The organism is Candidatus Marimicrobium litorale (assembly GCF_026262645.1).
Lineage (GTDB): Bacteria > Pseudomonadota > Gammaproteobacteria > Pseudomonadales > Halieaceae > Marimicrobium > Marimicrobium litorale.
Map to the genome: position 1 here is coordinate 113,171 of NZ_SHNO01000002.1, position 115,343 is coordinate 228,513.

General features: G+C 54.0%; 87 protein-coding genes, 1 other RNA gene, 1 pseudogene and 1 riboswitch (2 of these 90 running past the window's edge). Of the genes and pseudogenes, 47 read left to right on the forward strand and 42 right to left on the reverse strand.

The window, feature by feature from the left end; genetic code table 11:
- Positions 1–466, reverse strand: the 5' portion of a protein-coding gene (locus EYC82_RS16985) for a methylated-DNA--[protein]-cysteine S-methyltransferase (protein ID WP_279250823.1). The gene continues 11 nt to the left of window position 1, outside the view; 466 of the gene's 477 nt are visible here — the first part of the coding sequence; it begins with the start codon at positions 464–466; its stop codon lies beyond the left edge, outside the window.
- Positions 467–762: 296 nt separating this feature from the next.
- Between EYC82_RS16985 and EYC82_RS16990 the strand changes: the two genes are divergently transcribed.
- Complete coding sequence (locus EYC82_RS16990; RefSeq protein WP_279250824.1) at positions 763–2,001, forward strand: sterol desaturase family protein; 1,239 nt, start codon at positions 763–765, stop codon at positions 1,999–2,001.
- On the opposite strand, the gene EYC82_RS16995 is transcribed toward EYC82_RS16990, so the two are convergent.
- Genes EYC82_RS16995 through EYC82_RS17020 form a run of 6 tightly spaced genes read right to left on the reverse strand, consistent with a single transcriptional unit; the run spans position 1,998 to position 8,154 of the window.
- Complete coding sequence (locus tag EYC82_RS16995) at positions 1,998–2,546, reverse strand: YaeQ family protein (protein ID WP_279250825.1); 549 nt, start codon at positions 2,544–2,546, stop codon at positions 1,998–2,000. The two genes, EYC82_RS16990 and EYC82_RS16995, sit on opposite strands and share 4 nt — an antisense overlap.
- 21 nt (positions 2,547–2,567) lie before the next feature.
- On the reverse strand, positions 2,568–2,921 hold the full coding sequence (locus EYC82_RS17000; RefSeq protein ID WP_279250826.1) for a hypothetical protein: 354 nt from the start codon (positions 2,919–2,921) through the stop codon (positions 2,568–2,570).
- Between the two features lie 6 nt (positions 2,922–2,927).
- Complete coding sequence (locus tag EYC82_RS17005) at positions 2,928–4,916, reverse strand: acetyl-CoA carboxylase biotin carboxylase subunit (RefSeq protein ID WP_279250827.1); 1,989 nt, start codon at positions 4,914–4,916, stop codon at positions 2,928–2,930.
- A 32-nt stretch (positions 4,917–4,948) separates the two neighbouring features.
- Positions 4,949–6,556 (reverse strand): carboxyl transferase domain-containing protein, encoded by a 1,608-nt coding sequence (locus tag EYC82_RS17010; protein ID WP_279250828.1) that lies wholly within the window; start codon positions 6,554–6,556, stop codon positions 4,949–4,951.
- Positions 6,557–6,566: 10 nt separating this feature from the next.
- Positions 6,567–7,736: an isovaleryl-CoA dehydrogenase gene (locus EYC82_RS17015; protein ID WP_279250829.1), complete on the reverse strand. Its 1,170-nt coding sequence runs from the start codon at positions 7,734–7,736 to the stop codon at positions 6,567–6,569.
- Positions 7,737–7,749: 13 nt separating this feature from the next.
- Complete coding sequence (locus tag EYC82_RS17020; protein WP_279250830.1) at positions 7,750–8,154, reverse strand: MerR family transcriptional regulator; 405 nt, start codon at positions 8,152–8,154, stop codon at positions 7,750–7,752.
- Positions 8,155–8,374: 220 nt separating this feature from the next.
- Between EYC82_RS17020 and birA the strand changes: the two genes are divergently transcribed.
- Entirely contained in the window at positions 8,375–9,355 is a 981-nt protein-coding gene (birA, locus tag EYC82_RS17025) for a bifunctional biotin--[acetyl-CoA-carboxylase] ligase/biotin operon repressor BirA (protein ID WP_279250831.1), read from the forward strand.
- Positions 9,352–10,089: a type III pantothenate kinase gene (locus EYC82_RS17030; RefSeq protein WP_279250832.1), complete on the forward strand. Its 738-nt coding sequence runs from the start codon at positions 9,352–9,354 to the stop codon at positions 10,087–10,089. Before birA ends, EYC82_RS17030 begins: the two co-directional genes overlap by 4 nt.
- Here the strand turns inward: EYC82_RS17030 and EYC82_RS17035 are convergent.
- The 3 genes from EYC82_RS17035 to pdsR all read right to left on the reverse strand — a co-directional run bounded on the left by EYC82_RS17035 (position 10,086) and on the right by pdsR (position 14,898).
- A complete protein-coding gene (locus EYC82_RS17035) occupies positions 10,086–11,732 on the reverse strand; it encodes an ATP-binding protein (RefSeq protein WP_279250833.1) in 1,647 nt (548 codons plus the stop codon). The genes EYC82_RS17030 and EYC82_RS17035 overlap by 4 nt on opposite strands.
- Positions 11,733–12,144: 412 nt before the next feature.
- A complete protein-coding gene (locus tag EYC82_RS17040; protein WP_279250834.1) occupies positions 12,145–14,202 on the reverse strand; it encodes an ATP-binding protein in 2,058 nt (685 codons plus the stop codon).
- A 3-nt stretch (positions 14,203–14,205) separates the two neighbouring features.
- On the reverse strand, positions 14,206–14,898 hold the full coding sequence (pdsR, locus tag EYC82_RS17045) for a proteobacterial dedicated sortase system response regulator (protein ID WP_279250835.1): 693 nt from the start codon (positions 14,896–14,898) through the stop codon (positions 14,206–14,208).
- A gap of 168 nt (positions 14,899–15,066) precedes the next feature.
- Here pdsR and EYC82_RS17050 point away from each other — a divergent pair, with 168 nt between their 5' ends.
- From EYC82_RS17050 to EYC82_RS17065, 4 genes are all read left to right on the forward strand, one after another.
- Positions 15,067–17,292 (forward strand): marine proteobacterial sortase target protein, encoded by a 2,226-nt coding sequence (locus EYC82_RS17050; RefSeq protein WP_279250836.1) that lies wholly within the window; start codon positions 15,067–15,069, stop codon positions 17,290–17,292.
- Complete coding sequence (locus tag EYC82_RS17055; protein ID WP_279250837.1) at positions 17,270–17,896, forward strand: class GN sortase; 627 nt, start codon at positions 17,270–17,272, stop codon at positions 17,894–17,896. Before EYC82_RS17050 ends, EYC82_RS17055 begins: the two co-directional genes overlap by 23 nt.
- A gap of 372 nt (positions 17,897–18,268) precedes the next feature.
- On the forward strand, positions 18,269–21,247 hold the full coding sequence (locus EYC82_RS17060; RefSeq protein WP_279250838.1) for a response regulator: 2,979 nt from the start codon (positions 18,269–18,271) through the stop codon (positions 21,245–21,247).
- Positions 21,237–22,163 (forward strand): diguanylate cyclase, encoded by a 927-nt coding sequence (locus tag EYC82_RS17065; protein WP_279250839.1) that lies wholly within the window; start codon positions 21,237–21,239, stop codon positions 22,161–22,163. The genes EYC82_RS17060 and EYC82_RS17065 overlap by 11 nt, the downstream gene beginning before the upstream one ends.
- Positions 22,164–22,377: 214 nt before the next feature.
- Here the strand turns inward: EYC82_RS17065 and EYC82_RS17070 are convergent, their stop codons facing one another.
- From EYC82_RS17070 to acnA, 8 genes are all read right to left on the reverse strand, one after another.
- Complete coding sequence (locus tag EYC82_RS17070; RefSeq protein WP_279250840.1) at positions 22,378–24,474, reverse strand: TonB-dependent receptor; 2,097 nt, start codon at positions 24,472–24,474, stop codon at positions 22,378–22,380.
- A gap of 56 nt (positions 24,475–24,530) precedes the next feature.
- A riboswitch (TPP riboswitch) is annotated at positions 24,531–24,643 on the reverse strand.
- Between the two features lie 286 nt (positions 24,644–24,929).
- Positions 24,930–26,084 carry an aldose epimerase family protein gene (locus tag EYC82_RS17075; protein WP_279250841.1) on the reverse strand — a complete coding sequence of 385 codons (1,155 nt, stop codon included), beginning with the start codon at positions 26,082–26,084 and terminating at the stop codon, positions 24,930–24,932.
- Between the two features lie 34 nt (positions 26,085–26,118).
- On the reverse strand, positions 26,119–27,684 hold the full coding sequence (locus tag EYC82_RS17080) for a sodium/sugar symporter (protein WP_279250842.1): 1,566 nt from the start codon (positions 27,682–27,684) through the stop codon (positions 26,119–26,121).
- Positions 27,685–27,761: 77 nt separating this feature from the next.
- Positions 27,762–28,907 (reverse strand): galactokinase, encoded by a 1,146-nt coding sequence (gene galK, locus EYC82_RS17085; RefSeq protein WP_279250843.1) that lies wholly within the window; start codon positions 28,905–28,907, stop codon positions 27,762–27,764.
- A gap of 5 nt (positions 28,908–28,912) precedes the next feature.
- Positions 28,913–29,983, reverse strand: coding sequence for a UDP-glucose--hexose-1-phosphate uridylyltransferase (locus EYC82_RS17090; protein WP_341475074.1), 1,071 nt, complete (start codon positions 29,981–29,983; stop codon positions 28,913–28,915).
- A gap of 52 nt (positions 29,984–30,035) precedes the next feature.
- Positions 30,036–30,818, reverse strand: a complete 783-nt coding sequence (locus tag EYC82_RS17095; protein ID WP_279250844.1) for a crotonase/enoyl-CoA hydratase family protein — start codon at positions 30,816–30,818, stop codon at positions 30,036–30,038.
- A gap of 341 nt (positions 30,819–31,159) precedes the next feature.
- Complete coding sequence (locus EYC82_RS17100; RefSeq protein ID WP_279250845.1) at positions 31,160–32,536, reverse strand: class II fumarate hydratase; 1,377 nt, start codon at positions 32,534–32,536, stop codon at positions 31,160–31,162.
- Between the two features lie 14 nt (positions 32,537–32,550).
- The gene (acnA, locus tag EYC82_RS17105; protein ID WP_279250846.1) at positions 32,551–35,226 is read right to left on the reverse strand and encodes an aconitate hydratase AcnA; all 2,676 of its coding nucleotides are present in this window, start codon (positions 35,224–35,226) and stop codon (positions 32,551–32,553) included.
- A 420-nt stretch (positions 35,227–35,646) separates the two neighbouring features.
- Between acnA and EYC82_RS17110 the strand changes: the two genes are divergently transcribed.
- Together EYC82_RS17110 and EYC82_RS17115 are read left to right on the forward strand one after the other, a co-directional pair.
- Entirely contained in the window at positions 35,647–36,258 is a 612-nt protein-coding gene (locus tag EYC82_RS17110; RefSeq protein ID WP_279250847.1) for a glutathione S-transferase family protein, read from the forward strand.
- A 412-nt stretch (positions 36,259–36,670) separates the two neighbouring features.
- On the forward strand, positions 36,671–37,918 hold the full coding sequence (locus EYC82_RS17115; RefSeq protein ID WP_279250848.1) for a sulfotransferase family protein: 1,248 nt from the start codon (positions 36,671–36,673) through the stop codon (positions 37,916–37,918).
- A 129-nt stretch (positions 37,919–38,047) separates the two neighbouring features.
- Here the strand turns inward: EYC82_RS17115 and EYC82_RS17120 are convergent, their stop codons facing one another.
- Entirely contained in the window at positions 38,048–39,343 is a 1,296-nt protein-coding gene (locus tag EYC82_RS17120; RefSeq protein ID WP_279250849.1) for a hypothetical protein, read from the reverse strand.
- Between the two features lie 577 nt (positions 39,344–39,920).
- Positions 39,921–40,595 carry an XrtA/PEP-CTERM system exopolysaccharide export protein gene (locus EYC82_RS17125; protein WP_279250850.1) on the reverse strand — a complete coding sequence of 225 codons (675 nt, stop codon included), beginning with the start codon at positions 40,593–40,595 and terminating at the stop codon, positions 39,921–39,923.
- Positions 40,596–41,315: 720 nt separating this feature from the next.
- Here EYC82_RS17125 and EYC82_RS17130 point away from each other — a divergent pair.
- Both EYC82_RS17130 and EYC82_RS17135 read left to right on the forward strand, forming a co-directional pair.
- Entirely contained in the window at positions 41,316–43,595 is a 2,280-nt protein-coding gene (locus EYC82_RS17130; RefSeq protein ID WP_279250851.1) for a glycosyltransferase family 2 protein, read from the forward strand.
- Between the two features lie 11 nt (positions 43,596–43,606).
- Positions 43,607–46,252 (forward strand): hypothetical protein, encoded by a 2,646-nt coding sequence (locus EYC82_RS17135; protein WP_279250852.1) that lies wholly within the window; start codon positions 43,607–43,609, stop codon positions 46,250–46,252.
- Between the two features lies 1 nt (position 46,253).
- Here the strand turns inward: EYC82_RS17135 and EYC82_RS17140 are convergent, their stop codons facing one another.
- Positions 46,254–48,137 (reverse strand): glycosyl hydrolase family 18 protein, encoded by a 1,884-nt coding sequence (locus tag EYC82_RS17140; RefSeq protein WP_279250853.1) that lies wholly within the window; start codon positions 48,135–48,137, stop codon positions 46,254–46,256.
- Between the two features lie 31 nt (positions 48,138–48,168).
- Between EYC82_RS17140 and EYC82_RS17145 the strand changes: the two are divergent.
- Positions 48,169–48,708: pseudogene (locus EYC82_RS17145) on the forward strand (IS6 family transposase); the annotation flags it as partial.
- Positions 48,709–48,863: 155 nt separating this feature from the next.
- On the opposite strand, the gene EYC82_RS17150 reads toward EYC82_RS17145, so the two are convergent.
- From EYC82_RS17150 to EYC82_RS17165, 4 genes are read right to left on the reverse strand one after another with little or no spacing between them, the layout of a single operon-like run.
- Positions 48,864–49,811, reverse strand: coding sequence for an XdhC family protein (locus EYC82_RS17150; RefSeq protein ID WP_279250855.1), 948 nt, complete (start codon positions 49,809–49,811; stop codon positions 48,864–48,866).
- A 15-nt stretch (positions 49,812–49,826) separates the two neighbouring features.
- Entirely contained in the window at positions 49,827–50,483 is a 657-nt protein-coding gene (locus tag EYC82_RS17155) for a nucleotidyltransferase family protein (protein ID WP_279250856.1), read from the reverse strand.
- Positions 50,484–50,504: 21 nt separating this feature from the next.
- The gene (locus EYC82_RS17160) at positions 50,505–52,718 is read right to left on the reverse strand and encodes a xanthine dehydrogenase family protein molybdopterin-binding subunit (RefSeq protein WP_279250857.1); all 2,214 of its coding nucleotides are present in this window, start codon (positions 52,716–52,718) and stop codon (positions 50,505–50,507) included.
- Positions 52,711–53,229: a (2Fe-2S)-binding protein gene (locus tag EYC82_RS17165; protein WP_279250858.1), complete on the reverse strand. Its 519-nt coding sequence runs from the start codon at positions 53,227–53,229 to the stop codon at positions 52,711–52,713. Before EYC82_RS17165 ends, EYC82_RS17160 begins: the two co-directional genes overlap by 8 nt.
- 335 nt (positions 53,230–53,564) lie before the next feature.
- Between EYC82_RS17165 and EYC82_RS17170 the strand changes: the two genes are divergently transcribed.
- Positions 53,565–53,849 carry an integrase core domain-containing protein gene (locus EYC82_RS17170; protein WP_279250859.1) on the forward strand — a complete coding sequence of 95 codons (285 nt, stop codon included), beginning with the start codon at positions 53,565–53,567 and terminating at the stop codon, positions 53,847–53,849.
- A 435-nt stretch (positions 53,850–54,284) separates the two neighbouring features.
- Here the strand turns inward: EYC82_RS17170 and EYC82_RS17175 are convergent, their stop codons facing one another.
- From EYC82_RS17175 to EYC82_RS17190, 4 genes are all read right to left on the reverse strand, one after another.
- Positions 54,285–55,184 carry a hypothetical protein gene (locus EYC82_RS17175; protein ID WP_279250860.1) on the reverse strand — a complete coding sequence of 300 codons (900 nt, stop codon included), beginning with the start codon at positions 55,182–55,184 and terminating at the stop codon, positions 54,285–54,287.
- Positions 55,185–55,644: 460 nt separating this feature from the next.
- On the reverse strand, positions 55,645–56,346 hold the full coding sequence (locus tag EYC82_RS17180) for a DarT1-associated NADAR antitoxin family protein (RefSeq protein ID WP_423243924.1): 702 nt from the start codon (positions 56,344–56,346) through the stop codon (positions 55,645–55,647).
- Positions 56,347–56,403: 57 nt separating this feature from the next.
- Positions 56,404–57,141 (reverse strand): DarT ssDNA thymidine ADP-ribosyltransferase family protein, encoded by a 738-nt coding sequence (locus EYC82_RS17185; protein ID WP_279250862.1) that lies wholly within the window; start codon positions 57,139–57,141, stop codon positions 56,404–56,406.
- Positions 57,138–57,725: a hypothetical protein gene (locus EYC82_RS17190; RefSeq protein WP_279250863.1), complete on the reverse strand. Its 588-nt coding sequence runs from the start codon at positions 57,723–57,725 to the stop codon at positions 57,138–57,140. The genes EYC82_RS17185 and EYC82_RS17190 overlap by 4 nt, the downstream gene beginning before the upstream one ends.
- Positions 57,726–58,231: 506 nt before the next feature.
- Here EYC82_RS17190 and EYC82_RS17195 point away from each other — a divergent pair.
- The 11 genes from EYC82_RS17195 to EYC82_RS17245 all read left to right on the forward strand — a co-directional run bounded on the left by EYC82_RS17195 (position 58,232) and on the right by EYC82_RS17245 (position 74,825).
- Entirely contained in the window at positions 58,232–58,885 is a 654-nt protein-coding gene (locus EYC82_RS17195; protein ID WP_279250864.1) for a HEPN domain-containing protein, read from the forward strand.
- Positions 58,886–59,089: 204 nt separating this feature from the next.
- Positions 59,090–59,524: a hypothetical protein gene (locus EYC82_RS17200; protein ID WP_279250865.1), complete on the forward strand. Its 435-nt coding sequence runs from the start codon at positions 59,090–59,092 to the stop codon at positions 59,522–59,524.
- 201 nt (positions 59,525–59,725) lie between these two features.
- On the forward strand, positions 59,726–61,612 hold the full coding sequence (locus EYC82_RS17205) for a hypothetical protein (RefSeq protein WP_279250866.1): 1,887 nt from the start codon (positions 59,726–59,728) through the stop codon (positions 61,610–61,612).
- 14 nt (positions 61,613–61,626) lie between these two features.
- Positions 61,627–62,553, forward strand: coding sequence for an OmpA/MotB family protein (locus EYC82_RS17210; RefSeq protein ID WP_279250867.1), 927 nt, complete (start codon positions 61,627–61,629; stop codon positions 62,551–62,553).
- Positions 62,537–63,877: an EH signature domain-containing protein gene (locus EYC82_RS17215; RefSeq protein ID WP_279250868.1), complete on the forward strand. Its 1,341-nt coding sequence runs from the start codon at positions 62,537–62,539 to the stop codon at positions 63,875–63,877. The genes EYC82_RS17210 and EYC82_RS17215 overlap by 17 nt, the downstream gene beginning before the upstream one ends.
- Positions 63,874–67,227, forward strand: coding sequence for an SNF2-related protein (locus EYC82_RS17220; RefSeq protein WP_279250869.1), 3,354 nt, complete (start codon positions 63,874–63,876; stop codon positions 67,225–67,227). Before EYC82_RS17215 ends, EYC82_RS17220 begins: the two co-directional genes overlap by 4 nt.
- Positions 67,228–67,472: 245 nt before the next feature.
- Positions 67,473–68,483: an NUDIX domain-containing protein gene (locus EYC82_RS17225; protein ID WP_279250870.1), complete on the forward strand. Its 1,011-nt coding sequence runs from the start codon at positions 67,473–67,475 to the stop codon at positions 68,481–68,483.
- Positions 68,480–71,848: a DUF3427 domain-containing protein gene (locus EYC82_RS17230; RefSeq protein WP_279250871.1), complete on the forward strand. Its 3,369-nt coding sequence runs from the start codon at positions 68,480–68,482 to the stop codon at positions 71,846–71,848. The genes EYC82_RS17225 and EYC82_RS17230 overlap by 4 nt, the downstream gene beginning before the upstream one ends.
- A gap of 333 nt (positions 71,849–72,181) precedes the next feature.
- Positions 72,182–73,075, forward strand: coding sequence for a hypothetical protein (locus tag EYC82_RS17235; RefSeq protein ID WP_279250872.1), 894 nt, complete (start codon positions 72,182–72,184; stop codon positions 73,073–73,075).
- 102 nt (positions 73,076–73,177) lie between these two features.
- Complete coding sequence (locus EYC82_RS17240; RefSeq protein ID WP_279250873.1) at positions 73,178–73,858, forward strand: S1 family peptidase; 681 nt, start codon at positions 73,178–73,180, stop codon at positions 73,856–73,858.
- Between the two features lie 622 nt (positions 73,859–74,480).
- On the forward strand, positions 74,481–74,825 hold the full coding sequence (locus EYC82_RS17245; protein WP_279250874.1) for a hypothetical protein: 345 nt from the start codon (positions 74,481–74,483) through the stop codon (positions 74,823–74,825).
- Positions 74,826–74,892: 67 nt separating this feature from the next.
- Here the strand turns inward: EYC82_RS17245 and ssrA are convergent.
- The 3 genes from ssrA to smpB all read right to left on the reverse strand — a co-directional run bounded on the left by ssrA (position 74,893) and on the right by smpB (position 80,164).
- Positions 74,893–75,283: a transfer-messenger RNA gene (gene ssrA, locus EYC82_RS17250) on the reverse strand.
- Positions 75,284–75,389: 106 nt separating this feature from the next.
- Positions 75,390–79,313 carry an AsmA family protein gene (locus EYC82_RS17255; RefSeq protein ID WP_279250875.1) on the reverse strand — a complete coding sequence of 1,308 codons (3,924 nt, stop codon included), beginning with the start codon at positions 79,311–79,313 and terminating at the stop codon, positions 75,390–75,392.
- Between the two features lie 368 nt (positions 79,314–79,681).
- Positions 79,682–80,164 carry an SsrA-binding protein SmpB gene (gene smpB / locus EYC82_RS17260; protein ID WP_279250876.1) on the reverse strand — a complete coding sequence of 161 codons (483 nt, stop codon included), beginning with the start codon at positions 80,162–80,164 and terminating at the stop codon, positions 79,682–79,684.
- 107 nt (positions 80,165–80,271) lie between these two features.
- On the opposite strand from smpB, the gene EYC82_RS17265 reads away from it, so the two are divergent.
- Genes EYC82_RS17265 through EYC82_RS17275 form a run of 3 tightly spaced genes read left to right on the forward strand, consistent with a single transcriptional unit; the run spans position 80,272 to position 82,432 of the window.
- On the forward strand, positions 80,272–81,648 hold the full coding sequence (locus EYC82_RS17265) for a sodium-dependent transporter (RefSeq protein WP_279250877.1): 1,377 nt from the start codon (positions 80,272–80,274) through the stop codon (positions 81,646–81,648).
- Between the two features lie 33 nt (positions 81,649–81,681).
- Positions 81,682–82,113, forward strand: coding sequence for a type II toxin-antitoxin system RatA family toxin (locus EYC82_RS17270; protein ID WP_279250878.1), 432 nt, complete (start codon positions 81,682–81,684; stop codon positions 82,111–82,113).
- Positions 82,114–82,117: 4 nt separating this feature from the next.
- Positions 82,118–82,432 carry an RnfH family protein gene (locus tag EYC82_RS17275; protein ID WP_279250879.1) on the forward strand — a complete coding sequence of 105 codons (315 nt, stop codon included), beginning with the start codon at positions 82,118–82,120 and terminating at the stop codon, positions 82,430–82,432.
- Positions 82,433–82,532: 100 nt separating this feature from the next.
- On the opposite strand, the gene EYC82_RS17280 is transcribed toward EYC82_RS17275, so the two are convergent.
- Positions 82,533–82,889 carry an outer membrane protein assembly factor BamE gene (locus tag EYC82_RS17280; protein ID WP_279250880.1) on the reverse strand — a complete coding sequence of 119 codons (357 nt, stop codon included), beginning with the start codon at positions 82,887–82,889 and terminating at the stop codon, positions 82,533–82,535.
- Positions 82,890–82,963: 74 nt separating this feature from the next.
- Between EYC82_RS17280 and fur the strand changes: the two genes are divergently transcribed.
- Positions 82,964–83,380 (forward strand): ferric iron uptake transcriptional regulator, encoded by a 417-nt coding sequence (gene fur / locus EYC82_RS17285; protein WP_279250881.1) that lies wholly within the window; start codon positions 82,964–82,966, stop codon positions 83,378–83,380.
- Here the strand turns inward: fur and recN are convergent.
- Positions 83,377–85,026: a DNA repair protein RecN gene (gene recN, locus EYC82_RS17290; protein WP_279250882.1), complete on the reverse strand. Its 1,650-nt coding sequence runs from the start codon at positions 85,024–85,026 to the stop codon at positions 83,377–83,379. The genes fur and recN overlap by 4 nt on opposite strands.
- A 134-nt stretch (positions 85,027–85,160) precedes the next feature.
- Between recN and hrcA the strand changes: the two genes are divergently transcribed.
- The 10 genes from hrcA (at position 85,161) to EYC82_RS17340 (ending at position 96,211) form a co-directional block, all read left to right on the forward strand.
- The gene (gene hrcA, locus EYC82_RS17295; RefSeq protein ID WP_341475073.1) at positions 85,161–86,210 is read left to right on the forward strand and encodes a heat-inducible transcriptional repressor HrcA; all 1,050 of its coding nucleotides are present in this window, start codon (positions 85,161–85,163) and stop codon (positions 86,208–86,210) included.
- Between the two features lie 83 nt (positions 86,211–86,293).
- A complete protein-coding gene (gene grpE, locus EYC82_RS17300; RefSeq protein ID WP_423243927.1) occupies positions 86,294–86,938 on the forward strand; it encodes a nucleotide exchange factor GrpE in 645 nt (214 codons plus the stop codon).
- A gap of 96 nt (positions 86,939–87,034) precedes the next feature.
- Entirely contained in the window at positions 87,035–88,966 is a 1,932-nt protein-coding gene (gene dnaK, locus EYC82_RS17305; RefSeq protein ID WP_279250884.1) for a molecular chaperone DnaK, read from the forward strand.
- Positions 88,967–89,110: 144 nt separating this feature from the next.
- The gene (dnaJ, locus tag EYC82_RS17310; RefSeq protein WP_279250885.1) at positions 89,111–90,232 is read left to right on the forward strand and encodes a molecular chaperone DnaJ; all 1,122 of its coding nucleotides are present in this window, start codon (positions 89,111–89,113) and stop codon (positions 90,230–90,232) included.
- The gene (gene dapB, locus EYC82_RS17315) at positions 90,229–91,032 is read left to right on the forward strand and encodes a 4-hydroxy-tetrahydrodipicolinate reductase (protein WP_279250886.1); all 804 of its coding nucleotides are present in this window, start codon (positions 90,229–90,231) and stop codon (positions 91,030–91,032) included. Before dnaJ ends, dapB begins: the two co-directional genes overlap by 4 nt.
- 59 nt (positions 91,033–91,091) lie before the next feature.
- A complete protein-coding gene (trxA, locus tag EYC82_RS17320) occupies positions 91,092–91,946 on the forward strand; it encodes a thioredoxin (RefSeq protein WP_423243925.1) in 855 nt (284 codons plus the stop codon).
- Positions 91,947–92,069: 123 nt separating this feature from the next.
- Positions 92,070–93,110 (forward strand): LLM class F420-dependent oxidoreductase, encoded by a 1,041-nt coding sequence (locus EYC82_RS17325; protein WP_279250888.1) that lies wholly within the window; start codon positions 92,070–92,072, stop codon positions 93,108–93,110.
- Positions 93,111–93,162: 52 nt separating this feature from the next.
- Positions 93,163–94,941 (forward strand): bifunctional isocitrate dehydrogenase kinase/phosphatase, encoded by a 1,779-nt coding sequence (gene aceK, locus EYC82_RS17330; protein ID WP_423243926.1) that lies wholly within the window; start codon positions 93,163–93,165, stop codon positions 94,939–94,941.
- Entirely contained in the window at positions 94,941–95,648 is a 708-nt protein-coding gene (locus EYC82_RS17335) for a histidine phosphatase family protein (protein WP_279250889.1), read from the forward strand. The genes aceK and EYC82_RS17335 overlap by 1 nt, the downstream gene beginning before the upstream one ends.
- A gap of 20 nt (positions 95,649–95,668) precedes the next feature.
- Positions 95,669–96,211, forward strand: coding sequence for a histidine phosphatase family protein (locus EYC82_RS17340; protein WP_279250947.1), 543 nt, complete (start codon positions 95,669–95,671; stop codon positions 96,209–96,211).
- Here EYC82_RS17340 and EYC82_RS17345 read toward each other — a convergent pair.
- From EYC82_RS17345 to EYC82_RS17360, 4 genes are all read right to left on the reverse strand, one after another.
- Complete coding sequence (locus EYC82_RS17345; RefSeq protein WP_279250890.1) at positions 96,208–97,062, reverse strand: acyl-CoA thioesterase; 855 nt, start codon at positions 97,060–97,062, stop codon at positions 96,208–96,210. The two genes, EYC82_RS17340 and EYC82_RS17345, sit on opposite strands and share 4 nt — an antisense overlap.
- Positions 97,063–97,081: 19 nt before the next feature.
- Positions 97,082–98,383: a TetR/AcrR family transcriptional regulator gene (locus EYC82_RS17350; protein WP_279250891.1), complete on the reverse strand. Its 1,302-nt coding sequence runs from the start codon at positions 98,381–98,383 to the stop codon at positions 97,082–97,084.
- Between the two features lie 91 nt (positions 98,384–98,474).
- Entirely contained in the window at positions 98,475–99,830 is a 1,356-nt protein-coding gene (locus EYC82_RS17355) for an MATE family efflux transporter (RefSeq protein WP_279250892.1), read from the reverse strand.
- A gap of 57 nt (positions 99,831–99,887) precedes the next feature.
- Positions 99,888–100,463 carry a DNA-3-methyladenine glycosylase I gene (locus EYC82_RS17360; RefSeq protein WP_279250893.1) on the reverse strand — a complete coding sequence of 192 codons (576 nt, stop codon included), beginning with the start codon at positions 100,461–100,463 and terminating at the stop codon, positions 99,888–99,890.
- A gap of 120 nt (positions 100,464–100,583) precedes the next feature.
- On the opposite strand from EYC82_RS17360, the gene EYC82_RS17365 reads away from it, so the two are divergent.
- Positions 100,584–101,342 (forward strand): enoyl-CoA hydratase/isomerase family protein, encoded by a 759-nt coding sequence (locus EYC82_RS17365; protein ID WP_279250894.1) that lies wholly within the window; start codon positions 100,584–100,586, stop codon positions 101,340–101,342.
- Positions 101,343–101,365: 23 nt separating this feature from the next.
- On the opposite strand, the gene EYC82_RS17370 is transcribed toward EYC82_RS17365, so the two are convergent.
- The 3 genes from EYC82_RS17370 to EYC82_RS17380 all read right to left on the reverse strand — a co-directional run bounded on the left by EYC82_RS17370 (position 101,366) and on the right by EYC82_RS17380 (position 108,258).
- A complete protein-coding gene (locus EYC82_RS17370) occupies positions 101,366–102,262 on the reverse strand; it encodes an FAD:protein FMN transferase (RefSeq protein WP_279250895.1) in 897 nt (298 codons plus the stop codon).
- A gap of 145 nt (positions 102,263–102,407) precedes the next feature.
- Positions 102,408–103,583: an ATP-binding protein gene (locus tag EYC82_RS17375; RefSeq protein WP_279250896.1), complete on the reverse strand. Its 1,176-nt coding sequence runs from the start codon at positions 103,581–103,583 to the stop codon at positions 102,408–102,410.
- A 133-nt stretch (positions 103,584–103,716) separates the two neighbouring features.
- Positions 103,717–108,258 carry a two-component regulator propeller domain-containing protein gene (locus tag EYC82_RS17380; protein ID WP_279250897.1) on the reverse strand — a complete coding sequence of 1,514 codons (4,542 nt, stop codon included), beginning with the start codon at positions 108,256–108,258 and terminating at the stop codon, positions 103,717–103,719.
- Positions 108,259–108,512: 254 nt separating this feature from the next.
- Between EYC82_RS17380 and EYC82_RS17385 the strand changes: the two genes are divergently transcribed.
- On the forward strand, positions 108,513–109,439 hold the full coding sequence (locus tag EYC82_RS17385; RefSeq protein ID WP_279250898.1) for a glycosyltransferase family 2 protein: 927 nt from the start codon (positions 108,513–108,515) through the stop codon (positions 109,437–109,439).
- 40 nt (positions 109,440–109,479) lie between these two features.
- Entirely contained in the window at positions 109,480–110,373 is an 894-nt protein-coding gene (locus EYC82_RS17390; protein WP_279250899.1) for a glycosyltransferase, read from the forward strand.
- Positions 110,374–110,379: 6 nt separating this feature from the next.
- Here the strand turns inward: EYC82_RS17390 and EYC82_RS17395 are convergent, their stop codons facing one another.
- Entirely contained in the window at positions 110,380–110,694 is a 315-nt protein-coding gene (locus EYC82_RS17395; RefSeq protein WP_279250900.1) for an MGMT family protein, read from the reverse strand.
- 133 nt (positions 110,695–110,827) lie between these two features.
- Here EYC82_RS17395 and EYC82_RS17400 point away from each other — a divergent pair, with 133 nt between their 5' ends.
- From EYC82_RS17400 to EYC82_RS17425, 6 genes are all read left to right on the forward strand, one after another.
- Positions 110,828–111,253, forward strand: coding sequence for an FxsA family protein (locus tag EYC82_RS17400; protein ID WP_279250901.1), 426 nt, complete (start codon positions 110,828–110,830; stop codon positions 111,251–111,253).
- Positions 111,254–111,467: 214 nt separating this feature from the next.
- Complete coding sequence (locus EYC82_RS17405) at positions 111,468–111,758, forward strand: co-chaperone GroES (protein ID WP_279250902.1); 291 nt, start codon at positions 111,468–111,470, stop codon at positions 111,756–111,758.
- Between the two features lie 62 nt (positions 111,759–111,820).
- Positions 111,821–113,479 carry a chaperonin GroEL gene (gene groL / locus EYC82_RS17410; RefSeq protein ID WP_279250903.1) on the forward strand — a complete coding sequence of 553 codons (1,659 nt, stop codon included), beginning with the start codon at positions 111,821–111,823 and terminating at the stop codon, positions 113,477–113,479.
- A 133-nt stretch (positions 113,480–113,612) separates the two neighbouring features.
- Entirely contained in the window at positions 113,613–114,245 is a 633-nt protein-coding gene (locus tag EYC82_RS17415; protein ID WP_279250904.1) for a urate hydroxylase PuuD, read from the forward strand.
- Positions 114,246–114,353: 108 nt separating this feature from the next.
- On the forward strand, positions 114,354–115,106 hold the full coding sequence (locus EYC82_RS17420) for a hypothetical protein (protein WP_279250905.1): 753 nt from the start codon (positions 114,354–114,356) through the stop codon (positions 115,104–115,106).
- Between the two features lie 94 nt (positions 115,107–115,200).
- Positions 115,201–115,343, forward strand: partial view of a fumarate hydratase gene (locus EYC82_RS17425; protein WP_279250906.1) — the 5' end (the start) only. The gene runs 1,381 nt beyond the window's last position; 143 of the gene's 1,524 nt are visible here — the first part of the coding sequence; the start codon lies at positions 115,201–115,203; its stop codon lies beyond the right edge, outside the window.

Below are 115,343 nucleotides of genomic sequence, written 5' to 3' on the forward strand. Positions count from 1 at the left end.
CCAGCGCCAGTAACAGGGTTTTTGCCTCCAGTCCGCCGACGAAACCGGTCAGACTGCCGTCGCTACCGACGACTCGGTGACAGGGCACAACAATCGGCAAAGGGTTGCGGCGACAAGCAGCACCGACTGCACGTATGGCAGTCGGCTTGCCAATGTCCCTGGCGATGTCCCGGTAACTGCGAGTTTCGCCGTAGGGAATGCGTTGCAGGGACTGCCATACAGATCGCTGAAATGCAGTGCCCGTTGTTGCCAGGTCGAGCGAGAATAACGCCCGTTGAGCGGCAAAATACTCGGTGAGTTGAGTCGCGCAATGCTGCAGCAGTTCGGACGATGTATCTGTACCTGTACCTGTACCTGTACCTGACGCGCGCTGGTGTTGCGATTCAAATTCAATACGCAGAAGTTGCGTGCCGCTGGCAATCAGTCGCAACTCGCCCACGGGTGTTGTCAGGTGCCGCGTATTCATGGATGGACGCTCCTACAGAGCGGTGAGTTGAAGTCGCTGCGCCCCACGCGTCGGCCTGTTGGGGTTTCACCTCGATGAATGTACGCTCAATATAACGCCGACATTGGATCATAACCAGCCGGGAGTACTGCTGTAAATCGAGTAGCAGGTGCTGCTTTTTGTACCCCTGACGGGTTAGAATACAGCCCCAGAGAGTAACCCGGATTGGCTATCCTGCCGGGCGGTGTTAGAAAAGGCGCGGCGCAGCAAATACCTGCGGTGTGCGACCCAGAGGCTTGAGGCCGGGGCCCGATTCCATGAATTATGTTGTTTACGCTATCCCGTTTTTCTTGCTGGCAATTCTCCTTGAATTGGCTTTTGGCCTGGCGAAGCGGCGCAACACGTACCGACTGAATGACAGCGTCAGTAGCCTGCTCCTGGGCACGCTTAGCCAGGCGCGCCGGTTCGTGACACTGGGGGTGGGCGGCTATATCTATTACCTGTTTACCCAGCACTTCTCTCTGCCACTGATGGATGCCAGCCACTGGTTCACCTGGGTACTGGCTATGGTGGTGTACGATTTCTGCTACTATTGGCTGCACCGAATGGGGCACGAGCGCAGTATTCTTTGGGCGGCTCATGTCGCTCATCACCAAAGTGAGGACTATAACCTCAGCACGGCCCTGCGCCAGACCAGCACGGGTTTTCTGTTGGGCTGGGTCTTTTTCATTCCCATGTACGTTCTGGGTGTCCCTGCAGAAGTGGTGATTTCTGTAGGTTCCCTCAACCTCATTTACCAGTTCTGGGTGCACACTGAACATATTCCCAAGCTGGGGTGGTACGAATGGTTTTTTGTTACGCCATCGAATCACCGTGTGCATCATGCGCAGAATGATCGCTACATGGATCGCAACTACGGCGGATTGTTTATCCTCTGGGATCGACTGTTCGGTACTTTTCAGGAAGAGCTTGATGAGGAGCCCGTGGTGTTCGGCATTCGAGGTCCGCTGAAGAGCTTCAACCCGCTCAAGGCACTCACCCATATTTATAGCGATATGCTCAGAGATAGCTGGCGCACCGCTCATTGGCGAGACAAGGTGAAAGTCTGGTTTGCGCGAACCGGCTGGCGTCCCGAGGATGTCTCTGTGTTGTACCCCCGAACGAAAGCAAACCTGGATCGATTCCAGCGCTATGATCCGCAGGTCCCGCGCCTCGTTTCGCTCTACGCGTTTTACCAGCTATTGGCCCTGTCCGCGGTGCTGGCATACTTGCAGTTCAATGACTTGTCCTATCGGGAAGGCGTGGCAGGCTGGGCCATATTGCTCGCTACCGCTGCAACCACGGCGATGTGGCTTGAAGCGCGCTCTGTTGCCCGTCTTATGAAATGGGATCTACTGCGGCTGGGAGCCATTCTGCTATTGCTGGTGTGGCCCGTGGGTGGAGTACTGGAGCAGGGTCGCCTGCTCGCATTCGCTGTGTACGCGTTGGTAAGCTTTGTTTTTGTCGGCTTGATCGTGCACGAGCCCGGCGCAAGGAATCCCGCTCCGGCGAGTTAGTCAGCGTTTGTTTCGCCAAGTCGACGCGGTGTGACCGGCGCATTGGCGCTACCATTATCCAGGTACAGTGTGCCGCCGACGATGGTGACCCCAAGTTGCACTGTACGGTTTATCAGTGCCGCCGCCTGCCGGACTTCATCCCAGTCCATTTGCCAGGCCTGCAGGCGGGGGAGAGAGTCGATGGCTGCACCCTGCAAGCCCCACCATGTTGTTGCGCTTGCCCCGAATGCATACACGCTGACCCGTCGTGACTTCCCGCAGGCCTTGCGCAACCGGCCTGCTTCCGGTTGTCCTACCTCGATCCAGTGGTCGATTTCACCGCTGTTACTCTTTGCCCACACGTCGGGTTCCTCCTGTGTCGACAAGCCCTTGGTGAAGCTGAGTTCCGGCCCATAGTTCGAACAAAAAACCAGTAGCCGGGCGGTCATGCGTTCCAGACTTTCTGAAGGGTGCATGGCGAGTGTCAGCTTGAGTGACTCAAAGCAGTCACGGTCGCTGTCTGCCAGTTCGACCCGTACACGGTAAATTGTCGGTTTTAGCGCCATGAGTGCCGTCCTTCCCGCGGATTAGGTGGTGGCGTTATGGCGCGTACGCCATAGTTCCAGCGTGCTGAACACAATAATGCTCAAGTCCAGGGCGATACGCAGCATAGTGATATCTTCAGGGTGGGGCATGCGGTACGCGGTGCTGATTGCAGCGGCTGCGGGCACAATAGCCGCCAGGAACAGAGACAGACGGGACCGACCAAACAAGCCTATGGCAATCAGGAGATAGATTGCGCCCAGCAGAGCGTCTCCCACGGCTGCGCCGGATAAATCGCGTAGCCACAAAGCTGCAATTTGTCCCAGCCCTGACACGCTCGCGATCACCGCTGCGGCAATGCGTGCGGAAGAGGTCGATTTGCTATGGGGCGGGTTCACGTGCCATTACTCCGCCTGAGCTGAGAATTCCAGCAGCATTGCGCCGCCGGCAACAAGATCACCCGCAGCGTAGTGAAAGCGCTCCACCACGCCAGCTGCTGGTGCGCGAATGGTGTGTTCCATTTTCATAGCCTCCATGACCAGCAGGGGCATACCCTCGGTGACAGTGTCTCCGGCGGCGGCGAGCAGTGTGACAACCCTGCCATTCATCGGCGCGGTGAGGCCTGTATCCTCTGCACGCTGCTGCTCTCCGGTGTCGGCGAGCACCTCTGTGAAGCGACAAGCGCCTCCGGCTAGATACAAGGTATAAACGCCGTCCGCGTGTGCCAATGTGCCCCGTACGCGGTGGCCTGCAGACGTAATGTGCAGTGTTTCTTCCTCAAGGGTCGCCGACATCATCACGGTGTCACCTGCGACGGTGACCCGGTAGTGATCGCCCGACTGCTCGATGTCTGCGGGATAGCATTGCTCGTTCCACTTCAGTTCCAGACGGTGTGCGGCGGGCAGGTTCATTCGCCAGGCGTTGCGCTCCTGCCAGGGTGAGTAGGGATCGCTGGATGACGTGGTTTGGTGTCGGGATTTGTGCAGCAGCAAAGCCAGCGCAGCCGGGTGCAGTTGGCTGGCCTTGTCGGCTGCGCCAGTGCGAAAGACCAGCTCGTGCTCCTCTTCGATAAAGCGTGTGTGTGTGGGCCCCGCGAGAAATGCGCTACAGGTTGCCAGGTTGTAAAGGAGCGGCAGGTTGCACACAGTGCCCTCGATACGGTACTGGGGAAGAACCCGACCCAGGCGGTGCAGTGCTTCTGCGCGAGTCTCTCCCCAGACCACCAGTTTCGCAATCAGTGGATCGTAGTACACACTGATCTCGTCTCCCTCTCGCACGCCGGTGTCGACGCGCACCACCGCCGACTCTGCCGGTGCTCTCAAGGTCTGCAGCACCCCCGTTGCGGGCAGGAAGTCCCGCTCCGGGTCTTCAGCATAAATGCGTGCTTCAAACGCGTGTCCACGCACCGCGATAGCCTGCTGTGAAAGCGGCAGGTCCTGTCCGGCCGCGACGCGCAGTTGCCATTCCACGAGGTCCAGACCGGTGATCATTTCTGTCACGGGGTGCTCGACCTGCAGACGCGTGTTCATTTCCATAAAGAAGAACCTGTTCTGGTTATCCAGCAGGAACTCCACGGTGCCAGCGCCCCGGTAATCGATAGCGCTGCCTGCCCTGACAGCGGCTTCGCCCATCGCCTTGCGCAGGTCCTCTGTCAATCCCGGCGCAGGGGCCTCCTCGATGACCTTCTGGTGGCGCCGCTGCAAGGAGCAATCCCGTTCAGCGAGATAAACGCCATGGCCTGCCTGATCGAAGAACACCTGTATTTCAACGTGGCGGGGGCCTGCGAGAAATTTTTCCACCAGCATACGATCGTCGCCAAAGGCGGCCTGCGCCTCGCGCTTTGCCGCAGCCAATGCCTCGTCAAATTCAGCGGCGGTCGCCACGGTGCGCATCCCTTTACCACCGCCCCCGGCGGTCGCTTTCAGTAGCACCGGATAACCGATACGGCCGGCTTCCTCACACAGATGGCTCGGCGCCTGATCGTCACCGTGATAGCCCGGAATGAGGGGTACGCCGGCCTCTTCCATAATGCGCTTGGCCGCAGATTTGCTGCCCATAGAGGCGATGGCGCTGCTATGCGGGCCTATGAAAACGATGCCCTGCTCCTCGCAGGCTGCGGCAAAGCCGGCGTTTTCGGAAAGAAAGCCATAGCCAGGATGAATGGCTTCGGCGCCGCTGTTGCAGGCTGCCTCAATAATACGTTCACCCTGCAAATAGGAATCCTGTGCGGGCGCGGGCCCTATGTGAATGGCTTCATCGGCCAGCTCCACGTGCAGCGCATCACTGTCGGCATCGGAGTAAACCGCCACCGTAGCGATACCGATGCGCCGGGCGGTGCGGATGACGCGGCAGGCAATTTCGCCGCGGTTAGCTATGAGTATTTTTTTAAACATGTCGATTATCCTGCAACCGGTTGTAACTGCCGTTACATGCGGAACACCCCAAACCGGGTGTCCTCTATAGGTGCGTTTAACGAAGCCGATAGACACAATCCCAGCACCGTGCGTGTGTCAGCGGGGTCGATCACGCCATCGTCCCATAGTCTGGCGGAGGCATAGTAGGGGTGACCCTGGCGCTCATAGTTTTCTATGATGGGTTGCTTGAATGTCTCTTCCTCCTGTTCGCTCATTTGTTTGTCGTCGCGTGCGAGCTGGTCTTGCTTGACGGTGGCTAACACACCGGCGGCCTGCTCGCCGCCCATGACCGAGATGCGGGCGTTGGGCCACATAAAGAGGAAGCGGGGGTCATAGGCGCGGCCGCACATGGCGTAGTTACCGGCACCGAAAGAGCCGCCAATAATAATGGTGAACTTGGGTACGCGGGCGCACGCAACGGCGTGCACCATCTTGGCACCGTGTCGCGCAATACCCCCGGCCTCGTATTGCTGCCCCACCATAAATCCTGTGATGTTCTGCAGAAAAACGAGGGGAATCTTTCTCTGTGCGCATAACTCGATGAAGTGGGCGCCCTTAACGGCAGATTCGCTGAACAGGATGCCATTGTTAGCCACTATGCCTACCGGATAGCCGTGAATATGAGCGAAACCACAGACCAGTGTTTCACCAAACAGAGCCTTGAATTCGTCGAACACCGATCCGTCAACCAGACGCGCAATGACTTCTCTGACATCGTAGGGTTGCCTGCTGTCGGCGGGAATAACGCCATACAAGTCCTCTACCGGAAACACCGGGTCGACTGGAGGCCGGTTTTCGGTGGTGACGGGCTTTTGTCGGTTGAGGCGCGAGACCGCGCGGCGCATCAGGGTCAGTGCGTGATGCTCATTGTTGGCGTAGTGGTCTGTCACCCCGGATGTGCGACAGTGCACATCGGCACCACCAAGGTCTTCTGCAGAGACCACTTCTCCTGTGGCGGCTTTGACCAGTGGCGGTCCCCCGAGGAAGATCGTGCCCTGATTTTTAACGATGATGGATTCGTCGGCCATTGCGGGCAGGTAGGCGCCGCCGGCAGTGCAGGAACCCAGTACAGCGGCAATTTGCGGAATGCCCTGGGCGGACATACGGGCCTGGTTGAAAAAAGCGTGACCGAAATGATCCCGGTCCGGAAATACCTCGTCCTGCAGGGGAAGAAAGGCACCTCCGGAATCCACCAGATAGAGGCACGGCAACTGATTTTCCTCCGCAATGGTTTGTGCTCGCCCCTGCTTTTTAATGGTGAGCGGATAGTAGGTGCCGCCCTTGACCGTCGCGTCGTTGACAAAAATCATACATTCGCGACCGGCCACCCGTCCGATGCCGGTGATGATGCCTGCGCCGGGTACCGGGTCGTTGTAAACCTCGTGAGCGGCAAGTTGCGACAGCTCCAGAAATGGCGCTCCGGGGTCGAGCAGGGCATCCAGTCGCTCTCTCGGCAGCAGTTTGCCGCGGGCACTGTGGCGTTCGCGTGCACGGTCGCCACCCCCGAGGCTTACTTTCGCTACTTGCCGATGTAAGTCGTCGACCAGGGCCTGCATAGAGTCACGGTTGCAGTAAAATGCGTCATCCAAGGTGTTAATGCGTGATTCCAGCACGGTCATGGGTGTGCTCCTAAGCGGTCGCGTTAAAAAGTTCCCGGCCTATCAGCATCCGCCGGATTTCCGAGGTGCCCGCGCCTATCTCATACAACTTGGCGTCGCGTAGCAATCGACCCGCAGCGGCGTCATTGGTATAGCCAAAGCCACCGAGTGCCTGAATCGCCTGTAACGCCAACTGGGTAGCACGCTCCGCGGTGTACAGAATGACCGCGGCGCAGTCCTGACGTGTTTCCTCATCACGATCGCAGGCCGCTGCGACAGCGTAGAGGTAGGCACGGCTGGCGTTCAGATCTGTGTACATATCCGCCAGCTTGCCCTGCATTAACTGGAACTCACCGATACTCTTGCCGAACTGCTTGCGATCGTGAAGGTAGGGGACAACCTCATCGAGGCACGCCTGCATGATGCCTACCGGCCCACCGGACAAGACTGTGCGCTCATAGTCGAGGCCGGACATCAGAATTTTTACGCCGTCACCCTCGTTGCGCAGCACGTTGTCTGCCGGGATCTCGCAGTTATCGAATACCAGTTCACAGGTGTTGGAACCCCGCATGCCGAGCTTGTCCAGTTTGGGAGAGCGAGAAAAGCCCGGGAAATCGCGTTCTACGATAAACGCCGTGATGCCGCGGGAGCCAGCCTCCGGATCTGTTTTTGCATAAACAATGTAGACGTGTGCATCGGGGCCGTTGGTGATCCACATTTTTGTGCCATTGAGCACGTACACGTCGCCCTTCTTGCGGGCCGACAATTGCATACTCACCACATCTGATCCCGCGTTTGCCTCGGACATGGCCAGCGCACCGATTTGTTCGCCACTGCACAGCCCGGGGAGGTAACGGGCTTTCTGTCCCTCGTTGCCGTTTTTCTGTAACTGGTTCAGGCACAGGTTGGACATCGCGCCGTAGGAGAGGCCGACCGATGCCGAGGCGCGGCTGATTTCCTCCATCACAACCGCGTGGGCCAGGTATCCCTGTCCGCTGCCACCGTAAGTTTCATCAACGGTAATGCCAAGGAGGCCCATGTTGCCAAAGGTGCGCCACAACTCCGCGGGAAACTCGTTGTTGCGGTCGATCTCCGCCGCGCGCGGGGCGATCTCCCGTTGGCACATCTGGTACACCGCGTCGCGCAGCTGGTCGATATCCTCTCCCAGGCCGAAGCGAAGAGTGGGGTAGGGCGTGTTCATGGGCGACTCCTGGTCAGCTATCCGGTGAATCCGTTACAAGTGGGTTTTCCTGCAGCGCGCGACTGCACAGTTGCTCGACTTCCCCGAGGCTGCTCAGCGTGTCATCAATGTCTGCCTTCTGCTGTAGCAGGGCGGCCCTGCGTTCTTGCACCGTTGTAACGAGGGCCTGCAGCTGCGTGGCGTTATTGTTGTTCGGGTCGTACAGGTCGATGACGCTAACGCTTTCCTCCAGTGTCATACCAATTCGCTTGCCGCGCAGAATGAGCTTAATGCGAACGCGGTCAGCGTTGGAGTAAAGGCGAGTTTGGCCCTGTCGTCGGGGGTGGATGAGCGCCTTTTCCTCGTAATAGCGAATAGTGCGGGTGGTAATGCCGAATTCCCGGGACAGCTCGGAGATAGTGTATGTCTGCTCAGCCATAATGGAGCTGCCCTGTAAGCGCTGGTCATTGTCAGCATAGCTTAACCTTACGTTTACGTAAACGTAAACTTTGGCGTGAACGTCAGCACAGCCGCAAAGGCCAGAGCCGGGGCCCCCGGCAGATGCTATTCACCTCCAATTGCTATTGGGCCTGCGGGTGTAGCAGGGTAGCGAGGTTTATTTGATATGATCGCGCCTTATTCCCGAAGGTTGTTGCATCATGTCCAGATCCACCCTCCTGCCACTGCTGGCCAGTGGCGATTTCCGCTCAGGCCAGGAACTGGCCGAACAGTTGGGTGTCAGTCGCACGGCGGTATGGAAGCAGGTCAATCGGCTCGTGGAAGAATCTGGCCTGCCGATCGAGTCAGTGAAGGGAAAAGGATACCGCATCGCAGGCGGCGTCGATCTGCTTGAAGCTCCGTTGGTGACGGCAGCCATGAGTCCGCAAAGCCGCCATCTGCTCGATCGGCTGGAAGTACTCGATACGATCGATTCGACCAATGCTGAAGTGATGCGCAGGGCAGAGGCGGGGTGTGCCCCGGGCCTTGTCTGCACTGCAGAGCAGCAAACGGCGGGTCGCGGCAGGCGCGGCCGACAATGGGTCAGCCCTTACGCGGGCAACCTCTACCTTTCGTTGCTCTGGGAGTTTGGTCAAGGGGCTGCAGCGCTGGAAGGCCTTAGCCTCGCGGTGGGTGTAGCGGTCGCTCGTGGTCTTGAACAACTGGCGCTGCCGACGGTGCAGCTCAAATGGCCCAACGATATTCTCTACCGGGGTGAAAAACTGGGCGGGATACTGATTGAAATGAATGGTGATGTAGACGGCGCCTGTCGCGTCGTGATCGGTATCGGTATAAATGTCTCCATGCCGGCCGCTGCCGCCGTTGCGATCGATCAGGCGTGGACAGACATTCGCAGCAGTGCCGTCGGGCAGGTGCCCACCCGCAATAGATTACTGGCCGCTTTGCTTGACCAGTTGTTGCCGCTGCTGGCGGGTTTTGAAGACACGGGGTTCTCCCGTTGGCGCGAAGACTGGCTGGCATTCGATGCCTTTGCGGATGCCGAGGTGGTATTGCACTCGGGCACCACCACCCTTGCGGGTATCGCTCGCGGTGTGGACGACAGGGGTGCGCTGCAGTTGCAGACGACAACGGGCATTCAGAGCGTATACGGGGGTGAAATATCGCTGAGGGCGGCGTCTTGAGCAGACTCTGTTTACAACTGGACGTGGGTAACAGCAGTGCCAAGTGGCGCCTGGTGCGAGACGGCGCGGTGGTCACACGTGGCGCTTACCGTACCGACGATACCGATTCCCTTGCAGCACTATTGGCCTGCGCTGATCACCTGGATGACGTCTGGGTGTCGAGTGTCGCTGGCCCCGAACAGGAGTCGGCCCTGCAAGCCCTCGTGACGAAGCGCTGGCCTGTCGAACCCTGGTTTGCGCGCACAGCAGCGACAACAGGCGACTTGCGCAACAGTTATGCGGAACCCGTGCGTATGGGCGTGGACCGCTGGCTTGCGATGTTGGGCGCCCGGGATCGAAATTCAGGCAGGCTGTGCGTGGTGGATGCGGGATCAGCCCTGACGATTGATCTGGTCAGCGCGGCGGGCGAGCATGAGGGAGGATATATTATCCCGGGGCCGGCGCTGATGGAGCGTGCCCTGTTGCTGGATACCGACCGGGTTAGATTCGCAGAGGATGCGGATTACACGCTGGCACCGGGAACGTCCACGGCAGAGGCCGTGCGTCACGGCATTGCGTTAGCCCAGGCGGGCGCTGTAAGTATAGCGCTCGAGCAGGTAACGGGAAGTGCCCCGGCGTTACTCTTCTGCGGCGGTGGCGGTGAAGCCCTGATGCAACTGCTGGATCAGGGAGGGCAGTGGGCGCCGGAGTTGGTGTTCGAGGGGCTCGAGGTAATGGCGGCGCTGCGACCCTAGCGTAACTGTTTGTGCCAGTTGTGTACCACGTCCTCCACGCTGATTTCGACAGCACCGCCTCGCCACTTGTCAGCGTAATCTACGTCTGTGGAGTTGGGCGGAGGGTTGGGTATGTCGACCTTGAAACGACTAGGCATAGGGACAGCCTCCCCCAGTGCAATCGCCTCACCCTTGGCCAGGGAGGTCAGTGCGGCGAAGGTACTCTGTGCCGCTTCGGGTACCATGGAGCGCACGTACTTCTGGTCATCGGGGTTGGATATGCGCAGGCAGATGTAGGAGCTACACTGGGAGAGCACGGTTTCCGAGACGTCCGCTGGCCGCTGGCTGACTACGCAGAGCCCCACGCCATATTTCCTGCCGTTCTTGGAAATCCTTTCCATGACCCGGCGTGCTTCGCGGTAGCGCGGCGCTTCCAGACGTGGAATATATTCATGTGCCTCTTCACAGACAAGGAATAGCGGGAACTCCCTGCACTGTGGATTCCAGAAGTTGAACTCATACACCAGTCGTCCAATTTGTGCCGTCACCATAGGTGCGACATCAAAGGGAACGGCACTCAAATCAAGAACTGTGATACTGGCGTTGGGTTCGCCTCGCCCCACAATATCTTTCATCAGTCCTGTCAGCGATTCGGTCGAGTTACGTGTTTTTGGCTGCATGAAGAAATCATAGCGGGTGTCATTCAGCAAGCTATCGATTCTGACCAGTAACTGGCTGAACCTGCCGTAAAGTGGTGATTTTTTCTTGCCGAAATCGCTGGTCTCCGAGTTGGATTTTTCTATCATGTCTACAAATTTATCGATCGGGTAATAGACTGGCGAGTCCACGGTGATGTGTCCGAGATCGAGGTGTGCGTTGGCCTCCTGCTTGAGTCGGATCACAATGGAACGAAGATAGGACGTCTGCAGTGATGCGTCCGCGTCGTCGGGATCAATAATGAGATCGCACAGCTCGGAATAAGTGAGCATCCAGTAGGGAAATTCCGCCTGCTGCGCATTGAGGCTGCGCACCATGTGTTCTGCAAAGGGTGATTTGACGGAGGCACCATCAATTTCCCTGTCGCAGTACTCGCCGTGCATATCCAGCAGCACGATATGTGCGTTGGGCATATTGCGCAGCGCTGACTGCAGCAAGCTGGTGACTGTCCAGGATTTACCCGCGCCACTCTGCCCGAGGATCGCCGCATGTCGACCAAAAAACGATGAGGCGTCCAGGTGCACATCAACGGAACTGAACGCGGTCAGTTGTCCCACCTTGAACTCGACATTCTCGCGCTTGGCGAAAATACTGGATAGTTCGTCGAAATTGACCGGGTACACTTCATCGCCGATGTTAGGAAACTGCGAAACGCCCTTGACGAAATCTCCGTTCGTATTGAACTCCCCTACCGGTGTAATGCGCACCATGTGTGCGGCCTGACCCTGCCGGTCGGCAGTGCGATAGCTGCGCTCCACCATAACCAGAATTTTGGAGTGTGCCTGGTGTATGGCGAGGTAGGAGCCGACCTGACCGCTGCGCGCGCCGCCTTCGCCCAGTTTTGCCTCGGCGACCTGTTGATCATTATCTGTGATCAACCTGGCGGTGAAATAATCTCCGGAAACTTCGGCCAGCAGCCCGATCCGTGTGCTTGTTTCCTCTGACATCCCTGAAATCCCCTCACGCCTGACGGTTCTGTTTCAGACCAGCCAGAATCGCCCTGTTTTTAACGAGTATGGGACACGTGCGGGGCGCGGTACAGTAAAAAGCCCGCATAACCTCACAAAGTTGATTGATTTCACACCATGCCGAGCCATTTTCGAAAGAAAGCGCTTTTCAGTATTAAAGCGGGTGGCGGGAGGCCGGTGCTGTCATGTGGGGGTAGCAATCGAGGGGTGTGATCAGGGTGGACAGGGACGTCTGGTTTACACCTGTTACGACGCAGCGGCCACCGAGTTTGAGCGATTTGCAGCCGGGCTTTGGTGAGAAGCGTTTTCTCTTTGACAGCGCTGAGAGTCAGCGAGTCCTTGATGCCTCACGGCACCTAGAATTTGGTAAGCGCCGGAACAAGATCGCGAACTATGTTTTCAGGGGTAATTGCAGGGAGATAATAACCCCGGATTTATCGGGCAGGTTCTCTGCGCTCACTTGGCCGCCATGGAAATCCGAGATTAAACTTACGATATGCAAACCAAGGCCTAGATGTACATCACCGGTCTGTTCTTTCCGCAGCGACACCATCGGATCGAACAAGCGGTCTCTTAAGCCCTGCGGCAGAGTAGGCCCGTTATTGGACAGTGACAAGTTCCAGCTGTTCTCTTCCCTGCGCAGTTGCAGCGTGATGTCGCCCCCTTCGTGACAGAAGGAGGCAGCATTCTCCATCAGTTTGTCCAGGGCTTGTACAATCAAGTCAGCGACGCCGGTCACGAGGGCGCCTGTACCCTGAATGTCCAGTGAGAGATTATATTGCGAGTAGATTCCACGATAGACGGCAAACAACTCAGTGATCAATGGCACCAGGTCGAGCTCTTCAGGGATATTGTTCCTGATGCTCTCTTCAAGGCGATTGGCTTCACTCATAGCATTCAGAATGCGTTGCAGCCGCGCGAGGCCCTCGCGGGCGCGCTGCAAATACACGGGCCTTTCTGCAGTCTGATCATCGAGGTGTTCGAGATTATCCAGAGAGCTTTGTATGACTGCGATGGGTGTGCGCAGCTCGTGGGATAGCTTTCGACTGAGTGTGCGCAGGTAGTCGTTATACTCCCTGACACGTTCAAGCAGTTTCGCGTAGTGTCGCGATAACTCGCCAATTTCGTCACCGGCAGTGCTGCGTGGAAATGTTTCTGTTACACGCCCGTCTGCGTTGATCGCGCTATTGGCAGCATGAGACAGTTTGCGAATACGCCAGGATAAAAGACTGGCGTACCCCAGCAGTCCCATTGCGGCAATTGCCATTGCCAGCAGACTGTAGCCCAGCAGGCGGCTAAATGCCTTATCAGTCAGTGAAAGGTAAGCTTCGCCGCTCTGGCGAATAATAACAGCACCCAGAATGCCGTCTTTGTCGATTATAGGCGCGGCGACGGATTGCACCGTTCGTGTGCGGTACTGTGGATCACGGTATTGCTGACTGGCGACGTTGCCGGACAGTGCACTGTGAATTTCCGCCCCCGCTATTTTTCCCGGTCGGGGCGGAGTGGGGAGTGTCGCCAGCGCTGCCTGTGAAAGAATGCTGCGGTAGAGTAACTGCAATAGCCAAAAGGTGTTCTGCTCTGTGCGAGCACCGTGTTCGCCGGCTGCTATGTCCGCGGTCTGCCAGCCGTCGTTGTCCACGATCTGGATGTGGCTGCCCTGTTGACTAAACGGGGCAAGCAGGGCTCGCAGTTCCTCAGGGCTGTAGACCAGCCAAGGTGGTGGTTGTAGATCGCCAGGGCTGATATTGCCTGCCGTCTCCGTCTGCTGCCCGTCTCCGAGCTCATTCACTGCATAAAACCCTAGTCTGCTGCCTGTGTAGTGCAGTGGAATTTGAAGCTCGAGCGTATAACCGTCCACAGCGTCCTGCCAATAGCCATTAATGTTGGCGGCGTCAAACCGGCCTGTGCCGCCGTTGCCTGCCTCTGCGATTACTTTTCCTGGCCCTGTGGTAAGAATGACATATTCATGGAGAGTGCTGTTCTGCCATAGCCTCAAGATCAGCCGGTCGCCGTTTGGTTGCGTAGGATGTCCGATTATATGAAAGTCCGACTCGGGGTCTTTCACGTTTAGCATCAGAAAAAGATAAGCGCCGCGAGTCTGCGCCCTGACCGTTACCTGTAGTTGAGAGTCGGGCGCGCCGCTGAAATCACGACCTTCAATACTTTCCCAGCCGTCATCGTAACCATCAATATAAACAATCTGCTGCGTTGGAGCGGCATAGAGGGATCGGGTCTCATCCGTTGTTGCATGGCGCCGATCAGCAGAGGGATACAAAAGACGTTCCTGTGTACTCAATACGGTGGCGATAGCCTGGGCAGTCGCCTGTAGCGACTGCGTCTGCCCCTCGCGCATCGCACCCTCCATCTCCCGCACAAATTGACACCCTGCCCAGGGGAGTGAGAGTAGCAGTAGGCTCACCAGCAACAACTGGCGGCGCAGGTTCACGCGTTACTTCCCAGACCAACGATAGCCAACACCATAGACCGCCTCAATTCTGTCGAAACTGTCGTCGCTGTCGACAAACTTGCGTCGTAGTCGCTTGATATGAGAGGTGATCGTGTTGTCATCCTGTACGACATCCGCGGCGTCCATCAATTGCTGACGGGATTTTACCTGCCCGGGTCGGTTGGCCAGTGCACTGATTATCCGGAACTCAGTCAGTGTGAGCTCAATGGCCTCACAGCGCCATGTGCACGTCATGCGTTCCACGTTCAGTGTGAGCTCGTCCCTTTGCAAAATATCGCTTTCCTGCTCAGGTGTGCGTAACGCTTTCAGTCGTCGAAACAATGCGGTAATGCGGGCGAGCATGAAGTCCTGGCTGATGTCCTTGGTCCAGTAGTCGTCCGCTCCCAGCCTCAAGCCGGAGATCATATCCAGTTCCGAATCTCTCGCGGTGAGGAAAACAATGGGCAGTTCGGGGCTTCGGCTACGTAAATCCCGGCACAGGTCAAATCCCCCTTCAATATCATCACCGAGGCCGATATCGATGATGGCAAGCTCAGGCAGTTGTTGCCTAAAGGCAGCGCTGGCGCTGGCCTGATCCTGAAAAATCGAGACTCGATAGCCCCTGCGCTGCAGTGCATCGCGATAATTTGCAGCGATTGCGGCTTCATCCTCAACGATGGCGATATGGTATGGCATACCTCTACCTGGCGTAGATTACATTTCACCCGCTATAGTTCCAAATACACAGGCCGATCTCAAGCGACTGCCACAATTCGCCATTATTTATCACAGAAAAGCCCTATTCGATCCCTTATTTCGCCCTATCAATTCGTTTGAATACGGTGAAACCCAAGGAGAGATCGTATGAATTATCCCTATTATGTCTGTCACCCCTATACAAAGACCGCACGTTTATTCGGCAGTGTGCGACTGTGGCTTGCGTGCCGTTACGTGCCGGCGCTTGTGCTGAGCGGTTGTCTGCTGCTTCTGCTGGCGGCTGTACCTGTCGGGGCGACGAGTTCAGTCGACAACCACGAGCCAGATTTGAATGGTGTGGGTAGCGGGCACCTGTTGATGCGGGATGAAACCACGGGGCGTTATTTGCCCGCCTGGGTTCAAGACAGCAAGGTCCACTTTGATATCACGGGCATGATCGCGACGGTGCGCGTGGAGCAAACGTTCCGTAACACGTCCGATCGTTATCTGGAGGGGGTGTATGCATTTCCGCTACCGGACAACGCAGCGGTGCGCCATCTCGAAATGCAGCTGGGTAGCCGGCGTATTGTCGGAAAAATCAAAGAACGATTAGAGGCAAAAAAAATCTATCAGGCGGCGAAACGCGCCGGCAAGAAGGCCAGTCTGGTGGAGCAGCAGCGCCCCAACCTATTTACTAACAGAATTGCGAATATTGGCCCCGGCGAGAAAATTACGGTGCGTATGGAGTATGTACAGGCGGTGGAGTACGCACACGATGTATTTTCGCTGCGTTTTCCAATGACCATCACGCCACGCTATATTCCCGGTGCGCGGCTTCGTGATCAAAGAACATTGGAAAACGATGAAACCGTGGTCGTCGATAACTACCTGGGTTGGGCGCGGCCGACCGACCAGGTACCCGATGCCGATGCGATCTCCCCTCGTTCTTACCCGTCGGCGGGGGACGGCCGCACACCGCTAAACCCCATCGAGATCACGGCGCAGCTGGATGTAGGCATGCCTCTGGCAGAGGTCGACTCGCCCTATCACGATATTTCTCTGTCGCGCCGAACGGGCGTGTACAGCATTCGCCTGGTCAACGGCGTCAGCGAGATGAATAGGGATTTTGTACTCAACTGGCAACCGGTGAGCGGTGCTACACCGAAAGCGGCGCTGTTTACTGAGAAAATCGATAATGATTATTATGCGCTCTTGATGGTGGTGCCACCTGCGGCCAACCGCATGGCAGACGGTATGGCCAGAGAGATTATTTTTGTTGTGGATACCTCCGGCTCAATGGGCGGGGCGTCGATAGAGCAGGCGCGTTCCAGTGTGTCCAGAGCACTCACACAGCTGCGATCACAGGATTATTTCAACATTATCGAATTTAACTCGGATCACCGGGTTCTGTACCGAGAGTCATTGCGAGCCAGTCGGCACAATATTCAGAGGGCCCAGGAGTTTGTTCGACACCTGAGTGCGAGCGGTGGCACCGAGATGTTGCCCGCGCTGCGCGCAGCGCTGGCCGCGCCAGTCGATGAACAGGGCCAACGCGATAGAGCGACACTGCGCCAGGTGGTGTTCATTACCGACGGAGCGGTTGGTAACGAGGCTGCATTGCTGCAAGCAGTGTCTTCTGAGCTGGGCGACAGTCGTCTGTTTACGGTGGGTATCGGGTCTGCGCCGAACGGCTGGTTTATGCGTAAGGCAGCGGAATTCGGGCGAGGCAGCCACACGCATATCGGTGATCTGGAGAATGTTGCACCGAAGATGGCCGCACTGTTCAAGCAGTTGGAGCGACCAGCAGCGGTAGACTTCAAAGTGGACTGGGATGCGCCGGCGGATGCCTGGCCAAGCCGGATACCAGACCTCTACCAGGGCCAGCTACTGTCCGTGGTTGCCAATTTGGGTCCGACACTGCCGCAAGGCGAAATTACCGTCAGTGGTCGCGTTAACGGCCAGCCCTGGCGGCAGCGTGTGCAAATGGCGCCCGACGCCAGCGCCGCTAACAACGGCCGGCACCTTGGTGTGGCCAGTCTTTGGGCAAGACGTAAGATAGCGGGCTTATTGGATCAAAAAATCACCGGACGCGATGAGGCGTCAGTGCGGGCTGAGGTTCTGCCTCTCGCGCTTGCTCATCAGCTGATGAGCCCTTACACCAGCTTTGTGGCAGTTGAAGAAGTGGTCTCTCGGCCCCCCGGAGACAGTCTTGGCCGCAAGGCGGTGCGCAATACGCCCCCCGAGGGGCAAAGCTCGCAGAGCTTTGCCTACCCGCGCACGGCGACATCGGGCCCTGCAAAGGTGTGGTTCGGAGTTTTCTGTCTGTTTCTCGCGATGGTAGTGCACGTGTTGCGCCGGCCGGAGGTGGACGATGCGCCAGCAGAGGATAAGTAGACGGGGTGGCAATGTCATTATGCTGTGTCTTCTGGTACTCGGCATACAGCAATTGAGTGGAGCTGCAATCATTAAGGCCAAAGCAGGATTGGCGCCTCTGTTAATAGAAAAAGCCTGGGAGCAGACCCTGCGTTCGGGGGAACCCGCCAACAAGCCTTGGCCATGGGCTGATACTTGGCCGGTGGGACGCCTGCGCGTCGATACGCTGGATGTCGATCTGCTGGTGCTGGAGGGAGACTCCGGCAACGCGCTGGCCTTCGGCCCCGGCCGCGCGCTGCCGTCTGCCCAGTTGGGGTCGGAGGGTACGGCGGTCATAGGCGGTCATCGTGATACCCATTTTTCCTTTTTGCAGCACATGCAAAAAGGTCAAATGCTGCAGCTGCAGGTGGCCTCGGGGAAAATTCTCGACTACGAGGTGCAGTCGCTGCAGATTGTAGACGCCAGTCGGGCGTCTTTGTCGGTCAATGTGACGGCAGAGGCGCTGGTGTTGGTCACGTGCTACCCCTTCGATGCCCTGCAAGCGGGTGGTCCACTGCGCTATGTGGTCACGGTCACGCCAAAAGCCGATTTGCGGATGACCAGCCAGATAGAACCGTCGGGATAATGCCATTGATGAATTATGCGCACGCTTGTTCCATGTTTGCAGCGGGGTGTTTAGTCTGCCCCCAACATGGCGCTCGGGGCAGCATGCCTGGAAAATTCTTGTCCAGGAAAAATCGGCACTGCCAATGACTTCGAAACTGTTTCGGAAGAGTTAATTTCCGGACTATCCAGTTGTGTCGACGGCGAGATTCTTCCCGGGGATTTGGTGATGCGCATTGGCCTGCTGGGCAATCGGAACAGCACCTATACGATGAGTCAATCTGGTGATGCCGCGTGCAAATGCACCCGGCAGGGCGTTTATTCGGCCTATACTCGGGCGAGTTTATAACGTATATTTTTACGGCATGCGACAGAATAATAGAAGCAAATCGGCATGAGGATCTTCGGTCTCGACTTCATTGAGTCGACACACAATACTGCTGTCGCTTATACCGCCTCCTATGAATGGTACATCGTCCTGATGTCGTGCACGGTCGCGTGGATAGGTACCTTTGCAGGACTGAATACCGTATCTGCAATCAGATCTTCGCAGACCAGAATGGGCAAGATCGCCTGGGGGTGTACGGGTGCATTTGCTCTGGGCTGCGCAGTTTGGTCGATGCATTTCGTTGGCATGCTGGCCTATTCCTTGCCTGTGCCCGTCAAAATGAACCTTCTGATTACAGCTGTCTCGCTGGTTCCTGCAGTCGTAGCAAGCGGTTTTGCGATTGTCTTTCTCACATTTGGCGAGCTAAAGCTGCAGGGTACCGTGCTGGGGGGTATCTTTCTTGGCGCCGGAATTGGAACGATGCATTACTTCGGAATGGCGGGCATGGAAGGTCCTTTCATTCTGCGCTACGACGCAACGTTGTTTGCACTCTCAATACTCATTGCAATAGTGCTTGCCATTCTTGCTTTGTATGTGGGTTTGGGCACCGTTCAATCGAAAGAGAGCAACGTATTGCAAACGGTCGTTTCCGCTTTTGTGATGGGGGCCGCCATTTCGGGTATGCACTATACGGGTATGTCTGCCGCCTACTTTTTTCCTGTCCAGGGTGAGACGACGATGTCTGCGTCCCATGGAAACTTTATCGCCTATATCGTTGTTGGTGTCACCGCTCTGCTGTCCACGGTTGCCATCGTCTCGACGGTTGTAAATCGAATGTTTGTGGAGCTATATATAGCCACCGAAAATGCGAAGTCTGCCGCTCGCGAGAAATCAGACTTTCTTGCCAGAATGAGTCACGAGATCAGGACTCCGATGAACGCAATTATCGGCATGACAAGGATTATGTCGAAATCCAGCCTTGATGAGACTCAGCAAGAATACCTGTACAAAATTACCAAGTCGTCCTCTCAGCTTCTGTCGGTGATTAACAGTGTTCTGGACTATTCGAAGATAGATTCAGGGATGATGTCGGTAGAGCGCGTCATGTTTCGGCCGAAAGAAGTACTGGAGAGTATTGAAGATTTAGCCGAACCTCAATCGAGTAAGAAAAATATTCAGATCTTGTATCGAGTGTCAGATGACTTCCCATCATACGTCGAGGGAGACCCAACCAAGCTGACTCAGATTCTGGCCAACCTGGTGTCAAATGCGCTTAAGTTCACGGAGGCGGGTTCGATCCGGATTGAATGCTCTGTCTCTGAGCGCGTGGAAGAAAGAATTGTTCTGCATTTTTCAGTTCAGGATTCTGGGATTGGCTTATCAGAGGCCCAGATGAGAGAACTTTTCCAGCCCTTTGCTCAGGCTGACGGGAGCATTACCCGTCGATTCGGAGGTACAGGCCTGGGCCTCGCAATTTGTCGGGAATTATGTGAGCTGATGGGCGGGCGCATTTGGGTAGAAAGTAAGCTGGGCTTGGGCAGTACATTTCATTTCACGGTTTCAGTTAACGAGGGGCCAGACTTAGAGAAGAAAAAGGTACTGGAGGTGTTACGTGATCTGCGAATCCTGCTACTGGACGATAGCCCTGACGACATCGCTACAATTACCGAAATTCTTCGAGATTACGGAGTGACACCCAGGTACGTCTCTTCTGGCCGAGATGCTATCTCTATTCTGGAACAGGCAGGCAGCGATCCCTATGACGTTTTGATTGCCGACTGGAGGCTCTCGGGAGAGGATGGAATACGGGTTGCGCTCGAAATTGATAATAATCCGAACATCGACTTCAAGCCTAAGACGATTCTTACCAGCGCCTACGTAAGAGATGGCATGGAACTTCTCGCGCGCAACTTATCGCTGTCCGGGTTTGTGAGTAAACCAATCGTACCGGGTTTGCTTATCGACGCGATCATCCAAAGCTTGACCGAAGACGGTAGCTACGTGTTAGACGACGCTCGCGAAAAACGATCATTTAAAATAGAAAAGACATTTCCTGCCGCGCGTTGCCTGCTGGTCGAGGACAATGATTTCAACCGTGAGGTGGCAGAGCACGCTCTGAGGGAATTGGAGCTGGAGGTTGACACAGCGAGTAGTGGCTCCGAAGCAATAGAGAAACTGGCGGCAGATATCTACGATGTTGTATTCATGGATCTGCAAATGCCTGAAATGGACGGAATAACCGCTACCAGAGAAATTTTCTCTCGCTGGCCCGAACGGGATATCCCAATACTTGCACTCACAGCCCATGCGCTGGCTGAGGAGCGAGAGAAAAGTCTCGCTGCAGGTATGGCAGACCATCTGACTAAACCGCTGGAGATGGATAAAATCGTTCAGGCACTCAGCCGTCATATGAAAAGTCCTTATCGAGGCATCAAAAAAACGTTAGCCCAGAGTGCTTCATCAGCGGAAAGACTCGACGAGGATACACTTCGGATCCGCTTCAAAGGCGAAGAGCAAGAACTTCAAGATCTACTTGAGACATTTATCAAGTCCTACGGTGCTAGAGGCTCCATTGAGTTACTAATAGAGCAGGGGGAGTCCGAAAAGGCGGCAGATTTAGCTCACCAGGTCATTGGATCGGCAGGCTATTTGGGTGATTCGGACCTGGCGGACATTGCCCGTGAAACCGAGACGGGGTGCAGGACAGGTGACCCCCGGGCCAGTCACACACTGGCTGTTAAATTTGACGCTGCGCTGAAGCAGTTGGTGCAGGAAGCCAGAATTTTCCGCCATCAGTTGGCTCAGGTCTCGTCGTCTTCTGCCGATTCAGCGCTCAGCCTGGAGGAATTGCTGGCGGCCTTGGGTAACGCGCTGAAAGAGGACGATTATCGGGCGGAGTCGATGCTGAAGGATCTGAAAGCGAAGCTGGGAGGCGAATTCCCAGGCTCGCAGCTGAATACTTTGCAGGAACAGATTTCTAATACGGAATACGATGAGGCGCTTCAGACACTTGCGTCTATGAGGAAGTTACTCAATGAGCGGTGAAACCGACGGCCGCTCGATCTTGATCATCGAAGATGATCCCTCGAACCGCCGAATTATAGCAAAAACGCTGAGCCCATTTTATCGAGTGGTTATGGCGTCGGATGGTTCGAAAGGAGTCTTGCGCGCCAAAAAGCATCGACCCTCTTTAATCCTGCTAGACATCAATCTGCCAGACCAATCCGGTTTCGACGTGTTGAAGACGTTAAAAAAGAATGAGGACACCAGAGATATTCCGGTGCTGTGTTTAACCGCAGCCACCACAGAGAAAGAGGAAGAAAAAAGTCTTTCGCTGGGTGCGGTAGATTTCATTGGTAAACCGATTCGTCCGAAAATCGTTCTCGCGAGAATCGCTATTCACATTGAAATTGCATCCCAGCGAAAGTCGCTCGAGAAACTAACGCAGCAAGACCCGCTCACAGGTGTGAACAACCGCCGAAGCTTCGATAAGGCATTAAACGATGAGACTCGCCGGGCGAGGCGATCGCACGAGCCTCTCTCTTTGATTATGGTTGATGTTGATCATTTCAAAAAGTTTAATGATAACTATGGCCATCAGAAAGGCGACGAAGCACTTCGACTCGTCGCAACCGCTCTTGCAAAAGAAGCCAGCCGGGCCGGGGACTTATGCGCTCGATATGGAGGGGAGGAATTCACAATTCTGTTGCCTCGAACAACAATCGAAGCGGTACAATTTATCGCAGAGAATTGTCGTAACGCAATCGCCTCGTTAGCCATTCCTCATGCTCATTCGGAGTCAGCTGAGTGCGTTACAGCCAGTTTGGGATGTGCAACCTGGCAGCCCTCAGGCGAAGCAGATGCGCCGGTTCCGAATTTGGTCGGCCTTGCAGATAAAGCACTTTATGCGGCCAAAGAGAAAGGGCGAAATCAGATTTACCCAGCGCTGCACGAAGCCTGACGCGCTGAAGCGTATTGTCAGCTCGCTGGAACGGGTTGACGCTGCACAAGCTGGGATAGTTCGACTGAAAATATATTTTCAGGCTCCACACGGAAGCAGTTGCGCAATGTAAGCGGTTTCATTACGGACGCTTCCCGGACTAAAACAGGTATCCAGTGAGTGCCGACCTGAATGGGCAGCACACTATCGGGACACTAGCTCCCCCGAACTGGCCCTAAAACGCGTAAGCCGCAGTGAGACCATACACACGGGGTTCGCCAAATTGGTAGTAGGGTTCGGTGACGTAGCCATTTCGCGGGTCGTTGCCAAAACTGCCGAACCCGCGCACGGTATAGTCTTCGTCGGTCAGGTTCCGACCCCACAGCACGACGCGCCACCGCGCTTGCTCCCATCCCAGGCTCGCATTCACCAGATTGTAGTCATCCGATTGTTCGGAGTGGCGGTCAGAGAAGTAGTACGAATCTTTACCCTGTACCTCGATGCGCAGGAAAAGATGCTCGGTTAAATCGTAACGGCCGCCTGTCGCGTACTGGTACTTGGGCGCATGGGCCTGCTCGCGCCCTGACAGGTCTTCCTCGAATACGTTCACGTAGTCGTCGAACTCTGCTTTCAGCAGGCCGACATTGGCCCACAGCAGCAGCTTATTGGTCGCGCGCCAGTCAATTTCTATCTCGGTGCCGTAATTATTGCCCGCTGCGGCATTGCTGGTGTAATCGACAAAGGTCGTGGCGCCGCCGTCCTGGGGAATCAGCAGTGAACCGCGCACTTGCTGATCATCGCGATCCATATAGAACAGGGCGATGCGTGCCTGCAGCCGATTATCCAGCAGCCGGCTTTTAACCCCCATTTCGTAGTTGATGAGTGTTTCTTCGTCGAAGGTGCTAACGGATTCCAGCGCGTTGATGACGTCTGGAGCGTCGGTGGATTCTACATTCGCGAGGATGGCGCCGTTGACGCCTTCCGCGCGGTAACCGCGGGACACCGAGCCGTACACGAGGGTGTTATCGCGCCATTGGTATTCCAGTGCGAGCCGGCCTCCCCACATGTCGTCATCCGGATTGAAGTCTACGCCGTTATTGTCGCTGTAGTCGGTGTCACGGTACTCCCAGCGCAAGCCGGTGATCAGCGTCAGCTGGTCGGTCAGTGCGGTGTCGAGCTGAGCGAACAAAGCGTAGCTGTCGGTATCGTTCTTGCTGGTGAAAAAGGGTGCAAAGGTGTAGGTGCGATCCAGATCCTCCTTGTTGCCAAGGTGATACGCCCCTATCACCCAGTCGCTACGATCGTTGAACAGGCGCGATTGCGCATTGGATAATAAGCGTAATTCCGCGCTGATGCTGTGGCGCTTGCGATCGTATTGGTCATAGGAGGTATAGCCGTCCGGGTCAAAACCCTCGAAGGTCCAGTCCTCATCGTAGGCATAGGTGATATCGGTTTTTGCCACGCTAAGTCGTGTTTCCAGCGTCGCCGCGTGCAAGTCAGAATTTGTGGCGAGGCTCGCCGCAAAAGATTCCTGGGTATCCTTGCCGGGTTGGTCCGATAGGGTCGTGCGGGTGTTATCCAGGGAGAAAGCGTCGTACCCGTTGTCCATATCGATGTAGGTCATACCGAGGTCCAGTGTGTGTCGCTCGCTGGCCAGCCAACGCAAGCGGATGCGGCTGGTCAACTCATCGCGATCGGCATTGTCATCGTCTCCGGTAAAGTCATTTTTTTGGTAGCCGTCACTGTAAAATTGTTGCAGTGCCACCCGGTAGAGCAGGCTGTCGGTAATCGGACCCGTGCTGACACCGCCCAGGCTGTAGGTGTCGTAGTCACCGACGGATCCTTCCAGGTAGTGATAGGGCTCATCACTGGGGGTATTCGAGTTGATGCTGATAAGCCCGGCCAGTGCGTTTGCACCGTGCAGCGTGCCCTGGGGGCCGCGCAATATTTCCACCTGTTCAACATCAAAGGTGGTTCCCAGGCTGCCGATGCCGCTGAAATCAATTCCGTCCAGCAACAGACCGACAGACGGGTTGAGTGGCTCCTGAAACTGGCTGCGATCACCGACACCGCGAATCTGGAAGTAGCGCGCACGGGCGGTGCCGCTGGCGTAATTTACGTTAGGCGCATTGCCGAGAATTTCCTCCAGGTGCTGTGCACCGCTCTCAAATATTAACGATTCGTCCAGCACGGAGATGCTGGCCGCCGTCTCCATGAGGTTCGTATCGCGAAAGTCGGCGGTGACCACTATTTCCTCGAGCGGTTCGCTGGCTCTAGCGGGGAGGCTGAGTACCGCTAGGCACGTCAGGGTATAAGATAAAAACTTCGGCACAGGATCTCTCCATCATCGATGACAGTTAGAGAACCGGTTTTAGACAAATAGCGAGGAGGATTGAAACAACCTATTCCTACGCCGGTGCTAACCGGATCAGGTTCAAAGGGTTTGTCGGAGTCCTAACAGACCGGGACATCTCAGGCTTGCGCCACCCCTCAGGTATCAGTGCGCCTTAACGGCGCAAAACGATAATAACACCGCTGGTCGGATCAGGGAATGAATTTAGCGCGTGTGTCGAAAATCCCCCGCGGCATTGTGGAGGTGAATGCCGAGAAGGCCCTCGCGTTTCTGTCAGGAGCGCGAGTCAGATAGGGTGCAGCGCGTCTTCTGCGGTCGCTGTGACGAAGAGACGAAGAGACGAAGAGACGAACTGCCCTGGTTTTGCGTGAAAGGCACCTGATGTGAGGCGCTTTTCTATCGACTGCGCTATTCGATCGCACTATTCGACTGTACTACTCGATTGCATCATTGCCCCCGTCATACGGCTCGACGCCAAATTCAAAGACCGTCTGCGTGCGATAGTCCTGGCCCGGTTCAAGTCGCGTGGACGGAAAGCCGGATTGGTTCGGCGAATCCGGGAAATGCTGTGTCTCCAATACAACGGCACTCCGGTACGGATAGATGGCCCCGTGCTTGGCGGAGAAAGCACCCGCAAGGAAGTTACCGGAATAAAATTGTATGCCCGGCTCCTGGGTCGTGACTGTCAGGGTGCGCCCTGAGACCGGATCGATCACGATGGCGGCAGGTTCCTCACCTGAAGCGGCTGCATCGGTCAGTACCCAGTTGTGATCGTAGCCGCCCCCGTAAACAAGCTGCTGATGGGGTTCATCAATGCGCAGCCCGATCACTGTCGGCTCTCGAAAATCCAGTGGCGTCCCGGAGACCGTGGGCAGTTCGCCTGTCGGAATCAGCTCCTTATCAATTTCTGTAAAGCGGTCTGCATTGATGAGCAGGGTGTGTGCCAGCGTGGGGCCGGCGTCATGTCCTGCCAGATTGAAGTAACTGTGCTGTGTCAGATTCACCACGGTCGGCCGGGTGGTTGTAGCGTGGTAATCAACCGTAAGCCGATTGGTATTATCCAGCGAGTAGGTCACCGTGGTCGTCAGCTCCCCGGGGTAACCCTCGTCTCCGTCTGGACTGATCAGTTGCAGCGTGATGTCGCTATTACTGTGCTGCAGCACTTGCCAGAGCATTTTGTCGAAGCCGATCTCGCCACCGTGCAGATGATTCTCCCCGTCGTTTTTTGCCAGCGTATAAACCTGTCCATCCAGGCTGAACTCGCCGTTTGCGATGCGATTACCGTAGCGGCCCACCACGGTGCCGAAATAAGGGCTGTCCGTCAGGTATTGCTGTGGGTTGTCGAAGCCCAGCACAATATCCGCGAAATTGCCGTCTCTATCCGGGGTTTCCAGCGACACAATGGTCGCGCCCAGATTGATAATGCCGACGGTTATCCCATTATCGTTGCGCAGTTCATAGCGAAAGATGGCTGCGCCGCCGGGCAGCGTACCGAAAATCTCAGGCACTGCGTTTGCCGTCGTCCGCGTGGCGCAGGCGACAACGGCAGATAGCCCGAGCAGGATAATTGCGATAGTGAGGAGTTTCATAGTGTTTATCTCCAGTTAAACAGGGGTAATCCGATCACCACCAGGTAGTATAAAAGCCGATGAGGATGAGCGTGATGGCCAGTGCGCTCAGGTTGAATCCGCGACTGGTACTGTATTCCACCTCTTTCAGATCGATAGCATTACTTTGCTCGCCGCTGTTTTCAATCAGGGTAACGCACACGGCGATGGCGACACACAGCACAAAAACCAGTCCGACGCGGTCCATAAAGGGCAGTGCAGGCCAGAGCAGTTTGAACAGCAGAGACAGCACCGCAGAGGCGATAGCGGCTGCCAGCGCCGAGTGCGCGGTCGCGCGTTTCCAGAAAAAACCCAGCAGAAAAATCGCGACGATACCGGGCGTAAAGAAACCGGTAAATTCCTGTATGTACTGGAAAGCCTGCTCGAGTTCGCCCAGCAGTGGGCGGCACACGAGCGCCGCGATGAGCATTGATAGCAGGGCCATCACCCTGCCCACTAACACCTGCTGACCCTGGCTAGCTTTTGGGTTGATAACGGTTTTATAGATGTCGAGGGTAAAAATTGTCGAAATACTGTTGGTCATTGATCCTAGCGACGATGCGATCGCTGCCACCAGTGCCGCAAAACAAATACCCAGTAGCCCGGCCGGCACCAGTTTCATCATTTCGGGGTATGCCTGGTCAGGCTTGGCAATATCCGGGGCGAGCACGGCGGCGGCGATGCCAGGCACCACCACAATGAGTGGCATGAGCAACTTAAGGAATGCGGCGAGCGCGATACCCTTTTGTGCCTCCGAAAGATTTTTTGCCGCGAGCGCGCGCTGGGTAATGTACTGGTTGAAGCCCCAGTAGGAGATGTTCATCACCCACAGGCCGCCCAACAAAACCGATAAGCCGGGCAGACTCATATAATGTGGAGAGTCTGCTGAAAGAATCATATCGAATCTTTCTGGTACCTCGCGGGTCAATACGGCAAAGCCTGTCAGTGCGCCTTGTCCATCACTGATTCTGTCGAGCGCGAGATAGGTCACCAGCAAGCCACCCAGTATGAGCAGGGTTACCTGCAGCGCATCGGTCAGTGCCACTGCCTTCAAACCGCCGTAGATTGAATAACCAATGGAGAACACCGCGAGGAACGTCAGCCCATATACCATGTCGAGCCCGGTGACGGTATTGATTGCCAGCGCGCCGAGGTAGAGCACGGAGGTAAGGTTTACGAATATGTACACGCCCAACCAGAACAAGGCCATGACCAGTCGAACACGTCTGTCGAAACGTTGCTCGAGGAATTGCGGCATGGTGTAGATGCCAGTCTTGAGAAAGATGGGAATAAAATACCGCGCAACCAGTATTAGCGTAATCGCCGACATCCATTCATAGGATGCAATGGCGAGTCCGATAGCAAAGCCCGAACCGGACATGCCGATAATTTGCTCTGCGGAGATATTCGCAGCAATCAGGGAGGTGCCCACAGCCCACCAGGGCAGGGATTTACCTGCCAGAAAATAATCCTCGGTATTTTTTCTGTAGCCGGGTTTTTCTCTCGATACCCACCAGGCAAGCGTGAACAGACCGAGGCAGTAGGCGGTAAAGCAGACCATGTCCAATGGTGAAAGATACATGTTTGCCTCTTTTTATTTATTATACCGCGGCCTGAATGGCCAATGTCGCGTCGAGGGCGGCGCTAACATTGATCTTCTTATTGTATGGACACTGCACCCCCGGCAGGGGCACTGGTGTAGATGCTCGCCTGCAGTCCAGTGTGACTGTAGTACGTATCTTCCACGCGCGCTACGATATCATCAAGCAGTTCTGCCGGAGCGAGTGCCACTACGCAGCCGCCAAATCCGCCGCCGGTCATGCGTACCCCGCCATGGGAGCCCAGTATCTCGCCTATCTGATCCACGAGAAAATCCACGGGGGGCACCGTGATCTCAAACAGGTGCTTCATGGACAGGTGGCTGGCGGACATGAGTTGGCTCAGCTGTTCAATATCATTATTTTGCAGCGCAGTCGCCGCCAGCAGAGTACGTTCGTTTTCCTCCAGCACGTGTTGTGCACGCTTTGCAACAAGCGGCTCCATCGCTTGACGGTTAACCTGAAATTCCTGCAATGGAACATCGCGCAGGCTGCTCACGCCACACATGGCGGCGGCACGTTCGCACTGTTCGCGCCGGTCATTGTACTCGCTGTCGACCAGGCCGCGCCGCACATTGGAGTTGACCAGTAGTAGTGATAAATCAGACGGCATGTTGACCGGTTTCAATGTAAAGTCTTTGCAGTCGATCAGGGTGGCTGTGCCGACGGCCGCGCTTGTACAAATCAACTGATCCATGATGCCGCAGTGGCAACCGACGAAATCGTTCTCCGCCGCCTGACCGACCTGCGCCAGTGTCAGGTTGCTAACCGCCAGATCGTTATCGACTGCCAGCGCTTTGGCCACGCCAACCTCCAGCGCTGCAGAGGAACTCAGCCCGGCGCCCTGCGGGATATTACCGATAATGGCGATATTGCAGCCGCGCAAGGAGAAGTCTCGGTCCTGAAGCGCGCATACAACACCGCGCACGTAATTTGCCCAGGCTTGATGGGTGTTTGATGTGAAAGATTCACCCAGGCGGAAGGTATCGAGCTCGCGTTCATAGTCTAATGCGAGCGTGCAGACGGTGTTATCGGTGCGGGGCGAGAGTGCCACCAGCGTGTGCTGTTCGATTGCGCACGGCAGCACAAAGCCATGGTTGTAGTCGGTGTGCTCGCCAATCAGGTTGACCCGCCCGGGTGCGCGGATTACGTGCTGCGGCGGTTCGCCAAAATGGGCGATGAATGCCTCCTGCAGCTCATCCAGCACAGGCGCTACTCCGCGTGGACGCTGTAGTGGACGTCATTGAGTGACCGCAAGCGGGCTGCAGCCTGCTCGGGGGTCAGGTCGCGCTGGGCCTCACACAGTATTTCATAGCCAACCATAAACTTCCTGACTGTCGCGGAACGCAGCAGCGAGGGGTAGAAGTGAGCATGCAGTTGCCAGTGTTCGCCGCTGCCCGCCATGCCCTGTGCCGGCGCACCATGCCAGCCCATACTGTAGGGGAAAGCCGTCTGAAACAGATTGTCATAGCGGCAGGTCAGTTGCTTTAGCAGGCTGGCCAGGGCGTGTTTTTGCTCTGGATCGAGATCCGTCATGCGCGACACTGGCTGCAGTGGCAGTAACAACGTTTCAAAGGGCCAGGTGGCCCAGTAGGGCACTACGGCCACCCAGTGTCCATTTTGACAGACAACGCGCTCACCGCTTTTTTGTTCCTGCTGTGCGTAGTCGAGCAGCAGCGATGTGCCGTTGGTATGCCAGTACCCGGCTTGTTTCTCCTCCTCGCGTTGCGGCAGGGTGGGAAGCTGATCACTGGCCCATATTTGCCCATGGGGGTGAGGGTTTGAGCAGCCGTTCAGTGCACCCCTGTTTTCAAAGACCTGCACCCAGCAGTAACGCGCCTCCAGTTCGGCCACTTGTGCGCACCACACCTCTATAAGGGTCCGTATAGCGGTCGGCTCCATCAGTGCGAGACACAGATCGTGACGCGGCGTATAGCAGATAACACGGCTGACGCCGTTCACGCTCGCGCTCCGCAGTAAACCTTGCTCATGGCTGTGTGTGGCGCCGTCGTCGACTAACGCAGCGAAATCGTTATCGAACACGAGGGGGCCGTCGTATGAGGGATTCACCTCATCGTTTACGCGGGTATTGCCCGGGCAGAGGTAGCATTGCGGATCATGTTGCGGAAGCGAGGTCGGGTCTACTTGCTCAACGTGCCCCTGCCAGGGACGCTGCGCGCGCTGCGGCGAGACCAGCACCCAATCGCCGCTAAGCGGATTGTAGCGACGGTGAGGGTGTTGTGCTGTGTCTGATTGTGACGGGTCGATAACGAGCTCCGGCAGTAGCTATAGCAGCATTTGTAGCAGTTTTTGTAGAAAAATACTTTAACAGGTGCTATCGGCCCTTGAACTGCGCAGCACGGCGCTCCTTGAACGACTGCACGCCTTCGTCCACGTCCTCGGTGTCAAATAGCGCCTTTTGGGTGGGCTTGAGGGCAGCGACGGCGGCCTCGAAGCCTTCCTCTACAAACCGACGCGATGACGCTTTGGTGGCCTGGACTGCCAGTGGTGCGCCGGTGGCGATGACTTCGGCAATCTCGATTGCCCGCTCAAGCTGCTGGCCAAGGGGAACGATCTCTTGCACCAGGCCGATACGCTTGGCCTCGTCAGCATCGAATTCATCAGAGGTGAGCAGGTGATACATCGCATTGCCCCAGCCACCGCGCTCCACGAACCGAATGGTGGCCCCGCCTGTCGCGTGGATGCCGCGTTTGGGCTCCAGCTGCGAGAAGCGGCAGTTGTCAGCCGCAATTACAATGTCACCGGCCAGTGCGAGTTCGATGCCCAGTGTGTAGGTAATACCCTGGACGGCAGTGACGATGGGTTTGCGGCAGGCGCGGCCCAGGCCAACGGGATCGATATGGCTACCATCACCGCTTGCGCCCTGCTCCATGGAGTCTGTCCATTTGGGCAGGTCCAGCCCGGCTGTGAAATGATCGCCGTGGCCAAACAGGACGCCAACCCACAGGTCGTTATCTTCATCGAGGCGGGTGTAGGCTGCGACGAGCTGCTTCGCCATGGTGGGGGTGTAACCGTTGTATTTTTTGGGTCGATTGAGACCGATGAGCAAGATGTGCCCGCGAACCTCGGTAGTGATGGAGCCTTCTTCGTTACTCATGTTATCTGATTCCTTGTATGTAGCGACCCGGCAGTCACCGCGAGCGGGTCGCGTCTCGACGGCAGGTGAACGACAGTACGCTTGGCTTCGTATGTTGATGTTCTAGCGTTTCATTTGCAATAAAGAACTTGAGATAGCGGTATTTGGGGTGCTGTCACGTTTATGCACGTTCTCTCGAAAAGCGAGAATGCTGAACATGACTCGGCATATAAACTGACCGAAAGTGCTCTAAAGCAGCTAATAAAGCGAAAGATTTGCATCGCCCGTGCCGCTGCGGCTCGTGCAACCTCACGTTAACGCGATAGTATCCGCAGACGCGACTGAGGTGGTGCCTGAAAATATCAAACAAGATTTTCCGGATTGAGTAACTGCAGCAGCCTGTCCATGGGTATGTCGGTCATTTCGGCCGCCACATCCAGTATGGGACGTTTCTGCGCATAGGCCTGTTTGGCGATTTGGGCGGCGGCGCTATAGCCTATTTCAGTGTTCAGGGCGGTCACCAGAATCGGGTTATTGGCGAGGCTGGCCTCAATGTTCTCGGTGTTGATCACAAAATCGGCGATGCAGTTCTCGGCCAATGCTCTGCAGCTATTGGTCAGTAGGGTAATACTTTGTAGCAGGTTGTGCGCAATAACCGGCAGCATCACATTGAGCTGAAAGTTTCCCGACTGCCCCCCCACGGTGATTGTCGTGTCATTGCCGATGACTTGCGCCGCCGCCATGGCCACGGCTTCAGGTATCACCGGATTCACCTTTCCCGGCATGATGCTGCTGCCCGGTTGCAGTGCCTTGAGGCGCAGGTCAGCCAGACCGGTGAGCGGCCCGCTGTTCATCCAGCGCAGATCATTGGCTATCTTCAGAAGGGCAGTGGCCAGTGATTTCAATTGTCCTGAAAGCGCCACCGCAACATCCTGGCTGGCGATGGCGGCAAAGTAGTTGTCTGCGGGTTGAAAGAGATGTTCGCTATCTTTACTTAACTGTTTGTTCAGGTGCGAGCAGAACAGGCCGGCGAATTGAGGATCGGCATTGACTCCGGTGCCTACCGCAGTGCCGCCCTGTGCCAGGTGTTGCAACTGCGAGCGAGTGTTGTTGATCCGTTGTGCTGCGAGTGACAGCTGCGCACGCCAACCCGATAATTCCTGCGCTACACTAATGGGCATGGCATCCATCAGGTGGGTTCTGCCGGTTTTGATCAGGCCCGCGGCGCTCTCTTCTCGTTTGGCGATGGCGCGCGTTAAATCTGAGAGGGCAGGCAGTAATGATTTTTCCAGCGCCAGCTCGGCACTCACATGAATAGTAGTGGGAATGACATCGTTGCTGCTCTGACTGCAGTTCACATGATCATTGGGATTGACCGCCATTCCCAGTTGCTGTGCCGCAAGTGTCGCGATGACCTCGTTGGCATTCATGTTCGTGCTGGTCCCCGAGCCGGTCTGAAAAACATCCACCGGAAAGTGCTGGTGATGCTTACCCTGCGACACAGAGAGTGCGGCAGCGATTATGCCGTCTGCCAGCGCAGAGTCCAGCAGGCCCAAATCGGCATTGGCACCTGCCGCCGCGGCTTTGATCACCCCGAGACTCGCTATAAACTGCCCTGGCATGGGGATGCCGCTGATGTGAAAATTATCGACAGCCCGCTGTGTTTGCGCGCCGTAGAGTGCGTCAACCGGCACGCTGACGTCGCCCAGGCTGTCTTTCTGTATGCGAAAATCAGTCATGATCTATCGTCCGATCAGGCCTCCTCAGCGATACGGTTGAGTACGTAGGTGAGTACGCCGCCAGCGCGATAGTATTCAACGTCGACCTGCGTATCCAGCCGCGATTGCAGTTGCACATCACGCTGCGTGCCATCGGGGTAATGAACCACCGCCGGTAAAATTTGCTTCGGTTGCAGCTTCCCGTCAATGCCCAGAATGTCGAAGGTTTCATCACCGGTAAGCTGCAGTGTTTTACGCGTATCACCGGGCATAAATTGCAGAGGTAATACACCCATGCCGACCAGGTTGGAACGGTGGATGCGTTCAAAGCTCTCTACGATAACGGCTTTGACACCGAGTAATAGCGTTCCCTTGGCGGCCCAGTCGCGGCTGGAGCCCGTGCCGTATTCCTTGCCGCCGACGACAACTGTGCTGACTCCCCTGGACACATAATCCATCGCGGCATCGTAGATGAACTGAGCCTGTGATTCGCCCTTCAATCGCGTGTAGCCGCCTTCGAGGTCCGGGGTCATTTCATTTCGAATACGAATATTTCCGAAGGTGCCGCGCATCATCACTTCATGGTTGCCGCGGCGTGAGCCGTAGGAATTAAAGTCTCCTTCCGCGATACCGTGATCGCGCAGGTATTGGGCGGCGGGGCTATCCAGCGGTATGGCTCCGGCGGGCGAGATATGGTCTGTGGTGACGGAGTCGCCCAGCATAGCCAGCATGGGAGCCCCCAGAATATTCGCCTCGTTACCCCGGTATTGCTCCTCGAAAAAGGGCGGCAGCTGAATATAGGTAGAGGCGTCGGAGAAGGTATAGGTTGCTCCGCCACTGATGTCGATCTCTCGCCAGCTTTCATCGCCGTCAAATACAGCGGCGTATTCTTTTTCAAACATGCCGCTATCAACACGCTGTACGATCTCTGCTATCTCGGCATTGCTCGGCCAGATATCGTGCAGGTATACCGGCTCTCCATTGTTGTCTGTGCCCAATGGGTCTTGGCTGAGGTCAATGCGGGTGGTCCCCGCCAGAGCATAGGCAACGACCAGAGGAGGGGAGGCCAGCCAATTGGCCTGCACCAGGGGGTGAATGCGCCCTTCAAAATTGCGATTGCCCGACAAAACGCCGCAGACAACAAGGTCGTTATCGGCGATGTTCGCGGCCACGGCTTCTGGCAGCGGGCCCGAGTTGCCGATACACGTGGTGCAACCATAGCCCACCAGATTAAAACCCTGCTCATCAAGCGATTGCTGCAGGCCGGCTTTGGTCAGGTAATCTGTGACCACTTTTGAGCCCGGGGCCAGTGACGATTTCACCCAGGGTTTGCGCTTCAGTCCGCGTGCCAATGCCTTTTGTGCCACCAGGCCGGCGCCTATCATGACAGCGGGGTTTGATGTATTGGTGCATGAGGTAATGGCTGCAATGGCGACATCGCCGTGATGCATGGGCTGATCGCTGTGTTCCAGTGGGAACGGGGTGTCCAGTTGGGCCGATTTACCGTTCAGTTCAATGAACTGGTCAGTCGCTTCGCGCAGTTGAGTCACGGCGACACGATCTTGCGGACGCTTGGGCCCTGCCACGCTCGCCTCTACCGTAGACATATCTAACTGCAAGGTGGCGGAAAACTCTGGTTGACCATAATGCTCGTCGCGCCACATGCCCTGTGCCCGGCAATAGGCCTCTACCCGCGCAATGGTATGCGCATCGCGACCACTGAGCTTCAGGTAGGCAATGGTTTGCGCGTCCACCGGAAAGAAGCCGCAGGTGGCGCCATATTCCGGTGCCATATTGGCGATAGTGGCGCGATCGGCCAGAGGCAGTTGATCCAGTCCATCGCCAAAGAACTCGACAAACTTACCGACTACGCCGTGTGACCTGAGCATTTGTACCACCTGCAATACCAGGTCGGTGGCGGTCATCCCCTCACGCATTTGGCCGGTGAGTTCAAAGCCCACCACGTCAGGAATCAACATGGAAATGGGCTGCCCCAGCATCGCCGCTTCCGCCTCAATGCCGCCAACGCCCCAGCCCAACACGCCGAGGCCGTTGATCATGGTGGTGTGGCTATCGGTGCCTACCAAGGTATCGGGGCTTGCGATCAAGCCATCGTCGGTGCTTTTTTGGCCGACTACCTGGGCGAGGTACTCAAGGTTGACCTGGTGGCAGATGCCGGTGCCCGGCGGTACAACACGAAAATCGTCGAAGGCACCCTGGCCCCATTTCAAAAACTGGTAGCGCTCGAAATTGCGTTGCATTTCCATCGCCACGTTCTGCTCAAAAGCACTCTCCGTGCCGAAATTATCGATGCTGACAGAGTGGTCTATCACCAGGTCTACCGGTGATAAGGGGTTGATCTTTTCGGGGTCTACACCGCGCTTCACCAGCGCATCGCGCATTGCGGCCAGGTCGACGACGGCCGGAACGCCGGTAAAATCCTGCATCAGCACACGGCTGGGGTGATAGGCAATTTCCTGGTCACTGCCATGCCCGCGACTGGCCGCAAGCACTTCGATGTCTTCCCGTGAGCAACTGACACCGTCTTCGTGTCGCAGCAGATTCTCAAGCAGTATTTTAGTACACACCGGAAGGCGCGCCGCGCTGCTATGAGACGCCAAGTCGCCACCATTAATGGCGAAGTACTGATAGGTTTTGTCGTCCACAGTCAGTGTGGCGCGGGTGTTGAAGGAGTTCTTTGATGAGGGCACCGGTCTGTTCCTGGAGTGAATAAAGGGAGGTAAAGTATAGAGGATAATGATTGAAAGTGTACTGGCAGGCCGCTATGCGATAGCGGTAAGCTAAGCGTGTTATGTTGCTTGAAGCGGCGGGTGGATACCTGCAGGCGACGCCAGCGCCCACCCGCTACCATCATTTATACCGTCTGACGCTGTTATCGATTGCATTGCAGTTGTCGCAATAGCGAGCGCCTGCTTGCCGCGAGAGGCATGAGCGTTAGTCGGGCATCAATCCGCCTGCGGTGTTTAAAACTTAGGCCTAGTTCTCCCCACCGCTTGACACGCAAACACCCACATTACAGCGGCACCTTCTACATCGACGAAGTCTGGACGCGCCCACGTTATTCTGAATATGATGGGCGCTCAAGCGAATGAGCAGGCGACCCTCAAACCATGATAACCATTCACCATTCCCCGATGTCACGCTCCACCCGCGTTGTCTGGTTCTGTGAAGAAATAGGCCTCAAGTACCGGCTTGAAACCGTGGAGATGTTCAGCGACGCAATGCAACGGCCCGAATACCTGGCAATCAACCCGCTGGGCAAAGTGCCTGCAATCGAAGACGGCGATTTTGTGCTGTGGGAGACCAGCGCGATATTGCAGTATCTCGATGCGAAGTATGGTGGAGGCCAACTGATGCCGCCGCGTAATACCCAGGCCGGAGCACTGGCGATTCAATGGCTGGATTATGGTGAGAATCCGCTCACGGTGATTATGGGCGAGATTGCCGCGCACAGCGGTCCAATGCCGGAAGAGCGGCGAGTGCCGGCATTAGTCGATCGCGGGCGTGAGGTTGCCCAGCAGATTGTGAATGTGGTCGAGCAGGCGCTGGGCAATAGTGAATGGATACTGGGCGATAATTTTAGTGCGGCCGATATCATGCTCGTTTTTGGGCTGATGATTGCCGACTATCTGGGCTATGTGAATGAGGAAACGCCGTGCGTGCGGGCCTATGTGGATCGTGCGACGGCCAGGCCAGCTTTTCAGCGGGCGGCGGGTAGCTGACGTAACCCATCGGACATTTTCGTAAGAGGCGTAGAGAGTAAGCCCTGTGTTTCAGGAATTTGTGAAAGTATCGGAAAATACAGTAATTGAATTGATGGCGGCGGCCGCAACTGAAGATTCCGTTAAATAATTGATTTATATAGATTAAATAATTAAATAATAGTGATATGGCCGCGGGTTTCGTCAGCGCAAAAATTCAATTGTAGCTTATGTCAGGCTTGTTCTTTGCGTGGCTAACCTTTTACTTCGGCATGCAAAATATAGCGGCTCACTTTAAACTTTGCGAGTACTCTAGTTGCACTCGGTCGATCTGGCGTCCGAATGCAAGAAAAATCAAATGACCGCTGCGAGGCGAAAGCGGTCACTTTAACGACCTCACTAAAAACTCATGTTGGAGGGTATGGAGCGTGCCATGAGCAAGACTTACCACCTACAGCAGTTTACGACGGCCACACAGACACGCAACCGTACAATGCGAGCCCTAAACCTGGTGGGCAAGCTAGCTCCGGCCTATATGCGGCCAGACGCCAATAATTTGTGGCGCGCGGCGCAGAAAAATAGCTCATTGGCGGGAGACATCGCCCCTGAGCCCAGCAAGGAAGCCGCGTCCGCGCTGGATCACCTGGTTGATTCCATTGGTAACAGTACCAGCCTGAATTTCGTTGGTCGCATCTCTGCTTTTGATGACTCAAAGCGCATGGCCAGAAATCATTTGCGCATTCAGGCGCTAATCCAGTCTCAGCCGTCTATTCTGGAGACGGTGATACCGGAGCCAATTTTTATTATTGGTATGCCAAGAACAGGCACCACCTGGTTGCACACATTACTTGCGCAGGACCCGCGCCACCGAACGATTCCCTACTGGGAAAGCTATGAACCGATACCTCCGTCGACAGGTCTGGATAACAGGATTGAGCGCCTCGTCAAAATGCTCAAACAATTGGACCAGATAGCGCCGAATTACCAGGCAATCCACCCCATGACTGCAGAGTCAGCCGAGGAATGTGTTGCCCTGTTCATGAATGAATTTCGGACCATACAGTTTGATATTCAGTATCGTGTGCCAGAGTATGTTTTGTGGTTGAAATCGCAGGACGCAACTGTCGCCTACCGGGGTTATCTACGGCAGCTGAAGATTATCCAGCACTTCAGGTCTTCGGGGGAGCGCTTCATCCTCAAAGATCCCGCACATGCCTTTAACCTTAGAGCAATTGTTGAGATTTTTCCAAACGCAAAATTTATTTTTACGCACCGCGATCCGGCGCAATCTTTATCATCCATTTGCAGCCTGTATGCCAACACGCGTTCATTGTTCAGTGATGCAGTTGATGCCCAATCGGTCGGCAAGGAAATTATCAACGGGTATTGGCCTGAAGGTCTGGAGGATGCCATGCGGGTTCGGCAGAGTTTGCCCAAAAACTGCTATACGGATGTGCGACAAACGGATTTAAGAACAAACCCTCTGCATGCGGTACGCCGAATCTACGAGGACTTGAATATAGGTTTTGATGAAACCGCACAAAGCGCTATCAATGTATTCCTAAATGCATCAGCACATTCGCCCCACCACCGGCATGAGCATAGCCCGGAGGGTTTTGGACTAACGGCCGGTGTGATGCGAGAGAGATTGCAGGGGTATGTTGAAGATTTTGACCTGTGAGCACCCTGCTTATTTTTTTGGTAAAAAATCTTTTTATCGGTTTTTAATTACCCGCCCAGTATGTAATGGGGTGGCGTGCACTGACGGTGAGCGGCAGATCGACGAGTCACTGCTGTCGTCAAGAAATCATTAAAATAGATACAAGACCCAAATCCCAACGCGTGATTCATCATAATCACCCAGCGCTGCGCTGGAATCTCCCGCTTCATAACCCAGTGAATAGACGACTGAAAATTGACGCGTCAGTGTTTGATTAACCTCCAGGCCAACATTAAAAATACGATAGTCATCCCGGGCATTGTTATTTTTGAATCTGAAATCCCGGTAGCCAAGCAGTACCCCTGTACTCACCAAACGAGTTATCTGGTAAGTGAGAGACGTTCCGAAGGCATACTCATCGGAATCATTATCTAGCTCTTCATAATCTTCTGACTCTAAAAAAATCCCAGCACTGAATAGGCAAGCCCGACATACAGCTGAGCCAATATACTCGACCTCTAGATTGGTTCGCTCAAAGACATCGACTTCCAGAGCGCTGTTGTAAAAATCCCCTATGTCGACAAAGTCTCCGATTCCTCCTCCCCGTGACGTATCTGTCAATTCATGCACTGCAGCCAGTCGCCAGCTAGAGGAACCGCCCGAGTAAGTTGCTTCACCCTGAAAGTAACCCCCACTAGCATCACCCGATTTGCGTTGTGATGTATTGTAGCCAATATCAATGTTGTAGCTGAGTTTCGACAGCGATGTACTGTAACCGATGGTCGCTCGGTAGTATTGATTGTCCCCAAGGCCGGCATCAAACTTAACGTCTTGATAGTCTACGTTGAGGGAGGCGACATCAACTTCAGATAAACTGCGTTGCCAACTAATATTGGCTCCGATACTGTTTGAATTTTGCTGGTCGCTATCGTCGTAGGTTGTTTCGGAATACGACAAGCCGGTATACAGTGCATCGGACTCCGAGGGCCGCAGTATGAAGTCAGGGCCGATCGTCGTAATGGCGCGGACTTCGCGATTAGACTGAGTATTCGCCAAGGCTCGATCCCTGACAAGATTTCGACGGTTGTTTTCCAGTGTCCAATATAATCGCTCATCCATTTGTTCATAGACTATGGAGGCGTCACCAGTGAGTTCGGTCTGATTGCTTTGAGTATTCTTATCATAGGCGGTGAATCTGGCGATGTAGTCTATTTCAGCGATTATTGAGGTACTTTCATAAGCCAAACCCAACGCTGCAATGGCCTGCTGCTCGAACTCAGAGCGCTCTTCTGTGGGCGTTTTCAGCGAATTGGTGGAGTACTCTAAACCAGCGCCGAGCTCGATCGTCGTCTCCAGTGGCGACGCCTGCAGAGACTGCAGCGATAGTGCCAGTAGCGGTAATGTCAGCGGCGTGAAGCCGAGCGCTTTTTGACGTTTTCGAGTCATTATAGCCAGCGGTCTCCGACATGAACTTCGCCGATGGTCAATTTAACCTCTTCTATTTATAAACAAAGCTGGCCGCTTCGCGCTCTGACGGCGCTCTTCGTGCGGTGGAAATTATTTGACCTGAATGCATTTGGCTTATGCTCGGCGATTAGTAACGCGCGCTTGTAGGATGCAATTGGCTGCTCAATAAACTCATCGGCATTTAGAGCGTCGTCGGGTCGCCGCTCCGCGTTGCCCGATCTAAACGCGCCAACTACCACATTGAAAACTGCAAATAACGGACCCTGGCCAGTGCTTGCGCAACTGATGCAAGAATAGTTGCACTTTTCAATCTGAATTCCACTCATTTCCGCTCGTCCTCGCAACACCGGCTCGATAAATCAGCATTGAGCATAGTCTCTATTTTATCACGTTCAGTTCAATGTTCCGCCATCACTGCAAAGCCCAAATAAGCGATAACAAAGCCGCCAACCATCCAAGAGCGGCACGCGATAATCTCACCCCCTGTAGCCTTGAGCGACTCAGATCTAAATGTTGTTGACATGCACCTGTAACGCCCTCGCCGCTAAAAAGTTGCCTAGAATGAGCGCTCGGGAACGGTGACGATATCAGAGGGAATCAACATATAATTTGATTCCAGCTTGCCCGCTTGCAAAATATCGTCCAGATAAACAGGATACACTTTCACCTGGCCCTCAGATTTTCGATAGAGCTTTGAATCATTGGATACTGCAAACTCGTTGGGGCCACCAGCGAGTAACACCAAATCTAACACTGTCATGCCTTTACGATAGGGGACCGACTGCGGGCTATTGACCGCACCTGTCACTCGTATGCGCTGCTGGAAGTCAGAGCTTTTAGGGTTGGTTACGATCACAGAAACCTGAGGGTTTTTAATGTATGTAGATAACTTGTCGGTGATAGAGTCACCGAGGGCCTCGGTGCTGAACCCTGCGGCCATTACATCGCCGATCAGTGACATCGATATTTTGCCGTCGGGCCTCACAGGGACGGCGAGGCTCAGCCTATCATCGCCCCATACCTCTACACGTATCTCGTCGCCTACGCCAATCTTGTATTCTTGCGAACTATATCCCTGAATATCAACTGGCATATCCGACATATCTGACAGAGTGCCCGATGAACTACCGCAAGCAGTCAAAACCAGGGCCATTGATGCAGCGACCAGTAGATCAAGATGCTTGCGGCGGTCTCGTAAATTACGCGAGAAAAAAATCGGTGAAATATTCATCACTACCTGACTCCTTTACCAAGCAGTATAACTTTAACGGTCTGCAAGGTGGGTAAAATATACAGCCATAAACTGTGGTTGAACCTTTTTTAGGTGTTTGTTTTGTGTTGACTGTGCCAGAGACATTCATGCCGAGTAATATACTATAAGACTTTTAGATCAAAAAAATGCCTGAAAAAAACAGCGCTCGTTTCAAGCCTGAGAAAACCAAGACTGATCAGGCGCTAGATTAGTGTCTGCACGCGCCGCATCAATGCCCCGTGTTTTCCTGCCAGCTTCAGGACCTCACGCCAGAACGCATTAACAACAATAAACCGGGCAGCTACAGTGCAGTTGGCAAGCCTGCCTCGCGTATCGACAGGTCAATTTATTGTCGCCGCTGTGTTGCTCAATTGCGGCCCTCTCGATTCGTCACCAGTAAAAGTGCTGTTGACGGAATTCTTTACACCTCCCCATTGCTTGAAATGTGGATTGGAAAAAAATACCTATTTATCATGCATTTAAGGAGAATGGCACGAATATTGCCAACACAAGCTTTGACGAGGTTTTGGCGCTACTCGCTAAACTGAACGTGTGTAAAGGAACCAAGGAATGCCGGATCAACTACCAACATCAGAGACTTTTCTGTCGCAGCAGGGCTCTCAGTTTACCAACGTTTTACCCAATGCTGTGAGCCGGCTTACCGTTCCCGGCGCCAGATTTGCTATATTTTTTACGGTCGTGGCCTGGCTGGCCTATGTGGTGGAACAATGTATCCGGTTAAGTGGGCTAGATCTCAATGCAGCTACGGTTGTCGAAGCACTCGCTTATGTGACAACCGTTACGCTACTCACGATGTCATGCCTGGCATTTATGATTACTCGGCTAGGACATTATGAGCGCATTAAAGTGCACCAGCGTGTCCAGCGGAATGAAATTGATGACAGCCTGGAGACCGACGCTCCGAGCATCACGGTGCTGGTCCCGTCTTATCGTGAAGAAGAAAGAACGATTCGACAAACCGTTTTGTCTGCAGCTTTACAAGAATATCCGGATCTCAAAGTTGTACTGCTTGTAGATGATCCACCCTATCCAACAGACCCAGAGGACCAGGCCATATTAGAAGCGTCCAGGGCAGTCGCTGAGCAAATCTCCTGCGAGTTGAGAAAGCCGTTCACTGAGTTCAAAAGCGCGCTCTCTGCATTTGATCTAAAAACGTCAGGTGACCTTGAAGCACGCATGTGTCCCGAAATGTTGCTGAACTTGAGCAAGCATTACGATTCTGCCGTGAGCTGGTTTGAATTAGAGCGTCAAAATATGCCGATAAATGATCATGTTGATCGCTTTTTTGCGATAGACGTTCTAGAGCGTATTGCGACCGATTTACGGGTGACGGCAAGCGCTCTAAGGTCGGCAGCTGTCGAGCCTGATGCACTGCTGACAGTGTCGCGAGTGCGTCAGCTGCATTTGCGCCTGGTCAACATTTTCCAGGCCGATATTTCCTACTTCGAGCGTAAGCGTTTCGCATCTTTGTCCCATGAACCGAACAAGGCGATGAACCTGAACAGTTATATTGGTTTAATGGGCGGGAGGTATTCCAGAATCCCCTCGGCTCGTGGGCCTGTACTGAAACCTACTTCGGGACACGCTGCCGATTTGGCGATACCCGATTCCGATTACCTTTTGACATTGGATGCCGACAGTATTTTATTGCCAGAGTACTGTTTACGATTGGTATATCACATGGAGCAAGCGTGTAACAAGCGGGTAGCGGTTGCGCAAACGCCCTATATAAGTTTTCCGGGGCCGTCCGCGGCGATTGAGCGCATCGCCGGTGCCACGACTGATATCCAACATATCGTGCACCAAGGTATGCAGCGCCATGAGGCTGCATTCTGGGTCGGTGCTAACGCGGTTATTCGTAAATCAGCGCTGATGGAGCTCGAGGAGCGTGAAGATGAGAACGGCTTCGAAATCAGGCGATACATCAGTGACCGAACGGTAATTGAAGATACCGAATCGAGTGTCGGTTTAAGGCGACTGGGCTGGAAAATATACAACTACCCCGAGCGTCTGAGTTATAGCGCCACGCCACCTGACTTCGGTACGCTGGTTGTGCAGCGGCAACGCTGGGCCAATGGCGGACTGATTATCTTGCCGAAATTATTGAGCGTTTTCTGGAAGAGGGACCGTAACCAGCAGCGGCGGCAAACAGACAGAAAACAGCCGCAGCCGGGTAAAGAAAAGAACCCGCAGCTCCGGCCAGAAGAGAAAAATCTGCAGCGCAGGCAAGAAGATAAAAACAAGCACAAGATTCGCGTGCTGGAGCTATTTCTGCGTGTCTCCTATCTAACCTCCATCGCTTGGACAAGCCTCTGCCTATGTATTTTATTTTTCTACCCGTTTGCAGACGGCTTGTTGAGCAGCACGGCTATTTTAATTGCGTTGCCGTATTTTATCGCCATGACGCTTGATCTGGGTTGGTTAGGTTATCGCAAACGGGACATTCTTGCGATCTACGGCTTTAATCTGCTTTTGCTACCAGTCAATATCGTAGGGACTATTGAGTCGATTGTTCAAATTATCGGTGGTCACAAGCTCGCGTTCGCACGGACCCCGAAAGTCGCTGATAGAACGCCGGCCCCAATCTCTCTACTGTGGGTTGTTGCCACTTTCTTTGTGTGGTCTGTATGGACCCTGCGTAATGATGTTATTGATCAGGATTATCTCCATATGATTTTTACTGTGGCGAATCTGGCCATGCTTTCCTTGGGCTGTGTTTGGTTTATCGGGATGACCAACTTCTTTTTCGATATTTTTCACAATCTGAAAAATTTTGTTTACGTCCCCTTGCGTGCCGCAGTGCCGGTTGCAGAAGAGGATCTTCCGGACTGGGCATCGGTTTTGTATGTCGGCAGTTCGCTTCCTACGAGCCACGTCGCGACCGAGAAGGTCGCGACAAGCTCGTCGCCTGAGGATGCTGCGGAAAGTGCGTCCTCGCCTTTAATTCGTCGGGCATAAGGGAGGTCGTTATGGAAAATAAGGCTATAAAATCGAACCGTTTGTCGATTGCCCGCCTCTTGTTTGCAACCCTTTTGGTTGGAGGGTTTGGAGGTTTCGCAGTCATGACCGTATGGCGAGCGGCTGTCGATATGTATGTTTATGCGCAGGGCACAGGTCCAACCTGGGTTGCGCCTTATGTCGATATCACGTCTAAACCCGAGGTGTATTTCGAAAGCGAAGAGGACTCGCTACTCAATAATGTAGTGATCGGTTCGATCGTCGCGAGCAGGCTTGATCCCAGGGAGCCAACATGGGGGTCCTATTATGATTTGGATGCGGCGGCACGTGCACTGGACCTGGATCGCAGATTGGTGCGGTTTCGAGAGGAAGGGGGGGTCGCGATACTATCATTTGGAGGAGATGCTACAAGCGAGATGGCATCGGTGAATAGCAGCGTGGAAGATTTGGCAGCGGCTTATCAAGCGGTGATTAGTCGTTATGAATCAGAGATACTGGACTTCGACTTAAGCAGCGCTGTGCTTACAGACTCAGTCGCCACAACACGGCGAGTTGCCGCTCTTCAGCGGGTTCAGCAAGACAATCCAAATATCCAAGTTTGGTTGTCGCTGCCCGCCGCGATGGAGGGCCTAACTGCGGGCGGGATCACGATGATCGAAAGTGCATTACTCGCCGGGGTCGAGCTGGCGGGCGTTAACGTCAGGACTATGGACTATGGATTGTCAGGAAAAAGAGCCAGAGAGTTTTCCTTGTGGGATCAGACGCGGCTTTCCTTGATGGCGACGAAGGAGCAGCTCGCGGCGATTTTTTTGGCCTCAGGTCAGCCCAAAGACGATCTTGAGCTATGGGGAATGATAGGTGTGACCCCGATGATCGGAAAAAATCCAACGGCAAGAGAGGCGTTCACGCTGAAGACTGCCAATGCGTTGGTTGATTTCCTGCGCGAGCACCAAGTCGGGCGGGTATCCTTCTTAACGCTTAATCGAGACCGACCTTGTGGTGCTGGAGATGGTATTAAAAACGCGTCTGGCACCTGCAGCGGCATCGACCAAATCAAGTATCAGTTTACCAAGTTGTTCATCGATCGTTTTCCGGCCTCTCTTGCCAACACAGCTGCCGGTGGTCAAAAAAACGTTTCGTCCCCATTGGATCTCGCAATGAATCGCGCGGAGTTTTACCCTTACCCGCTTTGGCACCAGCAGACTGCCTATGACGAAACTGAAAAAGTAGTTTGGCAGGGACGCGTTTATAAAGCGAAATGGCAGACCCGAGGCAAGCAACCCGATGCGCCGGTTCTCAACACCTGGGATAGCCCGTGGCTTTATCTGGGGCCGGTTCTGGAAAGCGATCGAAAGGCTGTCCAATTGGCAAACGCGAACGCCAGCGACAGGATTAAGTGGACGCCTGAACGGGTGTTTTTAGCTGACGATGAAGCGGTACACGACGATATGATGTTTCGCGCTCGGTGGTGGACACAAGGAGAGCCTCCAGTCTACAACTCTGAGCGTTCTTACGATCACCCTTGGGAATTTTTGGGGGCCGTGAATTGCGAGGGCGGCAGCTGCAATCAGAGCGGAAGAGCCGCGTCCCTTCTGGTTAACTATGGCGGCCTGAGCGGGGTTACTCTGGAAATCCGTGAAGATGATGATGGCGTCTCAGGTGCCGGGACTCTTGTTCAATCGCATGCTGTACAAAGCGGTCAGAAGACCTATAAGTTATGGAAGGGATCCTACGACCTTGTCTTCAAGGTTGGCTCGAGTGAGCTGATTCTCGACAGCGTCGACTGTGAGAGTAGCTCATGCACTGCCGGCAACATCACCTCGACCTTAGCGGTAGATTACGAAGGATTGACCGACATCGCGATGGCGCTTCATCAACCAGACGCCGTTCCGCGGACGACCGGGCAAATCATCGATGTCCGAACGGCTCAGAGTGGCCAAAAAACCTATAAGGTCCTGCGCGGTCATTATGATCTGGTATTCGAGATGGGGCCATCCAGGTTCATTGTTGACTCGGTGGATTGTACTAATAACAATTGCAGTCCTGGTGATATTGCTGCGACGCTGTCCGTCGATTTTCAAAATCTTGAGGATATATCGATGGAGATACGGGTTGCAGATGGGCGCGCTGGCAGTTCAGGGCCATTGGTTCAGCTGCTCACGGCGCAAAGCGGCCACAAGACGTATCACGTGTTCTTGACCCAGTACGATCTCATCTTTAAACAAGGCGCGTCAGAGTTAATCAAAGATGCTGTTGACTGCCGTTCTGATCATTGTGATGCGGGTAGAATTGCGGCGGACCTGACGGTTGATCTGGGTGAGGCAGCTGCTTCGGTGGAGATTCGCATCGACGATGGTCAGCAGGGAAGCACCGGTGGTGTAGTTGTAATTCATCCCAGTCAAAGTGGTGCGCAGCGATATTCGGTGCTCAGAGGTATCTATGATGTCTCCATGAAGGATCAAGACTGGACACTGGTCGAAGATGCCATCGACTGTTCTGACCAAGCGTGTAAATTGGGCAGAAACTCGCGGCTACCTGACGTGCAAATGGTAAAACTTGAAAAAGAACTGGCAGCGCTGGGGGAACAGTATATGCCCAGCCACCCTGATTATATTGCGTTGCTGACGCGTATTGAGCAGCTGCAGGCGAATAGGTGACTCACTGGGCCATTAACGTTTTGGCGAAGATAAAACCGTTGGCCCGGTCAAAGTTAACATTCCAAGTGAACACCCCGCCAATAGGCTGCGATAGGGCAACTCGCGGGGCAATGTGCTCGCAGTGAGTGCTGCGGTTAAGGCAGCTAACTGCTTCGATAATGGCGTTTAAGTCGCCACTGGGTAAACCGTCTGATCTTCTTCCATTACTCGCGGGGTACCCAAGAACGACCTGCTGCGGTTTGAGTAGCGCCTGCGTATTATTGATAAAGAAAAACGGTGCTCCTTGAGCCCACAGCTCGAGTAGGTTGAGGGCCATGGCGACGGAGGCATTGGCCTGGTTGTCGGCAGTGATCGGTTGTAGTTCACCATCAGGACCATACATACCGCCGGAATTATAGATCTGTACGCCAACCCATGAAAGGTGATCGCGGGTGTTGGCGATGAGCGCTGAATAGTTCAAGGTCGGCCCCTGTATTAGCCGGTTGGCAGCGATATTCTGAGTCTGTGGCGCCAGCGATATAATGATGGTGGGGTGTCGAGCGACCAACTGATGAACAACTTCTGTCATCGCGCAGACGCTGCCGCTTTGAGTCGTTAAGCCGGTTGTTGCGCTAAAGAATTTCTCACAGGTTTCTACACTGCCCGCTGTGATCAGATCCGTGCTTGCCGGCGCTGACAAACCCGTTTCAATGTCGATATCAATGCCGTCAAAGTTAAAACGCTCGATCAAGCGAGAGATAGAATCAGTATAGGCGCGCGCAGTGTTGGCAAAAGAGGCCTGGCTTTTTTGAACGATGTTGAAGCTGCGTTCAAAGTCAACTGTACCGAAACTCGATGAGGCACCCCCCAAAGACAGTAAAACCTTAATGCCTTGCTGCTGTAACTGCATTACATACGTTTTAAGGTCGATTTTTTGCGAACCATCGCCGGAGGTGATCTGAACATCACCGTGCCTATCAGGTGACAGTACAATACACGCTTTGTTGATGGCGCAATTTGCGTCAACGCTGAACACGCCAAATGCGATTAGGATATGGGTATAGTTTGCATCGGACAGCTCGCGAGGGGACACTACAGAGTGTATGTGGCTACCCGAATTATTCCAGTTTAAGGGTAGATAGCCAATCATGCGTTGAATTTTTGGGAGACCGGTAGGCGGCTCATTCGTTTTGGCAGATGCAATTGCCGAAGGTTTCCGTGGCGAATAATGTGAAGCCTCCGTTGCTGAAGAGGCTATCTGCACATCCTTTTTCACCGAATAAACCGCTGCGGATTCTGAGACGTAGGCGATACGCGGAACGCCGTAATTGAGTGCGATAGCCTGTTTGGGCTGCAATGTTGAGCGAACGTATGGGCCCGACTCGAAAACCAGCGCTACTCGGTGGACGTCAGTTTCTGACGACCACTTGATCTTGGGATAGGAGGTATTGACCGTGTCGGTGTACCAGATGTTTTCAATTGGTTGGTCGTCTCTAAAGTCGATCAGTACGTTGTTTAGATCAATGTTGTCATGACACGCATTGGTCAAAGTCAGCGTAACGATTTGCCAATATTCACTGCCTTGTTGTGAAAATTCTGACGTCATGCAATCAATCTGTTCGGGGGCCTCGCCATTAGTGAAGTTTGCTCGAATTCCAGCGCCATAAGTCAGCAACAGAAGCAAAAGAAAAAAGCGGATATGCCGGGTCACTATGGATGTCCTTGCGATTTTAGGTAGGCCATAACGCGATCGAATGTGGTCGAGCATGGTCCCGAGTCTTGAAACAAAAACGACTTTGATCTGTCCAATCCCGGTAACCTCGACAGTATAATCGATTGTGCAGAACGAGTGGGTATTAATGCTTCCTCTACTCGGACGAATCTTGCCGTAAGTAGGTTCTGACATCTTAACTGGCCAAATTCAATAGAGTCGACGGATGAATACATACAAACGCCACCGATTCCCGCCAGATATCATTTCCTACACCGTTTGGCTCTACTGCCGATTCAATCTCAGCCACCGAGATATTGAAGATCTGTCAGCCGAGCGCGGGATCACTGTTGCTCGCGAATCAATTCGCTTGTGGTGCACCAAGTCCGGCGCACTTTACGCCAGAAGGCGGAAGCGAAAGCACCGAGGCTACGGCGACACGTTTTGCATCGCCGAAGTCTTTGTAAAGATCAATGGCAAGCAGCACTATCTGTGGCGAGCCCTAGACCAGGACGGTGAAGTGGGGAATTTCTATCTTCAGGCCAAGCGGAATGGTGTTGCTGCGAGACGTTTCTTCAGTCGTCTACTCAGGCCTCATGCCGGTGAACACAGGAAGATCGTAACGGATAAACTACGCAGTTATGGCGTTGCACCGCGAGAGTTGATACCGGAGACGATTCACAGTACTCAGCGTTACGAGAATAACCGGGCCGAGCAATATCATGCGGCGACTAGGGTGAGGGAGCGGGGAATGCACTGCTTCAAAAAAGCCTAATCGGAAATTACCGAAAACCTTCTGCGTATGGAACAGCCCACGGCACAAAAATACATCACGTATTGTCTCTTTACGGTCCTTGGCAGTCTCATTCTCCAGTAATTCAACGCATCACAGGGCTGGGTAGTCACTCAGCGGTAAGTGAACTACGTCTGGCGACGCAGCTGAATCAGCTCTGCCATAACTGCAACGGCGATCTCTACCGGTGTTTTACTACCGATGGACAAGCCCACGGGGGCATGCAGCTTGGCAATATCGCTTTCGGCGAGCTCCAGCATACGCAGTCGCATTAACCGTTTTTCGGTTGTTTTTTGCGAGCCCAGTGCTCCGACGTACCAGGCCTCCTGCTCGAGCGCCTCCATCAACGCCATGTCGTCAATACGTGGATCGTGACTCAGTGTAATAATCGCAGTGTGTGCATCAATACCAAGCTCGCGAATAACATCATCCGGCATACCGCCACGCAGTGTGACATCAGGCCCCTCCCAGAGTTGCAGCATCTGCGCTCGTGGATCCGTCACAATAACCTCAAAATCCAATGCCTGAGCAAGCTCGGCAATGGCCACAGCCAGCTGGCCTGCACCTATCAATACAATACGCTGTCGTGCGCCAAAGAAGTGTCGCAGGGTAGAGCCGTCGAAGGTCGTCTCCAGCACGGCCTCGACAGGCATGACGTGCGTCTCATTGCTCCCAACGTCAAACTGGCGCAGCACACTGCGCCGCGCCTTCAGTGCGTCGATCACGTCGGCTGCCCACTGCAGGCTACTATCGTCAAATGGCTCAACCAGCACTGATATTCTGCCACCACACGGGAGGCCGAGGCGTTCATTCTGGTCCGGGTCCAGCCCGTATTCCACAACCTGCGCGCAAGACGCCGCAATATCGCCGTGCCCTATTTTTTCCAGCAGATCTTCCTCAACGCAGCCGCCGGACACAGATCCGATCTGTTCGCCGGACTCAATACAGGCCATTAACGAGCCCACCGGCCGCGGTGATGAGCCCAGCGTACTGACAACCGTGCATAACCAGGGGTGCGCGCCCGATTGGCGCCAGGCACAAGCGTTTTGCAATACGGCCAGTGTGATATTTTTCACGGAATCATCACCGGGTCAGCTCGCGCTTCCACTCGATACTTTGACGACTTCCATGTCTGCTGGCGTATCGATATCCATAAAAATAGTGTCTGTGCTGACACTGACCTCCAGCACCAGATCAGAGTATTTCTGCAGCAGCCGCTTACCGCCCGTATCGCCGTTCAACTGCATCAGCTCCTGAAAGAGAACTGCGGGCCAAATAACCGGATGGCCTCGCCTGCCGCCGCGAGTTGGGACAATAATGGCCGGCGAGTCCTGTGTTGCCCAAGCCCGTAGTAGTACGTCTATCGTTGCGGATGCGATCAGTGGCATGTCTGCCAACAATATTGCCACAGCGTCAAAGCCGCGCGCCGCATTCACACCGGCAACTAAAGAAGACGACATCCCCTGCGAGTAGTGCGTATTGCTTATTGGCTCGAACGTGAGGCCTTCGAGGGCCTCTGCGACACTGCCAGCATCGTGACCCAATACGACAAAGGTCGTGTGGACAGCGCTCGCTATCGCATTCTCCACGCTGCAGCGCACCAAAGGGCTACCGTTATGGTCCAGAAGCAATTTATTGTCTACGCCCATGCGGCGAGAACACCCTGCAGCCAGCACAATCGCAGCGACGCAAAGTGGACTGTCATTGCTGACATTCTGGTGAGCTTGATCCGAATTCAGGGCATTCATCTCGATACGCGCAGAGCGGCGCTAAACACTGCTGGGGCCAAGCTCAAACTTTCCGATCGGTAATTCACGAATGCGTACACCACGTGCCGCGTAAATGGCATTGGTCAGTGCAGGTGCTATACCAGGCGTGCTCGGCTCACCCGCGCCACCCCAGTGTTCCATGCTATTGATGATATGGGTTTCGATAACAGGGGCGCTGTCCATACGCAATGCACTATAGTCATGGAAATTCGACTGGGCAACCGCGCCATTCTCGATAGAGATCTCGCCATACAAGGCTGCCGTCAAACCGTATACTACCCCCGACTCCATCTGTGCCGTCAGCCCGTCCGGCGATACCGCAAACCCCGGATCAACCGCGACAACCACTCGGTCCACACTGAGGTCACCCTCGATAATGGTCACCTCGACTACCTGGGCAACGAGTGTGCCAAACGATTCTTGTAGAGAGATGCCACGCCCACGACCCTCGCTCATGGGTGTGTCCCAATCGCCCTCCTCAGCCGCTTTGTCCAGTACCGCGAGGTGTCGAGGCCTGTGTGCCAGTAGTTCGCGACGGTACTGATAAGGGTCGACACCGGCTTCGTAGGCAAGCTCGTCTATAAATGACTCGGTGAAGAACCCATGTTGCGAGTGGTCTACACTGCGCCACGCGCCGAAAGGCACATGCGTTGGGCTATCGGTGTGATGCACATACTGGTTGGGCACATCATAGGGAATATGGGGCGCTTCCACCGGCTCATGTTTGTCGACGAACTGGTTTTCCCAGGCCAATGGTTTCCCCGCATCATTCAGAACCGCACGAAATTCAGACCGCACAGCCGGCCGATAGAAATCGTGCTTCACATCCTCCTCCCGTGACCAGATCAGTTTAACTGGCTTGCCCACCAATCGCGCCAGCTTCGCGGCCTGAATGGCGGTGTCTGGCATGGAGCGACGGCCAAAGCCGCCACCCATCTGATGCTGATGCAGGGTTACCTGCTCGACATCGAGATTCAGCGCTGCGGCAATCGCATGGCGTGTTCCCAGCGGATTTTGCGTGCCAGTCCAAACCTCGCAGCCATTCACACCGACCCGCGCCAGGGCATTCATCGGCTCCATACAGGTGTGCGCCAACCAAGGCACCTGGTAACTGCGGCTGATGACTTTCTCGGCATTAGCAATGACATTGCTGACATTGCCTTCTTCAAGATCGGCCGTGCTGGTACCGGCATCCCGGTCACGCTGCATATCGGCGGTAAATTGTTGGAAGAAACCCGCCGATGAACGGCTGTCGTTGTCAGTTTTGGTCCAAGTGATCTCAACCTGGTCCATGGCCTGACGGGCATGCCAGTAGCTGTCCGCGACGACGGCCACGGCATCATCAATCTTTACCACATCCAACACGCCAGGCATCTTCTTGGCGCGGCTGGCATCAAAGGAGGCGACACTGGCACCAAAGACAGGCGCAGCTTGCGCGGCAGCATAAAACATACCCTCTACGGTGGCGTCGATACCAAACTGCGCGGTGCCATCCACCTTGGCGGGTATATCCAGGCGCGGCTTGCTATGACCCATGATGCGAAATTCCTGCGGGTTTTTCAGCGTGGGCGAAGCGTTAGAAGACAGGCGGCCGGCCGCCGGCGCAAATTCTGCAAAGGGTGCGCTGCGCTCGCCAGCAATCTCTACAATGCGCCCATCACGCGCCGTCAATGATGCGGGATCAACCTGCCAGGTATCAGCAGCAGCTTGAATCAACAACTCGCGCGCAGCGGCGCCCGCCACACGCATACCGTAAACACCGGTGGACCGGACACTCAGGCTGCCGCCTGTAATCTGCATTTTCATCGCCTTGGTCGTTTGAAACATCAACCCGTTAATAGATGCTTCAAGCACGGCGGGAACCTCCATGCCGCCCAGAGCAAACCCTTTGGCCAGCGCCCAGTTGGCGTAAGCGTCTTCCGCCGGGGCTTCAAGAAATGAGACATCCTCCCAGCGCGCATCGAGCTCATCGGCCAGCATCTGCGCCAATGCGGTTTGGGCGCCTTGCCCCATTTCACTGTGCGGTATGATTGCCACCACCTGGTTATCTGCGCCAATTTTCAGCCAGGCATTAACCAGCTGTTCGCCATCACCAGCCACCAACGGTGCCAGCTGTGCATTGCGATTGCCGAGCCGCAAGCCCACACCTACCACCAAAGCACCGCCCCCCAGCAGACCGGTGGTTATAAAAGCACGTCGTGTCCACTTACCCACGTTGCACCCCCGTTGGCAACTCACCCTGTTCGCCATGGTCAGGCTCCCAAAGAGCCAAGCCGCCATCGGCAGCCGAGCGAATTGCTTTGTGAATGCGGCTATACATGCCACACCGACAGATATTACCCGCCATGCCACTGCGAATATCCTCGTCGGTGGGCTGAGGCTCAGTTGCCAACAAAGCCGTAGCCGACATAATCTGACCGGACTGGCAATAACCACACTGTGGCACCTGGTAATCAATCCAGGCTTGCTGCACCGGGTGCAATTGATCGCCCTGTGACAATCCTTCAATCGTCGTAACGTGGCGGCCCGCTGCACTGGCCACCGGCGTGACACAAGCACGCACCGCCACACCGTCCAAATGAATAGTGCAGGCACCACACTGGGCGATGCCGCAGCCAAATTTCGTGCCGGTCAGCGACAGGTTCTCCCGCAATGCCCACAGCAGCGGCATTTGCGGGTCGACATCCAGTGCAACAGGCTGGTTATTAACAGTAAACTCAATCAAGGAATCATCTCCAAGCGCCCTACGTCATGGCCGCCGATATTATCACAAGCGATTAACTGTCACCGCTAGCGCAGCAGGCACTCAGTGCATCGGTACTGCCGATTTCAGTTGCCCAGATTGAGACAATCAGGCGATGAACGCATACAGATGACATAAATTCCCTACAGCTATCATTTTCTATGCAGTCTGGCTTTACTATGTATTCACCCGCAGCCACCGAGATATCGAGGATCTGCGCGCTGACGAGGAATTACCGTCTCCAGGGAAGCGATCCGCTCCTAGTGCACCAAGTTTGGGGCCATCTACATTCGCCGATTGAAGCGAAAGCATCTGGGATGCGGCGCTTCAAATCAGAGAGGCAGGCCCAGAGATGTCTGGGTGTCCATGCAATCGTTCCCATTCTGATCACTCTGCGTCTCTTCACACCGTGGGGATTGGAAAAGGCCATCGCCGAGTGGGTGGATCATTACAACCACGGGCGCTATCACGAGTCCCTGGACAACGTCACACCAGCTGACGTGTTTGAGGGCAGGCGTAACGAGATACTTGATCAACGCGCCCCGGTGAAAGCCAGGACCATGACGAAGCGGAAAATACACAACCTGCGATTAGCAGGCTAAACTGGAGAAACAACTGGCAGAAAAGTGTCTCTTAGAAATAGGGGCGAATGGTCCCATAAGGTCTGACGGCGTACAGAGAGAGCGTAAACAAAAAAGCCATGAAAAACAGGGCTTTAAGGTCATTTCTGGATGTTGCTGGATGTATAATTGGTGGGGCGGCCTCAACTAAAAAATTTAGATAGATCATTGATATATTTAAATTAAATATTTACAAAAATAGTGATATGCCCCCGGATTTCATCAGCGCAAAGGTTCAATTGTAGACTGTGTCAGGATTGCCTTTTGTGCGGTTGACCAATGGCCCTGACATTCAATATCTAGTTGTTTACCTAAGGGCCGCTTTCACCTCAAAGCGGCCCCATTCACTATCTCTGACCCAGTAGTGGAGTGTGCTGATTCTAGCAGGTGCTACTACCCAACTTCGCAATACCGCAGTTATGGAAATTCTGGATCTACCAACGGCAAAGTCATCATTACGCTGTTGCGCGATAGGCCCGCGCCCTTATTGGGTTGGGCCGCCACGAACCGCGGGTCGGTAGACATGGTGATTAGGTCCGGCACGCTGGGGTAATACACCAGATTATATATCTCCCATTCATCATCAAACCCTAGTACCAGATGTTCCACGGAGCCCTGAAAAACCGGATAGGCACCAATCTCCTGAAATATTACTCCTACCACATCGTTGTACCGTTGCTGGGCTTCGGCACCGGTCAAACCTCGACTGGTGCCATCGGGGTAGAGCGCCACTTCTCGTACCGTAAGAAGATTCGAATTGTAAAATTCTTGCTTCTCGGGAAAGGGATCAACTGCGGGCGTTGCGAATACCGTTTCAATCCATAGGCTCTGCACCGCTAGTGTGGCCTGATGTTTTAATTGAATGGCCTGTTGATAGGAGGTGGCTTGAATGACGTCGAGAAAAGCCTGTGGGCTCGGGTAAGAAACTAACCTTACGCGGTTCCATACGCGCTCTTCGGTATTATTGAGCTGCCTGAACACGGCGTTATCAACTGCTAAACGTGCGCCAACCAGTTCCAGCTGACTTGCCAGCTCCTCACTATATTGAGCAAGCAATGCATCAGCCTCCGGATTGTCCGGATCGAGGCGCCAGTATTCCACCAGATAGAACGGCTCACTGCCGAGTTCATTCTCAATTAATGAAAGCAGCAAAGCTTCGTTTGCCGGCGTATGGTCGCTGGACAGTGACGCGGCAAGTTCACCTGCCTCGCAGGTTTTGTCGCAAACGAGTACATCCGAGCCGCTATCACTACAGCCTGACAGCAGGGCCATAAGTAGAAAACCCGAAACAGCGAGTTTGAGCGTGGTTTGTAACATACTTGGTTCCAACCTTTGTTATTCGTTAAGGGAAGTAGCCGTGCGGTGCACCCTTGAATGCCCATCCTAGTCGAACATCGATGCAACGATGCCTATTATTGGGGTCGGGAGCGGATGTTCAAATCAGTATAATCCAACGCCCGCTATTAGGCGAAAGCGGCCGTAAGCCAGTGCGTTACTAAAATTTGGTGGAGGCGGCGTCAACTGAAAAATATATATAAATTATTGATATAGAATAATTAAACAATTTAGAAAATAGAATATACCCCCATTTGTACCCCCCCCAATTTCACGTCGTAGATTATCGATGCTGGGTAGCACTCGGCGAACCCATTCATCATGCCCAGTTCCTGACCGCGTTTGTGGCTCAACTGCTTTCGCTTGCACTTAGTGTGAAACAACTTGTTATTAAGCGCATAAAAAGGCTGTAACTCGCTCGTGTGCAGCTGCTCGCTAGCCTCTAAAACAAGCTGCTTTGAACGAGAGTATTTTCATTTGCGTTGTTTACAGGCCTTCCACCAACAACCTCCAGAAAAGATTCCTGACTTTCTAGTGCGTCATCTAGTAAACCCCTACCATTGAGTGACTTAAAAAGTGCAACCGAGTGCGCTTGGCAGTTAATAGATTTTTTTGGGTTGAATTCAATATCTGTAAATGAATCATAGTCATCTAATTTTTCGATAGCCCCTTTGTTCTTCCGCAAAGCGTTCAAGTAAAGCCAATCATAAAATGCAGTCTTTGGCTCTAAAGCCCAGCTGTCGCCAAAAAACTCAAATCTAATAAGACTGCCAGACTGTTTAAGTCTTGGGTCTTTTTTGGCTGCAAGTGAAGACCCATAAAGTAGTTCTTTAAATGGCCCTCCATTTTTAAATACTTTACTTGCTTGAAAAGCTGTTTCTACGGTGAACTCGCGCCCTTGCTTCTCTGTTTTTACAGATAGGTTAAACGCGCTTAATTCTATTCCAAGCTCTTCAGCAGACTTACTAGAAATTTCAAGTGGGCGGCAACAAACTCCTGCTTCTACTGCGGCATGATGCAGCTCTTCTACGGATTTCATTTTTTGTGATGGTGCCATCCCGGGATGCCAAGTAAACTCGACGAATCTGGTTTCAACGAGCAACTCAGATCTATAGTCTGGCATGTAAACAGGTCGTTCCGCCATTATTTGCTCTCTAGGCTAATAAATACTTGCATGTAAATAGACCGGTAATTGGGTTTTTCAATTGCCTCTCCAATAGGAATAATCTCGCCGAGGTTTAAACCAATGGCGTTCAATGACAGCTGCGACTTCGTGTGCTACGAGCCAATCTGCATCTTCTTTATTGTCCACAAAGATGTTTTTGATGGCACGCATAGGCAGAATACTGTCACAGAGTGCCTCTGCTTGAGGATCAGTGGTTTCCGGTGGTTCCAGGCCCAAGGTTTTTCGAAGTTGCGGCAACTCAAACATGTTTTCGGCCCCTTTGATACCCGCCTCGGGCAAACAACCGCTTGCAGCGTTAGTGGGCGTGAATTGAAAGAAAAATTCAGTTAGCACCTCCGGATTGAACTCGATTACTGCCCAGCGGCGTTGCTTTTGTTCGGTGCGTTTTTTGTAAAACATACGATAATTGGGAGATGTCAATGACAGGCAATTGTATTCACGCATGCCATCACTTCGCTGGGCATCTGAAAAACCGGCTCCAAGTGCCATTTTCACTACTTCTTGCTCTAGATACTCTCTGGGAATGAGGCCATATCGAGCAATATACGGCACATTTTTCAGCTCTGTAAAATGCACAAGCCTCTGGATGCCACGGTTGGCAAGCCACTCTTTGAATTCAGCTGCATCCTGTTTACCACATGGCCGACGCTGTGCTTTTATTAGGCTCTGAGCAATTTGTTCTGGTTGAAACTGCTCACCACTAAACGCTCGAAGTATCAGTTTTTTTAAGTCACGGTGAAATGCAAGGTTCATTGGCGAAACTTACTCTCTGTTCTCTTCAGCACAACTAATACATCATGTTCCAAATAACGAGACTTCACTACGAAGCCCAGTGCAAGTAAAGCTAGTGCATAGATCGATGAAAACCAGAGGAATGGCATTGTTATCGGATCGAAGGACGGTTCTAGCCAGCGTTTGGGTTGTTTAAGCCACCGAATGTAACTGCGATTCCATGACGGTGGCATGTAACGAAAAATATTCAGCGCCCATCCTTCATCTAATTCGATTGAACCTAATTTCATACCTCGCTCGAAGCGATCGTTGGTGTTTGAATACTTTAATTGTCCTAGATTTTTTACCTCTATCAACAGGTGGCCATCAGTCGGTTCAAACATGGCGCGCCAATCGATCGAATTCGCGCTAAAGGAGGCATCACCCGTTGAGTTTCTTAATATACTTGCAATTAAAGCGTATTGGTTTTCCTGGACACGCATAATTGTCCCGTTCCAGTAGCGTGGATGACTAACCCAATTGCCATATGCATACGTTGTAGCTAATCCGAGTAATATCGCAGTTATAGCGATTCCGCTGAATACCAATGCGCGAGCTTTTTTCATTGAATAGACGCCTTATTGAACTGCAGCACACTTGCATTGGAGTTCTGCATAGATAATTACTTCCCCCAGTTCTTCTATGTTTCCCTCAAACTTGAGGCTAGGTTTAGTGTACATGAATTTCACCAGGCTAAGTCTTCGCAATTAATCAACAGTAAATTCCCCACTTTTGACTTCTGAATTCGCGGTTGCGCAGGCTACTGCCGATATTTGAACTTGTGCATAACAAAGGCGCGTAAATCACAAATATGTGCGGCAACGACTGTTGGTGGACGAAAGCGGCCGTAAGCCCCTTCAGATAATTAGTAGTCTGTAATTAGCCTGGTTTTGTTCCGAATGGTGCATTTATGGGGGTGTTTTGCGATTTGATAAAGTCTAACTCCTTGTTTCTCAATTCCTTGCGCGCTTCATTCTGTTGGCCACATATCAGTTGAATAACGGCCACTCCCTGTAATTCGAGCTGACTCTGCTATATTGGACCCGTTTGAACACGGAATAGGGACATACCGTTGGACTACGAAGCACTTAAAACTCGTCAACGAGCGGAGCGTGACAAATACCCCGTCAACCTGGGCGTGCGCGTCCATCGGGCCCTCAGCTGGTTAAACCGCGCTGAACAGTGCGAGGATGAGGATGCCCGCTTTGTTTTTCTGTGGATTGCCTTCAACGCGGCCTATGCCAATGAAATTGCTGATCGGGATAGAGATCCTGAGCAAAAAGTATTTGGCCAATTCCTGAAAAAACTGGTCGATTTGGATCAGAGCGACGTTCTTTACAACTTAATCTGGACGGAGTTTTCCAAGTCGATCCGTGTCTTGCTGGATAACCAGTTCGTGTACCAGCCGTTTTGGGATTTCCACAATGGTGTAGTAGAAGAGGGCGAGTGGAAGACGCAATTTGAGCGCGCCAAGGTCGCAGCCAATAAAGCCTTGGGGGCGCACAATACCAATGCGGTGCTCTCTATAGTGCTCTCGCGAATGTACACCCTGCGCAATCAATTGATCCATGGTGGGGCAACCTGGAATAGCAGCGTTAATCGAGAGCAGTTACGTGATTGCTCCGCCTTCCTAGGCAAACTGGTGCCCTTCATCATTCAGCTAATGATGGATAACCCCAATACCTTGTGGGGCGATGCCGCCTATCCGGTGATGGACGCTTCATAGTTCTGCCTTCAGGCCTCGCATGCGCCTGAAAACTGTACCTGTGCGGGCATACACTCTAAACATCTAGCGATAAATCACTAGGATACACACCCTACGACGTTGAACAGTTTGAGGTAGCGCCTGTATCCAAGTGCTACCTGAGAGCGAGCGAGGCGGTGTTGGCACTAGCCAACATTTTCCAAAAAGAGAGTCTGGGAGAACAGGATGAAGGCAACTATACTGATAGCAACACTCATCGTTACATGCAGCGCCAGTGCGCTTGCTGAAGAATACATCGGCAACAAGAGTAGTAACCCTTATAACGCAAACTCGACCGCCAACCCCTATGGGGCGGGCAGCCGCTATAACGCCAATAGCGTGAACAACCCCAATGGACAGTATGGCAGCCGCTACAGCTCGAAGTCGGCCAATAACCCGTACGCCACCGATGCGCCAAAGCTTTATGACAGCGACGGCAATTACCGGGGCCGCTTGAGTACCAACCCGTACGATCCGGATTCGACGTCCAACCCCTACGGGCGATACGGAAGCAAGTACTCCAGTGACTCAATCAATAATCCCTATGGAGCGGGTAGCCGTTATCGTAAAGACAGCCCCAATAATCCCTATGGCGATGGCATGGAGATCTATGGTCAGTAGAAAGGCGTCGTAGAAACCCTGAATATTAGGCACCTTATGTCGGTCGCGCAGTATTAATAGTGCGCGCCATTGCGCCCGGGTCGAGCATAAATTGCGAACATAAGTTACTATCGGGCTGCCTCCAGTCGCCCTCGGCATGATTTGGTTTAGCTGTTAGAATGCTTGCACCGGATGGTGGGTAGCTAAAAAAATACGAAAAACATGGAGGTTCCGCTTATTTTAGATGCGGCCAACAATGCTATAACGGAGATTGGTAAGTTCTTTGGCGGTCAGATTGCACCGCTTCTGGATTTCATGCAAAAGGCTGATGTCGGCGCTGGCTTGGCTTTTTTGATCCTATCACTCGGCGCTGCAGTGTTTATTATTGCGACACTCCTCTGGTTAAGAGATTGGTTGAAGATTCGGCGGGCGCTTTTAGTCTTCAAGAAGATAGATTCTCGCGACGATTTCGCGAGAGAGTATAGTGTTATCAACGAGGGCATGAAGAAAATACCGGGGATTGCTTCTGCATGGAGCGAGTTCTGCGAGACGATGATTCCGCCAAGACGCAAGGGTGAGCAATTCATACCTGCTGAGAACACGATTCGGCCACATGTTTTTCTCAATAGTGCAGAGCTAAAAGTGGGGCCAAGCTTTCTACAAGTTTGGCCCAATATATTTGTCGGTATAGGGCTGATGATTACCTTCCTTGGACTAATCGCCGCCTTGAGCGAAGCAAGCGACACGATGAGCACGGCCGGCTCAAACTCTGAGATTGTTCAAAAAGCGGTTCAAGGCTTGCTTAACGTTGCTGCCGCGAAGTTTTACGCCTCATTCGTGGCTTTGTTTATTTCTGTTGTACTCACGCTTTGGCTTCGCACTTACTCGACAGCGCTAAAGCGGATTCTTATGCGGCTTAACAATAAAATTGAACATGCTGTTAGATTTGTGACTCAAGAGGCCCTCGCTAGCAAAGCCAACGAGTTAATAGGAGAGCAGTTGGTTCAGTTGAAAACGTTCAATACGGATCTGGCAATAAAGATTGGTGAGAACATCACGCAAGCGATCCAGCCTGTTTTACATGAAATTACGCAAAATAACGAGCGAATAACGGATCAGCAGGTGGGCGCACTAAAATCAATTGGAGAGGAGGTAAGCAATAGCATTTCTGGCGCCAGCCAGGATGCAATGGAGCGAGTTACGGTCAGTCTCAATGAGGTGAGCGGCAAGCTAGCGTCGCTTGGAGATGTTTTGACTAATTCTCTTGCTGGCTTTGATGCGCAGCTTCAGCAAAGCATGAATACTTTATCAGAAGCACTCAAGACCACTATGGATAGCGTCGCAACTGACTTGGGAGAAAGCGTTGCAGGCATGGCACCAAAAATACAAGAAAGCCTTGCTTCTGTAACGAGCACAATGGATGACCTTCAAGGCAAGATAGCCGGCTACGCGAACGAAGGGAGTGCTGCGGTAGGAGCAGCTATTAGTGAGGCTACAGGTGCAGCGTCAACCGTTATTTCGGAGTCAGGCAACGAATTTGCACAAAGCTTCCAGCAGGCCTCATCCGGGGTGCTTTTAGGCCTTGACGGTTTGTCACACCATCTAAAAACCCTAGACGACAGTTTAGTGCAACTCCCTGAGAGGTTGTCCGCGGTGAGCGCGTCTCTATCAACGTCGGCAGATAGTATGTCCGGAGCCAGCAGTCAATTCACAAGCGCAAGTAGTGGGTTGCGTTCTGTCATCGAGCCGCTCGCGCAGTTCGCTGTTGAAAATCGAGAAGTCCTTGAGGCGACATCAGAGGCGATTAGGTCTAGCTCCGAAACGATGTCTGCTGGTGCCGAAAAGATTGAGGCGTCGGTGGCTCATTTGAACGAATTAGTCCAGCAACGGCTTGCTCAACTTGATCAGGGCGATGCAGCTCTAGAACAGTATATATCAGGCATCAGTAGCTCTACTGAGCGAGTTCTCGAGAGTATTGCTGGGTTCGTACAGAGCACGGATAAAGGTTTTGCGGAGTCGATCGGGCAGCTTGGAGGAGTAATTGACGATCTTGAGACAGTTGCTGAGAAATTGGCTTCGGCGCCGTCGAGCAACAGCATTGATAACTAGGTTTTGAGGGATAAATGACGTGGAGAGATAATCATCAGGATGGTGAGCATGAAGAGGAGTCGTTCTTTGTCTCTATGTCGGACATAATGGTGGGGCTTCTCTTTATTTTCATTATTCTTGTCGTATTTTTCGTGCTTCAAGTAAGAATCGAAGTGGAGAAGTTTGAAGATCTAACGGCTGAGTGTTCTGCCGATGAGGACGAGACAAGTGAGGGCGATGTCTTAGGCGCTTATCGAACTAAAGTGGGGAATCAAAGGACTGAAATTCTGGAAGGGTTAAAAAGCTTCTTTGCGAGAGAGGGTTTCACCGAGATTGAGATCGACACCTCGAACGGGGTTCTCAGATTTCCCGATGGAGTGTTATTCGGGAGTGGGCAGTACGAGTTTGAAGAGGGCACACGCACGGATGCTGCTGTGGTCACTTTGGCTAATGCTTTGGCTGAGGTCCTTCCATGCTCGGTTTTGTCTAAAAATGGCGTTCCGTTTAAAGCTCGCGACTTATGTGAGCATGAAGTAACAGAGTTTTCGAATTCGAATAACGCATTCGTAGAGGCAGTGTACATCGAAGGCCATACGGACAACGACGCTATTCTACCGGGTGGACTGAGAGGTGATGCAAATATCGACTCGAATCTCAAGCTTTCCGCTCGAAGAGCCACGAATACGTACGAGCGAGTGACGGGCCTTCGTGCAGAAATTGCGAACTTTTTCGGATTAACTGCAGTTCAAGATGCAATCCGTGTGGAGCCCGCTATCGCTGTGTCGGGCTATGGAGAGCAAAGGCCGATAGCAAATAACGATGATCTTGGCGCAAAAAAAATAAATCGCCGAATAGATGTAAGAATCGTGATGTATCAACCATATGATTATAGAAGTCTAAAATTACTCCGTCAGCATTTGGATGGCTCTGCGGGTGGCGGGGCGCATGATGAAATGGACTAACGCTTCTGTTACTGATTTCACTTCAATTGTCCTTCCCACTATCTCGGTTTGTGAGGACAGGGCAAGGGCTATGCAGTCATCAGATGCGGCGCTGGACAATGTTAGGCTTGATCCTGACAAAATAGTTTCGGCTATTATGAGCGATTCTGCCCGATTGACCTCGAAGGAACTTCGTGCGTTACCCTACTGTATCTTCGAATCGGAGTTTCAGCACCATAACCTTTCTTTTGCTCGGAAGATCCTGGAGCGTCTAGGTGAGAAACCAAACTTTTGGCGCCGGCTATTTAGGGCTTGGATTTTCCATTACTGCCCAGAGACGGATTTAGGTGATTTTGTCTCTGAGCAATTGAAAAAGCACCGACAACATCTTGTGCCTTCACAATCGCAGCTTATTGACCTGCTTGGGGTGTGCGACGGCGCGCTTTCGAAAAAAGACTTATTCGAGCACTTGATAGAAAAAAACGAGGCCGCTGTAGCATATGAGATAGGGCTTAGAGACGGAATTGGAACAACTAAATTAGCGGTAGCTGCACTCAACACGCTGGCCTATTACGTTGCAGAGCGCGATAACTCTGATGATCAAATGGAGCGATTTATCAAGCTGGTCTCGGAAGGGGGTAAGAAAGTTAGTAAAAGTTTGGAGGTTGCTGTCATGATCGGGGTCATTCGAGGCGGCGACAAGCTGGCACTTGATTCTGAAATGAGCAAAGAGTGTCGAGAAATCATCGAAAACAATTTCCCCGATCCATCTATCTACAAAAGCAAATGGCCAGCTGTGCCAAATTCATTTGGTGGAGAAAAAACCAGAGATGCGTGTATGCAGATAGCTCGTCGCTGGCGCGTTTTTCAATCAATAAATCTATTTTTTCAGGTGATTGACGAGACGATTACTGAGCCGGGGGTGCAGCACCAGTTCCCGCGAAGAAAGGCGTTTTGGTTAGACTATTTCAATCGGAACGTGGTTTCCGAGGCTTGGATTTTGCTCGGAAAAAAAGCGAGTGAACATATGGCCAACTTGAAGAAGCAGGGCGATGCTGAAATCATGAACCTCACCTACGGTAAGCTAAAAGGCGCGAACCGCGACCAGAGCGTTCTTCTTCTCAAAGTAGGTGCTCTGACGGTGATGGAACGGTCGCACGATGGTGCTTGTCGTGTCTGGAAATCTACCAACAGTTATGCGCCCAAGCTTCACAAAGTCAGCTATAGAAACGAGGAGCTAATGTCGGAGTGCGAGGATCGCATAATCCATGACAAAACGGGGCGCTGGACAGCCAAATTACACACAATTATTCGTAACAAGGGTGGTGTTAGGAGGCGGGTATGAGTGCGTTCGAATGGGAGCTTCAATCCTCGGGTGTGCGCCTGAGCTTGTCTCGCACCGCCAGACGGTATTTCTCCAAAAAGACGGTCTCTATTCCAGTGTCAGATTGGTCTGCTGGAGAAAATCCATCTTTAATGACAGGACTGGTTGCGTTACAGGAAGTTTTCCAAGATCTCTCGGACTCGGACCTTCTAAAGCCGTCCCTGTTACTACCACATGAATTTATCGCGGGTTTGAGCAATGCAGATGCGACTGCACTTGGTTTACCTACACCCCTCCCTTATCAAACCAGAATTTTTTCAAAAGGGCTACTTGCAGATAATAGCTTCGAGTTAGAAGTCGAATTTTTGGACCGAGAGGCAGAAGTGTTTATAGACGAGCGGGTTGGATCAATCGCTCGGGTTGGAAACGTATCTTATCGTGTGACCTCGCCGGTCTATGAATGTTTGAACGTGATAAAGTCACTCGGAAAATCACCGGATCAAAAGCTTGAAGCGATTGCTGTTATTGGCTCACTTTTGGGAAAAGCGAATAGTGAAATGGTTGAGCCCGATAAAGCTTTATCAAATATCAGGATTCGTCAGGCTTGTGCCTTTTCCGTAAGGGTTCAAGGCGAATTAGCGGATCCAGAACTAACCCCGATTTTGTTCGCGAGGCATTTAGTCGAGGCGGCCTCAGATTCCGGTGATCTGCTGAGCGAAAGCGAGCAAATTCTAGGCTCCGAGCAGAGTCATGATTTTTCCGAGCAGTTCCTTCGCGGTAATAGCCTGCCTAGAACGTTTCTTCTCAGGTCGGGCGAATACGTTTATATCGACCCAGATCTTCGCGATTCACTCGAGGCTCTTCGGGGTGTTTGTCACGCGAAGGCAGAAGTGAAGCGCGCGTTTGTAAGTGCTCCTAGAGCGGTGCTTGCCCAATTTTCCGAAAAACCTGATGAAATCGAGCGCAAACTCGAAGAAAATTTTATTGAGACCTCAGAGTTTTCTGACCGTGTGATAGGCATTGAAAAATGGGAGCCCATCGAACTTCCGTTTTATGTCCAGGAAACTAATGATTGGGGTACGGATATTATGATCTTCTCGCAAGAGGGGATGCAAACTCCTGTCGCTATACCCAAAGAGCGACTATCTGACGCAGCTGAAACGCTCTCAAATGCGATTGCGATAGGTGAAGCGGTTTGTAACATCGATGGTCAGCAGGTGATGGCTTCGACGCAACTACTTGATCAAATAAGAGCCTTATTGCCTGAGCGTCCGGACGCGCCGCTGCCCGAGCCCGCTGAGACTGAATCTGAATCCGTTACTCCGCCTTTGACGGGGCCTTTGGTGCTCAAAACCAGGAGCAGCTTTGAGGAGCTGGAATATGAGGCGGTGATTTCTCCAAGGAAGACCGCAGTGTCTGCAATAACTCCGCGGGCTTTGAAGCCATCAACACAACTCCTAAAACATCAAGATGACGGGCTTGCATGGCTCGTTCAGTGCTACAACGCAGGGCTACCCGGGGGCTTGATGGCTGATGACATGGGCCTAGGCAAGACGCTCCAGGCACTCGTGTTTTTGTCGGTCTTAAAAGAACAAGTCCTGACAGATGGCAAAAGACCGTTACTAATCGTTGCGCCAACCGGGCTGCTTAATAACTGGCTCAAGGAAATCGAGGAGCATCTCCTTGAGGGGGCATTGGGTCTGATAACGAAAGCATATGGATCTGCACTTAAATCACTTAAAACTGGAAAGGGTAGGGATACTGACTTCGGAATTTCACTTCTCGATGTTGAGCGTCTCCGTGAGGCTGATGTTGTGCTGACGACGTATGAAACTCAGAGAGATTATCAACAATCTTTCGCTCAAGTCCGTTTTGGTGCAGTAGTCCTCGATGAAATCCAAAAAACTAAAAATCCTAAGAGTCTTATTTCGCGGGCTGCCACATCGTTGAACGCCGACTTCAAGCTCGGTTTATCGGGTACGCCGGTCGAGAATTCCATTGCAGATCTGTGGGTGCTGATGGATGTGGTTGCTCATGGTTTAATTCGAAGAAGTTTGAAGGACTTTATCGAAGCATTTTCCGGTGATCCCGCGGACGAAGAAGTTCGCAAATCCCTCGCATCGCTGCATGAGGAATTGCTTGTTTCTAAAGAAGGCCTGCCCAGCCCCATATTACGTCGAATGAAATCTGAGGTCTTTGCAGAGGCCGGTCCAGACGGAAAACCCATGCCTCAGAAAATTGTGCATCCGGCTGATCGTTTTTCTCGGGAAATGCCCTTAAAACAGGCTAAGATCTATAGTCGCTTCGCGAATGAGGCTGCTGCAGGACAAATTCGCGTTGTGGAAGCGCTGGCTGCGTTTAAGAAGTTTTCTTTATCTCCTAATCCACCAGAGAAATGGTCTGCTGATCCAGAGCAATTCTCGGCTGATTCTGCTCGATTGAGCGGTGTATTTGCGATTATGGACTCGATCAGGGAGAGTAATGAGAAGGCGATCGTGTTTCTGGAATCCCGTGCTTTTCAAGGGCCGCTTGCACAGGTTATCAAGGAGCGCTACGAACTGAGGCGTCAACCAATGATTATTAATGGAGCCATATCGGGTCGCGCAAGGCAGGAGAGGGTTGATGCATTTCAGAACAGTGCTTCTGGCTTTGATGTGATTATCGTCTCTCCTAAAGCTGGCGGTGTTGGGTTGACGCTTACCGCCGCTAATCATGTTCTTCATATGGAACGGTGGTGGAATCCCGCGGTCGAGGATCAATGTAACGACAGGGCATATAGAATAGGCCAGCGAAAAGACGTGCAAATTTATTGCCCAATTGCAGTCCATCCCCAATTCCAGGAAAGGTCCTTCGACGTGGTTCTAGACTCCATACTCGAGCACAAGCGTCAATTGGCTAACACGCTGTTGGTGCCTACGGAAATTTCCCCGTCCAGTGTTTTCGATGAGTGCCTGAAAACTAATACCCCGAAGAAAGATTTTTTGGAAAGGTCGGAACAGGGATTATATGAGCTTGAGACTGGAGAAGATTTTGAGGCTTATATAGCATCAATGCTGAGTCATCATGGCTTTCAAGCGAAGCTTACGCCGCGCTCGTGGGATAAAGGCTGTGATCTTGTTGCCATACGAGAAGATAAAAAATTGCTTATTCAATGTAAGCAGGTAAGGAGCGACTGCACTCTCAAAAACGGCGTTGAGGAGATTATCAATGCGGCCTCATACTACGGTGATGCTGATAGTCTAGTGTTAGTCACGAATGCGAAGAGAATCACTAAACCACAGCGTGAGCTTGCAGAAGAGAAATCAGTGATTTTATGCTTGGGTGATACCCTAAATGCTGCAGGTTCAGGGTTGGCTAGTCGGCTTTCTTGACAGCTGGCGTTTCGTACATCGCAAGGTGTATCTGCTTCGACGACACGAATAAGCGAGCTGTCTGTGACTGCTAGCATCAGCCGATGTATACTGTTAGCTAACTACCATCAAGTTCATGGAGCTACGCCAGCGTGTCGGATAAGGGACTCAAAATTTGTGCCCCTCGGAAACCGAAATCTGCCCTTAGCCAATGTCCGTTTTGAGGTGAAAGAGAGCGTAAGCCCATCTATCCTTCGGTTAACGCTATGGCCAAATCCAAACTAAACTCCGCGACAAAAAAAATAATCGACGTAACCGCGGCGGTAATCGTAAAAGACAGTAAGGTGCTGGCGGCCCGCAGGGCGCCAGGTAAGCATCTTGAGGGATACTGGGAGTTTCCAGGGGGTAAGCTCGAGGAGAATGAAACTCCCGAGCGCTGCCTAGAGCGAGAGCTTGTCGAAGAATTGAGTATCAGCTCCAGAGTAGGAGCCTATATTGGCGAGAGTGTTTACGACTATGGCGAAAAAGTCGTTCGCTTGTTGGGCTATGAGGTTGAGCATACTGCTGGTAAATTCGAGTTGGTGGATCATGATGAGATCCGCTGGCTGGAAATTGATCAGCTCGCTGATGTGAAATGGGCGCCGGCCGACATTCCCTTAGTAGAACAGTATGAAGCCCGGTCAAGAGTAGTTGGTTATTATTCAACCAACGCCATCGAGTACTGCGAAGAGACCAGTGAATTTGATGTAGGCGACCTATATAGGCCGTTTCTAGAATATCTTTCGCCTGGGGACCATATTCTTGACCTAGGGTGTGGATCGGGCAGAGACAGCAAAGCCTTCCGCGAGATGGGGTATGACGTCACATCGGTGGATGGAAGCGCGGAAGTTTCGGCTTGGGCGAGTGCATTTACAGGGTATCCTGTGGCGGTGAAATCGTTTCAACAACTTGATTACAAAATGGAGTTTGATGGGGTCTGGGCCTCTGCCAGCCTGTTGCACTGCCATGAAGACCAGCTGCGGGATGTGATCCAAAGGATACTTGATGGTTTGAAGCGCAAATCGGTCGCCTATATGTCATTTAAGTGGGGGAAATCACACTCGGTAGATGGCCGGGGACGGTATTTCACGAACCATACAGACCAATCACTTAGGCAACTCCTGGGAAATGTCTCGAATGCCGAAATTCTCGAAGTCTGGGATTCTGAAATGATATTGCGTGGCGAATCTCAAAAGTGGATCTACGCCATTATCCGCAGATGTGGAGATCAGGAGTGAGTCGATTCCCAGAGACAGCTCTCACGGTCGGTGGAGATAATCCGTTTCTGCCTAGTCTATTAGAGGCGATCAACCATGCTGATGATATAGCGATCGCAATAGCCTTCATTCGCATGACGGGTGTGCGCCTCATACAGACTGCGCTGGAAGATGCTCTCGAGCGAGGTGCTAGGGTCAGAATGTTGACCGGAGACTATTTAGGTGTCACAGATCCGCAGGCGTTGAGATATTTAATGCTACTCCAAGAACAGGGCGCTGATGTAAAGGTATTTGAGAGTCAGGGTAAGACTAGTTTTCATATGAAGGCATACCTATTTTCCCGCAGTGGAACGGGCAAAGGCATAGAAGGCTGTGCGTTTATTGGGTCCAGTAACCTCAGTCACTCTGCCTTGGTTAGTGGGCTTGAGTGGAACCTGAAGGTCGATCAAGCGGAGGATTATGATCGATTTGCTCGAATTCTGAGCGAATACGAAACGCTATACGCCAATCCATCGTGCAAGACGCTGTCGCATGAGTGGATTGATGAATACGCACAGCGAATTCCAGATGCTTCAACAGCGCAGCCAGCTAGCGAGCCAGGCCAAGATGAGCAGATGCCTCCACCTGAACCCAATGCAATCCAACTAAAGGCTCTTGAAGCACTATCAGACTCACGGCAGCAGGGGTATCGACGGGGGCTAGTCGTCTTAGCAACAGGGCTCGGAAAAACCTGGTTGTCTGCCTTTGATAGCCAGCAAATAAACGCCAAGCGAGTGCTTTTCGTCGCTCATAGAGAGGAGATTCTCAAGCAGGCAGAGGAGACTTTCGTCAGGATTCGGCCCGATGTAAAAGTCGGACGCTACAATGGTAAAGAGAAAGAACTAAACGTAGATATGCTGTTCGCCTCTGTTCAAACATTGGGACGGGCCAGCCACCTTAACCTCTTTGATCGAGGACACTTCGATTACATAGTCGTTGATGAATTTCATCATGCCGCAGCTAGTACCTACCGCAAGTTGCTAGTTCATTTTGAGCCTAGGTTTCTCTTAGGGCTTACAGCCACACCTGAGCGAACTGATCAGTCAGATATTCTGGCCCTGTGCGATGACAACCTTATTTACACAAAAGACCTATTCTATGGCATCGAAACCAAGCTTTTGTGTCCGTTTACCTACTTCGGTATTGCTGATGAAGTGAACTACCAAGAGATTACATGGCGCAACGGCAAGTTCGACCCCCAGCAGTTGGAAAACCAACTGGCAACTAATGCCCGAGCAAGGCATAACTTCAGACACTGGCAAGAGAAGCACCAGAGTCGAACGCTCGCGTTTTGCATATCCAAAAAGCATGCAGATTTTATGGCGGACTACTTCAATCGCCAAGGCATCGATTCGGCTGCAGTTCACTCAGACTCAGACATGCGTCGCAACGAGGCATTGTCTTTGCTGGAACAGGGAAGATTGCAGGTCATATTCTCGGTAGACCTATTTAATGAGGGCGTTGATCTCCCAGCGATAGATACCGTACTGATGCTAAGGCCGACCGAATCAAAGATTATTTTCCTACAGCAGCTGGGTCGTGGACTTAGAAACAGCGCTGGAACTGGCAAAGAAAGATTGGTGGTTCTGGATTTCATCGGCAACCATGTCAGCTTTTTCAGAAAACCCGAAGCGCTGTTCAACGTGGGTGTCACGACTAAGGATCGCAAAGCCTTCATCGAGGATATAAGGGTAGAAAACCTGAATTTGCCTGCGGGTTGTTTTGTAAACTACGATCTGGAGTCGATAGACTTCATGGAGCAGTTGGTCTCAACCAAAGGGGACCTTCAGGTTGAAATCTATCGAAATCTGAAGGAATCATTGGGTAGAAGGCCCTCATTAGCTGAGTTCTATCGTGTAGGGGGTAGTGCAGGTACGATCCGCAGGGATTTTGGGCAATGGTTTGCGTTCCTGAAAGATGAGAAAGACCTTGCAGAAAGCGAAATAGAATGCCTCTCAACGTATGAGGATTTCTTGAGGGAGCTAGAAACAACCACGTTGGTGAAGTCCTTTAAGCTTGTGCTACTTGAAGCGCTTATTGAGTTAGATGGTTTTTCCAACCCGCCTGCGATAGCAGCTTTAGCGGTAAAGAGCTTTGATATTCTTCAGCGGCGCCGAATGTTACTGTCTGATTTGCCCGAGAAATATCGACAGATTTCAGAGATATCTCAAGATCACGATAAAGGATGGCTTAAGTACTGGTCTAGTAACCCTATCAATGCCTGGATAGGAGGGAATGCTTCTAGTGCAACAGCATACTTCCAGATAGAAAATGACGTTTTTCGCTTTCGGCACCCCATAGCGCAAAGTCACATGGTTACATTTGTTGAGATGGTGCAAGAGCTAGTTGATTTCCGCTTTAGGCAGTACGAATCTCGTATCGAGCAGCAAACACCTGGTGCGCCAGTGCTAGATCTAGGCACGGCATCGGTAGAAGTTCCGTTCTTCACAGACTTAAAAGTTGCTTGTGGGCATTTTAGGAAAAGCCCACACGACAGCACTAATATTGATTATCGACCCTTGCCCTCAGCGTATGGCGCATTAGACCCTGCGACGCATTTCATTGCTCAGGCCTCTGGGAACTCAATGAATGGCGGTGATCACCCAATTAGGAATGGTGATTATCTTCTTTTCGAGCTTTTGCCACCCGGCGGCGATCCTAGCCAACTAATGTCACATGAGATACGTGAACCGAGTGCGAAAGATTCAGGGCTTGCTGAGTTTGGAACGGTCATCGCCGAGAATCGAAAAGGTTACGGTAATGAATTCTTAGTTCGCAATGTAGAAACGACAATTAGCGGCGACATCGTCCTTGCTGCCCAAAACCCTAGCTATCCAGAAATGCCGCTGACACCAGAGATCGCGCTGGTGGCGCGACTAAAGGGTGTTATCGATAAACTAGAGCTACAGCTACATCAATCGTTTATGCGCGCAGATATTCCGCCGCTTTTTGGATTGGAGTTCAACAAGGCCATCTGGGAAACAGGACATGTCTGCCCAAGAAATACTAACTATCAAATCCTGCTAGTCACGTTGAATAAGCAGGGGAAAAATAAGAGTGAGCAGTATCATGACTACTTTATGGACGGGAACACGTTTCATTGGCAAAGTCAAAATAGCACAGGCCCGACGGGTAAGAGGGGAAAGGGTATAGTTGGACATCGAGCTCAAGGTAGCCATGTGCATCTATTTGTTAGGAAAAATAAACTTCAAGACGGTAAGGCGGCACCGTTTACTTACTGTGGTCAAGTTGACTACCAAGGTCATGCCTCTGAGAAGCCTATGAATGTGACGTGGGTGCTTCAAACGCCTCTTTCTGAATCGTTATATAGTTACTTTACTGGTTAGTAGTTATCTGAGCGGGGCAGGCTCGTTCATGATCACGTTGCAGCAGGTGATGCCAACTTGCAGAATTCTGGGGTATATATGGGGGTGTACATGACAAGCAGTGGTCGAATACTCCATTTTATTATGCACTTAGAGTGTGTTTTCAGTTGATCACATTTCATTTTAGAAGTCGGCGATTCACGCGGTGTCATGAATAAAGTGCGTTCTACTATTTAGTTTAAGACCAATCATATGCCTCGGATGATTCGCCGCACTGTTATCTAGATACAAGGAGTTACAAACGTAGTGAGGACGCCGAAGTACAAGTTTCGGAGCAACTTAACTGAGAAGCAGATGGAAGCTGACATTGCCAGTTTTTTTGGTTGGATTTCGGAAGATGCTCCTTTTCGCCTCTTAGACATTGATGAGCAGTTGACGGGGGCCGATAAAAAATATTTTGATTCGGGATTCGCGTTTTTCATGCAGTTCAAAGTTTCCCATGGTTTGAAATCTGTAAGTCGTATTCCGGTCTCGGGAAGGGCGAATCAAAGTAAGTTAGAAAGCGTGAGGGAGTTCCGATATGAGGCGGATTTAGAGGATGACCCGTCTCTGTATTTTAAGCTCCGGTCTAAGGCCAAGCATGCTTCCGACTTTCAGCATAATGTGTTGATGGCGCATGCAAATACAGGTCACTCTCAGGCTTTTTACGTGGCGCCTCTCGATATTGATCGAAAGAACTACCACAACAGGCTCTTCGATTCTGTGAATCGATATCGAGCCAGTCCCTTCACGTATGACCATAGAAAAGTGTACCAAGATAAATGGGTTTCCTATATCGGTCATGTTCCGTTTTTGAAGAATCATGTATCAATAATACCCCACGAAAGAGTAGATACTGATAATCACTATTACTCGTATTCGACTGGAGGGGATGATATTGCTTGGCACTCTGGGGAGGAGGTGTCTCAAATTAACACGAGATTGAGTGACCTGCTGGTTTCTGAGATTCGCCATTCAATTTTCGAAGGACAGATCATACCTTTAAGAAAACTGGAAGGTCTATTGCGAGAGAAGTTTGCAGAGTATGGAGATATACCTGTTGAGGATTTTCGAAATGATAATGAGAGTCCGATAAACCGCATACAAAAAATGTCCGCCTTCATTCTCCATCAGTATCGAATTCGATTAGTGCTACTACTAGCCAATGGAGATTATGTCGATTCGATACGACAGGAGAATATAGGCTAACAGTTAATCAATTGCTGTTACTGATAGAAGGAATGGCCAAAACGAACTAATACTAAGGTGGCCCAGAAGGGGCCGGGTTATAGACACTGTGAGGGGAAATTATTGATTACCGCCAACGTCTTCAACAGAGTTTTTTTTATCAAGGTCGAGCAGTATGGTACTGGAACCGTTATCGATGTAGACGGGAAGCAATATCTTGTGACAGCCCGGCACCTATTAGGAGAAAGCTACGAGAATCCAGAGCTGGATTATTTCCACGCTAATGAGTGGAAAGCACTGCCCATAAAGGTTGTCGGCATCTCTCGCACCAGTGCAGATGTGGCAGTATTCGCTACTAATATCACCCTTTGCCCAGCCAATCTTCCACTCTCTGTAGGCTCTAAAGGCATGGTTATAAGCCAAGATCTCTTTTTTTTGGGGTTTCCCTATACATTGCGTACCGATGGTGGCGATGCACTCCAGGGCAGGCCGTGCCCCTTTATCAGGAAGGGCATATTGTCTTCGGCATTCGACGACGGCACGGGTGATGCGAAAATCTACATAGATGCGACGAACAATATAGGCTTTTCGGGAGGCCCGATTGTTTTCCAAACTGCAGGAAATCCTGGGTTTTCTGTCGCAGGGATAGTATCCGGATATCGAACAGAGGCCGAAGACGTAATTTGTGAGGAGGGCGAACGAACAGGATGGACGGTAGTCGCTAACACCGGTCTAACAATTGGGTATGATATCGATGAGGCGGTTAAGCTTATTCAACGGAATCCAATAGGACACCCTGTTTAATACCTGTGACGATCGCTCTTAGCTGTATCACGTTATTAACGGGGTATCGGTGCCATCCGCGTTGGCGGTAGAAATCTCAAAGACTTTGGGTGGGTGTTCGGCGTAGAGGGTGACGGAAGGGTGGTCCATAGGCTGTAGTACTCTTCTGGTGTTTGTTGATAGGTCATTGGTGGTATAACTGGGGGGACACTCAGATAGGTAATGTTAATTAGTGAGCCATATCAATGAGATGTACGCCTCAATCAATCGGCTGTATAGCAATTGAAGGATGAGCGTCCCCTCGCACTTTGAACAGGCTCTGCTGTGTTGGTTAACATCAGCACAATAGATAGGGACATACCCTTGTCCAGTTAATGATAGATAGCTATAACACCGTGTGAGGCACCGACGCTCGTACGTTGGTAGCCATATAACAGGCGCTATTCTGTCTGTGTGACATATGCCTGAAAACTTTACCTGTGCGGGCATACACTCTAAACATTTAGCGATAAATCACTAGGATACACACCCTGCGACGTTGAACGGTTTGAGGTAGCGCCTGTATTCAAGTGCTACCTGAGAACGAGCGAGGCGGTGTTGGCACTAGCCAATATTTTCGAAAGAGAGAGTTCAGGAGATTATGATGAAGGCAATTATACTGATAGCAACATTCATCGCTACATGTGGCGCCAATGCCCTGGCTGAAGAATACATCGGCAACAAGAGCAGCAACCGGTATAACGTTAACTCGACCGCTAACCCCTACGGGGCGGGCAGCCGCTATAACGCCAATAGCGTGAACAACCCCAATGGACAGTACGGCAGTCGCTACAGCTCGAAGTCGGCCAATAACCCGTACGCCACCGATGCGCCAAAGCTCTACGACAGCGACGGCAACTACCGAGGCCGTTTGAGTACCAACCCGTACGATCCGGATTCGACGTCCAACCCCTACGGGCGATACGGGAGCAAATACTCCAGTGACTAATCGGCTCTCTACATCGTTGTTTTTTCGGGGTATTTTATGCTTTAGATGATAATGTGTTATCTATAGTTGGTGGAGGCGGCGGGAATTGAACCCGCGTCCGCCAGTGCTCTGCCATTGGCTCTACATGCTTAGACCCCGTTAATTAATTTAGCCGCACACAGCCCAACGGGCAGGACGTGATTAGCGAGCCCTGAAAAAGTTTAGCGGCTTGGTCCAGGACATAACAAGCTGCGATCCAGTTCTGTATGACAGTCAATAGCGCGGGGCTGGAACCTTGCTAAAGACCGCTAGGGCCGAAGCCACTAGAAGGTGTTAAACGGGCTACTTACGCAGCCAGTTGTGCACCGTAGTTGTCGTCGTTGGCAACTAATAGTTTGCAGCTTTGGATTAACGTGATTGGCTACCATCACGGCATGCACCTCAGGGTTTGCTACCGTCGTCGAATCCGAATCGCCCCCAGTGTGAAGCGCCATTATAGCGCAAAAAGCGCCGCAATCAGTGATTACGGCCCTAAAAGGTATTTATGGGCATTTCGCAGATATTCAAGGCCGCGCGTGGGGCGGGTTAGCCGTTACTGGCGGCCTGGGTGGCGTCGTCGCTGGGGCACATGCGCTGCGAGGAGCGCGCCACTGCCGATTTCGGGCAGATCTCTTTCTGGATCAGATCCTGTATGGGCGGGCAGGGGTTCTCGCTGGCCATGGCGCGTTTCAATACGCTCTCGGCCAGTATGGACAGGCCTCCGGTCATAATGGCGGCCCAGCCGCGCCACAGCAGGCTGGTGGCGCGGGGTACCACCTGGGGGTCAGTGAGGCTGCCGCGTACCTCGATTGAGTTGGAAATCACGTTACCGATGGACAGGCCCACCCCCTCGCGTGAACGGGATTCAAAGTTGAGCTGCATGGTTTCTTTCTTCAGGTTCATTTTGATGCGTCCCAGCAGGTTGGCCTGGTTGGTGCGCATGGCGTAGCCGTAGGGCGTTTCGCCTTTGCCTTCTTTGAATTCTGCGACCGTCACGCCGCATTGCAGTTCTGGCGTTTGCTGCTCGAACCCGGGCAACAGTGCGCTGAACACGGCAAAGGCGATATTGGACGAGAGCAGCGCGGTGTTCATGTAGTTGAAGGGGCCCGGTCCCAGCTCCAGATACAACAGGCCATCGAGATTCGCCGCCAGTTCTGCCGTGCTCTGCCCCTGGCTCGTCAATGCGACAAAGCCGCTGCGCGTGTAGGTATCCTTATCCAGAAGGCCGCGCACGTTGCTGAAGTCCGAGCGCAGCGTTGCAGTTGCCGGGGTCACATTCGAGTTGAGCTTAAGGTCTACCTGTCCCTGTCCGCCGTTGATCGCATCTGATTTCGCGAAGACATCGAGCGCACCTTCTTTCACCTCGGCGGTAAAATTCAACTCGCCCAGGGTAATCACGGTGCTTTTGAGGCTGTCGAGTGTGCCTGAAATATTGACGTCGATCTTTTTCAGGTCGTCCAGCGGCAGGGGGTCGTCGCTGAATAGCCTGTCCTTTTTCTTGCTGTTGTCATCCCCGCCGAACAAACGCAGTGGTGCTCTGAGCACACTGCCAACCATCCCGGCGCTGGCCCGGGCCACTTTACTGATGCCACCGCTCGACTTTTTTGAGCTGTCCTCGGCGCCCTTGTCGTCGACGTGACGGGTTTCCCATGGAACCAGGTCAATGGTGGCGTTGGTCAGGGTAACGTCCAGCTGTGGAACAGCGCTGTTAACATACCGAACCGTGCCGCGCAGGTAGCTGTCACCCAGCCGCACGGACTCTATTTCCGCTTCTACTCCCTTGGGCACGCGGCGCGCATAAATTTTTATATCGCGTTGCGGATTCTGTGTGCCGGGCCGCATTGCCTTGCTGGCAAGGTCGACCTTGCCCGACAGGTTTGCAATAACGTCTGACACGGTGCGGCCATGGCTGTTGAGGTTTGCTTCACCAAATACCGGCACGGGTGTCAGGTTGGGGTCGCGAATGAGGAACTGGTCGAGGTCCAGATTCTTGAGTTGTGCGTGCAGCTCTACCTTGGCATCTTCGTTTTTCCAGGCGACCTCGCCGCTGGCAGTCATGCGGCCGCCGTGACTGGCGAGCGCCAGTTTCTCAATTTTGAACAAATCGGCGTCGGTGGCCAGCGCCAGATCCATATCGCTGATCGGGGCGTCGCCCACGGTGAGTGAGTCCGCCTGAATGTTGAAATGCGCGGCGCCCATCTTTCGCAAGGTTTGCAGAAAGTTGGATTGATCCGCTTTTTCGGGGCTCGCGGGGAGCAGGTGAAGCAGTGCATCCAGATCCAGCTTCTTCGATGTCAGGTCAACGACAAGCCAGGGCTTGCGTGTGACGACCATCGATACGTTGCCATCGATATCCTGCTCTGCTGAATCCACGCTGAGCTCGGTGAGTGTCAGCCCCACGATGTCATCGCCCTCAATCACAAAGCGGCCGTTGCCGCTGAAGCTCAGTTGCTCGTTGTCGCGGGCTTTGCGTTGCCAATCGTTATCGGGTCGCACCTCGATATCCAGCCGGGTGTTACCTCGCAGGTTCTTGAAAATATCCTCCATCTCTGTGCCGGTGCCAGCAAATTTCAGTGTGCCGGATGTGCGGCTGTGCAGGAAGTTGGGTTGCTGGAACATGCCCGGCAGGTCCAGTCGCGTAAACGTCATCGCCAGTGAGTAGCTCTCATTATCGACGGTTGGGTAGTCCGCCTTCAACACAAAGTCGAGTGCGCCGCCGGTTACGCCGGTGCCATGTGCTGTCAGTGAGCCTTTTACATCATCGCGTAACAGATGCATATCTGCTTTGGCCAGCGACAGCCCCGGTGCCTGCACGTCGGTGATGTCCAGCGTCCAGTCCAGTTCGAGGCTGGGTACCAGACCGAGGTATTCAGGGAGGGCCACACCCTTGCTGGCGTTCTCGGATGTTGTGTCAAACAGAAAACCCAGGTGCAATGTCTCTCCGCTAAGATCCAGCGTCAGCTTGCGCTGCTGCCCCGTGCCCGAGAGTTCGGCGGTGCCCTCGAAGTGGCCTTCACCAATATCAACTTTCAAATGCTCGAGGGCGAATGCGCTGGGCTTGCTGGCCAGCATCGCCTCCAGTTTCACAGGCGTTTCGCTGGTGCCAGAATGGCTGCCACCCAGCTCCACGTGACCATCAAGGGAATACAGCAGCGTGCCCCAGGTGGTGCCTTTACCTTTAAGCTGTGTGCTGCCATCGTCCCAGTGCCAGTCGGTGTCGGCGAAAAAGGGGCCGATGCCGCCTTCACCGGGTTTGGCGTCGACTGCCGCGTCGAGACTGACCACCCATCCCGCCGCAGAGCTGCCGATCGCCAGCTTGCCAGAGAGGTTTGCCTTGGGGCCTTCAAGCTGCAGGGAATCTACGCGCAGTCCGTTTGCATCCATTGTGAAGTCGAGTGTCGTGTCGCGCACGGCCTCACCGTCGACCGCAAGTTTACCTATCTGCAGACGCCCCTTGTGCGACCACAGGTTCAGTGCAGGCAATGGCTTGGCCAGAAATGTTTCGGCGGTCGCTGCATCGCCGGGGGATTGATAGGCCGTTACAAAATCTTTCAGCGCATTCATCTGCAATTGTTCAAGCCGGCTGTCCGACGTGTTGGGTAAGCTCCACGGTGCAGTGCCCGAGGCCTGCACCGTCACGCGGGTGTCTGCGGCATCCAGCGCGGCGTCCAGCGTGTAGGCCGAGGTTTTCCCGGGCGAGAGCGCAGCGTTCAGCGAAAAGTGCGAATGTTCTGCCTGCTTGATCGCGCCCGTCACCGCAAGGCGCACGGCGTCGAGCGACAGCAGGGCATCCAGCGAGGCCAGCTCTGCTTTGTAGGCAGCGGTGCCAGCGGCACGCTCGTCATGCCACTTGATCTTAAAGCTCCCGTCCGCCTCGCGCGTCCAGTGCGCATTGACCACAGGGTAGGCATCGCCGCTATCCGTGACATAGCGACCACTGTCCAGAGCGAGCTTTTTGGGAATCCAGGGGTCGAGAAAATGGAAGTCATCGGGCAGGGGCTTGCCCGAGCTTGGCCAGCGGGAGAGATTCAGCGTCAGGTCATCGGCGCTGACATGCCGCAGTCGTACTTTGCCGACCAGCAGGTCTGTTATTACCACCGAAACTTTCACATTGGTCGCGACAACGCTGGGTTTCTCTGGGTCGCCCATCACCAGCCGTGCGCTGGTGGCGCTCATTTGCAGCAGGTGTGCGTCGATAGGGGCGAGGACTACCGGCAAGCCCAGTTGCCGGGTCAGGAGCGGGCCGAGCTGCTGGTCGAGCATGCTCGCCGCAAAGCGGTTGCCCCACAGTGCCAGTGCACCGAGGCCGAGTAACACAATGGATACGAAGACAAAACGTTTCACAGACGTAAAGACCTGACAGTAGGGGTGCGTCATGGTAGCAGCGCGCTGTGTCGCATGCCACGTTGCATTGCCGCTGGAGGGCATCCGTTTGCAGTGGCGCTGCGTGGTCGAAAGCACGGCCTGCACGCGGGCACCTGATGCGGGGCAGCCGCCGGTGGGCATCAACTAAGGTGGGTGAACGGAGCAAAAAAAAGCCGCAGTCGGCAAGTCTACTGCTGACCGATCGCGGCTTGTACTTTTTTTAATCGCCCCTGCGGGTGGTGGTGCGCACCACTGCCCGTGGGGCACTTTCCTCCATGGGAAAGTATGGCGGTAGTTACCGTATAACATTGTGCAAACGTTCCGTTGCGAAACGAACAGCCCCGATGGGGGCGTTCAGCCTTGCGGCATCTGCACTGTTAAATATGGTCGCGATCCGTGAAAAGGGCAAATTATTCGATAGACCGAGTGTGCATAACGTGGCATCGCTTAAGACGAACTCGATGCGTGTGGTCTTATTGCTTTACATTGTCTCTGACAATGCGTTGTTTTTGGCGGCTCCAGTCACGGTCTTTCTCGGTGTCGCGCTTGTCGTGTGATTTTTTGCCGGTGGCCAGCGCAAGGCGTGCTTTCACCAGGTGGCCTTTCCAGTACAGCTGCGTGCACACGCAGGTTTGTCCTTTCTTGGTGGTCGCATCCAGTATCTTCGCCAGCTCTTTTTTATTCAGCAGTAATTTGCGCGTGCGGGTCGGCTCGGCCACCACATGGGTTGAGGCGGTATCCAGTGGAATAATATGACAGCCCAGCAGCCAGGCCTCGCCATTTTTCATCAGTACGTAGGTGTCGGCCAGATCCGCCTGGCCCAGACGCAGGCTCTTTACCTCCCAGCCTGCCAGTGCAACGCCCGCCTCAAAATCATCTGACAGTTTGTAATCAAAGCTGGCGCGCCGATTGCGGGCAATCACGTTGTCGTGCTTCTTGGGTTTCTTCTTGGACATGGCGCGCATTATACGGCCCTCGCTGCGGGCGGGAACGTGAATCTTCCTCTTTTCAAGTAACGCCAGCTGGGGCAGTCTAAGCTGATGAATAGTATGGCTTTTTTGAGATGACAAAGGCCGTTGTCGGCAGCGATGACCAGTGGGGCACGCGGACGACGTTTTTCCTCGCGCTGTCGGCCGCGGCGATCGGGCTCGGCAACATCTGGCGTTTTTCCTACCTCACCGGCGAATACGGTGGCGGCGCTTTCGTGATCAGCTATGTGGCGTGCCTGTTGCTGGTAGCAGTGCCCCTGTTAATTGCCGAGGTCGTGCTGGGCGCCCAGGGCGGGCCTGGCCCCGTTGCGGCTATTCATCGGGCGGGCGATGCGTCGGGGTTATCCCGGGGCTGGGGGTTGGTGGGCGTGCTGGCCTCTGTTTGTGGGCTGCTTATTCTGTCCTGTCTTATTGTGGTGGCGGGCTGGTGTATGGCGTATGCCGGCTTTATGCACAGTGGCGTTTTTTCATCCGCGGTCCCGGTCGAAGTAGGGCAACACTTTGCCGGTTACCTCAGCGACCCCGCCCCCCAGATGTATTGGCAAAGCCTGTTCCTGTTGATGGCCGCCGGCACCCTGGTGCTCGGTATCCGGCGCGGCCTGGCGCTGCTGGTCTGGCTGGTAGTGCCACTGGCCGTCGCGCTGCTGGCCTTCCTGATCAAGTTTAATTTCGATAATGGCAATATCGAGGCTGCCGGTGATTTTCTGTTTACAACACGCATGGCAGACTTCTCGCCCCGCACGGTGTTAATGGCGCTGGCGCACGCGTTGTTCACGCTGGCGATTGGCGTGGGCACGGGCATCAGTTACGGGGCGTATGCGGCCGGCGATATTCCCCCGGGGCGGTCGGTGATTGCCGTGGCGTTATTCGATACGCTGTTTGGCTTGCTGGCGGGTATTGCGATTTTCCCCGTGGTGTTTGCCAACAATCTGGAGCCCGCCGTGGGCCCGGGCCTGTTGTTTATCAGCCTGCCGTATGCCTTTGGTAACCTGCAGCAAGGCGAGTTGGCCGGCACGGTATTTTTTCTGCTGATGACCGTGGCGGCCCTCGGCTCGGCGGTGGCGATCAAGGAGCCCATTGTGGCGGGCCTGATCCGTCATCTGCGACTGTCGCGTTTCACGGCCTGTCTGGTGGTTGGGGCGGTGGTTTGGTTGATGGCGCAGGCGGTGGTGGTGTCGCTCGGGCCGGGTAACGCCTTTCCGTCGCTGGGTGGTGGTAATCTGTTGGGCCTGTTCGATATTCTGACTGCGGGCGTCTTGCTGCCGGTGGTCGCCTTTTTACTGTCCCTGCTGGTGGGCTGGCGCCTCTCGCCTGAGCTGTTGCGTGAGGGTTTGGCGCGGGAGTCAGATCGGTTTTTCTCGCTCTGGTACTTCCTGTTGCGCTATATTGCGCCGCCGGCGATCGCGCTGCTCCTGTTGATGTCTGCCCTGGGGGAGTCGGGAATTGTATGAGCAGGAGCAAGCTATCAACGTGGAGCCCAGTGCATGACCACCATTGACCGCAGCGCTTTGCTGCCCTACAACGCCGGGCAGTTGTACGAACTGGTGAACGACGTTGAGGCCTACCCATTATTTATGGACGGCTGTGTGGGAGCAGAGGTGCTCAGCCGCGGCGAAAACCAGTTGGAGGCCCGCCTCGATCTGGCCCGCGGCGGCATTCGCCAGAGTTTCACTACCCGCAACCGGATGCTGGCGGGCGAGGCGATTACACTGGAGCTGGTTGATGGACCGTTTGATGCGTTTTTCGGGCGCTGGGACTTTCGTGTATTGGACGAATCGGCGTGTAAAATGAGCTTGAAACTGGAGTTTACCTTCAGCAGCGCGGTGCTCGGCCTGGCGGCCTCCAGGTTGTTTGAAAAAGTGTCCAGTAACCTGGTCGATGCCGTTGGTCGGCGCGCCGCACACTTATACGGTTAAGACAATGAGCGAAGACAAGACAATGATTGTAGAGGTCGCCTACGCCCTCCCCGAGAAGCAGGCGATACTCGAAGTGGAGATCGTCGAGGGCGCCTCGGTGCTGGAGGCGGTGCGCCAATCCGGTATTGCCGGCAAGTTCGAAGAGATCGATCTCGACAATGCGAAGTTTGGTATTTTTGGTCACGTGGTGGCGGCCAAGCAAGTGCTCAAGGCGGGTGAGCGCGTAGAAATATACCGTCCTCTTATTGCCGATCCCAAGGATGTGCGCAAGGCCCGGGCGCAGCGCGCCAAGGAGCGGCGAGAACAGGATACGCCCTAGCGCCTCACGGGCATCGGTCGGCGCGGTGCGCCACTGACCAGTTCAGTGCGGTGCTGGGTATTACGGTTTGCGCGCCCCGGAGTAGCCGGAGTTGGAAAAACTAGATATCGGGGTTATCGCCGCCCCATTCTATGGGAACGAGATCTTCTGAGCCGATGACATCGACCAGCAGGTCCATATCGAAGAGGACCGTGAGTTTCGACTGGTCCAGCACTTTCATGCCGTTGCGTTTTACGTAGATATAATCCCACCGATCCGGATTGAACGTGTCCTCCACCAGCGGGGTGCCCAGAATAAAGCGCACCTGCCGCTTGGTCATGCCGGGTTGCAGCTGACCTGCCATTTCCTGCGTGACGATGTTGCCCTGTTCGATATCCAGACGATACACACCGGGAAAGCCGAACCAACCGCAGGCGGTAAGCGTCGTGATCGAGAGTAAAATCAGCAGTAGCCGCATCGGATAAAACTTCCACTTGCATTAGAGGAATGGCATCATACCTCTCCCAGACAGCACAGAGAAGCCCCGGGTCCATGGCCGAGCAAAATCAGGAACTTCGCAAGGCGGGTTTGAAAATAACCCTGCCCCGCGTCAAGATTCTCCAAATCCTTGAGGCGTCCGAAGGCGGCTCCCAGCACCTCAGTGCAGAAGACGTCTACCGCGCGCTGTTGGCGGCGGGTGAGGATGTGGGATTAGCGACGGTTTACCGCGTGCTTACCCAGTTCGAAAACGCGGGGCTGGTGACGCGACACCACTTCGAAACGGGGCATTCCGTGTTTGAGCTTGCCAAAGGCGAGCACCACGACCATATGGTCTGCGTGGCCAGTGGCGATGTGGTGGAATTTACCGACCCGGTGATCGAAAAGCGTCAGCACGAGATTGCCGAAGAGCACGGCTACGAACTGATGGATCACTCTCTGGTGCTCTACGTGCGCAAAAAAGAGGGCTAGCTGCCCAGCATTTCCTTCGCATGGGCCAGGGTCTGCTTGGTAATCTTGACGCCCCCCAGCATGCGGGCGATCTCCTCGACTTTTTCGTCGTCACTGAGTGAGCGCAGTCCGGCTTCGGTGGTTTTCCCATCGCTTGCCTTGGTCACCTGCAGGTGATGACGGCCTTGGGCTGCGACCTGGGGCAGGTGGGTGACACAGAGCACCTGGGCGCGCTCACCGAGGGCGCGGAGTAACTTGCCCACCACCTCTGCCACGGCACCGCCAATGCCCACATCCACCTCGTCAAATACCATGCTCGGCACTGTGGCGGTATCGGCGGTGACCACACCAATAGCAAGGCTAATGCGCGACAGCTCGCCACCGGAGGCCACTTTGCCCAATTCCCGCGGCGGTGCACCGGGGTTGGTGCTAATCAGAAATTCGATATCCTCCTCGCCATGGGGGTGCGGATGATCGTTCTTGACCGGGTGAAAGCCAATCTCGAATTGACAGCCAGACATGGCCAGAGAATCCAGTTGTTTGGTGGTTTGCTTGACCAGTTTTTTTGCCGCGCTGCGGCGCTGCTTGCCGAGTCGCTTGGCGTCGGTGGCGTACTGGGTAACCAGTCCATCCATCTCAGCTTCCAGCTGTTCGATTCGCTCACTGCCGCCTGCCAGCCCCTTGAGTTCTTCCCGCAGTGACTGGTGCATCTCCTGCAGCTTCTCGGGCAGTACCTTGTGCTTGCGAGCGACATCGTAAATGGCTTCGAGGCGCTGTTGCACAGTGCTCAGTCGCTCGGGGTTGACCTGTACCGTATCGAGGTGGCGCTGCAATTCACCCCGTGCCTCGCTCAGTTGAATGGCAGCTGAGTCCAGCAGGGCGCGGGCATCGGTGGCGGCCTCGGTCGTATGGGTGTCACCATCGATTAGTTTTAACGCCTGGTGCAGGCCGCTCGCCTGTTCTTCGCACAGCGTCAGTGCCTGTTCGGTATCCTTGAGAATGTCCTCCGCATTGCCCAGCAGTTTTTGCTCCCGCTCCAGTTCGGCCAGTTCGCCCGCCTGCAAGTCCAGGCTGTCCAGTTCTTCAACCTGGTAGGCAAGTAATTGCATCCGTCCGCTGTGTTCGTCCTTGGAGCCGGCCAGCAAGGCCAGTTCGCGCTGCTTGCGCAACCACTCGGAGGCACATTCCTCCACCTGGCGAGTCAGGGGCCTGTGCCCCGCATAGGCGTCCAGCATCTCCCGCTGTACCGGTTTGCGCAGCAATGACTGGTGGGCGTGCTGGCCGTGAATATCGACCAGCAGGGCGCCGAGGTCGGCGCAATCCTGCAGGGTGCACACGCTGCCATTGATGTAGGCGCGGCTGCGGCCCTCCCGGGTGATGACCCGGCGTAGCAGGCAGTCTTCCCCGTCGCCAAGATCCCGGGTCTTGAGCCAGTGGACGGCCGAGGGAATGGCAGAGAGGTCGAAGCTGGCGCTGATTTCGGCCTTGTCGCAACCGTGGCGGATCGACTTGGCATCTGCCCGGTCGCCAAGACACAGGCCGAGGGCGTCCAGCATGATGGATTTGCCCGCCCCGGTTTCGCCGGTGATAACGGTCATACCGCTGCCGAATTCCATCTCCAGGGCGGTAATCACTGTGTAGTTGCTGATAGTGAGTTGCGTGAGCATGGTGTCGTCGCCGTTATTTTGTCTGTTATACCCTGTCCGGGGGCCGGTTTAAACCACTCGTGTATATCACTATTCAGCGTTTTCCGTCACTTTGTTAATGACACCTGCTGTGATACAACCACAGGGAGTTAATTGTGCATGCGACGGGTATGGCAGCAGGTGAAATTTCAAAGCGCGCCAGTGTTCTGTTAAAGACGCTGGTGGAGCACCACATTCGAGACGGTCAGCCGGTCGGCTCCAGCACCCTGCGTGAGGCGGCGGGCTTGCCGGTGAGTGCGGCGACGATTCGCAACGTGATGTCGGATCTGGAGGACCGGGGGTTTTTACACTCGCCCCACACGTCCGCTGGACGCGTGCCCACGGCGCTGGGTTACCGGGTCTTCGTGGATTCCCTGCTGCAAGTGCAGCCGCTGGAGCAGGAAGCCGTGTCGGTGCTGCGCGCCGAGTTGCACCCCGATAAATCCTCCTCGGATCTGGTGCAGTCTGCTTCGCACCTGCTGTCCAGTATTACGGCTCAGGCCGGGCTGGTGACAGTGCCCCGCCCGGAGACCAACCAGTTGAGACAGGTTGAGTTTCTGCCCTTGTCGGGTGACCGGGTGTTGGTGATATTGGTGGTGAATGAACGGGAAGTACAAAATCGCATCATTCATACCCGGCGTGTCTACTCCGAGGAAGAGCTGAGAGAAGCTGCGGTGCTGGTGAATCAGCGTTATGCTGGCCGCCCCCTGTCCGAGGTGCAATCGCGTATTGTGCGCGAGATGCAGGAGGCGCGCAGCCAGATTGATAACTATCTCGAGGAAGCGCTTACGCTGGCCAACCAGGCGCTGGAACAGGATGAGCAGGACGATGAGTATGTCATGGCGGGGCAGTCGCGCCTGCTGGGAGGGGCGACGGCGGAGGAGTTTGACCGTCTGCGTGGCCTGTTTGAATCCTTTGAGCGAAAAAAGGATTTGCTGCATTTGCTGGAGCGCTGTACCCGGGCGAATGGGGTGCAGATTTTTATCGGCGAAGAGGCCGGTTACGAGGTGTTCGGCGACTTCAGTGTGGTCACCGCACCTTACAGCGATGGTGCGCGGACGCTCGGCGTGCTGGGGGTGATTGGCCCTACCCGCATGGAATACAACCGGGTGATTCCCATCGTGGATGTCACCGCCCGCATGTTGAGTTCGGCCCTGTCGAGCTAGCCAGTAAGAAAACACCCTGTCCGCAGCGCTAAAAACCTCGCTTTTTTTCTCTATTTGGGCTTGAATTGCGCCCCCTTGGCCTCATATCGGGGTTTGAGGTCCGTGAAGTGCTGTGGCACACCGGTGAAACTAGCAAGATTTGGAGGAAGAGCGTGGCCGAAGAAGACCAGAAGCAGCCCGAGGCTGGTCAGGAACAGGAACCCGCGGCACAGGAGGCCCAGGAGCCGGTCCAGACAGAGGGCGAAGAGCAGACGCCCGAGAGCCCGGAGGAGACGATAGCCCGGCTGGAGGAAGCTGTATCGACCGCACACGATGAGGCTCTGCGAGCCCAGGCAGAAGCGCAGAATGCGATTCGCCGTGCCGAGCAGGATGTGGAAAAGGCGCGCAAGTTTGCGCTGGAGCGCTTTTGCAATGAGTTGCTGCCCGTCGTGGATAATCTCGAGCGTGCACTGGAAGCCGCCGAGGGTGACGAGGAGATTCTCAAGCCTATCGCCGAAGGGGTGGAGCTCACGCTCAAGAGTTTTCTGGACGCGCTGCAGAAGTTCAGTATCGAGCCGGTGTCCCCGCAGGGGGAGCCGTTTGATCCGCAGTTGCACCAGGCCATGACCATGGTTGAGAACGGTGAGGTAGAACCCAACACGGTCATCGCTGTCATGCAGAAGGGGTACACCCTGAATGGGCGCCTGGTGCGGCCGGCGATGGTGATGGTGAGCAAGAGCCCCGCGTAGACGCCGCGCCCTTGAAATCGGTCCGAAAGGGCCAATATAGAGAACAGACGAAACAGTTAGCGCCGGTGGTAAGCCGGCAGGACAATGGAGAAGACAATGGGAAAGATAATCGGAATTGACCTTGGAACCACCAACTCCTGTGTGTCGGTCCTTGAAGGCGGTAAGCCCAAGGTGATCGAGAACGCAGAAGGTGATCGCACCACACCCTCCATCGTGGGTTACACCGAGGAAGGTGAAATTCTGGTGGGTCAGAGCGCAAAGCGCCAGGCAGTGACTAACCCGACTAACACGCTGTATGCGGTGAAGCGCCTCATCGGTCGTAAGTTCAAAGACGATGTCGTGCAGAAAGACATCAAGATGGTGCCCTACACCATCGCAGAAGCGGACAATGGCGACGCCTGGGTAGAGGCACGTGGCGAGAAGATGGCGCCACCGCAGGTGTCGGCAGAAGTACTGCGCAAGATGAAAAAGACCGCCGAGGAATACCTCGGTGAGACGGTCACAGAAGCGGTTGTCACTGTACCGGCCTACTTTAATGATTCCCAGCGCCAGGCCACCAAGGATGCCGGGCGCATCGCGGGTCTCGACGTCAAGCGCATTATCAACGAGCCGACGGCCGCTGCGCTGGCTTACGGTATGGATAAAGCGAAGGGTGACCACACAGTGGCGGTTTACGACCTCGGTGGTGGTACCTTCGATATTTCTATTATCGAGATCGCCGAGGTGGATGGAGAGCACCAGTTTGAAGTGTTGTCGACCAACGGTGACACATTCCTCGGCGGCGAAGACTTTGACCTGCGCCTCATCGAGTATTTGGCGGAGGAGTTTAAAAAGGATAGCGGTATCGATGTGCACAACGATCCCCTGGCCCTGCAGCGCCTGAAGGAAGCGGCTGAAAAGGCCAAGATCGAGCTGTCGAGCGCCCAGCAAACAGAAGTTAACCTGCCCTACATCACGGCGGATGCGACCGGGCCCAAGCACCTGGTGGTGAAACTGAGCCGCGCCAAGCTGGAAGCCCTGGTGGAAGACCTGGTCAACCGCTCCATGGATCCGGTGAAGATGGCATTGAAAGATGCGGGCCTGTCACCCTCTGAAATCGACGACGTCATTCTGGTCGGTGGTCAGACACGCATGCCGTTGGTTCAGACGCAGGTGGCAGATTACTTTGGTAAGGAGCCGCGCCGGGATGTAAACCCGGATGAGGCGGTTGCTATGGGTGCCTCTATTCAGGGCGCAGTGCTGGCTGGCGATGTGAAAGACGTATTGTTGCTTGACGTGACCCCGCTGACATTGGGTATCGAAACCGCGGGCGGTGTAGCCACGCCGTTGATCGAAAAGAACACCACGATTCCGACCAAGAAGTCGCAGGTGTTTTCGACGTACGAGGACAACCAGACAGCGGTGACTATTCATGTCATCCAGGGCGAGCGTAAGCAGGCCTCGGGCAACAAGTCGCTGGGGCGTTTTGACTTAGCGGATATTCCCCCGGCGCAGCGCGGCATGCCGCAGATCGAGGTAACGTTCGACCTCGATGCCAACGGTATTCTGCACGTGTCTGCCAAGGACAAGGCAACGGGTAAAGAGCAGTCTATCCGCATCACGGCATCGGGCGGTCTGAGCGAGGAGGACATCGAGCAAATGGTGGCCGACGCGGAGACCAATGCCGAAGCGGACGCCAAGTTCGAGGAACTGGTAACAGCTCGCAATACCTGTGATGGCTTGGTGCACGCGGCCAGAAAGACCATCGAAGAGGCGGGCGAGCACGCCACTGAAGAGGAAAAGGCAGCCATCGAAGCGGCTATCGTGCAGGCTGAGGAGTCCCTCAAGGCGGATGACAAGGAGGCAATCGATGCGGCAGCGACCGCGCTGACTGAGTCAACGGGCCCCGTGGCGCAAAAGATGTATGCGGCACAGGCAGCCGAGGGTGAAGCGGCGGCCGCAGCAGAAGCCGGAGCAGAGTCCGATTCTGCAGGCGGTGAAGACGTGGTCGATGCCGAGTTCGAGGAAGTGAAAGACGACCAGAAGTAAGGCTTTAGAGCCGCTTGGGGAACGCCTCCAACAACGGGCCGCGCACATCGGCGGTCCGGGAGAGGCTAACTTCCGCAGTGAACACCTGGCAGGGGACAGATTTAATATCTGTCCCCTTTTATGATTTACGGTAACCTGAAATTTATGTCAAAACGCGATTATTACGAAGTGCTTGGTGTCAGCAAGGGCGCCGATGAAAAGGAGGTCAAAAAGGCTTACCGCCGGGTAGCGATGAAGTGTCACCCGGACCGTAACCCTGGCGACGCCGAGGCAGAGGCCAGTTTCAAAGAGGCCTCCGAGGCCTACGAGATTCTGTCCGATTCCGAGAAGCGTTCGGCGTACGACCAGTACGGCCATGCTGGTGTCGACCCTTCCATGGGCGGCGGCGGTTTTGGAGGCGGTAATTTCAGCGACATCTTTGGTGATGTCTTCGGAGATATTTTTGGTGGCGGCCGCGGTCGCTCAGGTCCCCAGCGGGGCTCTGACCTGCGCTACACACTGGACATCTCGTTGGAGGATGCCGTGAAGGGCGCCACGGTAGAAATCCGTGTACCCAGCTTGAATGCCTGCGATACCTGCGACGGGTCCGGCGCCAGTCCCGGCAGCTCGCCGACCACCTGCGGTACCTGTGGCGGTGTCGGCCAGGTGCGCATGCAACAGGGCTTGTTCCAGGTGCAGCAAACCTGCCCCACCTGTCGCGGTCGCGGCAAAAGCATCAGCGACCCCTGTAACAGTTGTCATGGCCAGGGTCGAGTCGAAACCACCAAGACCCTCTCGGTCAAAGTGCCGCCGGGTGTCGATACCGGCGACCGTATTCGCCTCTCAGGTGAGGGTGAAGCGGGTCCGGAGGGTGGACCGTCCGGTGATTTATTCGTTCAGATGTCGGTACGGCAGCACGCCATTTTTGAGCGTGATGGAAAAAACCTGTATTGCGAGGTTCCGATCACCTTCGCGGATGCAGCCCTCGGTGGAGAGCTGGATGTGCCGACTCTGGATGGGCGCGTTAAATTGAAGATTCCCGCTGAGACGCAAACGGGTAAACTGTTTCGCTTGCGCGGTAAAGGTGTGAAGCCGGTGCGCGGTGGCAGCGTCGGCGATCTGTTGTGCCGTGTCGACATGGAGACGCCGGTGAAACTGAACAAGGAACAAAAGGGATTGATCGAGGAGCTTCGAGCCAGTTTGGGGCAGGGTGGCAAGAGCCATTCTCCGCGCCAGACCAGTTGGTTTGAGGGTGTGAAGAATTTCTTTGACGATTTGACAACATGACAACACGTATTGGTATCACCGGCGCTGCCGGACGCATGGGCCGAACGCTGGTCGAGGCGATTGATCAGGTGGACGGCCTGCAACTGACCGCGGCTATTGAAAGCCCGCAGAGCAGTTTGCTGGGCGCGGATGCCGGCGAGTTGGCCGGCCTCGGGCGCAATGGCGTCACCGTGGTCGATTCCCTCGAGTCTGTCATCGATAGTATTGATGTGCTCATCGACTTTACGGTGCCAGCGGCCACAGCTGCGAATGTTGCCGTATGCGCCGACAAAGGCGTTGCGATGGCGATAGGGACGACCGGCTTTACGCCGGAACAACAGCTGGTTATCGATGCGGCGGCGACACGCATTGCCGTTTGCAAGGCGTCCAACTTCAGTACCGGCGTGAATCTGTGCTTTAAATTATTGGATATGGCGGCCAGGGTGTTGGGCGACGATGTCGACGTCGAGGTGTATGAAGCGCATCACCGACATAAGATCGATGCACCGTCGGGCACCGCGTTGAGTATGGGACAGGTGGTGGCGGATGCGCTGGATCGCGATCTGGATAGGGTCGCTGTGTATGGTCGAGAGGGCCAGACCGGTGCGCGTAAGCGAGAGACGATCGGCTTCGCTACCGTGCGGGCCGGCGATATCGTCGGTGACCATACGGTAACATTTGCCGCTGACGGCGAGCGCGTGGAAATTACCCACAAGGCGTCCAGTCGTATGTCTTTTGCTCGTGGCGCGGTACGCGCGGCCGGTTGGCTGGCGGAGCAAAAAGCCGGACTGTACGACATGAGAGACGTACTGGGGCTCTAGGGCTGTGCATCGACACGCACGGGGCAGCGATTGCGCACTGAATTATGCAAGGTGAGAACGTGACTGAACATATAGTTAACATCGATGAAACCAATGCATCGGCGTTGTTGATAGAGGAGTCCCACAAGCGCCCGGTCGTAGTGGATTTCTGGGCCGATTGGTGTGAGCCGTGCAAGGTATTGATGCCTTTGCTGGAAAAAATCGCCAACGAATACGCTGGTGCTTTTTTGCTTGCCAAGGTCAATGCAGACGAGCAACAGGGAATTGCACAGCAGCTGGGTGTGCGCAGCTTACCCACTGTGATGGTCATCCAGGGTGGTCAGCCAGTGGATGGTTTTGCAGGTGCCCAGACGGAAACCTTCGTGCGCGATATGCTCGCTAAGTATCTTCCCAAGCCCTGGGACGCATTGGTGCAGCAGGCCGAGGCGGCTATGGCCGAGGGTGATTATACCGAGGCACTGACTCTGCTGCGCCAGGCATGGAACGACTCTAATCAGGAACATGGCATTACCATGGCCTATGCCCATGCCCTGATTGAGGCTATGCGGCTCGATGAGGCGGAGACGGTGCTGGACGGCGTGCGTATGGCCGACAAGGACGCCGCGTATGAGCAGTTGCGCGCACAGCTGGAGATCAAGCGAGAGGCGTCCAAGTCACCGGAAATAGAGGCCCTGGAGAAAAAACTGGCAGAAAACCCGGATGATCTCGATGTGCGCTATCAGCTCGGCGTGCAATATACCGATAATGGGCAGTTCCGGGAGGCCATGGAGCATCTGGTGGAGATCCTGCGCAAGGATCTTGATCACGGCGAGGGCGCGGCCAAACGCATGCTGCTGGATACGATTTCGTCGCTGGGCAAGGGCGATCCGCTGGCGGTGGAGTATCAGCGTAAGCTCTACAGCCTGCTGTACTGAGAATGTCACCGCAAAACAAGTTTTGCCAATTCCTGCTGCCATCAGGCAAAATGCAGCGCGAGACCAACAATGACCTGAACGATAGCCGCGACTTCTGAGTCGGGCTGACACTGGAGATGACTTATGAAATTGGGCTTTCTGCTGGGCTATTCCGGTAAAGAAATCAGTGTTCCGATCGACTTAATCCGACAGGCGGAATCCGTCGGCTTCGATTCCGTGTGGACGGCAGAGGCCTATGGCAATGACGCCGTAACGACAGCCTCATGGATTCTCGCCCAGACCGAAAAGATCAAGGTCGGTACGGCGATTATGCAGATGCCCGCACGCACGCCCGCGATGTGTGCCATGACGTCCATGTCCCTGCACCAGTTGTCGGGCGGGCGTTTTATTGCAGGTCTTGGCGCATCCGGTCCGCAGGTGGTTGAGGGTTGGCACGGTGTGCCTTACGGCAAGCCAGTGACGCGCACCAAGGAATACATCCAGATCATGCGTGAAATCATGAAACGCGAAGGTCCAGTTGAATTCGATGGAAAAGTCTACCAGATGCCTAATCATGGAGAGGGCACTACAGGGCTGGGCAAGCCGCTCAAATCTATTCTCAGCGCGTGTCCTGACGTGCCGATTTACACCGCATCAATCACGCCTGCTGGTCTGCGTTGTGCCGGTGAATTTGCCGACGGCGTTTTTCCCGTTTGGATGAACCCCGAGAAATACGATGTCCTCGGAGAGCACATTGAGCAGGGGTTTGAGAAGGCCGGGCATGGTAAGGGCCTGAAAGATTTCGATATTGCGCCCTTCGTGACAGTGGCCCTCAACGATGACCTCGATGCGGCGTTCGATGCACTGAGGCCTTGGCTTGCACTCTATATCGGTGGCATGGGTGCCAAAGGCAAAAACTTTTATCACGACTACGCGGGCCGCCTTGGCTATGGCGAGGTCGCCACCCGCATCCAGGATTTGTACCTTGCGGGTGATAAGGAGGAGGCAACGGCGCTGGTCCCGAATGAATTGCTTGACGAAGTGGCTCTGGTGGGACCCAAGGAGCGCATCAAAGAGCGCCTCGTTCCCTGGAAAGAGGCGGGTAAACGCGGTGAAGTGGGCTCGATGCTGCTGTCTGTCGGCAATGTCGAAGTGATGGAACTGTTTGCCAAAGAACTGTTGTAGTCTGCGGTTTGCAAACCTGTCTGTGCAGTTGCCAGCGATTATTTGATACGCTGTGGCTGAGCATTTAGTGATCGGGGAGCGTTTGGTCCAGGTGGAGACGCGAGAGCGCTTTGCGCGCGCTATATTGTACGGGTTCGAATCTTACTTTGCCCGATTCCAGAACATTACGCTGGCAGCCGAACCTCGTTTCGCTAACGCAGACTGGCAGGGGCTGCGTGAATCCTCAATCGAGCGTATCAACCTTTACAAGACAAGTACCCGCGAGACACTGGCGACGGTCAAATTGCTGGCTGGTCAGGACTTAAAGCATCTGGAATTCTGGCGAGAAGCCAGAGCAATCTACGCCGGCTTGATCGACGGCCGCGACAATTTCGAAATTGCAGAGACCTACTTTAATTCGATGTACTGTGCGGTATTCAGTCATCAGAAGATTCGTGACGAATACGCGTTTGTGTTTTCGCCGCAGGGCGACATGCCCCCCGCCGACGTGAGCAAGGTGTACAGGACGTACCGGCCGGGCGATTCGATAAGCGGTATGCTGGGGCAGTTGCTCGACGATTACGCGTTCACCGTACCCTATGAGGATAAGCCTCGCGATATCAAGAATATCGAGCAGGCCCTTCAACGCTACTTTGCCAGTCGTGGTGACCTGCGCAGCCCTGATACTGAATTTCAGGTGCTTGAGCCCCATTTTTTCCGTAACAAGGGCGCCTATATTGTAGGCAGAATAGTCTGCCAGGGCCGTTCTGAGCCGATGGTATTGCCTATTCTCCACAGCGAGAATGGCAGTGTGTACGTCGACACGATCCTGTTCGGCTCCGACCGGGTGAGTGTGTTGTTCAGTTTTACCCGGGCGTATTTTCTGGTGGATGCATCAATACCCGCTCAGTGCGTTCTCTTTCTTCAGCAGCTCATGCCGGCCAAGCCTATCTCGGAAATTTACAGCGCGATTGGGCACAACAAGCACGGCAAAACCTACTATTACCGCTGTGCATTTCGGCATATGCGAGGGACTACCGACCAATTCAATATTGCGCCGGGCATCAAGGGCATGGTGATGACGGTATTCACTCTGCCGTCCTATGATTTTGTATTCAAGGTTATCAAGGATCGTTTCACGCCGCCAAAAGACATGACGCGAGAGCAGGTGAAGGCCAAGTACGCGTTGGTGAAGCGATGGGACAGGGCCGGACGCATGGCAGACACACAGGAGTTCAAGGGTCTCGCTTTTGCCAGAGAACGTTTTTCAGAAGCATTGATGGAAGAGCTGCGTGAGGTGGCGCCCTCGGTTATTGAGGAGCACGGTAAGACGCTGGTGATCAAGCATGTCTATGTGGAGCGACGTATGACGCCGCTAAACCTCTATCTGCAGGACGCGACGGACGAGCAGGTCGGGGCGGTTATGGATGAGTATGGGAATGCCATCAAACAGCTGGCCGCTGCGAATATATTTCCCGGAGATATGCTGCTCAAGAATTTTGGTGTAACCCGGCACGGCCGTGTTGTGTTTTACGATTATGATGAAATTCAACCGCTGACAGACTGTAACTTCCGGCGCATACCCGAGCCCCGTAATGAAGAGGATGAGATGTCGAGCAAGCCATGGTACACAGTAAGGGACAATGATATTTTTCCGGAAGAATTTTCGCTGTTTTTTTCCGGCAATCAACGTGCCCGGCAGGTGTTTGATACCTTGCATAGCGATATCTACGATGCGGCGTTCTGGCGAGGCTTGCAGGAGCGTATTCGCACCGGGCACGTTGAAGATTTTTTCCCCTACCGCCGCGAATTGCGTTTTGATCGGCGACTGACTGAAGCGGAAAGCGCCTGATGGCGACTATTTACCTTGTACGCCATGGACAAGCTTCTTTTGGCGCAGAAAACTACGACAAGCTCTCTGACCTCGGTTGTCGTCAGGCGCAGGTGACAGGAGCGTACTTTCGGGATACCGGTGTCGTTTTTGATGCCGTGTACAGCGGCGACTTATCGCGCCAGCGCGAGACAGCGCGTTTGGCGATAGCCAGTCAGCCCGCCGAAATCGCGCATCACATTGATCCTCGTTTCAACGAAATAGAAAACGATGAGCAGGTAAAGTACCTGGTGCCGGAAGTGGTAAAAACGAACCCCGAAATACAGGCCCTGGTAGACAGGGGTTTGAGTTCCGGCAAGGACTATCAGAAAGTGATCGAGGCGGTATTCAATTACTGGGTTTCGCCCGCATGTAGCGACACTCGCCTGGCGAGTTGGGCGGATTATTCTCAAGGTGTCCGCGAGGCCCTGGCTGACGTAATCCGGGCACAGGGTGCAGGAAAAACGGTCGGTATTTTTGCGTCCGGTGGTACGCTGGCGACCATCGTCGCCGATGTGTTGGGACTGGGCGGCGATGAGACCTATCAATTTTATGAGCCCGTATTCAACTGTTCGGTGACACAGCTTTTCTACAACCGCTCTAAAGTCTCCCTGTCGTACTACAACGACTGCTCGTTTCTTCGCGTACTCGGAGCACAGCAAGATGAAAACCTTGTCACCTATCGCTGAGGGGGGATCGGTTCATCGATATTTTTCTTGTCAGGCATGGTGAGGCGGCAGCCAGTTGGGGCGAAGCGCCGGACCCCGGGTTGAGCGAACTGGGGCGGCGGCAGGCCCAAACGGTAGCCGATGAGCTCGCTTTGCAGCTGCCACCTGATAGCCACCTGCTGAGCAGTCCATTGCAACGAGCCCTGGAAACCGCCGCACCACTGGCGCTGCACTTTGGTCGGGATCTTGACAAGCGCGATGCGTTTCGTGAAATTCCTGCACCTGTTCCGTTACCCGAGCGTCCGGCCTGGTTGCGGCGTTTTATGCAGCAGCGATGGTCCGAGCAGGAAGAAAATCTGCAGGCCTGGCGCAGGACTGCCCTCGATCAGCTACTGGAACTGGATCGTCCGGCCGCGGTGTTCACACATTTTCTGGTGATTAATGCGGTGGTGGGGCACGTCACCGGGCAAGCAGAAACATTGTGTTTCTGGCCCGATAACGGTTCTGTTACGCACCTCGTGCATAAGGGTGATTCGCTGGAACTGGTCAGCGAGGGTCGTCAGATGCAGACCGTGGTTAACTAGTCCTTGCGAACCCTGATCAGGCATTCCTGCGCAGTGGAGGCGACCAGCCGCCCGTCCTGCGAATAGAAACTACCACGGGCAAAGCCGCGGCCGCCAGCACCCACCGGGCTGTCCAGAGAGTACAGCAGGTATTCGTCTGCGCGGAAGGGCTGATGGAACCAGAGAGCGTGGTCGAGGCTGGCTGACTGCATGTCTTTATCGAAGCCGTGATGTGGGTGCGGCATGAGTGTTGTGCCGAGTAAGCCAAAGTCCGACATGAATGTGAGTAGGATTTGATGACGGCGCGGGTCTTCGCCGAGGTCACCTATCGCCCGAAACCAGATATTTTGCTGTGGCTTGCGAATCTCGTTGTTGAGAAAATCCCTCGGGTCAACCGGACGCCGTTCGATAGGCTGTCGCAACGGCGGGTCGAATCGATCCGGGTATTTTTCTGCCAGACGCGCCCAGCGAGCATGATCAGCCTCCAGACCCTCCGGCCCCGGTACGTCGGGCATGTCTGCGTTATGTTCCAGACCTTCCTCGTGTATATGAAAGGAAATGGAGGTGTTAAAGATGGCGACACCGTCCTGTCTTGCGACCACGTCGCGGGTCGTAAAGCTGCGCCCGTCACGTCGCCGCTCTACCTCAAACTGAATGTCTTTCGCGGGATCACCCGGGCGCAGAAAATAGGCGTGCATGGCGTGGGCCAGACGATCCTTGTCCACGGTGCGGGTGGCTGCATCCAGTGATTGGGCGGCTACCTGACCGCCAAAAACTCGGCGCGGCCGGGGTGGGCTGGTACCCCGAAATACATCTTCGCCGATTTCCTCAACGATCAGAAAACTGAGTAGTTTGTCGAGATCTGTAGCCACTTGCTGCTCCTGGTTTTGATTAGTCTGTGGCGTCTGCACGAGGCAGCAGGCCGTTGAATAATACGTTGAAATAGTCGATAGCGGCGCTCTCCGGGTCGTCTACTTCGCGCCATTTACCGATATCCATGGCGGCGTTGATCGCACCGGCAATCAGCTGCCGGGCAATAAAAATATTGATGGGTCTGACACTGCCGTCTTCAATGCCCTGCTCTAACAGTTGCCCAAAGTGGGTATTGAGTGCCTCTGTCTGCTTGAGAATTTCGCGCCTGCGCGCCATGGGCAGCGCGGTGATTGTGTTATAGCGGATCAATGGTCCGTCCGCTGAAATTTGTACTTTGAACGCTTCGAGGCAGATGCGCTGTGCCCTGATCAGGCCGCAGTCGGTGCCCCTGTCGGCGCGGTCATGAATGTCTCCGAGAATGTTGAGAGAGCGCTTGTAGCAGCTCGACAGTAGATCTTCCTTGCTTTTGATATGGTAGTAGAACGCGCCTTTGGAGACTTTCAGGTCTTCTGCAATTTCATCCAGGGACGCGCCGTTGAAGCCTCTGCGGTTGAAAAAGCGTGTGCCGGTTTTGTAAAAGGCTTCCTGTTTGAGGCGGTTTGTCTCCTCTCGATTAAAACCCTCCAGTGACTCGTTGGGGCGTTCACCGGGCGCGTCCAGCGCAACGGCGTGCAGTGGCTCCGTGCTGGCCAGACCGTTGGCAAGAATATCAAGTGCGGCGTGTGCCGTGGCCTCCAGTTGTTCCAATGGCACGCCGTGCAGCCAAGAGAACGTCCAATCGAGTGAGCCCATAATGGCTCGTGTTGTCGCCGTGCTTTCGCAAGGCCGTAGCGAGCCCTCTGCGACTCCGGTGCGAATATTGTTACGGACACGCTTGAACAGCGCAATATATTGCGCTTCGATTTCCTCTTTGTGCTGTCCCTTGAGTGCGGCAATTTCCATGAGGGCAGCAATATGGGGGCCGGTCCCGTTCTGGGCTGCTCCCCAACTGACGAAATGTTGTTTCAGAAAACCCGCAGCGCGCGCTCGCGGGTCTGTGGTCTCCTGCTCGATCGTATCGAGTGCGCTGTGATGATGTTCCAGGGCCACCCGATAGCACTGGTAGATTAAATCTTCTTTGGTCTTTACGTAATAATAGAGACTCGTCTTGGTCAGTCCGAGGCTGGATGCTATGTCTTGCAGCGTTGTGCCCCGGGACCCCTGGTAGTTAAACAGTTTGGCTGCCTGTGACAGAATCGCGCTGCGCTTTGCATCGTGCTGCGCGGTGCGGTTAAACGGGGAGGGCCCGCCGCTGTTTGGTAAGGCGTTATCGGAGGTCATGATCAGGGGTTCGGCGGCTGGCGGCTTACTGTTAGTTGTGCGATTCCAACTTTAAGTATTTTTTTTGTCGCTGTCCATAAAATCCGCCGTGTTAATGATCGAGGTCGAACTTCACATCCAGCCATTTGCGCGAACGGAAGCGGTAGATCAGCATTGTCGTCTTAATTAGGTAGTCCAGTGGCATCACGGCGAAAATCCAGTAAACGGACAGGTCCAGCCAGAGGAAGATGAGGGCGGTTAGCAGTCGCCCAAAGATGATGCCACAGAAAGTGGCAATGAGGGGGAAGCGGGTGTCGCCGGCGCCCCGCAGAGCGCCACCCAGTGTGAATTCAAATGCCATCAGCGGCTGTGCGATGGCAATCATATACATGAAAACGACAGTCAGGTGGATAACTTCCGGATCGTCGATCATGAAGGCGGCCAGCTCCTGCGCGAACAAGGCGAGCAGAATTGACAGTGTGGTCATCGCCGCCAGCGCCATGCGCAGGGAACGCGATACCGCTTTTATTGCGAATTCAGTGTTTCCCGCCCCCAGTTGCTGTCCTACGATAGTAGCGGTGGCAATACCGAAGCCAAATCCGATAACAATGGAAAACGCGACAAGCGTGATGCCTATCCCGTAGGCCGCATAGGCCTCAGTGCCATAGTTGGCAATAATCGCGAAAAACGCCAGAAAGGCGAGTTGTACGATGCCCTGCTCAAGCACCGCTGGCCCGCCTATGGACATGAACTGGCGTGTAATTGACCAGTCAATAGGCGCCCACTTGGCCGGTTTCAGATTAAAGGCACCGTGCCACCAGAACATCACAAAAGCGATCGTGATTAACGCCGCGCCGAAGCTGCCCCCCAGCGAAACCCCGGCTACGCCCATCTGCGGCAGGGGACCGGTGCCGAAGGCCAGCATATAGGCGAACACCATGTTGAGTGCGGAGCTAAATATCAGAAACCACAGCGGAGTAATGACGTCCCCTGTCGCACGCAGGGCGGTTCCGAGCATCATATTGATCGCTGCAAACACATTAAACAGGCCCAGCCAAAATATGAACTCGGCGGACAATCGGGTGGTTTCAGCGTCCAGCCCGAACAGCCCGGCGATTTGAGTGGGGATGATGAGTACCGGGATGCTCAGGATCGCGGCCAGTGAAACCGAGAGCACCAGCGAAATCCAGGAGACCAGCTCCGCTTGCCGAATCTGCTTCGCACCCCAGCTGCGCGCAATCATCGCGGTGGCGGCGACCGAGACGCCCATCAGGATCGCCTGAATCAGGAAAAACACCCGATGACCTGTGGTCACTGCCGCAACGGATGTCGTTCCGAGCTCGGCCACTATTTTGATATGTGCAAACCCTACGGTGGTAAATAACAGATTGGAGATAATCGTCGGCCAGGCCAGCTGCCAAACATGGCGGCTGGATGAGAGCGGAGTGTCACTCGTGGATGCAGACAAGGGGGATTCTCACTTCGGGGACGGAAAGCTTAACACTTTATCGCTGCGGGTGCTGGGCTAGGCCAGTTGACGGCATTCACTGTGACGGAAGCAGTCCGTCGTGTGGTCGTTGACCATGCCGGTAGCCTGCATAGTGGCATACAGTATGGTGGACCCGACGAAGGTGAATCCGCGTTTTTTCATATCCTTGCTGAGACGATCGGAAATCGGGCTGTTGGCGGGTACATCGGCCGACGACGGCCAGCAATTTTGCACAGGCTTGCCGTCCACGAAGTCCCAGATATAGCTGGCGAAGCTACCGCGATCCTCCTGAATCTTCAAAAAGGCCTGAGCGTTTTGCCGTGCGCCGAAAACCTTTAACCGGTTGCGAATGATCTGCGGATTCTGAAGCAGTGTTTCCAGCTTTTTATCGCTGTAGCGGGCAATTGACTGTGCATCGAAGTTATCAAAGGCCCGACGGTAACCCTCGCGTTTTCGCAGCACTGTGATCCAGGCTAGGCCCGCCTGTGCGCCCTCCAGTAAAAGAAACTGAAAAAGTGTGCTGTCATCGTATAGCGGCACGCCCCATTCATCGTCATGGTACGCCACGTATAAGGGATCGTCTGAGCACCATGTGCAACGTTTTTTCCCCACCGGATAGTCTCCTGTAGTTTGAACGCGAACGCAGTGTCACGCGTCGGTCCTGAGTAGACTGGCTAGCGAGCCCCGAGTGGCTGTGACACACTGCGCTGCACGTTTGCCAGGTAAGTTGCCATGACAGATTCTATTCTATTTAGCCAGACAGGCCACGTATGCCACCTGCTGTTAAACTGCCCCGAGCAGCACAATGCGCTGGGACGCGAGCAGCTGGATGGTATTCAGCGTGCGCTGGATCAAATAGAGAACGACCCGGAGGTGCGTGTGTTGCTGCTTACCGGCGCCGGCGAAAAGACCTTTTGTGCCGGTGCATCGTTGCGTGAACTGGATGCCAGTAACGCAGACGCGGCGGGCTTCCAGCTGATGACGGCGCGTGTGGCCAGACTCACGGTGCCGACTATATGTGCAGTGAATGGTGATCTTTACGGCGGCGGGGTGGAATTGGCGGCCAGTTGCGACATGCGTATCGGTGTGCGGGGTAGCAGGATGCGCGTGCCGGCAGCGGAACTGGGTTTATGTTACCCACTGGAGGGAATTTACCGGTTCCTGGAGTGCCTCGGTCCGGCACTTACCCGGCGAATACTAATGGGGGCAGAAGAATTCGATGCGGATGGCATGCTAAAGATAGGTTTTCTGGATCACCTGGTCGAGCGCGCAGATCTCGAACGGCGTGCGCAGGAGATGACCCAGCGGCTGGTTGCACTGGCACCTCTCGCGGTGAGCGCCATGAAACAAATTATTCGGCAGGCGGGGGAGTACAGCGTCGATCCCGCGATGGCCCAAACCCTGTTCAGGCAATGCCTTGAATCTGATGACTTCCAAGAGGGTCTGGCGGCGAAGCGCGAGAAACGCCCGCCAATATTCACAGCGCGCTAGCGAATGGGTGCCCGCGCACGGCCCTAGCGTTGGGCCAAGGGGCCGTGGCAGTTGAACTGTCGATCCACTGCCAGCCAGGGCATGCCCAGCTTTTCAAGCCATTTGAGGCCAGAGGCTTCTGTCTTGACCCGGGCGATACTGGCAGCGCTGCAGGCCGTCAGGCAGTTATCGGCGATGACCGCGACACTGAGGAGGCCGGGAATGGCTATGCCATCTACGGGGCTCAGCACCCGACCAAAATACTCGCCGTTTTGCAGGCTTGTCTGCTCAATGTTGCCGCGAAGTGCAAACCCCCTGTCATTGACCTTGAGTCGCAGAATACCGGCCCGATTACCTTGAGGTATGCGGACACCAGCCAGCCAGTTGGCGCCATCTGACTGCTTGCCAATACAGATAACATCTTCGCCGAGCTCCAGGTAGGCGCTCTTCACGCCCTGAGCGCGCAGTTTGCGTGCGATGGAATCCAGTGCATAGGGGCGTATGCACGCGTTCATGTCCAGCAACATACCGCGCTGGGACATGTGTGCTCCTGCAGCACTTATCTCTATCTTGTTCCAGCCCACGAGCTTGAGCATGCCTTGCAATTGCTCCGTGGATGCATGCAGTTTACCGTCGCTGTCATAGCAATCCCGGAGTATGCGCACAGTGGGGTCGAACAAATGGTTGCTCTCATCCCATAGTGCGTCGATGTAGCTGAATAAGCTGACGGCCTCCGGATCAAGGGGAACCGTAGAACCGGTGCCGGCGCCCTGATTGATCTGGCTGGTGATGCTCTTTGGATGGTAGGGGCTGAACTTGCTGTCCAGCCGCGCCAGCTCAGCCTGGCACTGCGAGAGTCGCTCTGCGCCGCGCTCATCGCTATTATCTATGACCAGATGACACATGCGCCCGAATATGCGCAGCTTTACTTCGCTTATCACTACAAAATATCCGCTCTGTAACTGGTGGTATTGCAGCAGAGCGTGTGAGCAGTCACCGCGGCTCTGCCTTGAGCACCGTTAATTCAGACCGTAATGTAACACCGAGATGGTGAGCTGACCAGATTCCAGACGTGGTCTTGTGCGCCTACGTATGGCGGGTGTTGCAGAATATGTGCGGGACAATGATGCTGATTTGGGTGCTGGGTTCATTGGCGAAATTGATTTCTCCATGCAATCGCGCGATGAGTCCTTTTACTATCGCAAGGCCAGAGTTTGCCTTGCAGGCTTTGTGTAAGTCCTGTGGAAAGCCTCTACCGCTGTCCTGCACCGACAGGTGCACAGAGTGGTCTTCTCTGCGTCGATTTTCTTCAACCTTCATCTGCAAATGAATATAGTTTGCCGGTGAGCTACTGGCGAAGGCATGCAGAAAAGCATTCTCTAGAAGTTCGAAAAGAACAAGACCCAGGGGTGTGGCAACCTCGGACGGCAGGTGCGCTTGTTCGATGTCGTTAATACTGACAACGGTCTCGGGTCGAACAGGCGTCGTCCGTAACATGTCACTGACGACAGCATCGACAAAACCGTGCAGATCGACTTGCGCGCCCTCGGGTTCGTAACGTGTGTATGACCCCAGGCTGGACAGGACGTTTATTCGTTTAAGGCTGCCTTCTGCCAACTGCTGGCCGGACACGTTTTGCGGTTCGTTGACCTGCGAAGATATGCAGTGCGACATTATCGATAAAGTGACCTCGCTATGCGCCTGAGCAGATGCGGCCAGTTCACCCTGTGTCACTATAAATTCATGGAGATCATCGTCTGCTTCGCTTTCGATCTCATAGACCCGGTCGGCCAAATCATCAGATTTTTGCTGCGACACATAGCTGCTGTAGATACGACCGCATGTCCAGGCTATGACCACCGCTATCAGGCTATACGCAGAGATCGCGGAGCCACCTGGCCAGTGAGCAGCCCGCTTGTGAACCGGGCTGGATATAGTGTCTGCGTCTGCGCTGCCGCTTGTATCTGATCGCTGCACAGCATTGTTATGATCGATTGTTGTGCGATGCCGGGTGAGTGGAGCCAGTGATGTATTCTCAGTCTTCCTACTCAGATGATCCAGAGAGTCTTCAGTGAATAATTGAGCATCGTCGAAAGTACTATTTTGATTGGCAATGAGCGGATCAACCGGCAGAAGAAAACCTGGGTTGAGACGATCTGCGGCACCTGCCCACGCGAGACGCTTATCTTGGTCGACGCTCTCCGCAGGGGAAAGCGCGAGTAGTAGCAGGCAGGGGACAAGGCAAAGTGTATGTGCTTTCAATGCCGCCTCCGAGACTACGTCTATAGTGAGTCTAGCAGGTTTGTCTTGATGTGCCGTTTACAAGAGAATGATGGTGCGCGGGTGGCTGTCGATTGAACGTTGAATAAATGAATCCATTTTTCCTATGTATTTTTCAGGAATCATGTGTGTCTGACAACGCCATATCCAGCTCTTTCAAAAATTCAAAGTAAGCTTTTGTAAGTGTGGGTATGGCCTTCTCAAGGTCATGCGTATGGACATGGCCACTGCTATATTCTTTTTCAATTTTGGCACTGATACCGGCTACATGCCTTGCGCCGATATTGACGCTCATTGATTTGATGGCGTGGGCGGTGGTTGATATGGCGCGAGCGTCGCGCGAAGAAACGAGGCTCTTGATGTCGTGGAGCTTCTCCTCCATTTGTTTGATATAGCCCTCTTTCAGTGAGGGCAAAATTGTTTTCCCCGTGTGTTTCTCAACTTCTCGAATGCTGTTGATCGCCGAGTAATCAATGGCACCCTTTTCAGGTTGCACAGGCTTCTTCGCTGAGACGCTAGTGTTAGCTTGAGATTGAGTCCGTTTTTCTGTATTTGCTTTAAGGTGAACTTCCAATAAGCGCTTGTCTATCGCGTGTTGTATATCGGATATAGAAAAAGGTTTTGTGAGGTAATCATTCATTCCGGCCTCAAAGCATCTGTCCCGGTCTCTTCTATCGGACCCGGCGGTTAAGGCGACGATGGGAATGGGTGTCATCTGCTGTTCTTTTTCCAGCTGGCGTATTCTTCGGGAGGCTTCATAGCCGTCCATGATGGGCATTTGGCAGTCCATAAAGATCAGTGCGTAGTTGCCGTCCAGGAACTTGGCGACGGCGGTTTGGCCATTATCTGCGATGTCTACTTCATGCCCCAGGAGGGTGAGCATTTCTACGATAATGTCCTGATTAGTGGACACATCCTCAGCGACAAGAACCGTCTGTCGCTTGACCTTTTGTGTTTCTGGAACATGCCGACCTCGCGGCTTCTGGGTTGCGTCGATCTGCAGCCTGCTCGACAATAAGTCCACCATAGCGCTTGAGGTCAAGGGCTTGGTAATTACCGCCCAATCTGAAAAAACGGCGGGTAGCTGCTCTATTGTGAGAGGGGCAAGAACAATTTTAAGCCTCGCTTCAACGCCCTCAAATTGTGTCAGGTTTTGATTATAAGATCGGGTTCCCTCGTAATCGACTATGGCAAGAGTGCGAATGTCATCCAGCGGCGACTGCAGTTCTTCGTCGAGTAGCGGTGAGCAGTTTATTCCAAGTCTCGACATATGACTGGCTACCATTTGATAGGTTGCCGTATTGGCGGTCAGGATTCTGCCCGTATAATCGTTGAACAGTGTGTTCGAAGTATTGTCTGTGTGCTTGATCTCCATCGGTATTGAAACGGTAATCTTCGTACCTTCACCGGGCGCAGACTGAATGGCAATATCGCCGCCCATTACTTCGATGTAGTGCCTTGATATGGTGAGCCCGAGGCCGGTGCCGCCATACTCTCGAGTCGTGCTTGTGTCAGCCTGGGTGAAGGGCTCGAAAACACGTTTTTGCGTCTCTTCATCCATGCCGATGCCATTGTCTTCGACGACGATGTGCACCAGCGCTTTGTCAGGGCTCGATTTGCTCACTTTCGGATTGACGCGAATATTAATATTGCCTGTTGCGGTGAATTTTATGGCGTTGCTGACTAGATTCATGACGACCTGGCGAATCTTGACCGGATCGCCAACCAGTAGTTCTGGTGTGAGCGGATGGCAAATATTGTTGAGCGATACGCCTTTCTTACTGGCGGGTTCGCCCTGCAGGTAACAGATGTCGTCCATCAGTTCGGTCAGGTTAAACTCGACTTGCTCCAGTTCAATCTTTGCAGCCTCCACTTTGGAGAAGTCGAGTATCTCGTTTATCAAGCCCAGCAGAGATTCGCCGCTCTTGTGTGCCGCATTGGCAAACTGATTCTGCTGGTCGCTAAGATCGGTGTGAAGTAGTAGCTCTGTCATGCCGATAATGCCATGCATCGGTGTTCTGATTTCGTGGCTCATCGTGGCGAGAAACTCTGACTTTGCTTGTGTGGCTTCCTCGGCGATTTTTCGCGCCTCCTGCAAGTCTCGTGTTCGTTCTTCTACTCGCAACTCCAGCTGTCGCTGCCTTTCTTGAGAAATCTTTGCCTGTCGCGCTTGACCATAGAAATAAAATGCAATCGCGGTGGCGGCTAATACGATGTAAACCGCATAAGCGATCGGGCTCAGCCAGGGCGGAGGCGCAACGCGCACAGGAATCGTCAGCCCATTCCAGTTCCAGGTTCCGTCAGGGGTGGCGGCTGCTAGCTTTAATGTATAAGCACCGGCGGGCAGCGTGGTAAAAGAGGCGACTCTGGCATCAGGCGATATAACCCAGTCAGGGTTAATCCCTTCAAGCTGGTAGGCGTAGTTGATCAGCTCCGGGTTAGAGTAGTCGGCAGCGAAGAACTCTACGGATAGCATCCGGTCTGTATAATCCAGCTCAATGGCGTCCAGATCAGCATACGGCGTGTCGTACTCTATGCGCTCATTCATAACCTTAATTTGGGAAATTGCGACTTGAGGTGGCTGTCTATCGGTCGTCAACAGGTCAGGGTTGATGGCATTGAAGCCTTTTATTCCACCAAAATAAATAACGCCGTCTCTAGATTTGAATGAGGCGCCAAGATTGAATTCGGTGGATTGGAGCCCATCACTGGTGCCGTACTGATAGGATGTTAACGTCACCGGATCTAACCCGGTGATTCCTTTACTGTGAGACAGCCAGAGTCGTCCGCTTTCATCTCCGTGTATGCCATAAATATTTGAGCTGGGTAAAGTGACTTTTTTGGAGTAATTGATGAAGTTTTCTCGCGACTGTGCGCGATCCTGTGCCGGCCACTGATTCAATCCGCCGCCTAACGTCCCTAGCCACAAGTTGCCTTTGGAATCTTCGTGGAAGCTCCAGACGATATTGCTTGAAATACTTTTGGGATTATTCCTGTCAGTGTAAAAGCGTTCGAAAGATCTGGACTCACGATGGTACTTGTTGAGTCCATTTTCAGTGCCTATCCACACATCGCCCGCAGAATCCTCGAAAATTGCCAGCACCAGGTTGCTGCTGATGCTGCTCGGGTCGTCGATCTCGTGTGTGAGGGTATCAAACGTGCCTGATTCGTCGTTGTAAATACTGAGCCCGCCACCGTATGTCCCAACCAGCAGATCGCCATTTGAAAGCCGCAGTATGGAGGTGATTCCATTTGCCCCAATGCTGGCGCTATCAATGGGGCTATGACGGTAAGTCTGTGTCTCGTTGGTTTGCAGATCGATCCTGTTTAGGCCGCCGTCATAGGTTCCAGCCCATAAAGTATCCCCGTCACTGTATAAACTCATCACAATCGCACTGGATAAGTAGGGCTGTGTCGACTCATTGATCCATCTGAACTCGGTACTGTCGGTAGGCAGTTTATTCAGACCGTCGTCTGTTCCCACCCACAGGGTGCCGTCGGGTGTTTCAGTAAACGCATTGACTGAATTATTGGATAGATTATTGCGCTCACGATCAAACAACTGAAACTGGGTTCTCATGCCGGAGGCGAGTCCCGATCGTGTCCCGACCCAATACTTGCCTTCACGGGTTTGATAGATGCTAATGATAGAATCATCCGGCAGGTCGGTGTTGTGTGTTCCAAATCGAACGAAATCCTCCGTGTCGGCAGCGAAAAGGTTCAGGCCTTCCGCGGTGGCTATCCATATATCTCCGCTGCTGTCTTCGAAAATATCAGAGGTTTGATTTGATGATAGCGACCGGGTGTCTTCGCCGGAGTGAACGAAATTTCGGATTTGTCGGCTAATTGGGTTGATACGCATAACCCCCGACTTCTCAGAAGCGACCCATATATGCCCCGTGGAATCCGTAATTATTCGATAAAGCCTGCCAGAGGTGAGACGGTTTTCATCAAGCGGGATTTGTCCATAGGGCGCGATCTGATTTGTGATCGGGTCAATGCGAAGTACGCCAGTCGCTTCGCTCGCTACCCATATCGCTCCGTCCTCTGATTGAGTGAAGCCACTGACCTCACCCATGAACGGTATGTCAGAGTTGCCAGAGACAAAGTGGTGAAACGACAGCGTTGTGGGATCGAATTTGCTGAAACCATTGGTGTATCCCAGCCAGAGAAATCCTTCACGATCGCTGTAGATCGCATGGATATCATTGGAGTAGGGCGTATTGTGGTCGTTCGGATCGGAATAAAAAGCTGTGAAGTCGTTAGATGTTGAGTCGTAAAAAGCGAGGCCACCACCAAGGGTGGATAGCCAGATCTTGCCCGCGCTACTCTCGGTAATCTGAGTGACGAGATTGGTGGGAAGAGAGTTCGGCGCACTGGGGGAGTAGCGATAATTTTCGAGCTCGTGGCCAGTGTATTTATTGATGCCCTCTTGCGAAACGAACCAGACCGCGCCCCTGGAGTCTTGAAATGACTGGCTGATGGACTGTTGAGTCAACTTTTCAGAGATTGGATCGCGATGAAGGTCGAGATTGACGACGGAAGGTTCGACACTGTGTCCAAGTGGTGACTGGGTGGCCAAAAGTACGCACGCAAAGACCCCGGCCCAGGATGGTCCGCGCCGCGAGTTTCCCCCTTTTTTCTTTATTGCCAACACGCCAGTATCACCTGTCAGGCGACTCCAAAATCTGTTTATAATTCAAACACTAAACTCTACCGTGAAGATTTGAAGAAAGTGAAGCAAAATGATGCGGTAAAGTGAGATAATTGACATAATTTCTAACGGTTAAGACCTGCAGAGCACGTGAGATTCGACGCTTGCGCGGTTAAATTGCTCAAACGTTAGCCCGGTAGGCCGGAAATCATGCAACATTGGGACGGATTGGGACGTCCCGGCATTTGGAAACCTCGATGAAGCTATCTGTGATCCTTGTCGCCTATGACATGGCACGAGAAATTCCCCGCACCCTCGAAAGCCTGTCGAGGTCGTATCAGGAGCGGGCTGAAAGCCTCGAGTATGAGGTATTGTTACTGGATAACGGCTCTCCGGTACCCCTGGACGAGGCGACTTGGTCCGGCCTCGATGTTCCGGTCAAGCTCATTCGAATCGACGACGCATCAACGTCACCGGCCAGTGCGATCAATCGGGGATTGCAACTTGCCCGCGGTGAGTTGGTCTGTCTCATGATTGATGGCGCGCACATGCTCACCCCAGGTGTATTTCGTATGGCGCTATCTGCCTACCAGGCATTCGATGATGCTGTGGTCGCAATCCGCTACTTTTATCTCGGTGTCGGCGAACAGACAGAATCTGTTCTGGACGGCTATAACCAGGAGGTTGAAGATGGTTTGCTTGGGCGCATCGACTGGCCGTCAGATGGTTACCGACTGTTCGAGATTGGTACACCGCTGCGCTCGGGGGCCAAACGAATGACCTGGTTCAACCGATTGGCGGAAGCAAACTGCCTTATTATGAAGCGGTCTTTTTTTCAGCTTCAGGGCGGGGCGGACGAACGGTTTGATTTCCCGGGTGGTGGTTTCTTAAATCTGGATATATTCAAGCGCGCGGTGGAGGCACCTGAAATAACGCCGGTGCAGATTATCGGCGAGGGTAGCTTTCATCAGTTGCATGGTGGAACCACAACCAATCCGGTCAGCCAGGAAGAGCGCCGGGAAAAACTCGATCAGTACCGGGAACAGTACCGGGAGATACGAGGTCACACGGATGTTATGTCCAAGGCCTCTTTTACTTACATGGGGCATATGCCCACCAATCCGTCAAATATTTCGGCGGTTGAAAAAAGAAGAGCTCGATTGGCGGGAAAGCCGATTGAATAGTGGCTCTTTCCTTTAACCCCGGTGCCTGGTGAGTAACTGTATGAAATTATCCGTCATCCTTGTGTCCTATGACATGGCGCGTGAAATTCCAAGAACCCTACAGGGGCTTGCGCGCGATTATCAGCAGGGCGCACAGGACCTCGAGTATGAGGTGATCCTCGTAGACAATGGTTCTCCCGAGCCGCTGGATCCGCAAAGCTGGGCTCACCTCGATGTGCCTGTTCGGCTGCTGGGTATCCGCGATGCACACCCGTCACCTGCACAGGCCATCAACATCGCGCTGAAAGAAGCGACCGGGGACATTATCTGCCTCATGATTGATGGGGCACATATCCTGACGCCGGGTGTCTTTCGCATGGCCTTTGCCTGCTTTAATGCCTACGAGAACCCGGTCGTGGCTACCCGCTATTTCTGGCTGGGACCTGGTGCGCAGAATGAAACAATAAACACCGGGTATGATAAAGCCGCAGAAGATGCACTGTTGCAGAGCGTTGACTGGCCGACGGATGGCTACCGCTTGTTCGAAATTGGTTCGCCTTTGCGCTCGGGTCCCGAAAATATTAATTGGCTAAACCGCATGTTTGAATCGAACTGTCTGTTTATGAAGCGATCGCTTTTTGTGGCGCAGGGTGGGGCAGACGAACGCTTTGATTTTCCGGGCGGGGGCTTTATCAACCTCGACATATTTAACCGCGCGGTAGATGCGCCGGACGTGTCTGCGGCGCAGTTAATCGGCGAAGGGTGCTTTCACCAGTTGCACGGCGGCACCACTACCAACGTCAGTACGGAGAAACGTGATGAGAGCCTGGCAAAATACCGAAAGCAGTATGAAGAAATTCGCGGCCACGGTGACGTGATAACCAAGAAAACCTTCCTGTACATGGGCCACCTGCCCAATGACGCGTCCAAAATTCATCGCAAGGCGCGTCAGTAACCAGCGCTACCAACCAAAATGCTCAAGATCGACCCGGCCTTTAGTGTTGAACAACACCCCTTCGGCCTCCAGTTGGTCACGTTGTATTTGATGTGATCCGGATGCCGTGGGTAATGCAATGGAGCCCTTGCTATTGAGAACCCGGTGCCAGGGTATCTTCGAATCTGCGGGCAGTGCTCGCAGGGCGCTTCCCACCCGACGGGCCGCCCCGGCTAACCCCGCCTTTTCGGCGACATGCCCATAGGTCGAGACCCGGCCCTTGGGAATCAATGCGACCACCTGCCATATACGGTGATTTATATCCGGCTCGTAATTCGTCATAATTCTGTCTCTTGCACCGCGAGAGGCTCAGCCGCTCAGCAGGTGCCTATTGTAACGGGGTCGATACTATTGCGCAGGGCTTGAAACACGCTCCGTTGACCCCACCTCTACAGGTGTGAGGAGATAACTCTCGATGCGAATTTTCTTGTTAATGTTGCCCTGGCTAGAGTTGTTTACGCTTATTCAGCTGGGTATCCATACGAGCGCGCTGACTGCCATGCTCTACGTGCTGGTTACGCTGATACTCGGCATAATGATTCTGCAGCGCCAGGGAAGAGGGATGTTTGAGCGGCTGCGTCAGGCGCAGGAGGGTCGCGTGATTGGCCCCGAGTTGTTCCTCGACGATATGGCCATGGGGTTTGCAGGCCTGCTGCTGTTGATTCCGGGCATGATCAGCGATTTCGTCGCCCTGATCGTCGTGATTGGCCCGCTCAGGCGCAGGGTCGTAGCGGCACTCTGGGGATCCTCGGAAGTTGCTGCCAGAACAGACCAGACGCCCCGCAACCCCGAGATTATCGAGGGCGACTTTCGCCGTCTGGATGACGATCAGAGCCAATAAGTACATAAAAATCAATTAGTTATTGCATTTTTTCGCCGATCTGGCGTGTGCACTGTAAACCACTTGACTCCAAGGCATTCCTGACTAGAATTAGCACTCTTTTGAAAAGAGTGCTAATCGCGCTCTTGAAAATCTACGTCATCGGCCCAATGTATCTGGTGGCTCCAGATGCGGGGCTTCAACACACACCTTTACTTTTTGGAGAGTTACACAAATGAAGATCCGTCCGTTGTACGACCGTGTGGTCGTTCGCCGCAAGGAAGAAGAAGCAACCTCTGCTGGCGGTATCGTGCTGCCAGGTTCCGCAAAAGAAAAACCCAACCAGGGTGAGATTGTCGCTATTGGCGACGGCAAGATTCTGGACAACGGTGATCTGCGTCCGCTGGCTGTGAAGGTTGGCGACACTGTCGTTTTCGGCCAGTACGCCGGCAGCAACACTATCGAGGCCGATGGTGAAGAGCTGATCATCATGGGTGAGAGCGAAATTTTCGCGGTGGTTGACTAAGCCCGTCGCGAATGCGTTTCTCGCAGTCAAAACATCAGATTAAACAGTAAGGAATTTTCAAAATGGCAAAAGAAGTAGTCTTCGGTGATAGCGCAAGGCAGCGTATGCTGGCTGGCGTAAATATTCTGGCAGACGCGGTCAGGGCAACGCTGGGGCCCAAGGGTCGCAACGTAATTCTCGACAAGTCCTTCGGGGCTCCCACCGTGACCAAGGACGGTGTGTCCGTGGCCAAGGATATCGAACTCAAGGACAAACTTGAGAACATGGGCGCGCAAATGTTGAAGGAAGTAGCTTCGCAGGCGTCCGACGTAGCGGGTGATGGCACCACGACTGCCACAGTGCTGGCGCAATCCATCGTCAATGAAGGGTTGAAGTCCGTTGCTGCAGGCATGAACCCTATGGACCTGAAACGCGGCATCGACAAGGCAATCAGCGCAGCGGTTGAAAAAATCTCCGCGGCGGCCACGCCCTGCGAAGACAGCAAGGCGATCGCGCAGGTCGGATCCATTTCAGCCAACAGCGACACGGCTGTAGGCGAGATCATTGCAGAAGCAATGGACAAAGTGGGTAAAGAAGGTGTGATCACGGTTGAAGAAGGTTCCGGTCTGGAAAATGAGCTGGATGTGGTAGAGGGCATGCAGTTTGATCGCGGTTATCTCTCCCCGTACTTCATCAACGATCAGGAGAACATGAGTGTCAGCGCAGAGGAGCCGTTCATCCTGCTGGTCGAAAAGAAAATATCCAACATTCGCGAGCTGTTGCCGCTGCTGGAGCAGGTCGCCAAGGCGGGCAAGCCACTGGTTATTGTTGCTGAGGACGTGGAGGGAGAAGCACTGGCCACTCTGGTAGTGAATAACCTGCGTGGCATTGTGAAGGTTACCGCCTGTAAGGCGCCTGGCTTCGGCGATCGTCGCAAAGCCATGCTGCAGGACATTGCCATCCTGACCGGCGGTACGGTTATTTCTGAGGAAGTGGGCCTGGACCTGGAGTCGGCGACTCTGGAGCACCTCGGTACTGCCAAGCGTGTTGCAATGGACAAGGATAACAGCACCATCATCGATGGTTCTGGTGACGCAGAGGCCATCAAGGCGCGCGTTAATGAAATCCGCGTCCAGATCGAAAATACGTCCTCTGATTACGATCGCGAAAAGCTGCAGGAACGCGTTGCCAAGCTGGCAGGTGGTGTTGCAGTAATCAAGGTTGGCGCTGCCACCGAGATCGAAATGAAAGAAAAGAAAGCCCGTGTTGAAGATGCTTTGCATGCAACCCGAGCGGCCGTTGAAGAAGGCGTGGTCGCGGGCGGAGGTGTTGCCCTGGTACGCGCTCTGACCGAGATCTCTGGCCTGACTGGCGACAACGAAGACCAGACCCACGGCATCAACGCGGCACTGCGCGCTATGGAAAGTCCCCTGCGCCAGATCGTTGAAAACGCGGGCGCTGAGGGCTCTGTTGTCCTCAATAACGTCAAAAATGATGGCAAGGGTAACTACGGCTACAATGCGGCTACCGGTGAGTACGGCGATATGATCAAGATGGGTATTCTGGATCCCGCCAAGGTTACGCGCACGGCTCTGCAGGCTGCAGGTTCAGTTGCGGCCCTGATGATCACCACCGAGGTGATGATCTCCGACGTCGTCGAAGACTCAGCCGGCGGTGGCGCTCCTGCAATGCCTGATATGGGCGGTATGGGCGGTATGGGCGGAATGGGCGGCATGATGTAAGCCTGTTTTTTGCTCAAATCCGAAACCCCGCCCCTTGGCGGGGTTTTTTTTGCCCGACGATAAACCTTCACATAGCCCGATTTTCCGAGAGCGTGTACAATCAGACAGTGCACAACACTTTAAGGAGTAAACAATGGAAAACGCGATAGACTTTATCTTCCGCTGGGGGCATGTCCTGTTCGGTCTGGTCTGGATAGGCATGCTCTATTATTTCAACTTCGTACAAACGGAATACTTCAAGGAAGCCGAGAAAGAGGCACTTGCTGACGTAAAGGCCAAGCTGGCACCGCGCGCTCTGTGGTGGTTCCGCTGGGGCGCTATGTTTACCTTTCTCACCGGTCTGTACCTGCTGTACGCCATCGGTGCGCACAACAACCTCAGTGGTCAGCCGATTATCTGGGTAGGCGCATTGGCCGGTATTATCATGTTCCTGAATGTCTGGCTCGTCATCTGGCCGAAGCAACAAATCGTGCTGAAATTGAATGGCAAAGAGGGCGATGGCCCTGCAGCGGCGGCCAAGGCGGGTCTCGCGTCACGCACTAACACGTTGCTGTCTGGCCCCATGCTCTTCGGTATGCTGGGCTCCAAGAACCTCTATATTGCCGATGTGAGTGCGACGGGTTTTTGGGCGTGTGCTGTGGTCATTCTGCTGGTTGAAGCGAATGGACTGTTTGGTAAAACAGGACCGATCACTTCCGTGAAGGGCGTTATTCACTGCAGTATTGCTTTGACTGCGTTGCTGTGGGCGCTGCTGGCATACCTTTAGAGCCGGTGCAGATACAGATAAAAAGCCGGGTTTGCCCCGGCTTTTTTGTTTCAACCGGTCAGGTCAGCGGTATAATTCTCTTACAGACGCCTACAGAATAGCGACCCCATGTCCTCTGATGACCTTGATCATATACCCTCCATTGTCCCGACCCGGGAGGGCGCTACCCCGCGCACCGGATCTGAACGGCGGCGCACCAATTCACGACAGGAGCGAGCGTCCGTATCGGGAAGTGGCCTGGGCAACTTCTCCTATGTGTTGGGCGCAATAGCCCTGATAGCGGCGGGGCTGTCCTTTGGCTATGCCTGGCAGTTGCAGGCGCAATTGGACGAAGCGGCGGTGGAGCTGGTCGACTTTCAATCGCGAGTCAGCGACCTCGAGGCGCGGTTATCTGATACAGACGAGGGCATGAACCAGAATGCCTCGGTGCAGGCTGTGAAAATCGCTGAGCTGGAGAGCGAGGTGCGCAAGCTCTGGGATAACGTCTGGAAGCAGACCCGGTCGCGTCTGGACAAGCTTGAGGCGGACAGCAGTGCCCAGGGTAAAAAAGTCCGCAACCTTGCAACGGCCTCCGCCAGTGCTCAAACCGAACTCGAACAGGCCAAGGTCAATCTGGCCGAGCTGAAAAGTGTGGGGGACGATCTGGCCCGTGTGATGTCCAGCGCCAAAACCAGTCAGGCGGAAGTGGAGCGTGTGGCGGACAGTCTGAACCAGATCAACCTGACGTTGGCCAAGCTAGAAAAGCGCGTAGCGGGCAACGAGGAGTGGGTTGGTTCAGTCAATGCGTTCCGGCGACAGGTTAACGCCAGTCTCGGCGAGCTGCAGTCGAGCGTTCGTACCCTGCAAACCAGCCGGCCCTGATAATCTTAGCGACTGTGTTTGATGTCTTCCACGGCAGGCAGGGCGTGTATACTCTTTTTCTTTTGAATTTTCCCTTGGCACAAGGTTGCACATTATGGCGGTCATTCGACAGGACGATTTCATCGACAGCGTGGCAGATGCGCTGCAGTTCATCTCCTATTACCATCCCCTCGACTTTGTGAAGGCAGTCAACGACGCCTACGAGCGTGAGCAGAATCCCGCGGCACGTGATGCCAT

What these genes read in the sequence shown, in the direction of transcription:
- EYC82_RS16990 (WP_279250824.1), top strand. Translation starts at nt 763, where the DNA reads ATGAATTATGTTGTTTACGCTATCCCGTTTTTCTTGCTGGCAATTCTC.
- EYC82_RS16995 (WP_279250825.1), bottom strand. Translation starts at nt 2,546, where the DNA reads ATGGCGCTAAAACCGACAATTTACCGTGTACGGGTCGAACTGGCAGAC.
- EYC82_RS17005 (WP_279250827.1), bottom strand. Translation starts at nt 4,916, where the DNA reads ATGTTTAAAAAAATACTCATAGCTAACCGCGGCGAAATTGCCTGCCGC.
- EYC82_RS17010 (WP_279250828.1), bottom strand. Translation starts at nt 6,556, where the DNA reads ATGACCGTGCTGGAATCACGCATTAACACCTTGGATGACGCATTTTAC.
- EYC82_RS17015 (WP_279250829.1), bottom strand. Translation starts at nt 7,736, where the DNA reads ATGAACACGCCCTACCCCACTCTTCGCTTCGGCCTGGGAGAGGATATC.
- EYC82_RS17020 (WP_279250830.1), bottom strand. Translation starts at nt 8,154, where the DNA reads ATGGCTGAGCAGACATACACTATCTCCGAGCTGTCCCGGGAATTCGGC.
- birA (WP_279250831.1), top strand. Translation starts at nt 8,375, where the DNA reads ATGTCCAGATCCACCCTCCTGCCACTGCTGGCCAGTGGCGATTTCCGC.
- EYC82_RS17035 (WP_279250833.1), bottom strand. Translation starts at nt 11,732, where the DNA reads ATGTCAGAGGAAACAAGCACACGGATCGGGCTGCTGGCCGAAGTTTCC.
- pdsR (WP_279250835.1), bottom strand. Translation starts at nt 14,898, where the DNA reads ATGCCATACCATATCGCCATCGTTGAGGATGAAGCCGCAATCGCTGCA.
- EYC82_RS17050 (WP_279250836.1), top strand. Translation starts at nt 15,067, where the DNA reads ATGAATTATCCCTATTATGTCTGTCACCCCTATACAAAGACCGCACGT.
- EYC82_RS17055 (WP_279250837.1), top strand. Translation starts at nt 17,270, where the DNA reads ATGCGCCAGCAGAGGATAAGTAGACGGGGTGGCAATGTCATTATGCTG.
- EYC82_RS17060 (WP_279250838.1), top strand. Translation starts at nt 18,269, where the DNA reads ATGAGGATCTTCGGTCTCGACTTCATTGAGTCGACACACAATACTGCT.
- EYC82_RS17065 (WP_279250839.1), top strand. Translation starts at nt 21,237, where the DNA reads ATGAGCGGTGAAACCGACGGCCGCTCGATCTTGATCATCGAAGATGAT.
- EYC82_RS17075 (WP_279250841.1), bottom strand. Translation starts at nt 26,084, where the DNA reads ATGAAACTCCTCACTATCGCAATTATCCTGCTCGGGCTATCTGCCGTT.
- EYC82_RS17080 (WP_279250842.1), bottom strand. Translation starts at nt 27,684, where the DNA reads ATGTATCTTTCACCATTGGACATGGTCTGCTTTACCGCCTACTGCCTC.
- EYC82_RS17095 (WP_279250844.1), bottom strand. Translation starts at nt 30,818, where the DNA reads ATGAGTAACGAAGAAGGCTCCATCACTACCGAGGTTCGCGGGCACATC.
- EYC82_RS17100 (WP_279250845.1), bottom strand. Translation starts at nt 32,536, where the DNA reads ATGACTGATTTTCGCATACAGAAAGACAGCCTGGGCGACGTCAGCGTG.
- EYC82_RS17110 (WP_279250847.1), top strand. Translation starts at nt 35,647, where the DNA reads ATGATAACCATTCACCATTCCCCGATGTCACGCTCCACCCGCGTTGTC.
- EYC82_RS17115 (WP_279250848.1), top strand. Translation starts at nt 36,671, where the DNA reads ATGAGCAAGACTTACCACCTACAGCAGTTTACGACGGCCACACAGACA.
- EYC82_RS17120 (WP_279250849.1), bottom strand. Translation starts at nt 39,343, where the DNA reads ATGACTCGAAAACGTCAAAAAGCGCTCGGCTTCACGCCGCTGACATTA.
- EYC82_RS17125 (WP_279250850.1), bottom strand. Translation starts at nt 40,595, where the DNA reads ATGAATATTTCACCGATTTTTTTCTCGCGTAATTTACGAGACCGCCGC.
- EYC82_RS17135 (WP_279250852.1), top strand. Translation starts at nt 43,607, where the DNA reads ATGGAAAATAAGGCTATAAAATCGAACCGTTTGTCGATTGCCCGCCTC.
- EYC82_RS17140 (WP_279250853.1), bottom strand. Translation starts at nt 48,137, where the DNA reads ATGTCAGAACCTACTTACGGCAAGATTCGTCCGAGTAGAGGAAGCATT.
- EYC82_RS17155 (WP_279250856.1), bottom strand. Translation starts at nt 50,483, where the DNA reads ATGAATGCCCTGAATTCGGATCAAGCTCACCAGAATGTCAGCAATGAC.
- EYC82_RS17170 (WP_279250859.1), top strand. Translation starts at nt 53,565, where the DNA reads ATGCGGCGCTTCAAATCAGAGAGGCAGGCCCAGAGATGTCTGGGTGTC.
- EYC82_RS17175 (WP_279250860.1), bottom strand. Translation starts at nt 55,184, where the DNA reads ATGTTACAAACCACGCTCAAACTCGCTGTTTCGGGTTTTCTACTTATG.
- EYC82_RS17180 (WP_423243924.1), bottom strand. Translation starts at nt 56,346, where the DNA reads ATGGCGGAACGACCTGTTTACATGCCAGACTATAGATCTGAGTTGCTC.
- EYC82_RS17185 (WP_279250862.1), bottom strand. Translation starts at nt 57,141, where the DNA reads ATGAACCTTGCATTTCACCGTGACTTAAAAAAACTGATACTTCGAGCG.
- EYC82_RS17190 (WP_279250863.1), bottom strand. Translation starts at nt 57,725, where the DNA reads ATGAAAAAAGCTCGCGCATTGGTATTCAGCGGAATCGCTATAACTGCG.
- EYC82_RS17200 (WP_279250865.1), top strand. Translation starts at nt 59,090, where the DNA reads ATGAAGGCAACTATACTGATAGCAACACTCATCGTTACATGCAGCGCC.
- EYC82_RS17205 (WP_279250866.1), top strand. Translation starts at nt 59,726, where the DNA reads ATGGAGGTTCCGCTTATTTTAGATGCGGCCAACAATGCTATAACGGAG.
- EYC82_RS17210 (WP_279250867.1), top strand. Translation starts at nt 61,627, where the DNA reads ATGACGTGGAGAGATAATCATCAGGATGGTGAGCATGAAGAGGAGTCG.
- EYC82_RS17215 (WP_279250868.1), top strand. Translation starts at nt 62,537, where the DNA reads ATGATGAAATGGACTAACGCTTCTGTTACTGATTTCACTTCAATTGTC.
- EYC82_RS17220 (WP_279250869.1), top strand. Translation starts at nt 63,874, where the DNA reads ATGAGTGCGTTCGAATGGGAGCTTCAATCCTCGGGTGTGCGCCTGAGC.
- EYC82_RS17225 (WP_279250870.1), top strand. Translation starts at nt 67,473, where the DNA reads ATGGCCAAATCCAAACTAAACTCCGCGACAAAAAAAATAATCGACGTA.
- EYC82_RS17235 (WP_279250872.1), top strand. Translation starts at nt 72,182, where the DNA reads ATGGAAGCTGACATTGCCAGTTTTTTTGGTTGGATTTCGGAAGATGCT.
- EYC82_RS17245 (WP_279250874.1), top strand. Translation starts at nt 74,481, where the DNA reads ATGAAGGCAATTATACTGATAGCAACATTCATCGCTACATGTGGCGCC.
- smpB (WP_279250876.1), bottom strand. Translation starts at nt 80,164, where the DNA reads ATGTCCAAGAAGAAACCCAAGAAGCACGACAACGTGATTGCCCGCAAT.
- EYC82_RS17265 (WP_279250877.1), top strand. Translation starts at nt 80,272, where the DNA reads ATGACAAAGGCCGTTGTCGGCAGCGATGACCAGTGGGGCACGCGGACG.
- EYC82_RS17270 (WP_279250878.1), top strand. Translation starts at nt 81,682, where the DNA reads ATGACCACCATTGACCGCAGCGCTTTGCTGCCCTACAACGCCGGGCAG.
- EYC82_RS17275 (WP_279250879.1), top strand. Translation starts at nt 82,118, where the DNA reads ATGAGCGAAGACAAGACAATGATTGTAGAGGTCGCCTACGCCCTCCCC.
- EYC82_RS17280 (WP_279250880.1), bottom strand. Translation starts at nt 82,889, where the DNA reads ATGCGGCTACTGCTGATTTTACTCTCGATCACGACGCTTACCGCCTGC.
- fur (WP_279250881.1), top strand. Translation starts at nt 82,964, where the DNA reads ATGGCCGAGCAAAATCAGGAACTTCGCAAGGCGGGTTTGAAAATAACC.
- recN (WP_279250882.1), bottom strand. Translation starts at nt 85,026, where the DNA reads ATGCTCACGCAACTCACTATCAGCAACTACACAGTGATTACCGCCCTG.
- dnaK (WP_279250884.1), top strand. Translation starts at nt 87,035, where the DNA reads ATGGGAAAGATAATCGGAATTGACCTTGGAACCACCAACTCCTGTGTG.
- dnaJ (WP_279250885.1), top strand. Translation starts at nt 89,111, where the DNA reads ATGTCAAAACGCGATTATTACGAAGTGCTTGGTGTCAGCAAGGGCGCC.
- dapB (WP_279250886.1), top strand. Translation starts at nt 90,229, where the DNA reads ATGACAACACGTATTGGTATCACCGGCGCTGCCGGACGCATGGGCCGA.
- EYC82_RS17325 (WP_279250888.1), top strand. Translation starts at nt 92,070, where the DNA reads ATGAAATTGGGCTTTCTGCTGGGCTATTCCGGTAAAGAAATCAGTGTT.
- EYC82_RS17335 (WP_279250889.1), top strand. Translation starts at nt 94,941, where the DNA reads ATGGCGACTATTTACCTTGTACGCCATGGACAAGCTTCTTTTGGCGCA.
- EYC82_RS17350 (WP_279250891.1), bottom strand. Translation starts at nt 98,383, where the DNA reads ATGACCTCCGATAACGCCTTACCAAACAGCGGCGGGCCCTCCCCGTTT.
- EYC82_RS17365 (WP_279250894.1), top strand. Translation starts at nt 100,584, where the DNA reads ATGACAGATTCTATTCTATTTAGCCAGACAGGCCACGTATGCCACCTG.
- EYC82_RS17385 (WP_279250898.1), top strand. Translation starts at nt 108,513, where the DNA reads ATGAAGCTATCTGTGATCCTTGTCGCCTATGACATGGCACGAGAAATT.
- EYC82_RS17390 (WP_279250899.1), top strand. Translation starts at nt 109,480, where the DNA reads ATGAAATTATCCGTCATCCTTGTGTCCTATGACATGGCGCGTGAAATT.
- EYC82_RS17395 (WP_279250900.1), bottom strand. Translation starts at nt 110,694, where the DNA reads ATGACGAATTACGAGCCGGATATAAATCACCGTATATGGCAGGTGGTC.
- EYC82_RS17400 (WP_279250901.1), top strand. Translation starts at nt 110,828, where the DNA reads ATGCGAATTTTCTTGTTAATGTTGCCCTGGCTAGAGTTGTTTACGCTT.
- EYC82_RS17405 (WP_279250902.1), top strand. Translation starts at nt 111,468, where the DNA reads ATGAAGATCCGTCCGTTGTACGACCGTGTGGTCGTTCGCCGCAAGGAA.
- groL (WP_279250903.1), top strand. Translation starts at nt 111,821, where the DNA reads ATGGCAAAAGAAGTAGTCTTCGGTGATAGCGCAAGGCAGCGTATGCTG.
- EYC82_RS17415 (WP_279250904.1), top strand. Translation starts at nt 113,613, where the DNA reads ATGGAAAACGCGATAGACTTTATCTTCCGCTGGGGGCATGTCCTGTTC.
- EYC82_RS17420 (WP_279250905.1), top strand. Translation starts at nt 114,354, where the DNA reads ATGTCCTCTGATGACCTTGATCATATACCCTCCATTGTCCCGACCCGG.